74 protein-coding genes and 1 pseudogene (2 of these 75 cut by a window edge) are annotated in these 115,343 nt (G+C 40.7%); 52 read left to right on the top strand and 23 right to left on the bottom strand.

The annotated features are described in order from the left end of the window. Together FNH22_RS14700 and FNH22_RS14695 are read left to right on the top strand one after the other, a co-directional pair. Window positions 1-2,421: the 3' portion of a hypothetical protein gene (locus FNH22_RS14700; protein WP_143399163.1), read on the top strand. 294 nt of this gene lie to the left of the window's left edge; the window shows 2,421 of its 2,715 coding nt (coding positions 295-2,715); its start codon lies off the left edge, out of view; it ends in the stop codon at window positions 2,419-2,421. A gap of 2 nt (window positions 2,422-2,423) precedes the next feature. Next, window positions 2,424-4,049: a mechanosensitive ion channel family protein gene (locus FNH22_RS14695; RefSeq protein ID WP_143399162.1), complete on the top strand. Its 1,626-nt coding sequence runs from the start codon at window positions 2,424-2,426 to the stop codon at window positions 4,047-4,049. On the opposite strand, the gene FNH22_RS14690 is transcribed toward FNH22_RS14695, so the two are convergent. From FNH22_RS14690 to FNH22_RS14680, 3 genes are read right to left on the bottom strand one after another with little or no spacing between them, the layout of a single operon-like run. Further along, window positions 4,046-5,317: an adenosylmethionine--8-amino-7-oxononanoate transaminase gene (locus FNH22_RS14690; RefSeq protein WP_143399161.1), complete on the bottom strand. Its 1,272-nt coding sequence runs from the start codon at window positions 5,315-5,317 to the stop codon at window positions 4,046-4,048. The genes FNH22_RS14695 and FNH22_RS14690 overlap by 4 nt on opposite strands. Further along, window positions 5,304-5,918 carry a dethiobiotin synthase gene (gene bioD, locus FNH22_RS14685; protein WP_143399160.1) on the bottom strand — a complete coding sequence of 205 codons (615 nt, stop codon included), beginning with the start codon at window positions 5,916-5,918 and terminating at the stop codon, window positions 5,304-5,306. The genes FNH22_RS14690 and bioD overlap by 14 nt, the downstream gene beginning before the upstream one ends. Further along, on the bottom strand, window positions 5,915-7,036 hold the full coding sequence (locus FNH22_RS14680) for an 8-amino-7-oxononanoate synthase (protein ID WP_143399159.1): 1,122 nt from the start codon (window positions 7,034-7,036) through the stop codon (window positions 5,915-5,917). Before FNH22_RS14680 ends, bioD begins: the two co-directional genes overlap by 4 nt. 65 nt (window positions 7,037-7,101) lie before the next feature. On the opposite strand from FNH22_RS14680, the gene FNH22_RS14675 reads away from it, so the two are divergent. Next, entirely contained in the window at window positions 7,102-8,100 is a 999-nt protein-coding gene (locus tag FNH22_RS14675) for a lipid A deacylase LpxR family protein (RefSeq protein ID WP_143399158.1), read from the top strand. Window positions 8,101-8,107: 7 nt separating this feature from the next. Here FNH22_RS14675 and FNH22_RS14670 read toward each other — a convergent pair whose 3' ends face one another. The 3 genes from FNH22_RS14670 to FNH22_RS14660 form a co-directional block, all read right to left on the bottom strand. Beyond that, window positions 8,108-8,968 carry an SDR family oxidoreductase gene (locus FNH22_RS14670; RefSeq protein ID WP_143399157.1) on the bottom strand — a complete coding sequence of 287 codons (861 nt, stop codon included), beginning with the start codon at window positions 8,966-8,968 and terminating at the stop codon, window positions 8,108-8,110. Between the two features lie 246 nt (window positions 8,969-9,214). Next, complete coding sequence (locus FNH22_RS14665; protein ID WP_143399156.1) at window positions 9,215-9,907, bottom strand: hypothetical protein; 693 nt, start codon at window positions 9,905-9,907, stop codon at window positions 9,215-9,217. A gap of 145 nt (window positions 9,908-10,052) precedes the next feature. Then, window positions 10,053-13,187 (bottom strand): glycosyl hydrolase, encoded by a 3,135-nt coding sequence (locus FNH22_RS14660; protein ID WP_143399155.1) that lies wholly within the window; start codon window positions 13,185-13,187, stop codon window positions 10,053-10,055. A gap of 225 nt (window positions 13,188-13,412) precedes the next feature. On the opposite strand from FNH22_RS14660, the gene FNH22_RS14655 reads away from it, so the two are divergent. Further along, entirely contained in the window at window positions 13,413-15,527 is a 2,115-nt protein-coding gene (locus FNH22_RS14655; RefSeq protein ID WP_185154235.1) for an ATP-binding protein, read from the top strand. Window positions 15,528-15,557: 30 nt separating this feature from the next. Here FNH22_RS14655 and FNH22_RS14650 read toward each other — a convergent pair. The 3 genes and pseudogenes from FNH22_RS14650 to FNH22_RS14640 form a co-directional block, all read right to left on the bottom strand. Further along, a pseudogene (locus FNH22_RS14650) lies at window positions 15,558-16,706 on the bottom strand (cystathionine gamma-synthase); the annotation flags it as partial. A gap of 89 nt (window positions 16,707-16,795) precedes the next feature. Next, entirely contained in the window at window positions 16,796-17,164 is a 369-nt protein-coding gene (locus tag FNH22_RS14645) for a hypothetical protein (RefSeq protein ID WP_143399152.1), read from the bottom strand. Then, entirely contained in the window at window positions 17,139-17,789 is a 651-nt protein-coding gene (locus FNH22_RS14640) for a ParA family protein (RefSeq protein WP_143399151.1), read from the bottom strand. The genes FNH22_RS14645 and FNH22_RS14640 overlap by 26 nt, the downstream gene beginning before the upstream one ends. Window positions 17,790-17,872: 83 nt before the next feature. On the opposite strand from FNH22_RS14640, the gene FNH22_RS14635 reads away from it, so the two are divergent. Both FNH22_RS14635 and FNH22_RS14630 read left to right on the top strand, forming a co-directional pair. Beyond that, window positions 17,873-18,220 (top strand): arsenate reductase family protein, encoded by a 348-nt coding sequence (locus tag FNH22_RS14635; protein ID WP_143399150.1) that lies wholly within the window; start codon window positions 17,873-17,875, stop codon window positions 18,218-18,220. A gap of 81 nt (window positions 18,221-18,301) precedes the next feature. Then, the gene (locus FNH22_RS14630) at window positions 18,302-19,195 is read left to right on the top strand and encodes a DUF6252 family protein (RefSeq protein WP_143399149.1); all 894 of its coding nucleotides are present in this window, start codon (window positions 18,302-18,304) and stop codon (window positions 19,193-19,195) included. A gap of 127 nt (window positions 19,196-19,322) precedes the next feature. Here FNH22_RS14630 and FNH22_RS14625 read toward each other — a convergent pair whose 3' ends face one another. Continuing rightward, window positions 19,323-20,642, bottom strand: a complete 1,320-nt coding sequence (locus FNH22_RS14625) for a dihydrolipoamide acetyltransferase family protein (RefSeq protein WP_143399148.1) — start codon at window positions 20,640-20,642, stop codon at window positions 19,323-19,325. Between the two features lie 43 nt (window positions 20,643-20,685). Then, on the bottom strand, window positions 20,686-21,951 hold the full coding sequence (locus FNH22_RS14620; RefSeq protein ID WP_143399147.1) for a competence/damage-inducible protein A: 1,266 nt from the start codon (window positions 21,949-21,951) through the stop codon (window positions 20,686-20,688). Between the two features lie 593 nt (window positions 21,952-22,544). On the opposite strand from FNH22_RS14620, the gene FNH22_RS14615 reads away from it, so the two are divergent. The 13 genes from FNH22_RS14615 (at window position 22,545) to FNH22_RS14555 (ending at window position 48,395) form a co-directional block, all read left to right on the top strand. After that, complete coding sequence (locus FNH22_RS14615) at window positions 22,545-25,781, top strand: MFS transporter (protein ID WP_143399146.1); 3,237 nt, start codon at window positions 22,545-22,547, stop codon at window positions 25,779-25,781. Window positions 25,782-25,827: 46 nt separating this feature from the next. Further along, on the top strand, window positions 25,828-27,264 hold the full coding sequence (locus FNH22_RS14610; protein ID WP_143399145.1) for a DUF4062 domain-containing protein: 1,437 nt from the start codon (window positions 25,828-25,830) through the stop codon (window positions 27,262-27,264). Between the two features lie 11 nt (window positions 27,265-27,275). Next, entirely contained in the window at window positions 27,276-30,317 is a 3,042-nt protein-coding gene (locus FNH22_RS14605) for a High-affnity carbon uptake protein Hat/HatR (RefSeq protein ID WP_143399144.1), read from the top strand. 16 nt (window positions 30,318-30,333) lie between these two features. Further along, complete coding sequence (locus FNH22_RS14600; protein WP_143399143.1) at window positions 30,334-31,428, top strand: porin family protein; 1,095 nt, start codon at window positions 30,334-30,336, stop codon at window positions 31,426-31,428. 499 nt (window positions 31,429-31,927) lie between these two features. Beyond that, on the top strand, window positions 31,928-33,256 hold the full coding sequence (locus tag FNH22_RS14595; RefSeq protein ID WP_143399142.1) for an ATP-binding protein: 1,329 nt from the start codon (window positions 31,928-31,930) through the stop codon (window positions 33,254-33,256). Window positions 33,257-33,814: 558 nt separating this feature from the next. After that, the gene (locus tag FNH22_RS14590; RefSeq protein ID WP_143399141.1) at window positions 33,815-34,873 is read left to right on the top strand and encodes an FISUMP domain-containing protein; all 1,059 of its coding nucleotides are present in this window, start codon (window positions 33,815-33,817) and stop codon (window positions 34,871-34,873) included. A 6-nt stretch (window positions 34,874-34,879) separates the two neighbouring features. Then, window positions 34,880-39,418, top strand: coding sequence for a T9SS type A sorting domain-containing protein (locus FNH22_RS14585; protein ID WP_143399140.1), 4,539 nt, complete (start codon window positions 34,880-34,882; stop codon window positions 39,416-39,418). A gap of 118 nt (window positions 39,419-39,536) precedes the next feature. Beyond that, a complete protein-coding gene (locus FNH22_RS14580; RefSeq protein ID WP_143399139.1) occupies window positions 39,537-40,724 on the top strand; it encodes a hypothetical protein in 1,188 nt (395 codons plus the stop codon). Window positions 40,725-40,973: 249 nt separating this feature from the next. Further along, window positions 40,974-42,380: an ATP-binding protein gene (locus tag FNH22_RS14575; protein ID WP_143399138.1), complete on the top strand. Its 1,407-nt coding sequence runs from the start codon at window positions 40,974-40,976 to the stop codon at window positions 42,378-42,380. A 5-nt stretch (window positions 42,381-42,385) separates the two neighbouring features. After that, window positions 42,386-46,363 (top strand): hypothetical protein, encoded by a 3,978-nt coding sequence (locus FNH22_RS14570; RefSeq protein ID WP_143399137.1) that lies wholly within the window; start codon window positions 42,386-42,388, stop codon window positions 46,361-46,363. A gap of 11 nt (window positions 46,364-46,374) precedes the next feature. Next, the gene (locus FNH22_RS14565; RefSeq protein WP_143399136.1) at window positions 46,375-46,671 is read left to right on the top strand and encodes a hypothetical protein; all 297 of its coding nucleotides are present in this window, start codon (window positions 46,375-46,377) and stop codon (window positions 46,669-46,671) included. 283 nt (window positions 46,672-46,954) lie between these two features. Continuing rightward, the gene (locus FNH22_RS14560; protein WP_143399135.1) at window positions 46,955-48,142 is read left to right on the top strand and encodes a cation:proton antiporter; all 1,188 of its coding nucleotides are present in this window, start codon (window positions 46,955-46,957) and stop codon (window positions 48,140-48,142) included. After that, window positions 48,135-48,395 carry a glutaredoxin domain-containing protein gene (locus FNH22_RS14555; protein ID WP_143399134.1) on the top strand — a complete coding sequence of 87 codons (261 nt, stop codon included), beginning with the start codon at window positions 48,135-48,137 and terminating at the stop codon, window positions 48,393-48,395. The genes FNH22_RS14560 and FNH22_RS14555 overlap by 8 nt, the downstream gene beginning before the upstream one ends. A gap of 34 nt (window positions 48,396-48,429) precedes the next feature. Here FNH22_RS14555 and FNH22_RS14550 read toward each other — a convergent pair whose 3' ends face one another. After that, window positions 48,430-49,038, bottom strand: coding sequence for a hypothetical protein (locus tag FNH22_RS14550; protein WP_143399133.1), 609 nt, complete (start codon window positions 49,036-49,038; stop codon window positions 48,430-48,432). Window positions 49,039-49,403: 365 nt separating this feature from the next. Here FNH22_RS14550 and FNH22_RS14545 point away from each other — a divergent pair, with 365 nt between their 5' ends. From FNH22_RS14545 to FNH22_RS14455, 20 genes are all read left to right on the top strand, one after another. Then, the gene (locus tag FNH22_RS14545) at window positions 49,404-51,227 is read left to right on the top strand and encodes a glycosyl hydrolase family 18 protein (RefSeq protein ID WP_143399132.1); all 1,824 of its coding nucleotides are present in this window, start codon (window positions 49,404-49,406) and stop codon (window positions 51,225-51,227) included. Between the two features lie 125 nt (window positions 51,228-51,352). Beyond that, window positions 51,353-51,895: a DUF4255 domain-containing protein gene (locus tag FNH22_RS14540; RefSeq protein WP_143399131.1), complete on the top strand. Its 543-nt coding sequence runs from the start codon at window positions 51,353-51,355 to the stop codon at window positions 51,893-51,895. 5 nt (window positions 51,896-51,900) lie between these two features. After that, window positions 51,901-52,959 carry a hypothetical protein gene (locus tag FNH22_RS14535; RefSeq protein ID WP_143399130.1) on the top strand — a complete coding sequence of 353 codons (1,059 nt, stop codon included), beginning with the start codon at window positions 51,901-51,903 and terminating at the stop codon, window positions 52,957-52,959. 25 nt (window positions 52,960-52,984) lie between these two features. Further along, window positions 52,985-54,571 (top strand): phage tail sheath C-terminal domain-containing protein, encoded by a 1,587-nt coding sequence (locus FNH22_RS14530; protein ID WP_143399129.1) that lies wholly within the window; start codon window positions 52,985-52,987, stop codon window positions 54,569-54,571. A 56-nt stretch (window positions 54,572-54,627) separates the two neighbouring features. Then, on the top strand, window positions 54,628-55,065 hold the full coding sequence (locus FNH22_RS14525) for a phage tail protein (protein WP_143399128.1): 438 nt from the start codon (window positions 54,628-54,630) through the stop codon (window positions 55,063-55,065). Between the two features lie 11 nt (window positions 55,066-55,076). Further along, window positions 55,077-55,562 (top strand): phage tail protein, encoded by a 486-nt coding sequence (locus FNH22_RS14520; protein ID WP_143399127.1) that lies wholly within the window; start codon window positions 55,077-55,079, stop codon window positions 55,560-55,562. Between the two features lie 6 nt (window positions 55,563-55,568). Next, on the top strand, window positions 55,569-55,736 hold the full coding sequence (locus FNH22_RS32050; protein WP_185154234.1) for a DUF5908 family protein: 168 nt from the start codon (window positions 55,569-55,571) through the stop codon (window positions 55,734-55,736). Beyond that, entirely contained in the window at window positions 55,736-56,425 is a 690-nt protein-coding gene (locus FNH22_RS14515; RefSeq protein WP_143399126.1) for a LysM peptidoglycan-binding domain-containing protein, read from the top strand. The genes FNH22_RS32050 and FNH22_RS14515 overlap by 1 nt, the downstream gene beginning before the upstream one ends. A gap of 3 nt (window positions 56,426-56,428) precedes the next feature. Then, a complete protein-coding gene (gene vgrG / locus FNH22_RS14510; protein WP_143399125.1) occupies window positions 56,429-58,219 on the top strand; it encodes a type VI secretion system tip protein VgrG in 1,791 nt (596 codons plus the stop codon). Window positions 58,220-58,248: 29 nt separating this feature from the next. Further along, window positions 58,249-58,542, top strand: coding sequence for a PAAR domain-containing protein (locus tag FNH22_RS14505; RefSeq protein WP_143399124.1), 294 nt, complete (start codon window positions 58,249-58,251; stop codon window positions 58,540-58,542). A gap of 181 nt (window positions 58,543-58,723) precedes the next feature. Then, window positions 58,724-59,155, top strand: a complete 432-nt coding sequence (locus tag FNH22_RS14500) for a GPW/gp25 family protein (protein WP_143399123.1) — start codon at window positions 58,724-58,726, stop codon at window positions 59,153-59,155. A gap of 27 nt (window positions 59,156-59,182) precedes the next feature. Continuing rightward, window positions 59,183-62,923 carry a baseplate J/gp47 family protein gene (locus FNH22_RS14495; protein ID WP_143399122.1) on the top strand — a complete coding sequence of 1,247 codons (3,741 nt, stop codon included), beginning with the start codon at window positions 59,183-59,185 and terminating at the stop codon, window positions 62,921-62,923. Between the two features lie 27 nt (window positions 62,924-62,950). Further along, entirely contained in the window at window positions 62,951-63,685 is a 735-nt protein-coding gene (locus tag FNH22_RS14490) for an adhesin (RefSeq protein ID WP_143399121.1), read from the top strand. An 11-nt stretch (window positions 63,686-63,696) separates the two neighbouring features. Further along, a complete protein-coding gene (locus FNH22_RS14485; protein ID WP_143399120.1) occupies window positions 63,697-63,891 on the top strand; it encodes a hypothetical protein in 195 nt (64 codons plus the stop codon). A 54-nt stretch (window positions 63,892-63,945) separates the two neighbouring features. After that, a complete protein-coding gene (locus FNH22_RS14480; RefSeq protein WP_143399119.1) occupies window positions 63,946-66,846 on the top strand; it encodes a hypothetical protein in 2,901 nt (966 codons plus the stop codon). Window positions 66,847-66,945: 99 nt separating this feature from the next. After that, the gene (locus FNH22_RS14475; RefSeq protein WP_143399118.1) at window positions 66,946-69,678 is read left to right on the top strand and encodes a contractile injection system tape measure protein; all 2,733 of its coding nucleotides are present in this window, start codon (window positions 66,946-66,948) and stop codon (window positions 69,676-69,678) included. A gap of 190 nt (window positions 69,679-69,868) precedes the next feature. Further along, the gene (locus tag FNH22_RS14470; protein ID WP_143399117.1) at window positions 69,869-71,473 is read left to right on the top strand and encodes a hypothetical protein; all 1,605 of its coding nucleotides are present in this window, start codon (window positions 69,869-69,871) and stop codon (window positions 71,471-71,473) included. 66 nt (window positions 71,474-71,539) lie between these two features. Further along, window positions 71,540-72,094: an RNA polymerase sigma factor gene (locus tag FNH22_RS14465; protein ID WP_143399116.1), complete on the top strand. Its 555-nt coding sequence runs from the start codon at window positions 71,540-71,542 to the stop codon at window positions 72,092-72,094. Beyond that, window positions 72,087-73,712, top strand: a complete 1,626-nt coding sequence (locus tag FNH22_RS14460) for a hypothetical protein (protein WP_143399115.1) — start codon at window positions 72,087-72,089, stop codon at window positions 73,710-73,712. The genes FNH22_RS14465 and FNH22_RS14460 overlap by 8 nt, the downstream gene beginning before the upstream one ends. Window positions 73,713-73,760: 48 nt before the next feature. Further along, window positions 73,761-74,483, top strand: a complete 723-nt coding sequence (locus tag FNH22_RS14455; protein WP_143399114.1) for a DUF4197 domain-containing protein — start codon at window positions 73,761-73,763, stop codon at window positions 74,481-74,483. Here FNH22_RS14455 and FNH22_RS14450 read toward each other — a convergent pair whose 3' ends face one another. Beyond that, window positions 74,484-78,707, bottom strand: coding sequence for a S8 family serine peptidase (locus FNH22_RS14450; protein WP_143399113.1), 4,224 nt, complete (start codon window positions 78,705-78,707; stop codon window positions 74,484-74,486). It abuts the gene before it with no gap. Between the two features lie 133 nt (window positions 78,708-78,840). Continuing rightward, window positions 78,841-79,599 (bottom strand): sulfite exporter TauE/SafE family protein, encoded by a 759-nt coding sequence (locus FNH22_RS14445; protein WP_221420278.1) that lies wholly within the window; start codon window positions 79,597-79,599, stop codon window positions 78,841-78,843. Window positions 79,600-80,125: 526 nt separating this feature from the next. Here FNH22_RS14445 and FNH22_RS14440 point away from each other — a divergent pair. The 8 genes from FNH22_RS14440 to FNH22_RS14405 all read left to right on the top strand — a co-directional run bounded on the left by FNH22_RS14440 (window position 80,126) and on the right by FNH22_RS14405 (window position 97,338). Beyond that, a complete protein-coding gene (locus FNH22_RS14440; RefSeq protein ID WP_143399112.1) occupies window positions 80,126-80,710 on the top strand; it encodes an RNA polymerase sigma factor in 585 nt (194 codons plus the stop codon). 244 nt (window positions 80,711-80,954) lie between these two features. Next, window positions 80,955-82,034, top strand: a complete 1,080-nt coding sequence (locus FNH22_RS14435) for a FecR family protein (protein ID WP_143399111.1) — start codon at window positions 80,955-80,957, stop codon at window positions 82,032-82,034. An 83-nt stretch (window positions 82,035-82,117) separates the two neighbouring features. Further along, window positions 82,118-85,609 (top strand): TonB-dependent receptor, encoded by a 3,492-nt coding sequence (locus tag FNH22_RS14430; RefSeq protein WP_143399110.1) that lies wholly within the window; start codon window positions 82,118-82,120, stop codon window positions 85,607-85,609. Window positions 85,610-85,620: 11 nt separating this feature from the next. Beyond that, window positions 85,621-87,384, top strand: a complete 1,764-nt coding sequence (locus tag FNH22_RS14425; protein WP_143399109.1) for a RagB/SusD family nutrient uptake outer membrane protein — start codon at window positions 85,621-85,623, stop codon at window positions 87,382-87,384. A 109-nt stretch (window positions 87,385-87,493) separates the two neighbouring features. Beyond that, complete coding sequence (locus tag FNH22_RS14420) at window positions 87,494-90,838, top strand: VCBS repeat-containing protein (RefSeq protein ID WP_185154233.1); 3,345 nt, start codon at window positions 87,494-87,496, stop codon at window positions 90,836-90,838. Between the two features lie 29 nt (window positions 90,839-90,867). Beyond that, the gene (locus FNH22_RS14415; protein ID WP_185154232.1) at window positions 90,868-94,392 is read left to right on the top strand and encodes a VCBS repeat-containing protein; all 3,525 of its coding nucleotides are present in this window, start codon (window positions 90,868-90,870) and stop codon (window positions 94,390-94,392) included. 151 nt (window positions 94,393-94,543) lie between these two features. After that, window positions 94,544-94,726, top strand: coding sequence for a hypothetical protein (locus FNH22_RS14410; protein ID WP_143399106.1), 183 nt, complete (start codon window positions 94,544-94,546; stop codon window positions 94,724-94,726). Beyond that, window positions 94,723-97,338, top strand: coding sequence for a carbohydrate-binding protein (locus FNH22_RS14405; RefSeq protein WP_143399105.1), 2,616 nt, complete (start codon window positions 94,723-94,725; stop codon window positions 97,336-97,338). Before FNH22_RS14410 ends, FNH22_RS14405 begins: the two co-directional genes overlap by 4 nt. Before the next feature lie 243 nt (window positions 97,339-97,581). Here FNH22_RS14405 and FNH22_RS14400 read toward each other — a convergent pair whose 3' ends face one another. The 9 genes from FNH22_RS14400 to FNH22_RS14360 form a co-directional block, all read right to left on the bottom strand. Next, on the bottom strand, window positions 97,582-98,472 hold the full coding sequence (locus FNH22_RS14400) for a hypothetical protein (RefSeq protein ID WP_143399104.1): 891 nt from the start codon (window positions 98,470-98,472) through the stop codon (window positions 97,582-97,584). Window positions 98,473-98,497: 25 nt separating this feature from the next. Next, a complete protein-coding gene (locus FNH22_RS14395; RefSeq protein WP_143399103.1) occupies window positions 98,498-99,772 on the bottom strand; it encodes a M20/M25/M40 family metallo-hydrolase in 1,275 nt (424 codons plus the stop codon). Between the two features lie 76 nt (window positions 99,773-99,848). After that, window positions 99,849-101,678: a hypothetical protein gene (locus FNH22_RS14390; RefSeq protein ID WP_143399102.1), complete on the bottom strand. Its 1,830-nt coding sequence runs from the start codon at window positions 101,676-101,678 to the stop codon at window positions 99,849-99,851. Window positions 101,679-101,867: 189 nt separating this feature from the next. Then, window positions 101,868-102,983 carry an alanine racemase gene (locus FNH22_RS14385; protein ID WP_143399101.1) on the bottom strand — a complete coding sequence of 372 codons (1,116 nt, stop codon included), beginning with the start codon at window positions 102,981-102,983 and terminating at the stop codon, window positions 101,868-101,870. Then, window positions 102,980-104,323, bottom strand: coding sequence for a T9SS type A sorting domain-containing protein (locus FNH22_RS14380; protein ID WP_143399100.1), 1,344 nt, complete (start codon window positions 104,321-104,323; stop codon window positions 102,980-102,982). The genes FNH22_RS14385 and FNH22_RS14380 overlap by 4 nt, the downstream gene beginning before the upstream one ends. An 18-nt stretch (window positions 104,324-104,341) precedes the next feature. Continuing rightward, entirely contained in the window at window positions 104,342-105,742 is a 1,401-nt protein-coding gene (locus FNH22_RS14375) for a SusD/RagB family nutrient-binding outer membrane lipoprotein (RefSeq protein ID WP_143399099.1), read from the bottom strand. Window positions 105,743-105,761: 19 nt separating this feature from the next. Then, complete coding sequence (locus FNH22_RS14370) at window positions 105,762-109,421, bottom strand: SusC/RagA family TonB-linked outer membrane protein (RefSeq protein WP_221420277.1); 3,660 nt, start codon at window positions 109,419-109,421, stop codon at window positions 105,762-105,764. A gap of 51 nt (window positions 109,422-109,472) precedes the next feature. Further along, window positions 109,473-110,498 (bottom strand): FecR family protein, encoded by a 1,026-nt coding sequence (locus FNH22_RS14365; protein ID WP_143399098.1) that lies wholly within the window; start codon window positions 110,496-110,498, stop codon window positions 109,473-109,475. Window positions 110,499-110,597: 99 nt separating this feature from the next. Next, window positions 110,598-111,194: an RNA polymerase sigma factor gene (locus tag FNH22_RS14360; RefSeq protein ID WP_143399097.1), complete on the bottom strand. Its 597-nt coding sequence runs from the start codon at window positions 111,192-111,194 to the stop codon at window positions 110,598-110,600. Between the two features lie 291 nt (window positions 111,195-111,485). On the opposite strand from FNH22_RS14360, the gene FNH22_RS14355 reads away from it, so the two are divergent. The 5 genes from FNH22_RS14355 to FNH22_RS14335 form a co-directional block, all read left to right on the top strand. Then, window positions 111,486-112,997 carry an NADP-dependent isocitrate dehydrogenase gene (locus FNH22_RS14355; RefSeq protein WP_143399096.1) on the top strand — a complete coding sequence of 504 codons (1,512 nt, stop codon included), beginning with the start codon at window positions 111,486-111,488 and terminating at the stop codon, window positions 112,995-112,997. A 67-nt stretch (window positions 112,998-113,064) separates the two neighbouring features. Then, complete coding sequence (locus tag FNH22_RS14350; RefSeq protein ID WP_143399095.1) at window positions 113,065-113,943, top strand: YitT family protein; 879 nt, start codon at window positions 113,065-113,067, stop codon at window positions 113,941-113,943. Between the two features lie 148 nt (window positions 113,944-114,091). Continuing rightward, a complete protein-coding gene (locus FNH22_RS14345; RefSeq protein ID WP_143399094.1) occupies window positions 114,092-114,400 on the top strand; it encodes a hypothetical protein in 309 nt (102 codons plus the stop codon). A gap of 377 nt (window positions 114,401-114,777) precedes the next feature. Beyond that, entirely contained in the window at window positions 114,778-115,104 is a 327-nt protein-coding gene (locus FNH22_RS14340) for a tetratricopeptide repeat protein (RefSeq protein ID WP_143399093.1), read from the top strand. An 18-nt stretch (window positions 115,105-115,122) separates the two neighbouring features. Continuing rightward, window positions 115,123-115,343 carry the 5' portion of a hypothetical protein gene (locus FNH22_RS14335; protein ID WP_143399092.1) on the top strand. 4 nt of this gene lie beyond the right edge of the window, so the window shows 221 of its 225 coding nt (coding positions 1-221); it begins with the start codon at window positions 115,123-115,125; its stop codon lies beyond the right edge, outside the window.

Genomic DNA, 115,343 nt, shown 5'->3' with positions numbered 1-115,343 from the left:
GGTATGTTGGTTTCTGTTCACAAAATTAGCAATAACCAGTTTGATGCTGTTCTTTATATTGATGTCAGTAGCATTAAAGATCAAAAAAATGCAGATAAAATACTTGAGTTTTTTATCAGTACTGGAAACTTAAAATCAGTCGACCGAACTTATCAGAATTATCAAATCAAAGAATTAAAAGGGAATGAGCAGGCGTCTACGTTTTCCTATCTCATTCATGAAAACCTTTTTATTGGCAGCTTCACGCCCTTTTTAATTGAAGATGTGGTGAGATTGATTGATAATGACCAAAATGAAGGTTTCTTCAATAAGAACCGTGACATGCTTAAAATCCCTAAGCTCGCTAATGATGATGGAAATGTTTACATAAACACGGCCAATTTTAATCAATTATTTAACGCATTTCAAAGCGAGTCAGATGATGTTTTAGATCATCATAATCAATCAATGTTCTATGATATAACCATTGAAAATGAGAAGATACTGTTGAATGGATTCACTCAAGTTGACGGAGATGATTTTTTAAATACTTTCCTATCACAGAGCCCTCAAAAGAATAATTTTCAGTACTATGTAAGTAACAAGGCAAGTCATTTTTATCAATTGGGTATTGAAAACGGGCCTGACTGGCATGAGAGGTTGAAAAAGTACTGGGAAAGTATTCACCCTGAGCTTGTATCGGAGCGACTTCTTTTTGCCGAGAAATATCAATTTGATTTTGATGGTATGTTCGCCTGGCTTGGGTCTGGAATTTCCCTGACCAACATACCGTCATCAGTAAGTAATGATCATAAGCTTATAATGATTAATACTAATGATTTAACTGAAGCTATGCGTCAATTAAATGATTTATCAGAGCGATTGGCAATTGCACAAGGAGATAGCGTTTACCAGGAAAGCTTTGGAGAGCTTGTTATCCGTGAATTAAATGTGACTAACTTTCCAATGCATGCTTTTGGTCCAATGTTTACAGGGTTTGAAGATACCTTTTATGCAGTTTTTGATGAGTATCTGGTAATGGCAGAAAGTATTCAAACATTGAAAGATTTGATGACTGATATAGAAAAAGAGAATACTTTAGGGAGATCATTAATTTACAACAAGTTCAGTGTTAATACACAGGAGGAATCCAATTTCAAACTTGTAATTAATACTCCGGTAGCATGGGAAGGGGTGGTTCAATACAGCAATCCATTTTGGAAGGAGCTCTTTCGGAAAAACAGTCAAGTGTTCAAAGGGGTGAAATATCTGTCATTTGATTTCAGTGCATTGGACGACAACTTTTACTCTAGTATTGCTTTTCACTATGAAAAGCCAAGTTTGTCATCAACAGCAGATATCTTCGATGCCGAGAAAACTGTTGCATTCAATTATCCTTTGATCACTAAACCGCTTGTTGTCAAAAGTCATTTAGATAATAGTAAGGAAGTGCTTTTGCAGGATTCTTCTAACCATATTATGTTGATATCGACTAAAGGTGAGGTTTTATGGGAAAGAGAAATTGATGGCCCGATGGTTAGTGACGTGGATCAGGTGGATTATTATAAGAATGGTAAACTTCAGTATTTCTTTGCAACGGGGAATTACCTATATATAATCGATCGGTTAGGGAATGATGTGGACGATTTCCCATTGAGGATAGATTATAAAATTGATGATGCCTCTGTCATTGATTATGATAAAAGCAAGCGTTATCGATTCATGTTAACGGATGAGCGAGGGGGAATGTACCTCTACAATAAAGAGGGGGTGAATTTGGAAGGCTGGACACCAAGAGAGGTCCAGGGCAGGCTGGCTTGTCAGCCCATTCACATTCGGGTGAGAGGGAAGGATATCATAATGGCGATACAGAGTGATGGAAAGGTTCACGCCATGAACCGTAGAGGGGAAGATATTCCTGGATTTCCATTTTCTGTTGATGGAAGATATAATGGAGATGCACATATACAACTAGGTGCAGATCTTCAAAAAACTTTGGTGAGCCTGCTGTCCAGGGAAGGCCGCTTGGTAAAATTTAATTTAGCAGGGGAAATAGTAAGTACTGATCAGCTTTATCGTCCGACACAAGAGTCAATGTTTAACCTGGTTAATGATGCATTAGGTAAAGACTATGTAATAGCGCGACAAGATCTGAATAGGCTGGTCTTATTGAATCGAGACAAAAATGAACTTCTTTCCAAGGATTATCTGAATACAGAAGAACTGACCGTGCAGTATTATAACTTCTCTAATAATCATCAGGTATTTGCCATATCAGATCAGATTCAAGGGTTTACATATATTTATAATACGAACGGCGTGTTGATCAATTCAAGACCTATAGACAGTGATGGTAAAGTGGGTATGATGTATTACGAATCTAAAGGTAAATATGAGGTTTTTGTAGTTTCAGGAAATACATTTAAAAAACTAAGTTTTTAACCATGATATTAAGAAAAACGGTTTTATTGTTCCTGTCAGGCATTTTCTTTCAATGGTCCTTTGGACAAAGCAAAGATACCCTTGAATACAGCTTGGCGACGCCATATAATACAGTACTAACACATTTATTGTACTTACAGGAGGATAGCTATCGTCCTGCTATAGCAGCAAAGGTGTTCAACCCGAAAGATGTTGATCAGGAACGAGCCGTAGTACTCGCAATAAAGCTTAAACAAGTACTTGATGGCCAGGGAATTTTTGTTGAACTGGATGATATCCCAAGAAGCCGGGATTACCTGGATTCTGTAACCAATAAACATCGTTATTATTTAACCAAGAAGTATCCGGATCTTTATGTCGAAAAAAGAGGTATACGGTGGTATTTTTCAGCCAAGACCATTGGCAAGATCGAAGTATGGCATAAAGATACCTACCCTTTGGGACTGGATAAGCTATTGGAGATAGCCCCTTCTTATGGAACAACTAAAATCCTTGGGCTACATATTTGGCAATTGTTTGGCCTACTGATTGTTGTTCTGTTGTCATTTATATTGCATAAGCTTTTCACCTATTTTTTTGAAAAACTGATCATTCAGTTGTTGCTACGACTTGGTTATAAAAAGTTGGCGAACGAAGTCATTATTCCGGTAGCAAAACCAGTCAGCTTTCTGGTTATATTTCCAATACTCATCCTTCTGGTACCAGTATTACAGCTACCTATTACTATGAATAAGTATGTGATACTTATATTAAAGGCCATATGGCCGGTGTTTGCTATCGTCTTTTTCTATCGCTTGGTAGATATCATCAGCTTTTACATGGGAAAGCTGGCGGAAAAGACAGAAAGCACGTTGGATGACCAGCTTGTACCCTTGTTACGAAAGGTATTAAAGACGTTCGTGGTGGTGGTAGGAGGGCTATTCATTCTTGATAATCTGGAGTTCGATATCACAGGTCTGATAGCCGGTATTTCCATTGGTGGTTTGGCTTTTGCTTTGGCAGCCCAGGATACTATAAAGAACTTTTTTGGGTCTTTGATGATATTTGTTGACCGTCCTTTTCAAGTAGGCGATTGGATCACTTCCGGAGATGTGGATGGTACCGTAGAAGAGGTAGGCTTTCGCTCTACACGGATAAGGACTTTTAGAAATTCCCTTATGTATATACCTAATGGTTTGATCACCAATCAAACCATCGATAATCATGGGTTAAGGCATTACCGCAGGTTTATGACCAATATTGCGCTTACGTATGATACACCAACGGATTTGATAGAAGTATTTGTGGAAGGGCTGGAAGAAATTGTGAAAAAGCACCCAAAAACACGGAAAGACTATTATGAAATTCACTTTAACGATATGGCGGACTCCTCATTGAATATCCTGTTCTATATATTCTTCAAAGTGCCTAGTTGGACGGAAGAGCTGAGGTCCAGGCATGAGGTGTTGCTCGAAATCGTGAAACTTGCAGATCAACTCGGTGTTAATTTTGCTTTCCCAACGCAAACGCTGCATATGGAAACATTTCCTGAGAAAAAAGGAAATTCTCCGGAATATACAGCAGATGCTGCTGATCTGCGCAAGGTACTGGAGGAATACAAGAAGGGGCCAGATAAAACTGCGAATTAAAGGGTATCCAGAAACTCTTCGATTGCTTCATACACTTTTAACAGTTGTTCATCTGTAATAATGTATGGCGGAATAATGTAAATTAAATTACCCAAGGGTCTTAGCAATATATTCTTTTCCAGGAAAAACGGATAAAGTACGTTGCGCATTTCGCTGAAATAAGAGCTGTCATTGGTCGTTTCAAATTCCAGTGCCATGATTGTTCCTAGGCTTCTGATTTCTCGCAACGCCGGCCTGGAAACGTTCTTCTGTACAAAGTCCTGATTTAAACGTGAAATTCTTTTTATTGATGCTTGACATTCAGGTTTCATAAGAAGGTCGTAGCTGGCATTTGAAGCTGTACAGGCTAATGGGTTAGCGGTAAAGGAATGCCCGTGTAAGAAAGCCTTTTTAAGGTTGCTGGACCTATATACTTTTATAATCTCCTCAGTGCAGGAAGTAACTCCCAAGGCCATTGTACCACCCGTTATTCCTTTAGACAGACATAATATATCCGGTTTGTTATTCAAGTAATCCGAAGCAAATAGCTCGCCTGTACGTCCGAAGCCGGTCATAACCTCGTCAGCAATGCATATCACATCATGTTTTCTGGCAATAGCTATTAACTCATCAAGTAGTTTTGCCTCATAGATCCTCATACCTGAAGCTCCTTGTATCAAAGGCTCAAAAATAAATGCTGCTACATCGTTAGTCTTTATTAAGTCTTTAAACTGCTGGATTACTAGCTCCTCCATACCACTTTGAGGAAAGTCGATGTAATCAACATTAAATAAAAAAGGAACGAAAGGCTTGGTAAAATCACCCCTTTCACCAACGGACATAGTTCCGAAGGTATCGCCGTGGTAGGCACCATCAATAGCTATTACTCGCTTTTTGTCTTTATTTTGATTGAACCAAAATTGAAAGGCCATTTTTAATGCGACTTCCACTGCCGTACTGCCGTTGTCTGAATAGAATATTTTTGATTGATTTTCAGGAAGAATTGACAATAAATTTTCGGCAAGTGTTATGGCGGGTTGATGGGTAAAGCCAGCAAATACTACGTGTTCAAGGGTTTTTGCCTGTTGACAGACCCTATCAGCAATATATGGGTGACCATGTCCATGCAGGTTTACCCACCAAGATGATATGGCATCAATGATCTTTCTCCCATCATCCGTATGAAGGTAGACTCCGTCGGCTTTAGTGATCAATAATGGATCATCCACACCTTCTAACGGGGTGAAAGGGTGCCAGATAGTGTTTTTGTCTTTGTCAATCCAATTCATCCAACCTATTACTTAATAATTGGGCGTAGTTATTTATTATACCCGAGTTTAGACTTTCCTGTTGTGGAATGGACAGCAAGCAGGGCGCCTGGGTATGTTGTAGAATTATTTTTTCAGTAGATGGATTTGATGGCCCATTAAAAATTATACCTTTTAGTGGATACCCTCTTTGTTTAATGAGTTCTAAACTGAGCATGGTATGGTTTATACTACCCAGGTAGTGATTGGATACGAGTATAATAGATGCGTTCAACTGAGGTACCAGGTCAATGACAAAATTCTCATTATTTAGTGGCACCAATGTACCGCCGGCGCCTTCTATGACGAGGTCTTTTTTTGAGTCAGGTAAAACAAAGTCATTCATAGTTATTACCACATTATCCACCTCAGCGGCATAATGGGGAGAGGCCGGAGTGTTGAGAATAAATTGCTCATTATGACATTTTATGCTACTATCTGTAAGCTTCTTGATGGTATCCGTGTCTGTTGGGTAACCAGCCTGAACAGGTTTCCAGTATTCGCCTTGTATTGCCGTAGCTACTATCGCTGAAACAAGGGTTTTTCCACTATCTGTGCCAATGGCTGTTATAAAGTAATTCATAGGTCCGCTAAACTATCAATCAAACGTGATATATCCTCTGAAGAATTGTATGTATGTAAACATATTCTGATCCGTTCACTTCCTTTTTTTACTGTAGGAGAAAGGATAGGTCGTACATCGAAGCCTTTATTGGCCAAATGAATAGATGTTTTGATGGCATTTTCATTGCCCGGTACAATCAATGCCTGGATAGCATGTTGGCTACTTGTAGATGTGAACTTGTCGTCACACTTTTGTTTAAACAGCTCCTTGAACAGTTGGATCTTCTTTGATATTTGGGTTTGCAGATGGATATTCCGATTCAAATATCGGAATGATTCATCTATGGCACTTACTGCATGCGGAGAGGGCGCAGTAGTATAAATAAATGGCCTTGCATAATTTACAAGGTATTCTTTTAACAAAGAGCTTCCTGCAATAGCCGCACCATGAACACCCATGGCTTTTCCAAAAGTGTATACCCTGGCCAATATATTAGTGTGCTGTTCCAATAGCATCGATAGTCCACCCCCATGTTTGCCCATAAGTCCGGTAGCATGAGCTTCGTCCAGGATTATTTTAGCATCATAATTACCTGCTAGCGCTACCAGGTCTTTCAGAGAGCAATGGTCTCCATCCATGGAATAAACAGATTCAACCGCAATGAAGACCTGCCCGGAAGATTTTTTGAGTTTTTGTGAGAGGTCGTCCAAATCATTGTGCCTGAAGCTGTATTTGGTGGCCAGGCTGAGTCGTATGCCATCTTTGATGCACGCATGTGATAACTCGTCATAAAGAACGGTATCTCCACGTTGAGGTAATGTAGAGAACAGTGCCAGGTTTGCCATATACCCACTTTGAAACACAAGAGTACTTTCACATTCAAAAAGTTGTGCCAGGTATGCCTCGGTTTGTTCGATCTGAAGTGTGTTCCCGGAAAGTAACCGGGATCCTCCTGAGCCGTTAAGTAGCTCTTTGTCAGTATTATGTATGTTGTCTTTTAGCTCCTGGTTATGTGCTAATCCCAGGTAGTCATTTGAAGTGAAGTCTAAGAGACCACTTTTTACAGACAGCTGACGATAGTTTTTACTTTCTTTTCTTTTTTGAAGCTCGTTAGCCAGTCTTTCGTGCAGATACATGCATTAAACTTTATTATCTTTAGGCATCAAATTTAACATTTATCTCCTTTAGTTGGTTAGTTGATATGCGATCGTTGCTTCGGGTAACAATTATCTGTATCCTATTATCTTTCTGTATAAATTCAATAGCCCAGAATAAAGCTACGGTGAATAAAAGCCACCGTATGGACAGAGAAGTGGAGATCATTTATGATAATGACCTTTATTACGGTTCTGACAGATACTATACTTCCGGATCCAACGCTGCTTACAGTAGATTGATAAAGTCCCGAAGTAAATTCTACCGTCAGTTTAGAAGTAAAAGATCAGATTCGTTAAAAGTTATTACCAGGTATCATTATGGTCATCAGATCTATACTCCTGATGGAATCAGAAGTATAGACTTTGAACAGTTTGACAGACCTTATGCGGGATGGCATTATCTCCGGTTTCAAACATTGAACTTTCCAGGTGAAAATACCGCTAACAAATATGGAATAGAGTTGGGTTTAGTAGGAAGTATGTCCGGAGTGGGTAATTTTCAGCAGTGGTGGCATGAAGCTTTTGGTATCTTACAACCGAGAGGATGGGAATACGAGATCCGGAATGAAGTTGTGATGAACCTTTCTTATAATAGGATTAAGAATTGGAAACTGGCTAAAAAGATCAAGATAATGACCAATTCTGCAATACAACTTGGCAACGGTAAAAACAAGGTAGGCCAGGAGGTGTTGTTGCGATTGGGTAAGTTTAATGATATTATGAATTCAGCCATTATTAATAGCAGAGTGTCTGATCTCATTCCAAAAATTGGTGTTTATCCGGGAGATGGCGAAGAAGGCTTTGCCTTTTTTTCAATAAATGCGGACTATGTGCTTAGTGATATCTTAATTGAAGGGAGCTTATTCAATGATGATAGCCCCCATACGGAAGAGATCAATCACCTTGTGTTCACGCAGAAAATAGGCTTCGTTTATTCTAATTACTACACCACTTTTTCATTTACCGCATATAGGATAGGTGAAGAAGTGGTAGGGGGACGAATACACCGGTACCTCAGCTTGAGTTTGGCGTTCCGATTTTAATCAACTATTACTTTTTAGATCTCATTTTCTCCAGTACGTCCCACATTTCCGGAGTAATGGCTTCCAGTCCGTTGAATTCACCACCTCCCTGAAGCCATTCGCCGCCATCTATAGTAACTACTTCACCATTAACATAAGCGGCATAATCTGACATAAGATATGCTGCCAGGTTGGCCAGCTCCTGGTGTTCACCAAAACGACGTACGGGAATTCTTTTGATCGGATCAATCTGATCAGCTACTTCCTTAGGAAAGAGTCTTTTCCATGCGCCTTCGGTAGGGAAAGGTCCAGGTGCTATGGCATTACTTCTGATATTATACTTGGCCCATTCTACAGCTAAAGACCTGGTCATAGCCAGTACACCTGCCTTGGCGCAGGCTGAAGGTACTACATAACCTGAGCCTGTCCAGGCGTAAGTGGTTACAATATTTAAAAATACACCCGCTTGTTTTTTTGCTATCCAGTTTTTGCCAGCAGCTAATGTGAAATTTGAGGTCCCTCTTAATACAATATCAATAACAATGTCAAATGCCCGGTTAGACAAACGTTCCGTTGGACTTATGAAGTTTCCTGCTGCGTTGTTGAGTACTCCGTCTATTTTCCCGAATTTACTTTCAGCTTCGCTGAGCACATTCTCTATCTCATCATATTTTCTTATATCACATGGGATGGGCAGTACCTGACCTTCTGACTTTGAAGTCATTTCTTCTGCAGCTTTTTCCAGTACCTCTATCTTTCTACTTGTGATCACCAGATTTGCACCCAGTTTAAGTAAATACTCACCCATAGCTCTACCCAGGCCCGTACCTCCACCGGTAACAATGATCGTTTTATTTTCAAAAGACCCTTCTTTCAACATTCCATCCATAATCTTGCTATTTTTTTAGGACGACCTTACCTGTGGTCGTGCTGCTCCAAATTCTTTATTATACCAAAATAGGGTATTTGATTTCAAACATCACGTCGGATTATGAAAAGTTTGATAGTAATTGGTCAAGGTTAAACCAATTCAAGTACAAATTAAGATAAGCGTTTTAAGGGAAGGTGTACCGAACGGTGTTCTAAAATAGAATTGATTAAAAAAGCCCGGCTTTCATCGGGCTTTTTTAATTAGTTAGTAAGACCTGACACGTGACCTACGGGCCCTGTCTTCGCTGCTTTCCTGTCTCGGGGCAGATCTGCTGTTCTGGCTATCAGAACGTTTTATGTTGCTCCGCCGTTGCGGTGCAACATGTTCTCTTTTACGGACAGAGGATTGATACGTGGTTCTTCTTTCCGGGTAGTGCTGTCTTGATCTTTTGCTTTGCTCCAATCTTCTATGTACCGGCTTTCTTCTATAGTTCTTATGATTATGATGATCACGTACTATGTATGTTTTATGATGGTTATGTACATTCCTGCGATACACTACATGGTTATGGCCATGGTGGTTATGACTGTGACATCCATTATAATGACTTCTGTAGTAGGTTGGGTGATATCCACAACTATAAGAACACACGTGATCATGTAATGGGTAGTAATCTCTGTAGTATGTATTGTAAATATGTCCTTCTGAACCGATGTGAAGCTCTATAAAACTATTTCCTCTTTGAAGTACTACGTCAAAAAATACTCTCCCGTGTCTGACTACTCTCCTGGTATGTACCCAGTCATGATCATAATATGAGTCATAGATGACAGTACGTGTATGAACGGGCACTCCCCAGGAATGCTCTATTCCGAATGACGCTATGAAATGCTGGGCCGGACTTTGAAATGAAACTCCTGTTATTAAAGCGACAACTATCAATGTAATCCTTTTCATGGCATTCTACATTTGGTTCAATGGTTAAGTTATCAATGACCATGCCAAATCAAAGAAATTCATTTTAAATAATTGATTTTCAGTAATTTGTGTTTTTAAAATACAATATTTATATTGTATGTGGATTGAAGATTTACATCATGTATTATTTTTCCAATACCACAGCATCGATACTCTTGTTACTTACCAGAGTGTTAAATTTAGGTATATCCTTATCAAAGATATTTTTCAATTTATTCAACTCAAAATCAATCTCTGCTGTAATTTCTGTTTTGAATGCTATCGCCTGTTCGGTAGGTCTGAAATCACCCATTCCCAGCAATGAATTTAAATGGCCTAGCTTATTATTTAGTCGTATGGGAAAATTAAGTGGATCTTGCCCGCTTCTGTTTTTGGTTTGATAAAGCGCTTCTTCAATGTCCTTCATATTGTCCAGTATTTCTTTTGACATATCTTTAATATCCTGGTGCTGATCCTTGTCTAGCTTTGATGTAAAGGCCGTGATCTGTTCGCGGGCTTTTCTGATGTTTTTTACAGCTTGATTGGTTTCTGTTAGTTTCTTGATGACGTCATTGAGAAACTCAAATTGTGCTTTAAGATCAGCTTCGGACGATGTAGATCGTGGGTCTTTCAGAATATTAAACGTAGCTTCATAAACTTTACCCAGGCCATTCATTTTTACCTTGTAAGTTCCTGGTAAGGCTTTAGGGCCGTTTAATGATGCCCACCATAGTATCATGCCTTCAAAGCCTTCGGCCCCAGGATACCTCATGTCCCATATCAACTGATTAAAGCCAGGTTTTACATCAAGTTCACCTTCCTTGGCCTTTTCATCAGGTGCTGTACTGAAAGCCTTGATAAGTTTTCCATTTTCTTCCAGTACTTCAATTCGAAGTGTATCACTGTTTGTTGTATCTTTTATATAATAGTGGATCATAACACCTCCAGGATGATTTTGCCCTTGTGTTTTAGATTTTTTAGTGTTGCTGCCGGTGATCCTGTAGCTGTCCATAGGTTTGAATAGATGTAGTGTGCTTCGTGCAACAGTATTATCCAGTTGATGAAGGGGGGTAAGATCATCAAGTAGCCAGAAACTTCTGCCTTGTGTGGCAGCGATGAGGTTATCATTTTTCACAGTCAGGTCTGTTATAGGTACTACGGGTAGATTCATTTGGAGAGGCTTCCAGCTTACGCCATCGTCAAATGATACGTACATGCCACTTTCTGTGCCCGCATATAACAGTCCTTTTCTTTTAGGGTCTGCACGTACTACACGTGTAAAATGTTCTTTATCTATTCCTTGGGTAATACGTGACCAGGAGGTACCATAGTCTTTTGTTTTATATAAGTATGGTTGATAGTCACCTAGTTTGTATCGTGTACCAGCAATATAAACACCACCTTTAGTGAAAGGGTCAACTTCAATGCTATTGATCATCATCCATTCAGGCATATTTGGCGGAGTGACATTTTTCCAATTTTCACCACCGTTTGTAGTTATATGTATTAATCCATCGTCAGAACCTGTCCATATCACATCTTTTTCGACTGGTGATTCAACAGCCGCGAAGATAGTAGCATAGTATTCTACACTGGTATTATCTTTTGTAATTGGCCCTCCTGATGACCCCAACTTACTGCTGTCATTCCGGGTAAGGTCGGGGCTGATCACTTCCCAGGATTGCCCCTCATCATAAGTGACGTGCAGGTGATTTGAAGTAGTATATAACTTGTCACTATTATGTGGGGAGAAAAATATAGGAAAGTTCCATTGAAAACGATATTTCATAGCTTCTGCACCATGCCCCATAGGATTGTCCGGCCATACATTGATAGCTCTTATTTCACCGGTTTTATGATTTACCCGGGTTAGAAAGCCATCATAACTTCCACCATAAACTATGTCATTATCATCAGGATCTACAGCAATATGAGCACTTTCACCCCCTGCCGTGGCTTCCCAATCGCGTTCTCCTATGGATTGCCCTGTTGTTCGATGCGCGATGCGTACAGTACTATTATCCTGTTGCGCTCCGTAAATTCTATAGGGAAAATGATCATCCGTTGTAACACGATAAAATTGGGCAGTTGGCTGGTTATGATAAGTAGACCAGTTCATACCTCCGTCAAAACTTACCTGAGCTCCTCCGTCATCTGCAATGACCATTCTCTGGTTGTTTTCGGGGGCAATCCATAGATCATGGTGATCACCGTGAGGGGCATTAAACGCTTCAAAGGTTTTACCTCCATCTTTTGATCGGTGGTAACGTACATTCATAACATACACTTTGTCTTCATCCTGGGTATCGGCATAAATGCGGGTGTAATACCAGGCTCTTTGACGAAGACTTCTGTCGTCATTAACCTTCGTCCACGTTTTTCCGGCATCATCAGACCGGTAGACTCCACCGTCTTTATTTTCTATAATTGCCCAAAGTCGTTCTGAGTTTTTTGCTGACACGGTGATCCCGGAAATGCCCCAGATGCCTCCAGGTAAACCTTTGTTCTGGCTGATGTTTTCCCAGGTATCCCCTCCATCCGTACTTTTCCATAAAGCGGAACCTTCGCCACCACTTTCAAGACTGTAAGGGGTTCTGCGTACTTTCCACGTAGAGGCATACAGTATCCTGGCATTATTAGGGTCTATAATTAAATCTACTGCTCCGGCATCTGCATTGGCGAAGAGAATCCTTTCCCAGCTTTCCCCACCATCAGTGCTGCGATACACCCCACGCTCGTTGGAAGACTTATACAGGTCACCTAATACTGCAGTATATACCAGGTTAGGGTCTTTTGGATGGATACATACACGGGGAATATGTCTTGAATTCTTTAACCCGACATTGGTCCAAGTTTTACCCGCATCCATAGATTTCCATATCCCATATCCATGGCTCACATTTCCTCTTACCGTAACTTCCCCACCTCCGACAAAGATGATGTTGTTATCCCAATTACTTACTGCTATGGAACCGACTGAACCACCGAAAAAGCCGTCAGACACATTTTCCCAGGTATTTCCAGCATTGGTTGTTTTCCAAACACCGCCACCGGTAGCACCAAAATAATACAGATTAGGATTGCCGGGTATACCGGCAACTGCCGCTGACCTTCCACCTCTGAACGGACCTATATTACGCCATTCCATCCCTGAATAGATTTCAGTGTTAAAGGATACGGATTGCTCGGGTTTGGTTTTATTTTTGCGTTGACCGTATGTGCTTAATGCTTGTATAAATACAAGTATAATTATCAGGGTGTAATGGTAATGTTTTAGCATTTTGTGTGTGGTTAGGTCTTTTTTGATTCATTCGAATTTAATTCAAAGGAAGCTTAGTCAGTCTCACTATTTTATCAACGGTTGATCAATTTGATGTTCATTCGTATTTAATACATGCTTTATCAAATATTACTTATCATTTTAATCAGAAGTAGGCCTATAAGTTTATTTGATAGATTTATGTGTTTTATAATATTCCTATTTTTAAGGAAGTTGAAGCTAACTATGAAGGTGTCATTTTTGGTAAGTCTGTTTATGCTTTCGAGCGTTCAAGCTACTTTGTGGGGGCAAGATCTCATAACATTGGATAGCTTACGTCTGCAACTTGCTAAAGCTCCTTTGGCAGAGAAGTCTTCTTTATATGAACAACTGGCATGGGAATATAGAAAATCACAACCTGATAGTACTATATTTTATTCTGATCAATCTATTAACCTTATAACCCGTGAAGGATTAGATCGCAATATTGCCAAAGCATTAAATTTTAAAGGAGTCGGTTTCCATTACAAGGGAGACAATGTCAAGGCTTTTGAACTTTTTACCAGTGCCAGAGATGAAGCCCTCGAACATTCAGATTCACTTCAATATGCTCATTCGGTTAATAACCTGGGGAGAATACATTTAAATCAAGGTGATTTTTTTAAGGCTTATGGTCATTACTATAAGGCTTTAGCGGCATTCAAGAAAGTAGGAGATATAGAAGGCGTTGCTTATGCCTATAAGAGCTTGTCAGAGTTGTATCAGAGTCAAAATAATCTATCGAAGGCACTGGAAATGAGCCAGAAAACACTTAAAATCCGTTCCAAAGTTGGAGATATAGATGGTCAGATCTCCATTTTGGTCGAATTGGCTACTATTTATGAGCTCATGGAAAATTACAACAGGGCTTTTGATTATTACCTCCAGGCTAAGATGAAGGCGGAAAGTATTGATGATGCCATAGGGATAGCTCGTATAAACCTGGGAATTTCTCAACTTTATTCAGTTCAGGGGATGAATGAGGAAGCCTTGTCATATGCAGACAGGGCTCTCAATACTGCTGCAACCAGCGGTAATGAAAACCTTACTAACCAGGTGAGGTTACAGTTAGCTAAAGCTTTGTTAAGCAATGGAGAACTAACTAAAGCAAAGAATTACTTAAGCAAAGTAGTGGCCAAAACGGCTATTACCCGGGAACTGCCGATTGAAATGGATGCTTACTATTACCTTTCAGAAATAAGTAAGCAATTGGGAGATCTACGCGATTCTTATGAAAATTTCATTATGTATACGAGATTAAAAGAAGCACTCGTAAACGCTGAGGCAGCACGAAGAATAGAACGATATGAAGGTAGATTGGAAATAGAGAAAAAAGAAAGAGAGAATGAGTTATTAAGGGCTAATGAAGCTAAAAACCAGGCTTTAATTGAGCGTCAACGTTTTCAGAATATAGCTTTAATTGCTGTTATAGTGGTGATAGGAGTATTGTTAGTCAGTGCCTGGTACATTGGTAGCAAAAGAAAGCAGGTGAATTTAAAATTGCAGGTAAAAAATCGGCAGATAGCTGCTCAGGCTGAAGAAATAAACTCTCAAAATGAGCAGATCAATGTACAGAACCAAAGCTTACAGAAAAGGAACAGGCAACTGGCAGACTTAAATAATGAAAAGGACACTCTGATGAGCATAGTGGCTCATGATCTTAAATCTCCCTTTAACAGAGTCAGTGCCATTGCCGAGCTATTTAATATTACAAATCTTACAGAAGAACAAAGAACTTATGTAGGTCTTCTGAGGCAAATTTGCGAAAATGGTGTAGGGCTGATACAGGACTTACTTGATGTAAATGCATTTGAAGATCAATCAAGAAAACTCCATAAGGTCAAGATAAACCTTATGGATCTATTCACCAATGAAGTACGTGCTTTTTATACGGAGGCCCAGGCCAAGGGATTAGATGTACAAATAGATGTGTCTGAGTTACTGTACATTCATACGGATAGTTCGTACTTGAAACGTATTCTGGATAATCTGTTATCCAATGCCATTAAGTTTTCCACTGCGGGGAAAAAGGTAGTATTATCTGCTGTAGAGGAAGAAGAATCCATTCTCATTAGGATAAAAGATGAAGGACCCGGATTTTCCGATCTGGATAAGACTCAGTTATTTAAAAAGTTTACGACCCTAAGCGCCCAACCAACGGGAGGAGAGAGTAGTAATGGCCTTGGGCTTGCTATCGTGAAAAAACTGATAGACATAATGGGGGGTGAAATTATCCTTATGTCAGAGCAAGGCAAAGGTAGCGAGTTCATTCTGAGATTTCCTATCACAAATGTTGCACCGGTGTCAGCTGGCTCTCAATAAATCTGATAATACTTTTTATCCAGGCTTGTTTTAAGACCCTATGGCTTGATTGAGATCTGAAATCAGATCTTCTACATCCTCAATTCCTACACTTAATCTTATAAGAGAATCTGTGAGACCGATTTTTTGCCTGTCTTCATAAGGGATGCTGGCATGGGTCATACTGGCAGGGTGATTAACCAATGATTCTACACCTCCCAGTGATTCTGCCAATGAAAAGTATTGAAAGCTCTCCATTACTTTAAATGCTTCAGCTTTATCATTGCCCTTTAGCGTAAATGAGATCATACCTCCAAAGTCTTGCATTTGCGTTTTGGCAATGTCATGGTTAGGGTGCGTAGGCAGGCCAGGCCAGTAGACCTTGTCCACTTTAGGGTGGTTGGCTAAAAACTCTGCAATGGCTTTACCATTTTCACAGTGACGCTGCATCCGTAAATGAAGCGTTTTGATTCCTCTAAGTACCAGAAATGAGTCTTGTGGTCCGGGAGTGCCCCCACTACTATTTTGAATGAAGGCCAAATCTTCTGCGAGTTGGTCATCTTTTACAACTAAAGCCCCCATTACCACATCCGAGTGCCCCGCCAGATATTTGGTCACTGAGTGCATCACAATATCTGCCCCGAGATCCAGTGGTGTTTGTAAGTAAGGAGTGGAGAAAGTATTGTCCACGGCCAATAAAAGGTCATGCTTTTTAGCTATGGCAGCAGCTCCTTGAATATCAATGATATTCATCATAGGGTTGGTAGGGGTTTCCAGCCATATCAGCTTAGTATTATCATTGATATACTTTTCAATACCAGCAATATCTTCCATTCCTATAAAGTGGAATTTTAAGCCGTATTTGGCGAAAATTTTAGTAAAGAGCCTGTAAGTACCACCATAAAGATCATTGGCAGCTATTATTTCATCTCCTGGTTGGAATAGTTTTATGACAGCATCTATTGCAGTTAATCCCGAAGCAAAACACAGTCCGTGTTTACCATTTTCTAATGCAGCTATATTTTTCTGCAAAGCGTCACGTGTGGGGTTTTGTGTTCTGGAATATTCATACCCTTTATGATCTCCGGGTGAAGCCTGAACATATGTAGAGGTCTGGTAAATTGGGGTCATGATTGCCCCTGTGGAAGGGTCCGGTTCAATACCGGCATGTATTGCCTTAGTTCCGAATTTCATCTTTTTAGAATTATTTTTTTGAAGGCTGCTAAGATAGAATTTTCACGATACAACCTGCATTACCATTTTACAAATTTCAGTACTTGTCAAGTAGCTTACTGCGATTTCCAGTAGTTCCTTATAGCTTCTTTCCAGTTTTGTGGATTTTCCAGGTAGAGTATAGTATTCATCAGCATTTTATCAGAAGAATGCTTCATTCCGGAAGTTTCAAGGCTTTTTTGTATAATGTAGAATAATTCCGTTCTAAAATCATGAGGGTTAGTGCTATGTAGGTTTTTCAGGAAAGCTATTACATCTTCTTTGGTAGTGCTCTTTGAAGTCTCTTTTACTATAACATCTGCTGTATCTGAAAGTGCCTCTGGCGATGATGAAGTGACATTCACCTGATCCGGCGCCACAATTGACGCCGCTTCTTGTTTTAAAAAAGAATCAAGGTCTTTAAGCGGATTTTTGCGTTTGGCCATTGCCGAGTTGTGTTAAAATTTGTTTGGCTATTTCATGATATTGCTTTTCTGCCAGAATGGTGCTAAAATTAACGAACAGGTTTTTCTGAGGAACAGCTACATCAAGTATTTCAGCATCCAGGTTATTTAAAGCCTCTTGTATTGTTTTATTTTTGGTCAGGCTATGAATACGATTAGGCAATACAATGATTTTGAGAGCAGGATTAAGCGCCCTGGCAGGAGCAAGGTCTGTGATCGTTTGGTAAGTTACCAACATATCATTTTGCGTCAGGCTGGTCGGTACTACTACGGCATCACTTACAAGGCACAGCCTTTTTATGCCTTCATCAGTTGTTTTACCTGCACTATCTACTATTACATAATCAAACGTTTTTTTCTGTTTGATCGCTTCCAGTTCACCGGCTATTTTGTCGTCTTCAGATCCCAGTATTTCAAATACGGTGTCTTGTTTGGCCCCGGATTTGAAAAGCTCCATTTTTCTTAATGTACTAAGGGTGTAGTTAGTATCGGTTTCTATCAAAGAAACAGTATACCCTAAACTATGGAGCATGGTACTCAGGTTAATGGCGTTGGTAGTTTTACCTGTACCGCCCTTGCGGCTAATGAAAGAAATTACTTTGGTCATATGTAGTACTGCTCAGTTAAAAATATAAATCATGCGGACTAAAACCAAATTATCGGTTACTTTGAATCATTAAAAACATACATATGAAAAAAGTATATTTTTTATCCACCTGTGATACCTGTAAGCGAATTATCAAGGATCTGGCAATAGGAGATGAGTTTGAGTACCAGGACATAAAAAAAGACCCCCTCACAGAATCCCAGTTAGATGAAATGAAGCAAATGGCAGGCTCTTATGAAAGCCTTTTTTCAAGAGTAGCCCGTAAGTATAAGGAGTTGGGTATGAAGGATAAACAGCTGAGTGAAAACGATTATAGAAGTTATATCTTATCGGAATATACTTTTTTGAAACGACCGGTTTTCATCATAGAAGAAAATATATATATAGGAAATTCTAAGAAGACCATAGAACAAATAAAAGGAGTAATTTAAAAGGTTTTAGGGCCTTCTGACGACATTAATGCGGTGATTAAAAGCCTTCCTTGCTATATTTGAAGTTATTCAATGTAAGTTATGAAGCAAAGTTTATATAAGGTATTGATAATATTGGCTATAACTTTAAATGGTTGTGGAAGTGATGATGGTGAACAACTAGGGCCTCCTGAAGGTCAACTGATCGCCAGGGTAGGTGAGGGACTGTGGACATCCTCAAAAGCCAGGGCCACAGCGACTGAGGCCACCGATAAAAATATTCGCCTGATAGCGCAAAATGATAAAGGTGATAGTATCGTTATTGTGATCAACGACTTTGTTCTTGGAAACTACCCTGTCACAAATCTGGTATCCACCGGAGGAGATCCCCCCGATAATATTGTAATCTTTAAGCCGGCAAGCGGACTGACTTTTACCACTGCATATGATCTTTCAGAAGCCGGCGGGTTGATAACTATTAATGAAATTGACTTTGCTAACCGTGTCATTTCCGGTACCTATGAGGTGGTCTTGGCCCGGGAAACAAGCACAGCTTCGGATACATTGATTTCACTGACCAATGGTGTTTTTAACAGAGTAGGTCTTGTGATTGATGAAGAAGGAGTTGGTGTGGATAAAGTGTCCGCCAATATTAATGATGTCCTGTTTCAACCGGTTAGCATTAGTGGTGTACTCAATGCCGGTGATCTTGTATTGAGCTCTGGTGATGATAGCGGAAAATCGATTACATTGACCATTCCTTCGAATATTGAAACAGGTACTTATGGATTAGGTTCAGCAGGAGCGGAACATGCGGCTGTTTATACTTCCGGTACTACATCATTCAATACCACAAGTGGTAGCCTGGTCATTACTTCACATAATACAACCACCAGGGTTATAATAGGTACTTTTACATTTGCCGCACAGTCACCTTCCAATTCAAATACTACCGTTAATGTAACAAATGGATCATTTGATATAGCCTATCAGTAAAGGGGAAGTTTACTGTCTTATCGTTGTTATGGTGAACAAATTTAACTTACTTTCCGTAGAGTACGGATTGACCAGTAAACTTATATAATGACACTGGAGTTACCGTTATACGTCATATCCAATACTTTTATAGGCCTCTGTTGAGATCGAATTTCTCCAGATAATCTGCTACTCTTCTTACCACCATACCTCCAAGAGAACCATCTACCACACGGTGGTCATAGCTGTGCGATAAAAACATTTTATGCCTTATTCCAATCGTATCACCTAGCGGTGTTTCTATGACTGCCGGCTTTTTAATAACGGCACCTAATGCTATAATGCCCACCTGAGGCTGTAGAATAATAGGCGTACCCATAACATTGCCAAAAGAACCTACATTAGAAATTGTAAAAGTGCCGCCAGATAGTTCATCGGGAGATAATTTATTGTGACGTGCTCTACGCGCCAGGTCATTCACCTTATTTGCCAACCCGGTTAAGTTCAGTTGGTCCGCGTTTTTAATTACAGGCACAATAAGATTACCCGATGGTAAGGCCACCGCCATTCCTATGTTGATATCCTTTTTCTTGATGATCTTATCTCCCTGTACCTGGATGTTGATCATCGGATAGTCTTTAATGGCTCTTGCCACTGCTTCAACAAAAATAGGTGTGAAGGTTAAGTTTCCACCTTCTTGCTGTTTAAAAGCTTGTTTATTTCGATTTCTCCAAAAAACCACATTGGTAACATCCGCTTCTACAAAAGAAGTAACATGTGGTGAAGTTCGTTTGGAATCTACCATGCGCTCTGCGATTACTTTACGCATGCGATCCATTTCTATGATTTCGTCCTTGGCATTGACTGAAACGTTTACTTTCGTCTCTGTTTTTGTCGCAACAAGTTCGGTGCCAGCTACCGTTTCTACCTGTGTTATTTTTGGTATAGCGTCTTTTCTTGTTTCCACATAATTAAGAATGTCTTTTTTGGTCACTCTTCCCTCTTTCCCACTGCCAGGTACAGTTTCCAGCTCGGTAAGGGCAATACCCTCTTTATGCGCAATGTTTTTTACAAGCGGAGAATAGAATCTTTCGGAAGATGTTTGACTGTTTGTTTTAAGCATTCCGTTTGCCTGAGACTGACCATTGCCAGACGTTAAAGGTATTTCCTCCACTTCTTCCATAACAGGCTCTGCTGCAGGTGTATTAGTTGTTTTTTCAACCTCGTCATCCGTTGCGATGACGGCAATGGCTTTTCCTACTTCTATTACTTCGCCGTCTTTGGCAAGGATCTCCTTTAAAATACCTCCATGAGTAGAGGGTACTTCGGTATCTACCTTATCAGTGGCTACCTCTAATATGGATTCGTCCTGTTCGATAGTATCCCCCTCCTTTTTTAACCAGGAAAGTACTGTTGCCTCTATTATACTTTCCCCCATTTTGGGCATTAAAAGTTCTACCAGTGCCATAATCGTACATTTACGCGCTTAAAATCACCGCAAAATTACCATTTTAGTTTTTTTCTTCAATTGATTTCAATAAAGTTATCCGAATAAGATTGAGCGCGGCAATCGCCGTGGCCTTGATATTGATCTCACGATCGTTCCATAATTGCAGTTTTTTGGTTACCGTATGGTTTTTATCCGCCAGTGCGATCCAGACTGTACCTACCGGTTTTTCAGCAGTTCCACCTCCAGGACCAGCTACCCCGCTGGTGGCTACGCCAATGTCTGCTTTGAAGAGTTTTCTTACCTGGTTAGCCATTTCATGTACCGTTTGTTCACTTACTGCACCATGATCTTTTAAGGTTGTTTCTTTTACACCCAATATTTCCATTTTATGATCATTATGGTAGGGTACTACAGCACCTCTCAGGTAATCAGAACTACCTGCTACCGATGTAATCATATGGGAGAGGTAACCACCTGAACAGCTTTCAGCCAGGGCCACAGTCTTGTTGTGGGTTTTGAGAAGTTTGCCTATTACAATTTCTATCGTATCAGTATCGTAACCAAAAATGTATCGACCGGCAAGTTTTTTAAGCAGTTCGATTTGGTATTCAACGTCTTTTTTTAGAAGCTCCATATCATGACCGATAGCAGTGAGCCTCAACTTAACCTGTCCCAGGCTTGGCAGGTAAGCCAGGCGGATATGTTCAGGAAGGTTTTGTTCCCAGTCTTTGATCTCATCAGCCAGCCAGGATTCCCCCCGGCCAATGGTTTTGACTACTTTATGATAGATAATATCCGTGTTAAAGCGTGCCTTTACCTTTGGGATTACCTCATTTCTCATAAGCAGTTGCATTTCTTTAGGAACACCAGGCATTGAGATAAAAGTTTTCCCATTCTTTTCCAGCCAAATACCAGGAGCGGTTCCTATTTTATTGCTTAGCATGGTACCGCCAACGGGTAACAAAGCCTGTTGACGATTGACTTCCGTCAATTCAAAACCTTTACTGGCAAAAAACTCGGTAACCTCTGTAAGGGCCTGTTCATTGATCTCCAGTTCAGTCTCAAAATATTCTGTCAGGCACGGTTTCGTAAGGTCATCATTAGTAGGTCCCAGTCCGCCGGTAATAAGTATAAGGTCGGCTCGTGACTCAGCATCTTTAAAAGCAGATAGAAGCTCTTCGCGTACATCACCAATGGTGGTTTTTCTCACCACTTTTATACCCACGTTGTCTAGCTCTACGCTCATCCATTGCGAGTTGGTATCTAAAATATGTCCGTATAATATTTCGTCGCCTATGGTGATGATCTCAGCTTTTGTTTTGTACATAATGATCTCGTTTTCTTAATGAAGTGGAAATTTCAGCAAAATGTTTAAGAAACGGTGATGGATGTGTGTAACTGTTTTGTCATGAAGTGACATAGAGGAGTTTTATTCATATCTCAAAAGTTACAAGATACCAAAGCCATGTGGCTTTTTTTTAACTCTTAATACTGTGGATTTTCGTTTTCGATATGTACCACTATAATTATTTCTAAGAATTTTCAACCTTTTTTTGGGTAATAAAAGCTAAGCATATTTCACTGCCTTGTTCAATATTCATTAGGTGAATTTGCTGTGTTACAGTGAGTTCTGTTTTTAGTATTTAATTTCTATATCTTACTTAAGAGTAAAGTATTATAATTTTCCCAATGCTTTATGCCTGATGATTGAAATATAATAATAACATGTATGAATAGTAATCATTAATTTTAAGATTTTAGAGTGATAAAACTGTAGTTGGTGCTTGAGCTTTAAGACTTAAATTCTTTGCTGGGGAGTCAATCCTGGTTGGCAAGAAAATGAATTTAATTTGACATCGTGAATTCAAAGAACAGGGTGCCAAACTTTAAGCTACTGATGTTGACAACAATAGAGTTATCATGAATTTCATTATTCGTAAGTTTTTTAATGCTTATCACGGTGAAGAGTCTAGTGTGCTCTTGCTCTTTATTTTCGGCTTGTGTCTGGGTGTTTTCCTGGCATCGTTTGATTTAGGCAGTACGGTATTATTTTTAGATGTATTCGATAGCGAAAACCTACCTAAAGCCTTTATGCTTTCGGGTGTGCTGGGGTTGGTACTAACTATCGCTTATTCTTATTTGCACCTACGTATATCATTTGCCAAACTGGCTGGTATTTTTATTTTACTCCTTTCAGGTACTTATCTATTCCTCTACTATCAATATGAGATATATCAAAGTCCGGGTATTGTAGAGCTGGCCTTCATTTTAGTAGTTCCATCAGGGATAATCATTGTAATGATTTTTAATGGGTTGCTGAATGCGCTTTTTGATATCGGGCAGTTAAAAAGAGTTTCTACTACCATTGATCTGGGTATCGTAAGTGCGGCTGCCGGGTTTTTGTTTTCCGCAGAGTGGATCAAAAACTATTTTGACTTACAAACGAGTCAATTTATGGTGATTGGAGCAGTATCCGGTTTCATTGCACTGATTATTCTGACCATTATCATTTTTCAGTTTGAAAGGTTAAATGAGCTACAGGTAAGTGCGCAGTATGTAGGGTACAATAATAAATACAAAAGACTACTGAAAGACCGGTATTTTGTGCTTCTGAGCCTTTTTGTAATGTGCGCTGCCATCACACTTATTTTTGTTGATTTCTACTTTTTTTCAGTGGTGCATGAGCAATATGCAGTTGCTGATGAAAGTGCCGATGAAATGCTGCGGTTCTTATCCCTTTTCATGGGAGCTGTCATCGTCTCAGCTTTTGCCATACATGCATTCGTAAGCCGCTGGGCTATTCAGCAATATGGCATGAAGGCGGCGTTGTTAATATTACCTACATTGCTATTTCTTGGTATGGGAATAGCCTTTGGGGTTGGCTTCTATTTCGGTCACACTATTGCCTCCGATACATTCTTTTTATTTTTCATCGTCATTATAGCATGCAAGCTTGTTGGAAATGTTTTGAAAACCGGGCTGCAGGTACCTGTATTTAAATTCTATTTCTTACCTATTAATTCTTTGCTCAGGTTTGACTTGCAGTCTAAAGTTGAAGGAACGGTAAGTGCTTTTTCATTCGTTTTGGGAGGAGGAGTCCTTCTGGCGATAGCGGAGATTGAGCAGTTTGATTTCCTGTACTACCCGTTTCTCATCGCAATATTTGTAGCGCTCTGGGTCATTGCAGCCTTTAAAATCAATTCAGTGTATCGAGAGCTTTTAAAACAAAGTCTTGATAAACAACAAGACCTGATACAGCATGAAAAAAGACTGTCAGAAAGTTATTTAGAACAACTTGTGACCGGCATATTTGACCAAGACCGTGAAAAGATGCCACGTTACATGAATGTTTTGAACATCCTTGATCCGGTTACTTATAAGAAGGTATTGGTAAAACTTTTGGATGTGGAAGATACCTATGTTCAGGAAATGGCCCTCCGGCAGGCTTCCGACCTGTGTTTGTTAAATGCTATACCTGTGCTTGAAAAAATTATGGAGAGTAAATACTATCCTGTATTACGTACGGCAGATCTGATTTTAAATGTATATAATAAACTCAGAGGGGCAGAGTTTCGCTTAGAAAAAATTAAATACATAGAGCAATTGACTCTATCAAAGCTTACAGATGAACGAATATTTGGTGCACTTTTGACTGCCTATGCGGCGGAAGAGATGAAAGGCAAACTTCTGAATAAACTTTTTCGGGACCCTAACATGGAGGTAAGGTATCATACCGTTACTGCGGCGGCGGGTTCCGATAATTTGGACCTGCACCATAATTTAATTGAAAAGCTTAATAGTCCTGCCTACAGTAATGCTGCTGTATCGGCCATCGTTGCTACCGGTGAGCAACTATTTCATATGTTGGAAACAGCTTTTTTTCTTTTAGGTCAAGATCAAAAAACGCAACTAAGAATTGTCCAGATCTATGGACGGGTGGGGTCAGAACGTGCTGTGGAATTGTTGCTGAAAAAGTTAAACTATCCTAATCAGAATGTTATGGCCGAAGTATTAGAAGCGTTAAGCAAATGTGGCCATACATTGGACGATGCGGAGTCTTTACAGATCAGAACTGAATTGGATGAGGTTTGTAATACTGCCATCTGGAATATGTCAGCACTGTTAGACTTACAACGTATTGGCTGTTCTGAGCTGTTAAGCAACGCGTTAGAAAAGGAAATACAGACCAACTACGAGAATATATTCAGGTTGCTGGCACTTATCTATGACCCTAAATCAGTCGAGTTGGTTAAAAAGAACATTAACAGCGGTGATGTTGAGGAGGCAGAGTTTGCCTCTGAACTTTTAGATGTATTTGTCAGTGATGAGATCAAACCGATGCTGATCCCTATTCTGAGTACTACAAACTATGCGGAAAAGGTGCAAAGGTTAAAGTTTCGTTTTCCTACCGAACCCATGAAAAAGCATGAGGTTTTGGTAAATCTGGTGCAAAGAGATTATAAATGGGTTAATCGATGGACTAAGGCATGTGCGTTGAGGGAGTTAACAGAAACTAAACACTCAGACGACAAGGCAGTCTTTGCAGCAAATATTGTGAACCCTGATTCTATACTGCGTGAGACAGCGAGTGAGGCCATTTACAATTTTTATAAGGAAGACCTGGACGGATATTACCTGCGTTTTAAGGACCAGTCACGATACATTATGACCAGTGAGACGATCCATAAAATAATAGAGGAGCGTACAAGGGAGAAACAAGAAATGCCAGTCATGAAATTTGACATTATTGCTTTTCTGGATACTGTCCCTGACTTTGAGAAAATATCGGGATTGGTGCTTTCTGAGATTGCAAAAAATATGGAGGTTTTGAAGTTTAAAGAAGGTGAGGTCATTGAGACATATGACAATGTCAGACTTATGCATTATTATGTAATTTTCAGTGGATCGCTTTCGCTCTATACAGATGAAATACACTTTGAGGATTATACAAAAAACCAATTTCTGCACAACCTTGATTGGATTAATAAGAAAATGCCAAACATTGAATTAAGAGCGAAAGAAGATATCGTTTTGTTCAGGATAAAGCAGCAGGATTTTAACGAACTTATGTCATTTAATGATGAGATCCCACGCTCTATACTTAGCAAAGCAGGTATAAAAATACAGCAAAAGAAACCTGAAATGATGCTGACGTGAATGTTTTGACTTTAGAATTACTTCCAGGGTCAGGGCAAGTGAGGTCATGACAAAGAAACGAATTAAGTTATATGGTGTCTACGTGACGGTAGATAACTCGCCTGATCAGCAAAATGGTAAGGGTTGGGTGGACCTTTTAAATAATTATATAACCTATATAGCAAAGCGAGAGTACCAGTGTTTCATTGAATTTAATAAAGTGGAGATTACTTCAAGTGACGATATTCTATCCCTGACGGACTTTTCTGATACATCCATCCTAGCTGTGTTATCTGAAGCATCATTGGCCAGTGAAAAGTGGTGTAATCAATTCAATGCTAAGGACTTGGGTGAGAAAAGTATTAACCTTATAACTTTGGTAAAAGAACCTCTGATTTCCAGTGACTTACCTGCCGCCATATCTCTTCACCCTAAGTTTGATTTTTATTTAACAAATACTACTTCAGGTGAAGCGATCTCTACTGAAGACCTGCTTTCTCCAAAGTATTTAAATGCCTTTTTGCTAAAAATTTTTGATTTGGTTAAGGTGTTAATCGAGTCTGATATTAACCCTCCAAAGACTGACTATAAAAGTGTCTATCTGGCGCTTACAAGCCATGACCTGGCTGCTGTCAGAGATAATGTTAGACGTGGATTGATACAGCATGGGTACAAAGTCCTTCCCGAAATTGCTTACTCCAGGATGACGAATGATCTGGAAAATGTAATGTATAATGATGTAAGAAAATGCAGCATATCGGTCCATTTGATTGGTAAATATTATGATAACGGATTGTGTGACACGGATCTTTCTATGACTGAGGTTCAGTATCAAGTTGCCTTAGACTACCACAATGGATTAACGAAAGAGTATGAGGAATCGGAATGTCCTGATTTTACCAGAGTTATATGGCTGCCTGAACGAGACCTTAAAGTAGAAGAAAAGCAAAGTCGTTTTATTGAGCGCTTTTACAGTGAACAAAATGTACTAAACCGTGCTGAATTGATACGAAGCCCTGTTGAAGAACTAAAGGACATCATTATTAATAAGTTAACGGAAGACCTGTCCTTAAACAGGGGATATAAAGAAATAGAGAGTGTAGATGAGCGTAAAAGTGTATATGTGATAGCCAGAGATGAGTATAATAAAACACATGAAAAAGTAAAAAATATACTTCAAAGCAATGAAATTGATGTGATTACCTCAGATATGTCATTAAATCACAAAGATTTCATTGGAATCCATAAACAAAATTTGCTTTGTTGTAATGGTGTACTCCTCCTGGCGGAAGAGCAAGACCTGTTGTGGCTTAGAAGCAAAATGAATGATGTACACAAAGCTTATAGCTGGGGAAGAAATAGCGCTTACCTGGGAGTAGCAGTCTTAAGTGCTAGCATTGATCAATTGCCCGAAGATTCTACTTATGATCAGGTTATATTGATACATAAGAAAAACAAGTTCAATGCAGGTATTTTAACACCATTTACAGAAAAACTCGAATAACCATTACCCATATGTCTGAGATATCAACCCTTGACGAAATTGAGACTATTGCGGAAAGTAAAAACCCTTTTCCAGGCCTTAGACCGTTTAAATTTGAAGAGAGCCATCTCTTCTTTGGACGAGAAAACCAGGTAGACCATGTTATAGAAAAGCTGGTGGAAAGAAAGTTTGTGGCTATTGTAGGAGCTTCAGGTGTGGGAAAATCTTCATTTATGTCCTGCGGGATACTCCCGGTTTTGTTGGGAGATTATAAAACTTTGAAATCCAATACCTGGGAGATATATAATTTGACTCCTGGCGATTCTCCTGTAAAATCATTAGCAGATGCACTATCAGGGCCCTATTTAGGACAACAAGAAGTTGTGGAACGGGATGAAGTAGAAAAAAATGTCGACTATTCAACTTTATCCGAGTACGAAGATGGGCTGGTGAAAGTGATCAAAAGTAAGTATAAGAAATCCAAAAGCAACTGCCTGCTTTTTATTGATCAGTTTGAAGAATTGTTTCGATATAATCAGGATGGTCAGGTCAATGTAGATAATGATGAGGTCCAGTCTTTTGTCAAACTAATAGTACATGCTATTAACCAATCAGAAGTGCCTATTTATGTGGTCATTACCATTCGTTCTGACTTTATAGGTGACTGTGCACAGTACCCCATACTTACAAAGGTGATAAATGACAGCCAGTTCTTGATTCCTCAAATGACCAGGGAAGAAAAGCAGAGCGCCATTGTGGGACCAATAGCTGTAATGGGTGCTCAAATCGAAGACCGTTTAGTTAAGGAGATATTAAACGATATAGGTGATAATGCTGACCAGTTGCCGATTATGCAGCATGCACTTATGCGTACCTGGAGTTATTGGCAATACCGAAGTGTAGGGGATGAACCCGTGAGTTTGTCAGATTACGAAGCGATTGGTGGAATGCAGAATGCACTTTCGGAACATGCCAGAGAGGCATATCGGGAGCTAAACGATGACCAGAAAAAAATCTGTGAACGGATCTTCAAAACCATTACTGAAAAGGGAGAAGAAGGACGAGGGGTCAGGAGACCTACAAAGCTGGCAGAGATTGCAGCTATCGTTGATGCCCCAATTGATGAAGTGAAAAATGTAATTGATCATTTCAGGAAGCCTGGTCGCACATTATTGTTACCCGTCTACCAGGTGGAGCTTACTGATTCTACTGTTATAGATATTTCTCATGAGAGTTTTATGAGGATATGGGTAGAGTTGAACGAGTGGGTGGAAGAGGAAGCCGAATCAGTAAAGTTGTATTTGCGTCTAGCCGAGGCGGCAGAAATGCACCAGGAAGGTAAAGCAGGCTTATGGAGGCCTCCCGATCTACAGATAGCCCAAAGCTGGAAAGAAGAGCAGAAGCCGTCCCTGGCCTGGGGACTTGGGCATCATAAAGCTTATGAACGGACCATGTTATTCCTGGAGTACAGCCAAAAAGAGCATGAACGACAGCAGCTAATAAGAGAGAAACTTCAAAAAAGGAGATTGATCGCTGCTAGAATTACCGCAATTGTACTAGGTCTGGGTATTGTGATTGCATTGCTTTTTTTACTTTACGCGGAAAGACAGCGTGTATATGCTGAAAAGCAGCGCCAAGAAGCTAATATACAAAGAGACAAAGCTGCTGAGAATGAAAAATTGGCTGCCAGAGAAGCCAAAAGGGCCCAGGAAAATGCAGAGGAGGCTATCAAGCAGAAAGAATTCGCGATTACAGAGCAAAAACGTGCGGAAAACAGTGAGCGGGTGGCTAACCAGGCACTTATACAAGCCCGGATTGAAAAGGAAAATGCCATTGTACAACAAAAGATCGCTGACAGTGCTAAGGAGGTGGCGCTTACCGAGGAACAAAAGGCATATCAATTAAGACTACTTTCCATCGCTAAGTCTATGGCGATCAAGTCGGTTCAACTTACCGATTCAGCGAAGAAGGGACTAGTAGCCAAGCAAGCTTTTAACTTCTTTAGAGATTATGGAGGACAACCCTTTGATCCCGACCTGTATGATGGCCTGTATTACGCGATCAAAAGCCTCGAATTACCGGATTATAATAGTCTCATAGCACATACACAAAATGTGAGGTCGCTTGTGACAGGTAAAAATGCGACATACATCTACTCAGCGGGTAGCGATGGTAAGATCTTTCGCTGGAATAGCCGTGACCCTCAAAATGCTTATGAATTAATTTCTGATAACCCTGGCCGTATCAATAGAACGTTGGCGTTAAGTGATGATAATCGCTTGCTTGCCTGTGGAGGAGACTTTGGGTTTGTAGAAATATACGACCTGAGTGCAACTGGTAAGAAACCAAGAGTGATGAAAATTAATGCTTCTGATGTTTGGTTCATAGAATTTACTTCCAACGAAGGAGGGTTGATCTATTCCGGATCTGACAAAAGGATTATTTTCCAGGACCTGACACGTACTGAGGTCATAGCCGAAAGTGATGAGAAAATAAACGCGATAGCAGTAAGTCCTGACGGTCGGTATGTAGTGGCAGCTAAGAAAAACGGTATGTTAGAGACTTTTGATCTTAAAGACAACAATGCGCCCAGTATTTTAACGCAAGATCTTAGGGCCATTCCGTTGATTTCGGTAGCCTTTAGTAATGATGGGCGTTACCTGGCTACGGGTAATGAAAAAGGATTGGTTCGTGTATGGGATTTTAAAGGTAGAAAACCTCTTAGTACACTGATAGGTCATAGTGCACGTGTAAATAACATCGAATTTAGTCATGATAATCGTCGTATGGCTACGGGAAGTTTTGATAAAACGGTGCGTATCTGGAATATGCAAAATCTCTTCGATCCTCCCATTGTGCTCAAAGACCATGAAGACTGGGTTTGGTCGATAACATTTAGTCCGGATGACAGTAATCTTCTGGCTGGATGTCGGGATTACCTTATTCGGTTATGGCCCACAGATACCAGAAATATGGCCGGTGAAGTCTGTGAGAAACTCGAAAGAAACATGTTGAAAGAGGAATGGGAACTCTACGTAGCCGAAGATATCCCTTTTGAAAATACCTGTAAATAAGCTTACTCCCAATTAGATGAAACCAATATTAATGACATCAAAATCCGTTTATATAGCAATTCTGATGAGTTTCCTGGGGGTTACAGTGTCACAAGCCCAACGTGAGCAATCTGAAAATGCGTGTGCAAAAACCCTCAGAAGTGCCCGGTCATCTTATGAACAAGGCAGGATAGAAGAAGTACCGGATCTGCTTAATGATTGTCTTAAAGGAGGGTTTAATGATGTAGAGAGAGTAGAGGCCCATAAGCTTTTAATACTATCCTATCTGTATTATGATGAACGAGGGGCCGCAGAAGAGGCGATGCTGAAGTTTTTGAAGATAGAGCCTGAGTACGAAATAAACCCTGTGGTTGATCCTCCTGAGTTCATTAACCTTTACAATAGCTTCAGGACCAAGCCGATCTTTTTAATAGGAGGCAAAGCCGGAGGTAATCTCACGTTTGTAGATGTACAGAAAAATTTCAGCCTTGATAATATGATGACCGTTCCAGGTACTTATTCTGCTCAGTTGGGGTATCAGGCAGGGTTAACTGCTGACATACCACTATTTAAAAACTTTTCCCTGGGTATTGAGGCGAATTTTATTGGCCAGTTTTATGAATACGAGAATAGCCAACTGGGGTTTTCACAACTTACCTTTCAGGAAGAGCAGCTTTGGGCTGAAGTCCCGCTTTTTATAAGATATAACTTTGATAAAGGAAATGTTAAATACTATGCTCAGGTGGGGGCGTCTATAAGTTACCTTATCAGTGCAGAAGCAACAGTAGAACGTACAGATAGTGTTAACGTAGAGATTGGTAATCGTAGTGTTTCCGGCCCTTCTATAGACCTGAAAGAGCAGAGAGAATCCCTTAACTATAGTATAGTAGGAGGAGTAGGCGTGAAAATTAAAAATGTTTTGGGTCGTGGATATTTGCTGGCAGATATCCGGTATTCCTATGGCATTCCGAATGTAGTTAACGAAGAAACCCGATATGACAACCAGGAATTGCAGTATAGATACTTATACCTTGACAATGATTTTAGTTTAAACAACGCTTTTTTCTCCATCGGGTATATGGTACCTGTTTATAAACCTAAACTGATTAAACGAAAAAAAACAAAGCGTTAAATGAGCGGCATAAGGTTTTAAGGTAGTTAATCAGATAGCTCAATGCTCAATTAATATTTTATCCTTTTAAACAACACTTGATGACCCGATAGAAATGACTTGGAAAGTACAGTGCAGATATATTAACCTATTCAACTTCCTTATAACTGGGAATCTCAACTTATTTTAAAAGGTATTTTTATAGAAGGAAGACTAATACTCCTGGTAAATTTTTTGTTCGTCAATCCCAAAGTACCTCAAATTTCATTGATAACATTCAGAACATGCATGCACTATTCACTGATGTGTTTAATCCTTCTTTCGTGCAAGATGTGGTGAATTTGTGTGATTGGTTAAGTAAAATAAATAAGGTGTGACAAAACATGGATTTACTAAATAATTGATTGATCGTTTGATACAATTAAAATAAGAGTTTAAAAGCTACTATTTGTTCTTTACGCCATGGATCTTTTTAATCGACATCTTTTAAACGCTTGTCAAGTTTACTAAACTTACATTCATGGATTCAACTGGATTATTACGACGAGACATCGACTGGGTGCGTCAGGTCATTGGTTTTCGAACGGATCAACTGGAGAATAAACAATTATCGCAAAAAGAATTAGACCCGCCGGAAATATCGTCATCCGATAGAGATAACTACGCCACCATGGTGACTGAGCATTCGTTAAATCCGAGTGAACGACTAATACTGACGCTGTCCGTATTACCATACGTTGCATCTGAATACCTGGATAACCTCTGTGTAAAAAACCCTGTCACCGGAAGCATTTTTACTGAATTAGGAGGGCGTTTTTCTGATGCTTCCAGTGGGTTCATTCCTACAGGTGATACAGCGGTCTACCTTATAGCTGGCAGTGACCTGGCGGTCAGGCTTCAAGTACAAATGTTACTGGACAAAGACGGAAGGTTATTTGCGGGCAATCTGTTAAAACTTGACCAGGTGTCAATCGGTACTCCTCCTATGACAGCGCGTCTTATCCCTACTGAGGAATGCCTGCATAAAATACTGTTTCAAAAGAATTACAGACCTGATTATGCTCCTCACTTCCCGGCAAAACTTTTGCAAACACGATTGACATGGGACGACCTGGTATTGCCGTACGACATTTACGAATCGCTTGATGAATTGGATGCCTGGTTAGACCATCATGATAAACTTGAGCAGATGCCTGAAGTGAATAAGAAATTCAAACGTGGTTATCGCGCCTTATTTTATGGCCCGCCAGGTACGGGTAAGACGCTTACAGCTTCCCTCATGGGTAATAAATATGCGTTGGATGTCTACCATATTGATCTTTCCATGCTGGTGTCCAAGTATATTGGAGAAACGGAGAAAAATCTGAAACATATCTTTGATATCGCCGAAAACAAACAGTGGATACTTTTTTTCGATGAAGCGGATGCCATCTTCGGCAAACGAACGCAAACGCAATCCTCCAATGATCGCTATGCTAACCAGGAAGTATCTTATTTGCTTCAACGTGTGGAGGACTATCCCGGGTTAATAGTGCTGGCCTCTAATCTGAAATCCAATATGGACAAAGCCTTTTTGCGGCGGTTTCAATCCATCATTTATTTTCCTATGCCGGGTCCGGAAGAACGCTATGAATTGTGGCAGAAAGCATTTGCAGATGTGCTTCAACTTGAATCTACCATCAATTTGAGAAAAATTTCAAAGGACTATGAGCTTTCAGGTGCGGCTATAGGCAACATTTTACGCTATTGTACTTTGATGGCGCTGAAAAGATCTTCTCCTGAAGTAAAAGAGCAAGACTTGCTTAACGGTATTCGGAGAGAAATGAGCAAAGAAGGTAAAGTTTCTTAGAAAAGTCTCAAATATAACAGTCAATATTAATCAAACTACTTAAAAAGCACCTGGGAAAACATATACAACAAGCCGGAAAGAATTTTTCTCTTATTATAGTTTGCCGGCCATTTGAAATTAATAAAGTCAGTACTATGAAAACGCCTTGTAACCAAATCACGTAAATGCTTTGATATTTAGCTATTTACCTTAAACTCTTCACATAAATGCCGGTGTAATTTAAGCCAATTCTACCGCTTAACAGTGTTATCAACAGATGTGTATTTTCTTCATATGATTAAATAGAAAAACCAGTCTAAGGCCACTTATAAGGAATACAAACTCAGCTGCTAACAAAGTAATTCTCGCCGTTTTTGAAAAAAACATTACATCTTCTTACTTAGCTTGTGGATGTAGGTTACTTTTGGTTTAATTTATGGATTGATCAACAAGATATATAACATTTAATAGAAATACTCGCTTTAAATGTCCTTTTTGGCTTTAATATAAGACGTCTTAAAATGCTAAGATTCTTGATATAAGGTAGTTACAGAAAAAATCACTCACTAGTTTTTAACCATGGAAAACCAAAAACCAACAGTATTTACATTTTTCAAAAGAACCGTATCATTTTTTGCATTGGCATTAGCCACTTTATGCTGGGTAGGGTGTGGCGATGATGATGATGGGGAATTTGATTGCACCACCACCTCTATAAGCTTTGACCTGTCTGTGGGTGATTGTTCTGATCTTGAATTAGACAATGTGTCTGGCGGTACTGCTCCGTATCAATTCTCCATAGACGGCACTAATTTTCAACCTGACGCTGCTTTTAGTAATGTAGCTACAGGGAGTGTCACCGTTACAGTACGGGATGCAAACAACTGTACGAACACTGAAGTAGTTACTATAACAGATAATTTATCCCTTGAAGCTACGGCAGATGCTTTTACCATTACCGCAGAGGCTTCAGGCGGTACAGCGCCCTATGAGTACTCCGTTGATAATACAAACTTTCAAACATCAGGAACATTTGAAGGCCTTATGGGACAGGACTATACCGTACGTGTACGTGATGCACATGGCTGCTCTGCTAATGTTTCTATTACTTCAGCAGCATTGACTTCTACCACTGATGCCAGAGATGGTCAAACCTACCAGGTAGTGCGTATTGGCGATCAGGTGTGGTTTGCTGAAAACTTTAACTTGAATACTAATACAGCAGATTCTACTTCTTCGTGGTATTATGATGATGATCAAGTTACAAATGAAGCGAGATATGGTAGGTTGTACACTTGGTTTGTAGCTCAACTTATCGCCCCCCAGGGATGGAAATTACCATCAGGTGATGATTATCAAGCATTGATTGATGCCACGGGGGGAGGCGCAACTTCTGTCAATGCATTGTTGGTTGGAGGAAATTCAGGATTCGAATTTGAATTGGGGGGTAGAAGAAGTGGAACGTTTGACACATTTGGTCTCATTGAGTCGACCGGCTTTGCATGGACATCGGACGAGGAAATGGGAAAACCATCGGATGGGGTTTCTTTTGCCATAAGGGAAGCAGATGACCTTATTGAGCTGGGTTCTCCGGAGAAAGTAAACGGCCTTTCAGTAAGATTCATAAAAATGGACTAACTGTTCATGAGACGCTTAACCCTCTTTATTTTTGTTGTTGTCAATACGAGCCTGTTGGCTCAAAAACCTACAATAACCTCTAGTGCACCCACAACGAGTGCTTCGGTGAGAGCACCTATTATACTTACCAGTAATGCAGGACTTGAAGACATAGACGGTACTGAGTTATTAAGTGCTAATATTGGTCCACTTATTATCTTTCGTGAGACAGATGAAAATGGAGCTAATGTATTGTTCGATGCAGCGATTGATACTGATAAACGTGTCATAACCATCACACCCCAAGATATTCTGGATCCAACTCAACTTTACTTTATACAGTTGGATTCAGTAAGAAATTTTGAAGCAACAAACAAAGATACTTTAGAAATTACTACCTACACTTTTACCACTGGCCCATACGCTAGGGTAAACAATCCCATCACTTCAGGAATATGTGTGGATACAAGTGCAGTTACCACACTCGATCCGCTGGTAATCTCCGAGGGTATAGCTGACAATTTTATTAATACTTCGAGTTCTGGAAATGTTCATAGTCTATTATTGGAACTTCCGGCTGGTTTTGAATATGTATTGGACGAAGGCGGTATTACCGCATCTGCCGGTGATATAGAGAGTCCCTCTATCGCTTTTCATCCAGACAACGATGTCAGAAGAATTCAGGTCAATTATCGTTTATGTCCCCCTCCAGCCAGCGGCATTTGTGAGGCAAATACCGCAACGCTTGATACAGTTAGCGTTACCGGGTTACAGGTGAGGGTGACAGATCCAAACCTGGATACCGCGGCTACTTACACCATAACAAGAGTCAATCAAATTAATAGGAATGATGCAGAACTACCTGCATTACCTCCTGGCAGTACTTTTGCCAGAATGAGGCTTGCCAAAGGCCCTGGCTTGCAGGTGGTGGATGAAGATGGTGTGCCGATTATGAGTGGTACTGTAGCAGAATTTTGTGCAGAAGAATCAATAACTTTAGGAGTGGTCAGATTGGATAGTTCTCCAATAACGGCAAGCGATCAGCTTACGTTTTTTGCAAATGACGTGCAATTGACTTCTCCAATGTTTAATATCAGTGGGAATACCATTACTCTTGTCAGGGATAACTTGATCGATGCCGGTATCCCGCTTCCTTTTAACTTTTCGGCTCAGCTAAATCGGACAGGAGAGTGTATTGGCCTTTCTAATGTAGTCGAAGTGAATACGATCCAGATTACCGGAGCAGCCCCTAGCATCACCATGGATGGGTTTTCTGAAAACCAATCCTTATCGCCGGTGGCGGGTTTTACAGATGTAGGAGTTTCTCCCTTAGGTGGTCTGCTTACAATACTGATCAATGGACGGGACTCAATAGCCATTGACAATTACCAGGGTGACTTTCAATTCAGTACAGATCAATTTGCAAGTAATATAGCCAGTAGAAATATCACGATACGATATGCAGCTTTTGAAAGTGGGTGTAGCGCTGGATTTGCCGTTTTACGTTTTACGATTTTACCAAGGCCCCGGATAGAAGAAGAAATAGGGGTTTTACCCTCTTATTGTGAAGATGATGCTGCGCGAATTCCGATCTTTTTCAGGCCTCCTGATCTGACGGATACCACTACCATTAGTAATTTAGCTATTGTAGGAGGTGGAATAAGTGGTGTGATCTCCCCTGGTTATGATCCCGTAATGCAGGAGGATTCCACAGGCTTTCTGTTTGACGTTGATGCCGCAAGGTTGTCGCTCCTGCCAGGTGTCAACTCCACCTCAGTAACTATCAGCTATCAATCCAGTATAAGACAGCCCATTATTGACAACATCTGCCGGACGGTAACTTTTACTGAACTACAGGAGGAATGTTCGGATTTATATGGTTGTCGGCCCTGTTTTTCATTTGAGTTCGATTGTTTTCAAAATCAGGATAAGTGTGAATTTAGTTGTGAGCCAAATCAACGATGTGAGGTGATTGGAACGGAGTGTAATACCATAGAAGTAACCAGGACAAGGATTGAATGCAGAGACGAGATAACGGGTTTTAATACTGTGGTAAGTGATATAGAGACCTCTTACACCATTCAGTTTTTGTCGGTTCCGGAATTAGAATTCAGGACTGTGTTGCGTGAGCCTGTGGATACGGTATTCTGTGTGGATTCACCTCCGGTTTTTTTGTTGGGAGGTCCGGGAGACACTTTCGCGAACAAACGATTTTCTTTGTTAGATTTAGATACTGATGTTCAGGTAAATCTAACAGATTTTAGTTTTAACCCTAGTGATACTGACTTAGGTCCCAATGTAGATGGGTATAGGTTATTCTTCGATTTTTTAGGGGACATTTCCAATTGTGAAAATAGAGATTCACTGGATTTTCGTATCGTACCTATTCCTCAACCCGTGGCATTTCCCATGACTTTGCCAGAGGTACAGAACATTCCTGCCTATCGATATTGTTTAGGGGATGAAGTTGATTCTGTGGTTTTTGCAACTGAGGTCGAAACAACGTTGATCTGGAGAGATGATCGTGGGTTTGAATTAGCCAGGGGGAATCGTTTCTTGCCACCAGTAATAACAGACCAGGCGGGTATTACACGTTTTACGGTAGAGAGATTTCATCTTCTTGGTGGATGTACAAGTGGCTTAACCAGTTTTTTTATACAGGTGGGAGAAACTCCGGAAGTGGACTATTCTTTTAATACTGACTGCAACAGTGAAGCTTTTTTTACTGAGAACGTGACACATGCAGGTAACATACTTCAAAATGATACGATAAGGTCTTTCTTCTGGAATTTTAATGATAGAATTCCAACTTTTATTTCAGTGCCTGGTGGAGATACCAGTCACAATTTTAGTCAGCCGGGAGTTTATGACGTAGTCCTGGCTGTGGAGAGTTCTATAGGGTGTGTGGATACGCTTATCAAAAAAGTAACGGTCTTTGATCAGGTAGCGATAGACGCCGTTTCAAACAGTTATTTTGAAGATTTTAATAATGGAAATGGCGGTTGGATTGCTACCAGTGAAAATAATGAGGCGAATGGACAGGCCAGAAATAGTAGCTGGCGTATTGCTGATGTATTGGGTCAACCTGCATGGGTTACTTCTGATCCGGCCACCGGCAGATTTAATAATGATGAATTTTCCTGGGTGGAAAGCCCCTGTGTAAATCTCGACCAATGGACTGACCCCTTATTAGAGTTAGATATTCATTATAATACTCAGGCACTGGAAGGGGTAGTATTGCAATACCAGATCCAGGAGGCTGTAAATACAGACTGGATCACATTAGGGGATATCGACAGAGGGTTGAATTGGTACACCAGCAACAGTATCTCAGCCGGTCCGGGTGGGTCTATTGTTGGCTGGGCCGGTGTTACTGATAATACGGAGTGGGTTAGAGCTGCCTTTAACCTTTCTTCCGCTCAGCAAGTAGCCGCTGGAAATGAAATTAGATTCAGAATAGCTTTTGCCAGTTTGGACCAGGGGAATAGAACAGGCGAATTTACAGGGTTTTCATTTGATAACGTGAGCATTAGAGACAAAGACAGGTTTGTGTTGATAGAGCACTTTACCAACGTTACTCAGGCAGATGTTACTACAGAGCGAGAACTCGTAAGTGATTTCTCAATGCCAAGAAACGATGTCATTTACATCCAGTATCACACGGAAGACGGAGATGATCCTTTTTTCTATAGCACATTTTTCCCACGTAACACAGCGAATGATCACTTAACGCGTCGTTTCTTCTATGGATTTGATGGTCCCGGGTTTTCTGTGATGAATGGTCGTTTAACGGATACAACAAGCTTCAATGCAGGATGGGCAGAGGAGCAGTATAGCCGCGAATCGCTTACTCCTTCACCCTTTGATATTGATATCAACTTCTCCGTGTTGGACAACAATAATCTGCAAGTAAATGCCACAGCAGTCAGAAATGAAAGCCCTAACAGACTATTGGATGAAAGACAAGAAGATCTGTCATTGTCAATGACACTGGCGGTTATTGAAAAAGAGGTAGATTTTGAAGGAGAGATTTTGAATAACGTCTTTTTACAGTATTTACCGTTTCAAGGAGGTAGAGTAGCTTCCGGCCAATGGAGAGCAGGGGCTGGACTGTCATTGGAAATGGAAGAAATATGGCAAGTGCATCGTGATGCTACTGCCGGCGAATTTAGTGTAGTAGCCATAGTGCAGTTAGTACATGGAGTGGAGCAGAATACCTTTGGATTACCTCTGGCAGAGGTATTTCAGGCCTTTGAAAAGTCGATTGACGTAGAACTTAGGCAAAGTGAGATAACGAGTTTAGGAAAAGCACTACAGGCCGGTATTCAGTTTTTTCCTAACCCGGTAAGTGAAGAACTACAGGTGCTGTTTGGTGACGAAGTGATTAATGAGCCTGTTTACTGGTCTATTCTTACACTACAAGGTAAAGAAATTGTTTCAGGATATATTCCTGCTCAAAGTAAAAGTGCCTTGGTAGATGTCAGTACTTGTGATCAGGGAATGTATTTGATCAGACTTAAGGCAGGCAAGGAGCAGTTTCAACAACGTATAACGGTTATTAAGTAGTCTGAGATTTAATTAGCTGATCCAAAATGATCTAAGCCATAGATACATGCACTGTTTTGAAAACATCATGAACTCCAAAAATGCTATTACATAACCCGATGCGTAATCCCTCCCTTAAATGATAAAAGTATCCGAACAAAAAATCGGTTTGTTGATGGCACTGGTTCTTTTTTGCATAGCATGTGAGAAGGAAGAGCCTCTTGCCTCTGAGCGTAATCCATTTTTTAAAAAGTTTTATGGTACTGCCTTTGACGAGGATGGCTATGATCTTCAGGTGCTTCCTGATGGTGACAATTTGTTAATAGGTTCTACTGTTTCTGACGGAAACACAGATATTCTATTAATGAGAACAGATCGTTACGGAGATACCCGTTGGCAACGTACCTATGGAGGTTCACGGGATGATGGTGGAACGGGTATAGTATTGGATGCAAATGGAAATATTTTGATCACAGGTTTCATTACCGACGCAAATAATAATCTGGATTACGCCTTTCTTAGGGTTGATACGGATGGAAACCTCCTTGATAGCCTGACTCTGGGAAGAAGAAACTTTGATGAAGTAGGCCAACGGGTTTTGCAAACACAAGATGGTGGTTATGTCATTGGAGGAAATGTAACGCAGGATGGTGTAATTAAGGATAATTATTTTTATAAAGTAGATGCATCAGGTGATAGTGCCTGGACAGTTTCTGTTAGTTTTTTGGAAAACCTTGGCGGTATTGGAAACATGGCTGAAACAGAAGATGGCCGTATTTTATGGTGTAGTACTGTCGAGAATGATATTAATAATGATGCTGCAATTATAGTCGGAGTGATAGCACAAAATGGTCAATCTAATGAATTAGCCTTTTTTGGAGAAAACAATGGTATCAACGAAAAAGCATACGACTTAAGACAAACCTCACTGGGATGGGTAGTAGCCGGCTCTATCCAGGAAGCTGGACAAGATACAGATGCATTACTGTTAGGAGTGGAAACAATAGGAAGAATACGCTTTTCCTGGGAAGTGGTGATAAGTACTCCTCTTAATGAAGAAGCGCACAGCGTACAGGTAGCGGCTAATGGTAACTTTATCATAACCGGATTGCAAGAACCTGCTACAGATAACAAAGATATTTTTCTGGCAGAGTCTACATTCGGAGGGTTTTTGAATTGGTCTGAAACATTTGGCGGTGAAGGAAACGATATTGCACGATCACTCTTTATTGTTGACGATGACGACATTCTGTTAATAGGTACTTCGGAAATCGAAAATAATGATATCATTACTGTAATCAGGACAAATAGTGAAGGAAGCTTCTAACCTTAGCCCGATGATAAAGAGAGTAAATATCTGATAGGTCTTAATGAGTGAAATAGTGTTTATGAAGTGCTTTGCCTCCTGGAAGTGAGAGAATTTTCATCAGTGTCATCTTTCTTATGTGAAGCCTGGAATAGACATAACCAATAACCGGTATTATACCTGAAATAAAGTAAAAGGCTCATAAAATAGTTGTATTTTCAAAATCAGATGCACTTAAATTAGCTTTGAATAATATTCCTCTTTGTAGTAATGCTAGCACCCTCACCTACCCATAAAAAGCAACTTATTCAACATAATGAGACGTCCGTTCGTGATGCCAAGCAAGTGGAGCAAGACCTGGAACGATTGGCAAGCAACATAAAATCCTTTCAGCTTGGTGAAAAGTGGGTAAAAGAAACCATTGCACAGCGTTTGGCAGAAATAGAAGAGAAGAAAGAGACAAAACCTTTTCAAGAGATCTGTTCGAAGCCAGTATGGGTAGTAAAAAGTGCATGGCATGAAGTGGAGCAGGAGTTTGATTTGTCTGAAGCAGAGAGCTTTATGATGGCGCTTGTTTTTACTTCTCAATTTCAGCCTGCAAGCCTTATGCCGTTATGGGCCAACGATCAATTGATCTATTGGGCTGGTGGGAGAAAAGAAAAGCAACAGATCAGTGTAGTGCCGACGCTGCGTACGGTGTTGTTTTTATTAGCGGGCATGAATCCGGTAAAAAGAGCTTTTTATTATGCGCAATTAATTGACAGTCGCCTTTTTAAAGAGCAGGTACTGGTAAGCCAGATGGAAAGTATGGATAGTCTGGAGAACCAGTTCATTAAAATCAATGACGAGTACTATCGATGGCTCATGAACGGGCAAAAGGTGAGTATAGAAGTGAGCGCAGATTTCCCTGCCATCCTATTGGATACCTCTCTCAAGTTCGAAGACCTTGTACACAAAGAAAGTGTGCTGGATCAACTTCAACTATTGATGGACTTCGTTACCCATAAAACGGAGTTGTACAGCGATCAGGATTTCGCACGTAAAGTAAAGCCCGGTTATGTAGCCTTATTATACGGACCTCCGGGTACCGGCAAAACAATGACAGTAGCTGTTCTGGGTAAGAAAATTAACAGGGACGTTTACTGCGTTGACCTTTCACGTGTTGTCTCTAAGTACATTGGGGAGACAGAAAAGAACCTGGAAAAGATATTTCAACGCCTGGAAGGAAAGCAATGTATTCTCTTTTTTGATGAAGCAGATGCTCTTTTTGGAAAACGTACGGAAGTAAAAGACGCAAGAGACCGTTATGCTAACCAGGAAGTAGCTTATCTACTGCAAAAAATAGAACGTTTTCCAGGGTTAGTCATCCTGGCCAGCAATTATAACCAAAATTTTGACAGCGCTTTTAAAAGAAGGATACTGACCTCGATTTTCATTCCGCCACCTTCCGAACATGAGCGTGAGATCTTGTGGGAAAGGCTGCTGCCTGCTAACTTCAAATATGACTCCGATAAACTGCCTCATGAGTTGGCCACCAAGTATCAACTTACCGGTGCCAATATTGCTAATATCCTGAAACTGGCTTGCATAAGCGCGAGTCGTGATAAGAAACAGGTATTGGATAAACGTATTATAGCACCTTTGATCAAGCTGGAACAGAACAAAGAAAAAGGTTAGAAAAGATGGCTTCTGAAATTGCTTATTCGGACCCATTAGAAATGCTTCGGGATAAGGCCGGTGCATTGGATGACCAACACAAGGCTATGGAAACCCTTTCTGTCGAAGAAAGAAAGCAACTGGAGGACTTTGCTCGTGAATCACAGACCCTTTTAGAAGTCAATATCGAAGAACATAGTGTTGCTGAAATCATAGAGAGCCTGGAGCCACTTTCCAATAGCTCAGGAAAAAAGGCCAGGTTGAGACAATCAGCTAATACTGCAGTACGCAATCATGAAGAGAAGACACGACGTATTCAAAGTGGTTTTCAGGATACAAAGAATGCAAAGCAATTGCCTGGTCAGAAAATAGAAGGAGCACAGGATAAAATCACCCAACATAAAGAAAAGTTAAAGGCAAAACACCTGGAACAGGGAGGCGTCAGATTAGCGCGTCAATATTATCGCGGACTTAAGCTGGCGTATTTAAATATGGCCCGCTCACGACGTGAAAAAAGCTGGATGGCATCAAAATTTAAGCGTTTTGAGCGGAGGCTGGATAAGCATAATGTGAAATTCGGCTCACCAGATTTTATTGAGTTACTCCAACAGCAGTTTCCTGAGTTACAATGGGAGATGACCGTACCTGCCGGTCTCTCGGATACATTTTTAGGAGATAGCGCTATTTTCAATACCCCGGGGCAAACAGATATACCCTCTTCGATTTCTCCACAACAAAACGGTCTAGCAAACAAGACCACTGAAACTCAGGATAAGAACAGTCCTAAAGTAACCAGCGATAATGAGACGGAAGAGAAACTGCCTTTAGAACAGAATAAAGATGATGATAAGGAAAGGCAATTAAAGGAAGAAGGTAAAAAAGCTCCGGGGCCTCAACAAGACCCTGACCAAACGGAAGGTCTTAAGGAGGTTTTAAAAAATAAACCTACCGATTTACTTAAAAAAGCTCCGGGTCTTGCAGAAAATGTTCGGGAAGAAACAGATAAGAAACAGTCTGAGATCAAAAAGAGCTTGCCCGAGGTCCCAACGCCCACCGGTTTGGAAGCAGGAGAAAGAAAATTACCTGAAAAGTCACTCCCTGAAATAGCCGATGCAATTTCCTTTCAGAAGGAAAACGAAGAAAAACCGGAGGTAACGGATGAAAACATTAACCTGCAAAAAACAGCAGATCAGGTACTGAAAGAGACGCCTGATGACATTACCGATTTTCCGGATAAACTCCCCGCTGTAAAAGTGGATATTGGTCCTGTCCCGAAAATACCTTTGGAAGGTGCTTCTGATCCTGGTAAGACAGAAGAATTTAAAACAAAGGCGGATGAACGTATTGTTGAAGAAAAAAAGAAAGTAGACAATTTCCTGGCGCAGGATAAAGGCCTGGATCAGATCGTTCCTAAAGTAGATGATGAGGTTTTAAAAGTAGGTACATTCCCGGATAAGGTAGAAGCATTCAAAAAGATAGACGTTGTACCCCCGCAAGAACAACTTAAAGAAGTCGAGCAAAAATTTGATGCACAGGCACAACCCAACATACAGCAGCAAATCGATGAACAGCAATTAAAGCTGGACGAAGCTGGAAAGCAGTTGGAGAAAGATACTGTTCAATCAAAGGTGGATTTTGATGCAGAGCTTGCTTCGGAGATTGAACGGACCTCCAAACTACAAAAAGAAGCACAGGGCACAGCTCAAAGTGACACAGCTGATTTGCAGAAAGAGTGGCAGACTGAAAACGAACAAAAACTCATTGAATATGAGCAGGAGAATGCCATTGCAAGAGAAAACACAGGCAAGCAGATTCAGGATCAAATGGCTACCACAGACCAAGAGATCACTAACAAGTTGAGTGATGCGCAAAAGGACGCGGATAAAGCCACACTGGAAGCGAATGAAAAGGCCGCTAAGGAAAAGGAAAAGGTAGAGGAAGATAAAAGTTGGTGGGACAAAGCGACAGACTTTATAGGGAGTGTATTTGATAAACTGAAACAAGCGGTAAACAATATCTTTGACGGTCTTATTAAGCTGGTCAATAAAGTCATAGAAGCAGCCAAAGTGGCTGTATCCGCACTGATCGATGTAGCTAAAAATTTAGTTATTGGTTTTATTCAGGCGTTTGGAGAAGTTTTAAAAGCGCTGGTTAACGTGGTTTTTGCCGCATTTCCAGCCATAGCGGAGAAATTTGAACGCTTAATTGAAAGCGCAATACAAGCAGCGATTGATGTTGTGGACCGACTGGCAGAAGGATTGAAAAAAGTAGTGACCACATTGCTTGATGTAGTGGGTAAGCTGATCACGGCTTACCTGGAAGCTTATAAGGCCGCATTAAATGCTATTTTGGATGTAGTGGCGTTTATAGTAAATGGCCTGGTGAAAATATTGAAAGGCATAACCAACCTGGTATTATCTGCCAAGCTATCCCCTCAGCACTTTTTTGGTCAGATGTCCGAAGAACTCCTTGGGCAGGACGTAACCAAACCATTGCCCAATGAACGCCCGTTACCTGCTTTGGCTAGTGCGTCTTCAAGTAGTGCATTATCCGTTAGTACTACAGATTTCGAAGCAAAAGATAGTCAGCTACTGCAAAAAGACTCCTATCAATCCAGTGAGGTGGAGGCCGACCAGGTTTTAGACGGTGCGAGATTGGAAGATGAACTCATGCAGCATGTAGCGGCTTTGGGTGAAGGTGGTGTAGTAGAGTTTGGTGCATCAGAGGATGACGAACATAACATGGAAGCGGTCAAAAAGGACGCTATCCAATCCGAACAAACCTTGAATGAACAAGTGGTATCCAACAATGTTGCTGACACGAGCCTTTCTACTCAGACCAATACAACTTTAACCAATACCACGGGGCAGGAAGAAGACGGCATGGTAGGTCCTTTTCATACCCCCATGGAGCGAGCTGGCCATTTGGTTGGTGTGATGAAAGATGCTGTAGTCAAATGGTTCAGCGAAAATAAAGTGGCGATCATTGCCGGTCTGATTGCCGGCATAGCAGGAGTGATACTGGCCAATATTTTAACAGGTGGTGCGATAATGGCAGCCTTACCCTTACTCCTGCAGATCATTGGCGCTTACTTCGCTGCTGAAGGCATCTACCAAACCACTAAATATTTCGGAGGATTCCTGGGTGCCGCCTGGCCGGGTAACCTGGTAGAGGGCGCAGCAAAGCTGGCAAGAGGGCTGGCTGTTTTGACCATAGAGCTTGTTTTTGCCTTATTATTCGGAGGAAAAGCCGCTTTAAAAGGAGCTAAGACTGCCATAAAAACCGTAGCTAAACAAGGAGTAAAGGGAGCCGTAAAAACAGGCATAAAAGCTGCTAAGTCCGGTATTAAGAAAAGTGTCAAAGAAACTGCAAAGGCTGCTACCGATTTAGCTAAGGTAGGTAAGAGCGGAGCGCAGGCACTGGCCAGAAATGGCAAAGTGGCCATGAAGGGCGTACGTAAAGGCTTTGCCAGGGGAGCGAAAACATTTGATGATCTGGGCCAACGGCTGTCCAAAAAATTGCGATTCAAAAAGTTCAGACTTAGTGTAAAGAATCGTAGATTTAAATTGGAGGGTGAAGTTAATCCGTGGGTGTTGTTGGCTTCAGGCAAACTAGAAGAAAGGAATATAGAGGGTGAGGTTGGTGATGTGGTCAAGAGGGCTGATGGAACAGTGGAGGGGGTGATTGTCGATCCTGTCGGTAGTAAAAGAGCTGTTTGGTCGGGAAGTTCACTTACAAAGAAACCTGAAGATTTTAAACTTTTGCATTCAGAGGAGCTAATCACAAAGTCTGCTGGCTACAAAAAAATAAAAGAATTATCGGATGATGAGTTGATAAAAAGTGTGAAAAATCCAAAAAATGGCGAATTTGTGGAAATTAATACAAAGACAGGTAGTGTGGTCCAAGGAAATACTAGAGTTTATGAGATACGAAGAAGAGGACTGGATGTCGATATTCCATATAAGAGGTATACACCAGACGATTCTTATTTTCCTGATTTTTAAAAAAATGACGAATGAATCATAAAGAATTTCTATATTTTATATTGTACAAAGCTTTCATTGTGTTGAGAGAGGAAGGACATTTTCTAAAAAATAAAAAAACATTCTGGATTAGTGACTTTCTTCATAACCTTCCGATGGAATTAAAAGGAGCCAACTCTATAGAAGAATTTCAAAAAATTTTCTCTACCCTACAGGAGTCCGCCTCATATGAAGGTATGAAGAAATGGTTTGATAGCATAGTCGAAGATTTTGATTTAACGTTGCAGATGAAAAAAAATGCAGAGGATAGCTCTTCGGATACCGATTAAGTTGGGCTAGTGGCTAAAATAGTATTTTAGCTAAGTAGTGGGATATGATATAACAGACTCTTCTAAACTGAAGGGCTAATTTTGAAGGCAGTATCAAGGAATTGAAAGATGGTTTTGGTTGCTAAGCATTCATATCGGAGATTCTACTTTCTATTAAAAAGATACCATTCCACCATAAATTACATCAACAAAACGCCCAATTTTGAAGCAATCTAAGAGTATTTTGGCACTTTGAGATTTCTATCATTCTTTTTTGTTATCCTTTTGAATTTAGTCCTAAAAAATGCAACACCATATTCTTATTAACATTTGCGCCATTTTTGGTGTAGCTACAGCGGTTATTATCGTATGTAAATTTCTAAAGATACGATACATCATAGGCTACCTGATTACGGGTGTATTGCTAAGCCCCAATACCACCAGCTATTTTGCTGACATGGATGAAGTAGAGGTTTATGCTGAAATTGGTATTATCCTGCTGCTATTCACTGTCGGGTTGGAATTTTCCTTTGCCAACCTAAAACGCATTAAAAATTATGTGCTTATCGGTGGCGCATCGCAGGTGTTATTGACAATTTTTCTTACGGCGGGATTTATTTGGTTGATGATGCGTCCCTCAATAGAGGAAAGCTTCTTTTGGGGGTTCCTCTATGCCTTAAGCAGCACAGCTATTGTGGTCAAAACACTTCAGGACCGTAATAAAATGGCTACACAGCATGGAAAATTTATTTTGGCCATTTTGCTTTTTCAGGACATCATGATTGTGCCATTGATGCTTTTTACCCCTTTACTGGCTGGGGCCGGAGGAAATGCCGGGGAAGAGTTATTATGGCTTTTAGGCAAATTGGTACTTATGGGAGGTATAGCCTATGCACTGGCACGTTTCGTAATTCCTTTCTTTTTGAAAACCGTCATGAAGATCCAGAGCCAGGAAGTATTTCTCATCGCTACCGTTTTTATTGTAACAGGAATAGCGCTGCTGACTGAAAAACTAGGCCTTTCATTAGCGTTGGGCGCTTTTATCGCGGGCCTTATTATCGCTGAGACCGATTATAACCGGATGGCGATCTCATGTTTTTTGCCTTTTAGATATGTCTTTATGAGTTTCTTTTTCATTTCTATGGGAATGTTGTTGGACTACAGAATATTCCTTACCGATGTTCTCTGGATCGTATTTTGGTTTTTCTTTGCGTTGCTGATTAAAGCAGCGGCGGGTATACTGGCAGCGAAAATTTTAAAGATGAACTGGTCTACCGCACTGGCCATTGGGTTTTCTATTGCCCAGATAGGAGAGTTTTCTTTTGTTCTGGCGCAAAGTGGTTTGGAATATGAATTGATAAGTAAAAACAACTACCAGATCTTTTTGGCCGTTTCTATTTTATTGATGTCTGTTACCCCATTTATTGTTAATAATGCTGAAAAAATTCACCCTGTGCTTTCAAAACCATTAAAACTAACATCCGGTGTCTGATCAAAAACTTAAGCTTTACGGCGCTGATTGGTGCCTTAAATCATCCAATATTCGTAATTACCTGCAATCCATTTGGGTGGAGTTTGATGATTTTAACGTTGAAACCAATAAGGATGCTGAAAAAGCAGTGCGTGATTTGTATAATGGAGAATTGAAATTTCCTACCGTAGTTTATGGCACTGATTTCCTTAAAAACCCAAGTTTATCCGAATTGGATAAGTTTCTTGAAAAATATGGACTAAGAGAATTATAAAAGCTCAAGAAGTTGGTCATAGGACCAGGTAATATCACTTAATTTTATCTAACTGTTCGTTTACCTTGTCTTCTGCAGGCTTAATTTTTTCTTCCAGGTTGGGTTTAATTCTATCGTCTTCAGGCATCTCTGCTTTGGAGAATAGATTATGGAAAAACTTGAATAAAAAGAATGAAGGTTCTGCCTGTTCACGGGTGTCAGGGAGTTCTATCAGGAGTAACCCGCGCATAGTTCGTTTTCCCAAACGATTTAATTTATAAAAACCGTAAAGCTCCAGGTCGTTGACCACTTTACGTCTGGATTTCTTTTTTAGATAATTCTTAAACTCAACCAAATAGGAGGCTCCCTGCATAAAATACTGAGAACCAGTATGTATCTGTTCGTCACTTCTTGGAGGACGTGTTATGAAAATGCCTAACGTTTCTTTTTCTATGATCGTAAGAATCCAGGAGTTATAATATTTGAGCGCATATACGTCATAGGGTATGCAGTTTTGAGTGGTTCCCAGATAGCTTACATCCAGTGTTTTAAAGCGGGTAATCATCTCATTTTTGGAAGCTGTTGTATCCACCTCCTGAGCATAAGAAATAGAGGATAAAAAAAGACCAATGGACCAAAGAGTAAGGCATGAAGGTTTGTTCATAGGAGGGTTGGTATTAAGTGTCTGGCTATAAGTTTGTTAACTGATTAAAAAGGAAAATTTTAGTAATATATCTAATATTGATTTAATTATGTGAAGTTGATCATCACCATTTTATGATTTTATTTTTTGAAAAAAAAGCTTCTTTATAATTTCTTTGTTTCAGCCTGTGGTTTTATTTTAGAGTAATTATCCTTAAAAATATGTTTTTATTTCAATGAAGTTATAGATAGTTTTTCATTGATTTTTTTAATAAGAGTATTGGATTTTGATAGGCTAATTCTTCGTTGCAAAAAATGCTCAAAAATGAACTGGAAATGATTGAAAAAGGGCATAAAAATTCTAAAGGCTTTTAACACTCCTACTGCATGAGATTACCCCTTCTGTTCTTAATTTTTACAATGTTTTTTTCAAACACCTGGGCCCAGCAAGAGAGGAACGTATCGAAAGATCTTATCAAAGGGAAGATCAACGAACTGATAGAGAGCGGAAGGCGTCAGGAGCAGGCGCCACAACAGGCAGAAGAAGAGAAGCCGGATACCACTTATGTAGAAGGACCGACCGAATCAGGACCCAAACCACAACAGGATGAACAAGCTCTGCTGGATTCACTTATGGAAGTCAATCAGGATGCTCAGTTGGATGAAGGTGGTGGAGTTACTGCCCAGGGATTTATTGACACTACTTATTTTAAAAACAGGGTGCTCTCTGTTAAAAAAAGAAGACCCAAGAAAGTTTACAATTCTGAAAATGCCTGGGAGAAATACTACTTATTGACACACGGCAACGCCTATAAGAAAAAACATGTTATTGATAGTACTTCTAAAGTTTTTGGGTGGCACCCTTATTGGATGGGCACCGCTTATAAGAGCTATAATTTCTCGTTGCTGTCTGCAGTAGCGTATTTTTCCTATGAACTAGATCCGGGCACAGGCGGATATAAAACTATACACGATTGGAAAACTACAGCGTTGGTGGATTCTGCGCATAAGCATGATACCAAAGTACTACTCAGCGTAACCAATTTTGGTGCTACAAATAATGCTACCTTTTTATCTAACCTTGAAGCTCAGCAAAATTTTATCAGTACGTTAATTACCTTACTTAGAGAGCGGAATGCAGATGGGGTGAATATTGATTTTGAAAGTATCCCCTCCTTTAGCGGTAAGCAATTTACCAATTTTATTATAGACCTGTCTTCCAGCTTACGGTCTGCTAAAAAGGACTACATGATCACTCTTGCCGTTCCTCCCATTGATTTTGATCGTGTGTATGACCTGAGGCAACTTAACAGTCATGTAGACCTGTATATCATAATGGGCTACGAATTTTATGGTGCCAATAGTAAAGTAGCCGGCCCTGTAGCCCCTCTTAATAGCGGCCAGACCTGGTGGGAATATAACCTCCAAAATGCAGTGGATGAATATCTGGTAGGGGGCGCTCCTTCCAACAAACTTCTGTTAGGTCTGCCTTATTATGGCGCGGAGTGGGAGACTAATGATCTCAAGTTTCCTTCTAAAGTAAAGCGATTTGTACGTTATCCGATGTACAGAAATATACGAAAAGAACATGGAGAACTGCCATGCTGTGAAGATGAAGTCAGTAAAAGTAAGTTTTACGTTTATCGTGATAAACAAAATAACTATCGACAACTGTGGTATGAAGATAGTTTGACCTTGGCCAAGAAATATGATTGGGTCAAAGAGAAACAACTAGGAGGTATTGGAATATGGGCTTTAGGCTATGACAACGGCTACCCGGACCTTTGGAAACTACTGGCAGCAAAGTTTGCTTTGAGTGAAGATCAACTAAAACTGGCGGCAGTTACTGCCAGAAGTAAGCGACTTTCATGGAGAAGATGGTTAGGGTTAGCCTTTAGAATAATTAAAAACCCAAATTATCTTCTAAGAAATCCACGGCCGTTATTTGGCATTTTTGGTGCGGTTTTCGGTGTTAGTATGATCGGTTTCTTTGTATTGTATAGGTACGGATGTCGTTTTAAAAGAATGCTTAACATCGTGATTAAGGGAGGGTTAGCGCTTTTGATAATTCTATTGGTAGCATTAATATTTATTGCTATGCAGTTTACCGGTGCGCGTGAGATAGTCTTCTTGTTAGGAGGCTTCATTATTGGTGCAATAATATTTTTGTGGGTAAGTAGACAGTTTTTGAGTGAGAAAGACTTACCTTGACATAATATAACGGTATACATAACAGAATATTATTATTATGCATTAATAGGTCTATAATTGGCAAAATAAGATTAAATAAATGCATTAAGATTATAAGTCTTTTGCATGTTCAGAACTTATAATATATGATCTATTCAGCAGTTTCTGTGATAGCGGAATTAGCGAATGACTACATCACCAAGCGTTTTGGTCAGTCAGAGGAAAAGGTAATCGTTTCCAATATTGTGAACCCGGATGGCTCTATGGCTGTGACGGAACCGGATAAGATTATTTTGAGCCTGGTAAATTTACAGCAGGAAACGGTTAACCAGAAAAATCATTCGGGGAATACGTATCGCCCTATTAACATGAACCTTTTCCTGCTTTTCTCAGCTTCATTCAATGATGGCAACTATGCTGAAGGTCTTCGGTATTTGTCAGCAGTTATCAGTTTTTTTCAGGCCCATAAAGTGATGAACCATCGTAATACGCCTGAGTTGGATAATAGCGTAGATAAATTAACGTTCGAAATTGTTAACCAGGACTTACAAAACCTTAGTCACCTTTGGGGTACAATAGGAGGAAAATACCTTCCGTCTATCTTATATAAAGTACGAATGGTGACCTTCCAGGAGGGTGTACTTACCAGTAATGACGTTCCATTTTCAGGATTTGGCACCAATTTCTAGTTTTTATGATTGACCTCCAATTTCAGTTTAAGTCCTTATTTACTATAAACGTAACACACACTTACTATGCGGGTCGTGGAGGTAGAGATATCAATTTTATACCTTCCAGGAGCACAGCACAACTTATTAATAAACTTGGCCTTTTATTGCGTCAGGAAGATGGCGTATTGCATGTTCTTCATGATGCAGAACGCATTGAAGGGTTTAAATATAAGCTGGAAAAGATAGACCTTACCTTTTCTTTCTGGATGACTACGAACAATGTTTATTTCAGAAATATCACGGATTTACCTACTGAACACCGTAATAGTATACTGTTTTTTAAGAATCCAGGGGGTTCCTCTGATGGAACTACAAGGCTCCATAAGGACGAATTTGTAAACGGAAAGGATGTCTGTCATGTAAGACCTAATTACTTTGATTATAAGGTTGCGGATGGAACCGGTGAGTTACAACTCAGGGATGATAATGGCAATTTAGTTTTTGAAAAGGAGGTTAATCCCGAAATATCATCAAGTACAAGCTTCACTAATTTGCCTGAGGGTAAATACTCATTTTATGTTAACAACAAGGAAAAAGAAAATTTCGTGGCAATGGCTGATCGTATCAAACAGCCTCCTTTGGCTTTAGTTCAGGTAGAACTTACATATGATATGAAAAAAGAGCTTTTGAATAGTATTGATATTGGTCAACCACTTCCCTTTTATAACTTTAATATCAACTTTCGGGCAAGGTCTACTTTTTGGAAGTATATGGTGGTTTCTAAATATGTAAAAGATATGAAGGGTACTACCATATTCAGCGAAAAGAAAGGAGTAAGTTTTAGTACTCCGGAAGAAGTGAAGTTGGTAGATGGTGAAATGGCATTAAGTTTTAGTTCAAATGAGGCTTTGCCTTTGATGGAATATTCAAACTTTCATTTTCAATTAAGAAAAAAGAATGGAGGGACAGCTGCCAACAAAGTATTGGTAAAAAGGCTTCCTGTACCACCAATTGATTCAATAAAACCGGAGACGCGAGATGCGAATTCTAAAATTTATTCTGAGATATTAATTTATATATAAACAGTTCAAAAATAAACTCTCAACTATGGCACAAACCTTAGCTACCCCAGGCGTTTACATTGAAGAAAAAAACGCCTTTCCTAATTCCGTAGCAGGTATCTCTACGGCGGTACCGGCATTTATCGGATATACGGAAAAAGCACGCAGAGATGGTCAGTCATTGATCCATATGCCCGTCCGAATCAGTTCACTAACTGAATTCCACAACATATTTGGTGGAGGTACCAGAACTACGTTCAATATCCAGAGCGCTTCAGGAGATGAAAATTTCGATGTTGAAGTGGCAGGTAAAGGATATAAAGTGGTACCTGACTCATCCTCCAGATTTATATTATATGATAGCATAAGGATGTTCTTTGCCAACGGAGGCAGTACCTGTTTTATCGTATCAGCCGGTACTTATACTGCTACAGATGCTGCTCCTGCAGCCGAAGCAAGTAAAGATGGCAAAGGGGCCAAAGGCGAAAGCAAAGCTGCCGCAGTTCCGGCAAAAACAAACACCATAAGTAAAAAAGCTTTATCAGATAGTATTCAGTCACTGATCGGAGAAGATGAACCTACCATGTTGGTAGTACCTGAAGCAGTAATGCTGGAAGAAGGTGATTGCTACTCTTTACAGCAGGAAATGCTTACACATTGTGGTTACAAAATGAAAAGTCGTTTCGCGATACTGGATGTTTATAATGGAATCAAGTCCCGTACATACGATAAAAATGATGTGATCACTAAATTCAGAGAAGGTGTAGGATCTAACTTTCTTGCCTATGGTGCGGCCTATTACCCATGGGTGTATACCGCAGTGGTGGAAAGTGACGAAGTAGACTTTAAGAATATCTCTAACCTGGACCTGTTGCAGGATGTGATTGCTAAAGAAGCGGATCAGCAGGCGGCAAATGCAAAAAAAGCTGAAGAGATTAAGGCGGAACTGAAAAAGTTAGGCCAGGCTGATGTGGATGTTGAAAGCCTGTCACAGACCTTAAATGTAGTGAGTCCGGCCTTTAAAAAAGTGATGCAAGGTATTAGAACTCACCTTAACATCTTGCCACCTTCGGCAGCTATGGCAGGCATCTATTCTATGGTGGATGGTGAACGTGGAGTCTGGAAAGCACCGGCCAATGTAAGTGTGAATAGCGTTATATCACCGGTTATCAAGCTTACACATGATGATCAGGAAGACCTTAATGTGACGGTTACAGGTAAATCTGTCAATGCTATACGTTCATTTGTAGGCGAAGGCACAAAAGTGTGGGGAGCACGAACGTTGGATGGTAACAGCCAGGACTGGAGGTACATCAATGTAAGAAGAACGATCACTTTCATAGAACAGTCTATCAAGGCCGCAGCGAAAGCCTATGTTTATGAACCCAATAACTCGGGCACCTGGGTGTTAGTGCGAAGTATGATCTCTTCTTTCCTGAACGATATCTGGAGGCAAGGCGGATTGGTAGGGCTTACCCCTGGAGATGCTTATGAAGTATTGGCAGGTATAGGAACGACAATGACACCTAATGATGTGTTGGACGGTATTATGAGAATTACAGTAAAAGTGGCCGTAGCCAGGCCTGCTGAATTTATCGTGATTACTTTCCAGCAGAAAATGCAGGAATCATAACCACCATTCATAAGTAATTTAAGTAACAAATCGACAACTATTAAAAGCATTATATTATGGCAGAAGAATTATGGCCAGTTCCCAAGTTTCACTTTACTGTAGAGTGGGGTGACATAGACGTAGGTTTCCAGGAAGTAACAGGACTTGAGATGGAAACGCAATTCATAGAATACCGTGCAGGGAACGATCCTTCCCTGGTTACCCAGAAAATACCAGGTTTGAAAAAACATGGTACCATTACACTGAAAAAAGGCGTATTTAAGGATGATTTGAGCTTTTTCGAGTGGTTTGAAGAAGTGCAAACCAATCCTGACCGAAGAGAGACCGTGACAATTTCACTACTGGACGAAGAGGAATCACCGGTAATGGTATGGAGAGTGGAAAATGCTTTTCCCGTTAAAGTTTCTGGTCCGGACCTGAAATCAGACGCCAATGAGATTGCCTTAGAGTCCATTGAGCTGGCACATGAAGGTATCGTTCAGGAACTAGGATAAGTTGAGGGTCTATGGCTATACATTATCCTGTTCCAGGTTTCAAATTTGTTGTAAGCCTTAGTCAAAGCGCAAAATCGGGTAGAGATGCTATTTATGACGCAAGTTTCCAGGAGGTATCAGGTATATCCGTAGAAGTTCCGACAGAGGATATTCAAGAGGGTGGGGAAAATCGGTTTATGTACCGGCTTCCCCAGCCTGTTAAGTATCCAAACTTAGTCCTAAAACGCGGCGTGGTAGTGACCAGTTCAGAGTTTAGTAACTGGATCAATAGCACATTGGAGACGGGTTTTGCGCAACCAGTCAGGTTGCGTAATATTATCGTAATGCTCCTGGGTGATCTCAATCAGCCTCTTATGTCATGGACCTTTGAGAAGGCTTACCCGGTGAAAAAAGAAATCAGTGGTTTTGGAGCGGATAAAAACCAGTTACTTGTTGAAAGCATGGAATTTGCCTACCAAAAATTTGAGGAAGTCAATCTTTCAAAGGTTAAAGCATAACTATATATGCCTATTGAGATAAAAGAATTAACAGTAAAACTAACGGTAACGGATAGCCATAACTTACCCGTGAGGTCGTATCCACAGGCCAGGGATGCAATGGCTGAAAAAAGAATCATAGAAGAGTGTGTTGATCGTGTTCTAAGAGTGATAGAAGCTAGAAAAGAAAGGTAATGGCAACAGGAATACTAAAGAAAGATTCGGATTCAAAGCTGCAGAAACTGAAGGTGGTCAGCTATGAAGATCCTAAGTTCAGAACAAAAAGGCTGGAGGTCAATGTCATGATAAACCCATCCTCTATTTCACACACCCATAACATTAACTATAGTCAGGAACAAGCACCGGATACCATCGGGCCTGAAAATAAATTTAAAAATATAGGGCCGGAATCAGTTAGTTTCGAACTGGTCTTTGATGGCACGGGAGCCACCGGTGAGATACGAAATGTAAACGACGAAATAGAAAAGTTTAAAAAGGCCACCTATTATTATCAGGGAGATCAGCACGAACCGCCTTTTGTAACCCTGCAATGGGGGAAGGCCTTTGAATTTTCCGGCCGTTTGACGAGTCTTAGTATAGTTCACTCTTTGTTTTCACCGGATGGTACTTCCATCAGGGCGAAAGCACAGGTTACTTTTCAAAATGCCCTGGATCCTGAGACCCAGTCCAAGCTTAAGACGAAATCATCTCCGGACCTTAGTCACGTCGTTACCGTTAAAACGGGCGATAACTTACCCATGTTATGTGAAAAGATATACGGTGATAGCGGCTACTACCTTCAGGTGGCCAGGATTAATGATCTTGTGAATTTCAGAAACCTGGAGCCTGGGTCCGAATTAGTTTTTCCACCGGTAAAGAAATAACGGATGGCTGAAAACGCACTTACCCAATCTACTCTGGTCACTTACAGTGTACTTACTGGCGGCAAGGAGATCCCCGATCATTACAGTTGTGTTTCTATCCGCGTATCCGGCAGCTTGAATAAGATCACTCACGCTCGATTGGAATATCTTGATGGAGGAGGTTCAGAAGCAGAAGACTTTTCGCTTAGTAATAAAGGGCTTTTAGACCCGGCTAAAGAAATCATCATCAAAGTCGGATACGAGTCAAAGGAAGAAGTGATCTTTAAAGGAATTATTGTTAAGCATAGCTTAACTGTAGGCAGGAGTGGTGATTCTTATGTCATTGTAGAGTGCAAAGATAAGGCTGTAAAAGCTACTGTAGGACGCAAAAATGCCGTTTTTTATGATAAGAAAGATAGCGACATCATCAAAGAGGTGGCAAAAAATACCGGGCTAAAAGTTAAGATAAAAGATACTGGTGTAAAGCATAAAGAGTTAATTCAGCATAATGCTACAGACTGGGATTTTATATTACTTAGGGCAGAGGTCAATGGTATGCTGGTCAATACGAAAGACGGAGAGTTGGTTATCGAAAAGCCTGAAGTTGGTGGAGCCAGTGCCCTGAAAGTAGACTATGGTACCGGACTTATAAACTTTAATGGAGAGATAGACGCTCGAAATCAATATAAAAATGTTGTTTCCAACTCGTGGGATATGAGTACTCAAAAGTTGGTAACGGCTAAAGGCAAACCGATAGGAGAGGTGCCGCAAGGCAAACTTAAGTCGAATGCGCTGTCAGATGTAATTGGGTTGAACGAATTTGTTCTCCAAAGTCCTACGACTATGTCAAAGGCTGTATTGGAGAATTGGGCAAGCTCCAGGATAAGCCGTTCGAGATTATCTAAGGTAAAGGGAAGCATGAGTATTCGCGGGAATGCCAAGGTGGTTCCGGGAGCTACCATTGAAATAGAAGGCTTAAGTGATCACTTTAATGGAAAGGCTTTTATAAGTAAAGTCACACACAGTATTCAGGAAGGTGACTGGACTACGGAAGTTACTATGGGGATTTCAGATGAGATTTACGCTGAAGAAGTGCCTTTTATAACATCACCGCCAGCTTCTGGTATTATACCTTCCATTACTGGTTTGCATATTGGTATTGTCAAAACAATCCACGATGACCCGGAAGGAAACCATCGGGTACAGGTAACTGTCCCTACATTGCAAAAGGATAATATGCCGGTTTGGGCACGTTTATCCGGCTTTTATGCTTCTAAAGAAGCCGGAGTATTTTTCTTTCCGGAGATTAACGATGAAGTAGTGGTTGGCTTTTTAAATGATGATCCGCAATCTCCAATCATCCTTGGCTCAATGTATAGTAAAGCGCTGAAACCTAAATATGTGCCGGAAGATGGAAATGGTACTAAATCTATTTTTACCAAAGCAGGATTGGAGATAAAATTCAATGATACGGATAAGATATTGACCATTCAAACTCCTGCAGAGAATACCGTAATACTGAATGATAAAGAAAAGAGCATAACTGTTGAGGATAAGAATAACAAAAATAAGTTGAAGATGTCAAGTGAGGGTATATCACTTGAATCGAACAAAGACATTAAGCTAACTGCCAAGGGAGGTATCATTATAAAATCTACGGGCAGTACTGAAATTAATGCGACTAAAGACTTTTCAGGTGAAGGCGTAAATGTGACGATGAAGGGAAAAGCCAAGTTTGCTGCCGAAGGTGCACAGGCTGAAGTAAAAGGCTCTGCCATGACTACTATAAAAGGTGGACTGGTTCAAATTAATTAGGAAAAATAATAGACTAAAATAATAACTATATGCCCCCAGCTGCAAGACTTACAGATATGCATGTATGCCCGATGATGACGGGAACGGTCCCTCACGTAGGTGGGCCAATAAGCTCACCAGGAGTACCTACTGTCATGATAGGTAGCATGCCTGCTTCTGTGGTAGGTGATATGGCAACATGTACCGGTCCTCCTGATACTGTTATAAAGGGCTCGGCTACTGTTATGATAGGAGGCAAGCCTGCTGTTCGTGTGGGTGATAGTACAGCTCATGGAGGAACAGTAACTGGACCGGGGTGCCCCACTGTAATGATAGGAGGCTAAATACAGAACTAATGATTTGTACTATGAGCTTGGCTTTGCACAGATATTCAATAAACTACGGAATGTCTTTCGTATATCTCTCATTTAACCCAATTTCTTCTGTGCAATGGAAATCCTTCAATCTGACTGACCTGGCTAGAGGAAGCAGAAACATATTTAATTTTCTTCAAAAAAACAGTACATGAAACATAAAAAGACATTTCTTGGAATAGGATGGAAGTTTCCTCCCTCCTTTGACAAAAGGACAGGTAGTGTTGTACTCGTGTCAGAGGAAGAAGACATACGTGAAAGCCTTTTAATACTATTAAGCACCAAACCAGGTGAAAGAGTGATGCTACCCGATTATGGATGTGATCTTACCTTTTCCGTTTTTGAATCTATCGATAGTACCTTGATCAATGAGATTAAAAGAAAGATAGAATTTTCAGTATTGTATTATGAGCCGCGTATCATTTTGGATGATATAAAAATTGAGCCTGATACTGAAAATGACGGACTATTAATGATTGAGCTCATCTATATAATTCGAAAGACCAATAAAAGAAGCAACATGGTATATCCATATTATATAATAGAAGGAACAGACGTACGATTTAAACCCCAGGTGGACTGATACTCCGCGCGTAGCAGTGTAAGAAGCATGAGACCTAAACTATATAAAAGTACTGGTACCAGTCAGCAGAGCAGGCAATTTCAGGCGCTGGATCCGGAGTATGTCAAAATAGATGAGCGTTCTTTTGAAGACATGCTCGTTTTTACGTCTGGCCTGTCCCGACTCATTAATTTTTATAATGAACAGAAAAAGATAGACGGAGACTGGTCCTATTTTTTCACCGACGAAACTGTAGTACTGGCATCTATCATAGACTCTGAACCTGCCGCTATGGAAGAGCGGTTCAAGAATTATATTTACAAATCACAACTGTATAAAAAACCCGAACGCAAGCTAAAATACCTTCAAAAGTGTTTTGAGGAAATACATGAAGTGGCATGTCAGTTTGAAGGATGGTATAACAGGCTAAGATCTATCGAAGAGTTCACACTCTCTCAGGTCAATATCAGAAACGAAATTGCTAATGCCATTAGCTCCAAGTTGAGTGTGGCGCTAAAAAAATTGAAGGCCCTGGATTCAGCAGCTCCGGATCGTAAAGCGCTGGGGCATGCTATAGCACTTGATTATACTCAATTTAGCAACGTATGGGGGTTAGAAGAGGTAAGCCCCGATATGAGTGCTTACAAGGGGCGATCAAAAAAAGACCGTATAGAAAGTATAACCAGTGAGTTACAACAAATATTCCAGGGATTTTATGAGACGTTATTATACCTGAAATCGAAGACTCCTGAGTACCTCAACGAATCACTTGACAACGATATTCATTACCCGGAAATAGCACTTTACATAACCTTTTTGAAGCTATTTGAACGGGCACAAGGCAATATCAACCAGCTTACAAGAAGACACATAGATTTTTATTACTCTAAAGTACTGAGGCAGAAAGTGAAGCCTGTTGTCTTTGACCAGGTTTATCTTCAGTTCACCTTGGATGAAGGTGTACCTTACGCCAGAGTGCCAAAGGGTACGGTTTTTATAGGTGAACAAGATGATAGTGGCAATGATCTGTTATACAGAGGCGACGAAGAATTACTGGTAAACGGAGCTGAAATAAAACAGATCAAAACAATTTTTATTGACCAACAGACACTCAATATTAAGGGGAAAGAAAAGCAACTGGTGAACAATGTGCTGCAAGCGGATTTTCCTATAAGCCTTTACGGTGCTGATACAGACAATGCTCAACGGAGAAAGTCGTTTGCTGTTTTCGGAGAAGACCAGAGCGGTAAAGGGAGCGATGAAAAAACCATGCAGAATGCTGAAGTAGGGTTTACAGTAGCTTCACCTGGCCTGTATCTGAAAGAAGGATTACGTGAAGTTGAAATCATATTTCAGTTTGGAGAACGGGCCTACAGTGGGTTTCTAAGTTTTATCAAGGATTTAAGTTTACTTAATGAAAGTAGCGTTGATGAAGTATTCATCAAAGTATTCCTTGAGTCCTTTATGATATCCGTTACAACCGATAAGGGATGGCATCTCATTCGACAGCATGTCGTCACAAGACAGGATGATCAATATAGTTTGAGAATTAACTTTGATATGCTTTCTTCAGAGCCTGAGCTATGTGGTTTCGACAGCAACATACATGCAGGCGACTATAAAACAGATCTGCCTTTGGTGAAGTTTGTTCTGAACAGTAACTCTTATGTATACCCTTATTCATTACTGTCTAATTTGGAGGTAGAGCAAATTACTCTTAATACGAAAGTCTCAGGGTTTAAGAGTTTAGACCTGTTCAATAATATAGGGCAATTGAATGCTGATACCCCATTTTTGCCTTTTGGCCCCATGCCTAAGTTGGGGTCTTATTTTATTATTGGTAATAATGAGATCTTCAATAAATCACTGGATGAACTTAAAATAAACATTGAATGGTTTGATTTACCGGTTCATAAGAGCGGTTTTGCCGGGCATTACGCTGAATATAATCTGGATATTAACAATGCTTCCTTTGAAACCAACCTCTCTATTTTAGATGCAGGCAGATGGAAGCCTCAAGAAAAGTCAGAGCAGCAGACCTTTAAGTTATTCAGGACGGAGCAACAAGGGAGTATGGCTAACCCCGCACCGGAAGGTAAGCTCATGGCAAAAACAGTTATTAGTAACGTAGATATCAAAAACATCAAACAACCCCCTCAATATGATGTGATCAACGAAACGCTCAATTACACCTCACTTTCTGAGAGAGGCTTTATAAAACTGGAGTTGACCGGCCCGCAACATAGCTTTGCGCATGATGTTTACCCTGCTATTCTTTCGGAAGTCACCATTGAAAATACGCGTGGAGGATTATTGAAAAATAAAGAGAAAAGTAAAAAAGTGCTTCCAAAAGCTCCCTACGCTCCTCAGATCCAGTCAATATCTATTGATTACAGCTCGTCATCGACCATATCGTTGGTGGAGCACTCAAATGCTTCTGATACCCATGAAAGTCGGGGTAAATTTTTCTACATACACCCCTTTGGGCAAAACCTGGTTTATCCGGATAATTCAAAACAGCGCACTTACCTGTTGCCGGAATATAATTTTGAAGGAGGGTTGGTCCTTGGTTTTGAGGGGCTAAAACCTCCCCAATTGCTCACCATTTTTTTTGAAATGATCGATGAGTACACTGTTTCCTCGGAAGAAGACCCGCCTGTTATAGAATGGAGCTTCCTGGCAGGAGATGAATGGTATGTACTGGCCCCATCCAAGATACTCAGAGATGACACTAACCGTTTTTTGAAGACGGGAATAGTGCTTTTAGAAGTGCCACCGGAGATTAGTAATGGTAACAGCATTCTTGACCCTGATCTATATTGGATACGAGCCACGGTAAGTGCAAATATCAATACTGCTTCAAACATATTACGCGTGACCACCCAGGTCATCACGGCTACGTTGGACCCGGATTCTGACATTTCCGGTAAGCATCTGCATGAGCCTATGCCGGCTTATACTATTAGCAGATCAGCAGAAAATATTGAAGGCATCCAGACCGTAAAACAGCCGTTGCCTTCGTTTTTAGGAAGGCCCGCAGAAGAGCCTTTGCGATTTTATACGCGCATAGGAGAACGACTCCATCATAAACAACGGGCAGTAAGTGCCTGGGATTTTGAGCGAATTATATTAGAAAAATTTGATCAGCTCTACAAAGTGAATTGCTTGCCCAATATGACAAGTAACCGGCTGGATAAACCTGGTAATGTACTGATAGTAGTTACTCCTCATGCCCGTTTTTCTGCGGACCCTACCGAACCCATGACGAGTAGTGAGTTATTGCTTGAAATAAAGTCGTATATTCAGTTATTCACTTCACCGTTTGTGAAACTGGAAGTTAGAAATCCGAATTACGAGAGGATAAAAATTATTTGTGCTGTAAAATTTACTGATGGGTTTAATTATGGCTTTCATATTCAAAAGCTGAATGAGCAGATCAATAAATATTTGACCGGTACCTTACTTTCTCAAAATCAAAAAGTAGAATTAGGAGGGACAGTACATAGCTCTGATATACTTAGCTTTATGAGAACATTGCCCTATGTAAACTTCATTACAAAGTTTTCCATGCTTCAGGTGGCCAAAGATTTTCAGGGTAACTACCAGCTGATTGATACAGCAAGGGAAGGTGAGGCAAAGTCCTCTCTAAGTGCCACCAAGCCCTGGTCCGTATTGGTGCCTGCTCCGGTTCATCAGATTTCGGTACTGGTGGATAAAGAAGAGCAAAAATCAAGACAAGCAGGTATTGATTACTTAGAACTTGGACATGATTTCATTATTGAAGAATAGAATTACAATTGCCATACAGATACTCTTATGCCTTTACAAAACAGAGATACGCTAAAAAACTTTTTTAAAAAAGGTAACCTTCCAGCCGAGTCACACTTTTATGACCTCATAGATTCTATGATCAATAAAGTGGATGATGGCATGTCCAAAAATTTGGAAGAAGGCCTAATGCTATCTCCGATAGGTACGTCAGAAAAACTCATGAGTTTTTATAAAAGTATAGAAGATAAAAGTCCGGCCTGGAGCTTTAATATTAATCGTGGTGATGCCAATTTAAACATTAATAATCACCTGGGTGATAGTATTGTAACCCTACGTAAAGAAGGGATGGTAGGAGTCAATAATACGAACCCGGAGTATGAGCTGGATGTAAAAGGAGCTGTAGGCATGACAGGTCGCGTAGGTACCGGTTATACCGGAAAGGTATTGGCTGATGGCAAATGGCATCCGGTCCTGACAGAGCTGAACGGATGTCATGCCCTGGAAATTGTGGCCGGTGTGGGTAAAAAGAAAACAGGAAAATATGCCCTGATCCATGCTAATGCTATCAGCACATTCGGTAAGTCGAGAAACAAGATTAGAATAGTACAAGGGTATTATGGCGTGAGATGTAACATGATCAAATTACGCTGGACGGGAGATACATATAATTATAACCTTGAAATGAGCACACGCTGTAGTTATGGAGGTAACTATTACATCCGCTACTATATTTCGAAACTTTGGTTTGACCAATTCATGGATGACAGCTTTGAGCAATAATAAAAATTCAGATGAAAAAAATACAGTTATCAGTTACCGTAGAGGAAGGCAACCTTATATTTAAAGGACTTAGTAAGCTGCCTTTTGAAGAAGTATATGAGCTGATAGGTAAGCTCAATGAACAGGCCAATCATCAACTGCGAGATGGATCGGGAAGTGATCAGAAAAACTTACGTGATAAGCTCGACAACTTCCTGGACCAATAATATGCCTTTAAAACATTCCGAAGTCAATAGAACCAACGAACGCAAAGAAATTTTATGGAACAACCCTTACATATCAGCGAGCAGCAGTCCGATAACCAGGCCATGCGCTATGATGAACTTAGGGCTGAAGGAGTCCAGCTTCTTCAAAAACTAACAGGGGCCTTTTGGACAGACTACAATGAGCATGATCCGGGAGTCACCATCCTCGAACAGCTTTGCTATGCGATTACGGATCTGGCATATCGGACAGACTTTGATATTGAAGACCACCTTTATAATGACGATAACGATCAGAGTTCCTTTTTCCGGCCTGATGAAATACTCCCATGTAATGCATTGACTATTAGTGATTATCGCAAACTTCTTTTTGATTCTGTTTTCGAGATAAAAAATGTTTGGCTAATACCTGCTGATCGGCAGACCCACTCCATTAATGGCCTCTACAAAATACTTCTGGATATAGACGAAAACATCCGGGATGAAAAAAAACAAAAGGAGATCCTCAATAAAGCACGAAAGGTTTATTATGACAACCGTAATACTTGTGAGGACATAGAACAGATAAAGATTTTGGAGCCCCTTCCTGTTGCCATCCATGCCGAAGTAGATATTGACGGGACAATAACCCCGGAAAAGTTATTGGCACAAATACTTTTTCAGGTAGATGAATATCTATGTCCGGAAATGCGATTTTACTCTATGGATGAATTGCTAAGCAGCGGCTATGAACTTCAGGATATATTTAATGGTCCTTTGCTCAGACATGGCTTCGTGAAAACCGAGGAGCTTCCACCAAAACCTGACAAGATCCTCATTTCTGAGATAATGAAGATCATTATGCAGGTGGAAGGTGTTTCAAGTGTTAAAAACCTCAAACTCAGTGTAGGTGATCAGGAATATGAGAACCAAATAGATATTAAGGAACATCAGCTACCTAAGCTGGTAGTGGAGAGCTTTGATAGTCAGGATCAGCACACCATTAGCTTTCTCAAAGCGGGTGTAAATTATTCTTTGATGGATCAAAAAATCGTTACAAGATCGTTGAACGAAATGAAGTCCGTTAACCGCAGAGTATATCGTTTGAATGAGGAGAATATTGAGGTGCCCAGGGGGAAAAAACTGAAAGTTGAAGAATATTTTTCAATTCAAAACCAGTTTCCTGTTAATTATGGTATTGGAGAAGGGGGAGTACCCAACTCACCCGGTTTAAAAAGACAGTCTCAGGCGCTACAGTTAAAGGGATATCTTATGCTTTTTGAGCAGATATTGGCGAACTACCTGGCGCAACTTTCTAATAGCAAAAAACTGCTGGCAATTAAAAGCGACATTTATAAAACCTACTTTTACCAATACCTGAGCAGTGTTCCGGAAGCAGAAAAACTCTTCAAAGAGCAGAAAAAGGAACAGCTTTCCGATAAAGACGGGAATAGCCGGAAAATTTCGCTTAGCTACAAAGAGGGATTGCCGCAATTAGTAGAAATAAGTGATGATTTTAATGATAGAAGAAATAGATTTTTAGATTACTTACTGGCGGTACACGGTGAGGAATTTTCGCAAAACTCACTTTTGCAGTTCAATTACTATTTTAGTGATGATGATTTTCAGAAGTATCTCATAAAGAATAAAACTAAATTCCTGGAATTTTTACCCTTCATCAATAAGAATCGTACCAGGGGGTTTAACTACATGAAACTACCCTCTGATCCCGGCAACATTTCAGGGCTGGAAGCCAAATTGATCGTGCTTCTGGGGCTAAGCTCGTATTCATTAAATGAGGAAAATGGACATAGAGGCTATGTGAAAAACTCTTTTCTGGAGCATTTTGAAGCAAGAGGTATAACACTTCTGGCAGATAAGAGGTCCGGAAAAAGAAAAACGGTAGGACATGATCCGGAAAAGGAGAAAGACCTGTTTCTGGAAGATGATATTGTAGAGAAAAATTTTGACTTCATAGATGAGGAAGAAGTAGGGCTCACTAACTACAGTCAAAATCAGCAGGATGAACTACTCCAAAAAGCTGACATATTTTCTGAAAAAAAACTGACGGAAACTTTTCTAAGAACAGGTCTTGACATTGAGCATTATCAGGTAGGCAGACTTCCCGGTGAAAAACAGGTGTTATTGATCTTCAAAGGTCGGTCCGATGCTCAATGGAAGAAAATAGCTACTTATGGATCTTCGAATGATGCAGCTGCGGCTGCTATAGTACTCACAAGGTTCCTTAGAGATATGAACCTGGGTAGTGAAGGGCTGCATTTGGTAGAGCATGTATTATTGCGTCCCAACGTGATGGATCAGAAATTTGGCCTGTACCTGCTGGATGAATGGGGCAATTATGTACTGCGAAGCGCTAAACTCTACACGTATGACGAGCGGCTGATTATTATGGGCCAACTTAAGCCACATCTGAGTTCATATGACAACTATTCCGTAGAGATCACCAACTCAAAAGATTTTGAGATACATTTCAAAACGCCAGATAAATCCATTGAGATGGTAAGTGTAGATGCAAGAGCTTCTGTTGAAAAAACCCATGAACGTTTAGAAAAATTATTCAATTTTTTGTCAGATGCAGATGTAGTTACTCCCTATGAGAAAAAGCTTGGATTTTATATCCGTAATACAGAAGATGGCCCGTTAGTACCAGAAGACTTTTATACCTATCGTATCTCTATGATCTTTCCTGCATGGACCGCGCGATTCAATAACCCGGAATTCAGATCCATTGTAGAGGAGATCATCTTTCAGCATCAATCTGCCAGCGTTGCATCAAAAATATACTGGCTTGAGATAGATCAGATGGGAGAATTTGAATCCCGGTATTATTCATGGCTCGACGTGAAGCGTACGGCGGATGTACAGGAAAAAGAGCGATTAGGTCAGGTTACTGATGATTTGACCCGATTTATAGTAGACCTTAGACAGGACACTGATCATGTGGCGGTAACAGAGTGAGAATAGTATGGCACGTTTCAATTATTTTGAAATGTCTGATAAAGATTAGTGCAGTTTGTTTAAACCTGCTTCATTCCTATCTTCCACTTATCATTATTCATGGAAGACACCGCGCACCATATAGGTAATTATCGTTTTGAAGTTAAGCTTCTTAAAGAAGAAAGTGCCAGGGAGGTTCAGGAGCGTTTAATGCAGGTTATCAAATTACGCCTGATAGATATTGTAGAGCGCGTATTTGACGATGTATGTCCTGAAGAAGTAGTAATAAGGATACCAGGCATAGAACTTGACCTGGGTGAATTGGACCTGGTTCGTATAGAGTCTGAATTAGAATATAACCTGAGAGTCAAATTACAGGAATACTTGTTGAGAACCATCGAACAGGTAGAGACTGGTGATCAGGCCGAAGTAGAGGTTGTCTCACCAATTCAGTCGAAAAAAGAATTGATCAAGACATTTCTTACTACTGGGATATTACCATGGTGGGCCCCTGAAGTGTTTCATGCACCTTCCTTTTCACTAATAGAAAGCTTCGAAGAAATCCATATGGAAGACCCGCAAATAACCCGGGATATACTTTTAGAATCAGTTGAACAACCTGTGATGTTACATCGGTTGATCGCGCAACTTGGAACAGAAGACCTTCTTACCCTCATAAATTACCATTCAACAAGTGCTATAGCGATTGTCAGACCCTTGGTGAAAGAAATTAAACAGCTCTATCGTCTTCGGCCTATTAAAAAATATACCTCTACCTCTCAGTATCTGGAAAAGATATTCTGGAAAGAAACTATCAAACTCGTAATTGCAGAGAAAAAGCTGGTTTTACGTTCGGAAGAATTGCTACTAAAGTTCTTTACCGTAGTAAGTCAAAGAGAGTCTATAGACCATGTTACTTTAATGAGCATAGTACATACTGAATTACAGGAAGCATTGATTGCATCGCGTACCAGTATTATTGCTACTTACATCGAGGAACAGTATGAACAGTTAAAAACAACTAAAAGATCAGTTTCTGAGGATCAGAAACAAGCACCTGAAAACCAATCTGCCGAACTATATCAAACGGATTCGGAAAGTGATGAAGAGAAGTTACAATATGAAGCGGACACTGGAAGCCTGTCAGAGCCTGAAGTATCTGATAAGCAAATTGAACTTGAAAAACGATCAGAATCGGACCTGACAGGAGAAAGATCATTAGAAAAGGATAAGGAAACGCTGGCAGATCAGGTATTACTTAGCCTGTCGGTGGGGGAGGTTTCATTGCAAGATTTATTCTCAGACTGGTCTGTCAGATCCAGGAAGTTACAATGGATAGAAAAACTGACAGAAGCAGATGTTTGGGCCGTGGTAAAATCTCAGGCACCCACCCGTCTTACCTCATTTAAACAAATAGTAGAAGAAATGATGGTCCTGGTAGAAGAGGAGTATTGGCGCCATATTTCTGTCTCTACTTTAAAACCGGTTATTTTTGAAATAGTACTGGATGGACTGATAAAAAAAGAAAGGCAGCATGGTAGAGCCGATACAATCAAAGTAGAAGAATTGGTTAAACAGTTTTTAGATGTACTAAGTAAAAAGCTTTCCCTACCCACCGCTTTTATAGAGCAAGCCATCCAGACTGCTCGTGGTACCTCTAATCTCTCAAAAGTCCTTACAACTTTAAAAAAGCAAGCAGGCACTGCTGATTCGGTGGATAAGGCTAACCTCAACCTTGTGTATGATGATTTTGTACTACGTCATTTCTTTGTTTTTGGGATATACCCTGTGGAGCATATACCGTCAATAGAAGAATACACAGTACAGTTTGCAGAACAGTTTCCGCAGCGCCTGGAACAGATTGTAAAAGACTTAACCCCTGGGCAGATGGTTCGGCTGGTAATGAGGATTAATCGTGAATTCTCAGAAAAAACGAAAGCCGATGTTCTTTCCAGGATACAGGCATTCAGGACAGTAGTGATCAATGATAAGGTACGGCAAATAGGTAGAATAAGCTTAGATGAAATGACCCGGCGAGCTGATGACACTATTTATTTCATACGCCAATGGCTAATCAATAAAGAGATAGAGCAGATAGTGACTTTTAGCCTTAACGAGCTGGTAGAGTCGTTCATTCGAACGTTTTCTGCCGAGAGTAAGGGTTTTTTCGAAACGCTTCCTTCTGCTGATCTAACTCTGATTTTCAAAGACATTGAAATCGAACTGGAGGAGGCCATTATTAAACTGGTGGATGGATCCCCTTCTCTCACTAGTACTGAAAAGCCGGAAGAAGTTGGAAGTACTTTTGCCGATGGCCTGGAAACAACCGATGAAAAAATATCTCGCGAACCACTTTATATTAAGAATGCCGGACTGGTCATTTTATATCCCTTTTTAAGTCGTTATTTTAAACTGTTGAATCTTTTGTCAGACGATCGCAAGGGTTTTAAAGATGAATATAGTGTGCAGCGTGCGGTCCATTTACTGCATTTTTTGGTGTATGGTCAGCAGGAAGGCAAGGAGTATGAAATGACACTGAACAAGCTGATGTGTGGTATGCCGTTTGCTGTCCCGGTAGAAAAAGACATTTTACTTACGAAAGAAGAGATTGAAACCAGTGAGGGTTTGCTTCAGGGTGCCATACAGAATTGGGATGTTATCAAAAGCTCAAGTATTTCCAATTTCAGGGGCTCCTTTTTAATACGAGACGGTCGTTTGCGTCAGAGTGAACAGGCCTGGTCGATAAAAGTGGAAGAACGCGCCTATGACATGTTGCTGGATAAAATTCCATGGTCCTTTAAACTCATCAGATTGCCCTGGATGAAAAAGGCTATTCACGTGGACTGGAGGTAGGCTTTTTGCCAAACCCTTTAGGGAACTATGCCGTAAGTTAAAGGAACATTTGCCGTTTTCTGTGGTGAAAACCTATGCATCAAACTATTATGTTTTCGTAAAAAAAGAAAAATCTTGCCTAAGGGTGCAACCGTTTTTCAGGGAGGGCTGTCAAGGCTATTTGAAACCCCAAACTAATTTTAATCCCATCATGAAAACTATTAAAAACCCAAATTTTAAAAACTCGCTTAAGTACAGCTTTCTTTTTATCATACTTATCGTTCTGATCTCCGTTTATGGGTGCGATACGTTTGAAGAAGATGCTTTAAGCTCAGATAATGGCGTGGAGCTATCTTCAGGAGACATCAAGGTACTTGCTAATAGCTCATCTGTCATTGATTTTAACAGAATTGTGAAAACGCAGGAAACTGTATCTGTGAAGATTACAGATGAACCTGATAACGGTGAATTTAAAAATGTTGAAAATAACCTGTTCAGCTATAAACCGGATGAGGACTTTTTAGAAGGCAAAGATGCGGTAGGCTTTGATGTTATAGATACGGATGATAAGGTGATCAAATCCGGTACTATTGACATCGTTGTTTCCCAGGATAAAAGTGACTTCCCGTGTGCTATTTTTGCGCTGGAAGACAATGCTGTTCTAACGAACGGGCAGATGGTCACTGTGGATGTACTTGCTAATGACATTCTGTGTAATGTATCCCTTGCTGACCTGGAAGTTTCTATTGTTAAAACACCTGGTGTTGGGGAAGAGGCGGATATAAAAGATAAAAAACTTCGATTTTTCCCTGGATCGGGGTTTGAATTTGCCACCCTTGTATATAAAGTCAATCGTGTCAATGAACCTGACAGCGGTTCTTACGGTATTGTTAATATTGCCGTGGAAGCACCCGCTTGTGAGTTTGAAGCTAAAGACGATGTTTATAATTACACGTTACCTCTTGATGGTCAGACAGCATTGGAAGTTGACATTTTAGTGAATGATATTCTTTGCCTCAATGGTTCTGCACCCGATGCGGTCAGTATTGTTGAAACCACCAAGTTTGGAGATGCAGCTATCCAGCAAGGGAATAGATTGGTTTATTGGCCAAATTTGAGTAAAGGTACATACAGTGATTCCCTGGTTTATCAGGTTTGTAAAGATCAGGACTGCGACAGGGCAAAGGTTACCTTTAATTTTACTTCATCACAATGTGAGTTTGAGGCCAAGGATGATGTATATAATTACTATTTGCCTCTTGCACCATCAGCTACTGATCCTTGGGGGGATCTCGAAGTCGATATTTTAGTGAATGATTTGCTCTGCCTTGGTGATTCTGAACCTGATATTGTAAGGATCATCGAAGCGGCCAAGTTTGGACCAGCCGACATTTTACAAAATAAACTATATTATTTTTATGATGCGACCAAAGGTCCGTACAGTGATTCTATGACATATGAGGTTTGTAAAAATCAGAATTGCGATATAGCAACGGTCACCTTTAACTTTAAAGCTGCGCAATCTGACCTGGTGCAGGGAATAAATGATGCCTATAACCTGTTAGTTCTAGGGCAAAGAGATACCTATACGTTCGGAGTAATGGATAATGACCAATTCACGAATCTCTCTAATGCCGACATATCAATTGTCACGAATGTTAAGCATGGTCAGGCATGGATGGACGATAAACTTTTGTGGTATTCACCTGCGATCGGTACACAGGAAACAAAAGATACACTGGTTTACCGTATATGTGAAGAAATTGATGGCGTACTGTTCTGTGATGAAGCAGTAGTGGATATCACAATACAATGATAAATTGATCAACAGGCTTTTAACTGTGTGTCATCCTTCCTGTGAGAGGGGTGACACACTGTTGTTATGAAGGATTTGTATCGGATTTTTGAAAAATGTAGAAAAAATGACCGACGGGCCCAAAAAATGTTATTTGATCTATACAGAGCACGCATAATGGGAATATGCAGAAGGTACACTGCCAACAGGGAGGAAGCAGAAGATGTTTTTCAGGAGGCTTTTGTAAAAATCTTTAAGGGCATCAGCAGTGTAGAAGAATACCTCTATTTGGAAAGGTGGATGATTCGGACCTCTATTAATACCTCTATCAACTACTATCACAGGAATAAGCGCCACCATGACTATCTGGGCGTAGATACTGTGGAAAATTTTACTGAAAAGGAAAGTGACATTGTAGCACAACTGGATAATAGTACGCTATTAGAGTTGATCAATGAGCTCCCTGACAGGTATCGCATGGTATTTAACCTCTATGTAATTGAGGGGTACAAACATCGCGAAATTGCGCTAATGCTTGATATTACTGAAAACACTTCAAAATCTCAATTGAGTAGGGCCAAGGTAATGCTCAAGGAAAAATTGCAGCTTTTAGGGATTGATAAATTTGAAAAATATGGCTGAAAAGAATGTAGAAGACCAATTCAGGGACAGGTTAGGAGGATATGAAGAAGACCCGGGCGATGATGCCTGGGGATTCATTGAAAAAGAACTGCCAACAGAAAAAACGCCCTGGTATCGATTTATTTTACCCGCAGCCGTAGTATTACTTCTGCTGACTACAGGGGTTGTCACATGGGTTTGGATAGATGCTAATCAAACACAAGCAGACACCCCTGTAAGTATTATTACAGATGAGGATGGGTCGAATAGAGAGCATTTAAACACTCTAAATGAGCAGATGGCGTTGAATAATATGAATCCTGAAATCGCGGATAATGATCTTAATTCCTCTCCATTGCAGCAAGAGATAAATCAAGTAAATGAGAAGTCCTCCGGGGTGAAAAGGGCCCCTGATAATCGTGTGGCTTTGGCCGATGTCAATGCGATAAAGCAGGGTTTTGATAATGACCTTACCAGTGATTTGGAAACCACTCGTCAAATGGATTGTGCCGCTCAGGTGACTGATGCAAACATGACCGGGGTAATGGATGAAAACAAAGCGGTTGAAAGGTCTGATGATAAAACACCCGGGGTAATGACAGAAACATCTCAGCCAGACGACATTTCCTCAAGGTCGGAAAAGGGCGTTGGTCATCTGCAAAACCGTTTGGCAGTTGCTGACCGGGATAGGAATGACCGTGTTCTGAGTAAAAACGATGACCCATTTGATAAACAGACGACAGATCGTGTTGACAATTCGCTTTTATTAACTGGTTACACTCAGGGTAGAGTGCAAAGTTCAAATGGGCAATCTTCTGATAATAACAGCAGTGACAGGGATCATTGGAGCAAGCATGATTTCACTCCTTATGCCCTCAGGCGCCTGGATTGGGCTTATACCTTTGATACACCTTCCCCCACATCAATTACCAGAGTGGGGGTGACCACAACGGATGGACCGAAAGAAGAAATCCGTAAAAAGGAAAAAGTGGACTGGTCGGCGCGCCGCACTACTTTTTATACGCAGTTTATGCCTACGTTTACCTATAACCGTGTAACAACCAACCAGAATGATGATCAGCTGATCCGAGCGGTGGAGAAAATACCGGCTATTTCCGTTAAAAGAATGGGCGTAAGGGTAGAGGCTGGAATTACACATGTTGTCCATCCCAGGCTCAGCCTGTTTGCCGGCGCTTTATATTTTCAACGGACACAAACAATTAACTATTATCTGCAGACGGTGGATAGTGTAGCATCAAGAACTGCCGGAGATGCTCTTGTAATTACCCCTGGTTTAGGTGAAGAGGAAAGAAGTTATGAGCACCAGATCCAAACGTTGGGTATTCAGGTTGGAGGAATGTACAGGCTACCTGGTGAAAAAGTAGCCTCTTTTATAGGTACGGGAATGGAAATACATAAGTCATTGACAAAACAGTCTACAGATTTGTTTGAGGAACCTGATCTGTATTTATTTTATAATCTGTTCTACCGGTTAGAATACCCCAATGACAGAAGATTCCGATTCCTGGCACAGCCTACGTTTAACTATTCACTACAACTTTCTGATGACTTGAGTACACCTTTTTATATTCAACCGTATGGATTTGGCCTGAATTTTGGTTTTACCTTAAAACTCTAGTGGCGATCATGGATCTTTGCTACTTTTAAGTTAAAATCTATAAACCGTATGAAGGTATTCCATCTGTTGTCTTTTGTTATTGTCTTATTGGCTGCTTGTACTACTACTCAGATCAATCAGTCACTGGGAACCATTAATGATATTTTGGTTGGTAATGAGCTGACCGCCGATCAGGTAGCTTCCGGCCTTAAAGAAGCACTTATTAACGGGGCTTCCAAAGGATCGTCCCAGGCATCAAAGCTGGATGGCTACTTCAAGAACCCAAAGATCAAAATACCTTTCCCGCCTGATGTACAAAAAGTGGAAAATAAGCTTAGGCAGATAGGGTTGGATAAAGAAGTGGATCGGTTTGTAATGACATTAAACAGAGGTGCAGAAGAGGCAGCCAAAGAGGCTAAACCCATATTTGTCAGTGCCATCAAAGCGATGACCATTCAAGATGCCTGGGGAATATTAAAGGGAGAAGATAATGCTGCGACCAACTACCTTCAACGTACTACTTCTGATCAACTCAAACTGAAATTCGGACCCATTGTAGAAAGTGCGTTAAAAAAGACAAATGCTACCAAATACTATTCGAACATTATTACTACTTACAATAAAGTGCCTTTTGTAGATAAAGTAAATCCTGACCTCAATGACTATGCTACTAATAAAGCGATTGAAGGACTTTTTTACCTGGTCGCTCAGGAGGAAAAAAATATACGTGAAGATCCGGTAGCCAGGACAACGGATTTACTTAAAAAAGTTTTTTCAGCACAAGACAACTAACTACTTTTTCACGATCTTTTGGCGGGTCATGTCATTGCCATGCCTTATTTCCAGTACGTAGATCCCTGGCGATAAAGAAGAAAGATTCAGGGTCTGGTTTGAGACTTTGATCAGTGGCATGCGCTTCCCTTGGGTATTGTAGATCGTGAAGGTCGAAGGTTGTTCGGCAGTTACAGTAAGCAGATTTGTTACAGGGTTGGGGTAAAAAGTGATCACACCTTCTGACAGTACATCGGTTGAAGTGATGCTAACTACACGTAACGACTGGCTAAAACGGCTTTCACAACCTGCTTCATTACTGCCGATCAATTCAACCAAATACTCTCCGGGCTCGCTAAATGCTAAGATTGGTGATGGTTCTGTAGAAACTTGTACATCGTTTACCCTCCAGGTAAAAATAGAAGCATCTTCACTTTCATTGGAGACGGTCACATGATTAGCTGCTGCCAGGTTTAATTCTTTTGCAGGTAGACTAAACATGGACTTGACGTTGGATACGCCTACCTGGAAACTTCCGATTTCACTTTCACCATATAGCTGGTTGTCCGTGAAGTATATCATCGTATCCTTACTTATATCTTCCAATGAGAATATACTTCCCTTACCTATGAGCTGATTGGCAGATGCGTCAGCATAAAAATTGAAGAAATTACTTTCCATGGCTGTATAAACTGCACTTCCCTCGACACAAAGTTCAGTAGTCATCGATGCAGGTTTAGCTGCCGCAGATGGTGTTACTATTTCTATACGTTCGTCAAAACATCCATTGATATCTTCAGCGATCAGTTTAAGTTCAAACGGTGTGTTAATGTCATATGCATAGGTAGCATCGGCATTAACCTTAAGTAACTCATCGTTGACCACCCAGAAAAAAAGTGCGTTGTTGAGACTCCGGTTTTCCAGTTGGATAATATGTGGGTTGGTCAGATCTGATGTATCAGGTCTATGTATGAAATCTGCCTTAACATCACTTATTTCAACTTCTACATTTTTAACGTTACTGGCATAAGTAGAATCCAGGCTGATGACATAAAAAATCGTATCCTTAAAGATCAGGCCCGAAATATATTCAGTACCCGAAAATATCTGGTGCTGTAAATCACCATCACTGTAAACTTCTATATTGGTTGCGTTGGCAGGATCAAAACGGATGTTTTCACCTTTACAGATCATAAAGTCATCTAGATCCGGTAAGTTACTGCGGTAATCTACTTCCAGTGATTTGCTTATAGTTTCCGTACAACCTAGATCATTCGTTACGGTCACCTCGATACCATAAGAGCCTTTGTCTGTATAACTGATCAAAGGATGTTGTACATTCGACTGAAACCCATGGCTGAAATTCCATTCCCACGCCACCGGATCAATACTTCTATCTGTGATCTGAACGCTGTTCTCGCCGGTTTCATCCAATAAAAGTGGTGAAGAATCAGTACTAAAGTCAGCGTGCACAAGTTTAGGGCGTGCGATGACACGTACGATGTCCCCATCAAAGCTTTTGTCTTTATTTACAGCATAATATACAATATCATTTGTCAATATCGGACTGGTAAATTCGGGTCCCGTAAATTCCAGGTCTGTAAGCGCAACATCATTATAAAATTCAAACGTCTCACCATTTGAGGGATTCACAATGGCTTGTTCGCCGGAACAGGCGAAAAATACCTCAAGTAATGGAGGGGAGCTGAGGTACTCGTTGTAATGAAGTTGTGCTTCATTCACTGCACTGATCAAGTCAGCCAGGCTATTACCGCTCACCAGGGCAAAAGCCAGTTTTTCACTTTGGTTAGTTGCCAACTGTGTAATGGTACCACCTGTGATCTGTGATACATCGTTTCCAGTATTGTTCGTGCCGGCAGTCTCCTTGCCAATGCCCTGCGACACTAAACTGAATTTAACACTGTCGTTTAACAATGTAGGAATATCGGTAGCATTTCCATTGAAATTTTTGTTATTGATGGCATATTGGATTGGAGTTTGACTTGTTAACAGTGCAATGCCGGTATACAACGTGTCAGACAGTGCATCAAAAACGTATCCTAACTTCAGTGGATCATGCCAGTCTGCTCGATTGAAGTTTTGATTGTTCAAATTCCAGTCTGCGAATAAGGCGAGATGTAGATCATTCAGCGTTGCCGTACCTGTGTTACTGACCCGGTATTCCTGGATGATAAAACTGCTGCTGTCCCAGGCCAGTGTTTTCTGATCTATGTTCAGACCGAGCGAATTATCGTTTTCAGGTCGGTCCATAAATGTCAGTCGCGCATCTTTGTCGGCCACTGAGTTATTATAAAACCTGATGCGCTTATTTTGAATAAAATCTTTCGATTTTGTGCCAAGCACAAGATTTGTTGGAGCATTATCGAGCACAGTATCCGGATGAATGGCAGTTATTAAACCAATATTATCGAGTAGATCTACATCCCCCTGGCTGAATCCAATACCCCCAATTAAAAATTCTTTGCTATACCCCAGATCCCCGTCACTGTCAAGAGTAAGCTGAAGGTGGTTATTATCAAAAGTGATATATTCCGGTGTGCTGGTGATAGTGATATGTTGAAAATCGCGGTAAAACCCATCTTCAAAATCTACTCTTAACACAATGACTTCATTGTTCGGTAAATCATCACTCAATAAAATGCGAAAAGGTTGACTGAAATTATTAGTTTCACTCATAGTAGGAATAGCTCCAAGGTTAGCCGTTGACGCTAATACCTGGACATAGGGTGATGCTGAACTGATAGTAGCGGTTGCGTTAAAGGTGGGTGACAGGAAGTTTTGAAAGCGCACGTTCAAGGTCAGTGTGTCGCCATAAAAGGCGTAGGGCCCTGTACCATTGTCATAGTTGAAATCCTGGATGCGAACAGAAGGAGAGAAATTGTTGGTAAGCGCTTCAAGCATATTCAGTCGTCCTTTCCCCAGTAAACCATCGAAAGCCATATTCGAACCAACAGAGTAAATATCATCACTCGTCACTCTCAAGCGTTCCATCACTTGTTGGGCGGTAAGGTTCGGGAAGCGTGCCATGATCAGTGCGGCTGTTCCTGCCACCAATGGTGAAGAAAAGGACGTACCGCTAATGTTACCATAACTATTGAAATTATTTGTGCTGAATATATTCACTCCGGGGGCGGTCATGTCTACGTTATATCCAAAAGAAGAAAAAGGTGCCCTTTCATCATTTACAGTAGTAGCTGCAACAGAAAGTACATTATCATAAGATGCGGGAAAGGTGTTTTCCAACACATTACTGTTCCCGGCGGCAGCTACCACCACCACATTTTTTTCAAGAACAACATAATTGATCACATCCTGGGCGAACTGGGAAAATGCACCGGAAGTTCTCCAGGAAAGATTGACCACTTTACACCCTAGATCTGCAGCCAATAAAATGGCGGAATAACCGTCGGAAAAGAAATTACCAAAGCTGGAAAATACCTTAATAGGTAAAAACCTTGAATTGTAGCCTGCACCCGCTATGCCTAACCCGTTGTTCGTCGAGGCTGAACTCGTGCCGGCTACCCTGGTGCCGTGACTGTCCGCGTCTGCCGCCACGTTGTTATCATTATCGGCTATGTCCCACCCGGCGAAATTATCCACTAAGCCATCCCCGTCATCATCCACACCATTGACAGGATCATTATAGTTATAGGCAATATTATTGGTTAGATCGCTATGCATAATTTCAGCGCCTGTATCCAGTATTCCGATCACTACGCTTGTATCACCCCTTTCAACGGACCAGGCGTCATAAGCATTGATCACTTCCAGATAATCCTGCCTGCCACCGGACAGGCTTGCTTCAGGGTCATTGGGAACAATTAATGGTTTGTGTTTGAAGTAGGGTTCTGCATACAATACATCTTCACGTTGAAGGTATTCATTCACTACTACAATCGGGTCTTCACCTGTTTTCAGAGTAACTTTATAAATACTGCTTAACGGATGTGCAGCCGTCCTGCCGGTAGTAGTTTCAGTGGTAGAAATGTGTTGAATGGCAGGTCGTAATTCACGCTGACCACTTCTTCCTGTAAATCTATTCCTCGCTGATTTAACACTATACCCTTCCTGAAATCGAACGATGATCATTTCATCGGAATAATCCTGTACAGACACGTGCTCCGGAAGCGCGTAGGGCTTTTTTGTCTGTCCGAACAATTGACCAATGTATAAGCAAAAAAATAAGACTAAAAAACCTCTGTTCACCAACTTTACCTTTTCCACTGTTAATATTAAAAACCCAATTTAAGTAAACATTGTTGACTGATACACTGATAATTAAAGAATAATTAAGTTTTCCGGCAATGAAATTACACATAATGTGACGTGCGACGCGGATGGTCTTGCGTAAATCAGATCAGAAAAACCACAACTTAATCGCTAATGCCGTTACCGTCACGATCAGGAAACGTTTGATCCACTTATCTCCTTTTTTAACAGACCACCTGCTGGCTATCCATCCACCGGTTGAATTACCGGCTGCCAAAGCCAGTCCATGCGGCCAGTCTATGACGTCTTCAATGATAAAAACTACCAAAGCAGCAGAAGTATATACCAGAGCAACAAATACTTTGGCGCTATTCGTTTTTACCAAGCTGAAACGGTTGACCCCAGTCAAGGCGGCTATCATAATAAAACCTATGCCTGCCTGTATAAAGCCTCCGTAAATGCCTACAAAGAAAAATACTATCACACCGATCACGGTAGATTTGACATCGGTTCTTTCATCATTTCCATCCGTTTTCCTGTTAGGATTGAATATGGTTAATACCACCACCATGATCATTACAGCCGCGATGATCTTGTTAAAAAGTTCATCATCCAGATCTACCGATATTTTTGCCCCAATGATGGCACCCATTAATGCGGATATTGCCAAGTAGAGACTATAGGGAAATGCAGAGATCCCTTTTGAACGGAAGCCGGCAACGGCAAAAATATTCTGTGAAAAAATGGCCACCCGGTTTGTAGCATTAGCTACTGCAGTAGGCAAACCCATGAAAATGAGAAGGGGCAGGGTAATCAATGAGCCACCTCCGGCCACCACGTTAATAAAACCAGCTATAATTCCGGCACCCGCCAAAATCAATAAGTCCACCATATTTACTGCTTCCATTATATTATTACCGTAGCATTACTCAATAAGCGGATGAAGGTAAATAATTTTGGTCTAACCATTCCTAAAGAGGAGAGGACTTTGACATATGGTGTGTTTGTATAACCGGGCATATCCATAAATTGCATAGTTACGGTTCTCTTCTCGTAATAAATGTGAAGTTTTTAGGCGTTTTAATGTATTCGTAGCTCATTCAAAGCATAGAAAACAACCGTTCGATTAGTACTTTGACATTGATTTGATGGTCTGATATTCACACAGTTTTCCAAATGAATGGAAATCATCGCCTGGTCATCCATTACTACCTCTACTCATTGAACGGAATAGCTTCATCAACTATAATTCGGTTACTGACAACGGATGAAATTTCATTAAGTTAGCCGTGCAAACGTTTTACACATTTGAATTTGACATAATTTTTCATTAAATATGACATGTTTAGTATCTCAGTCTTGTTCTTAAATACAGTTGATCTATCCTAATTTTGGAGACTAAGGCTTCTCATATTGATTCTTCGAAAAATACTTTGAAACAGTCAGTGGCGACTGCTGAAGTACTATGGAGTACCATGAAAACGGGTAGTGAACCAGCTTTCAAAGCGCTTTACGATACTTACATACAAGACCTGTTTTTATATACCAGTCGAATCACAAATAATAAGGAGCTTATTGAAGACAGTATCCAGGATCTTTTTGTTGAGCTATGGAAATCGCGTGAGAATTTGCCGCATGTCAAATCAGTAAAATTCTACCTCTTTAAGAGGATCAAAAGAAAAGTGATCCGAAAACTCATAGAAAGCCGCAAGTTACCCTTAAGTCGGAATATTCTGGAGGACTATGACTTTGAAATTGTCTTCTCACGTGAGACTGAACTTATCAACCGGCAAATTACGCAAGAGAAGCAACAACGACTGCTCAAATCACTCAATAAGCTAACGCGGCGTCAAAAAGAGGCCATCACGTTACGTTTTTTTGATGGTTTACCCAATACCGAGATTGCAGCGTTATTGGCTATGAGCCCTAAATCTGTCAGAAATCTTATCTACAGGGCTATGATCACCCTTAAGGATGAGATGTCCCTTGTTTTGCTCCTTTCTCTTTTCGAATTGTAAGCCATAGCCTTTCTGGCTTTATCTTTCCTTTTTAGGTGATTTTACACATAAAATGAATTTCCATTAGAGTGGGTTAAAGTCAAAACCCTTACAACCATAAGCGTATCAATTTTATGTTCTTTGCTGCTAATAATGCATCAATTGCACCTCAATAGAGTGAATAAATGATGATTTTTTAAAAAAGTGAATTTTTTTTGAGGACGTTTCAACTTTTTGCGCCCCTAGTGAATATAATGCTATCCATATGAAAAAAGCCGATTCACCTCTTATGCAACTATTGTTGGATTCTCATTTTCAGGATTGGGTTTTTAATCCAACAGAGGAATTAAATCAATTTTGGCAGGAATGGATAGCTAAACATCCGGAACGAAAGGAGGATGTAATGGAGGCATCAACACTCCTTAGAAGTATTGGCTTTAAAACCTCTGTGTCCGGTCTGGATGAGACCGCTATTTATGAAAAGATTGCAGCCAAGATACAGATGGAAGCGCTGTCTGATGAATTGAATTTGTCCAGAGAAGAGATGGATGATCAGGTCGATGATGCTGTCGAAGAGGCTGTGATATACTCACTTCCGGTAAAGGGTTCTCCTTTCCAATGGGTTTATAAATTGGCGGCAGTAATAACATTGATCGTAGTATCTACTACTGTTTATTTTCACTATACCCGTAGTGAAACAATTTTATACACTACGAATTTTGGAGAGACAAAGGAGGTAATACTACCGGATGGATCACATGTTACCTTAAATGCTAATTCCACACTTGCCCTCACAGCTTCCTGGCTACACGATGATGAACGTCATGTAAACCTGATGGGTGAGGCTTATTTTTCTGTTGTGCATACTCAAAGCGATCAGAAATTTATTGTGCATTCCAATCGTATTGAGGTGGAAGTGCTGGGTACCGAATTTAACATGAATAATCGTCGCGGAAAGACCCAGGTGGTATTGGAGTCAGGGAAGGTCCAGATCAACCTTCCTTCTACTAACGATCACGCAAAATCTGTTACAATGCGTCCCGGAGATTTGGTAGAGGTATCCGAAACAGATAATACGATTACAAAAAAAGTGACAAACACATTGCTATATTCTTCCTGGAAGAATGGGACGTTGGTTTTTAATGGTGTACCCCTAAGTAAAGTCTTTGAAACAATACAGGATCGATATGGCTACGATGTAATCGTTCAGGGAGATGAAATTCAGAATATGCTCTTCGAGGCAGAGATCCAATCTACTGACCTGGACTTGATTCTGCGTGTAATTGCTCGTTCGTTCGATTTGGAAATAACCAAAAATGAAAATGAGATTATTATAGACAATTAGTAAAGAAATAACCCTGTCAATCCACTTCGCTTGGACGCATCGAGACTGACAGGATTATCCATGTTAAACCTAAAATTAAATCTATGAACAAACACTTACAACGTTCTGGTAAGATCCTGTTGGTATTAATTTTCTTTTCTACGATGCAAATTGATGCACAGAGCTTTGCTTCCGTTAGACCCAGCCCGTCGCTTAATGCCAAACCGGAAATGCAAAAAGCACAACCTCTTAATGATGTTCTTAAACAAATAGGTGAGCGATTTGACATCAAATTTGCCTACAACCTGGATGCCGTAGACGGCAAGGTAGTAGAAATGGAGTTGGAAGGTGACAATGCCGATGAATTACTGAGAAAAGTATTGAAACCCTATGATCTTCTATTTGACAAGATAGATGGCAAGCACTATGTGGTCTATGCCACAAGTGACTCAAAGAAGAATGTGAAAAAACTTAAAAGAAAAGGTACGCTTGATCTGGGGCGTCGGTCTGACGCTGATACATCAGCGTCAGGTGAGACAAGTATGGCCGGATCATCCATTACACAGCCTCTGGTGTTTGAACAGGCGGTTGACCTCACGGTTTCGGGAAAAGTTACCGATGAGAATGGTAGTATCCTTCCCGGAGCAACTGTGCTGGAAAAAGGAACTACAAATGGGACTACGACAGATGTAGAAGGGAATTACACGCTTACAGTTTCAAATGAGAATGCTGTTTTATCCGTCTCATTTCTTGGCTATCTCACACAGGAAATTCCTTTAGCTAACAGGACACAGGTAGATGTAAGCTTATTGCCAGATGTTGCAACATTAACAGAAGTAGTCGTAGTTGGGTATGGTGTTCAGAAAAAGGTCAATGTGACGGGCTCAGTTGCTTCTATTAGTGGAGATAAATTAAAGAAGGCACCTGTTGCCAGCCTTAGCAATGCCTTGGTGGGTAACCTTCCGGGTATTATTACTACGCAAAGAAGTGGTGAGCCGGGGCAGGACGATGCCAATATCTTTATCCGTGGAATTGGTACTCCCGGAGATGCCGGGCCATTGTTTGTAATTGACGGTATCCCCAGGAGTCAATCAGATTTCACGCAATTGGACCCAAATGAGATTGAGTCTGTAAATGTGCTTAAAGATGCCGGGGCCGCTGTATTTGGATCCAGGGCCGGTAACGGCGTGATACTGGTGACTACCAGACGAGGTGCAAGTGGCAAGACAAGGTTTAGCTATAGCTATAACCTGGGTTTCCAATCTCCGGCACGTCTACCTGAATATGTTGGGGCAGCAGATTACCTGAGATTACAAAATGAGGCTTCGGTAAATGCCGGTGGTGCAATACTTTTTGATGACGATAGAATACAGAGTCATATTGACGGAGATGATCCTTTCAACTTCCCCGATACGGACTGGTATGACATAACCCTTAATGATCATGGTACCATGAACCAGCATAATATGAACGTGAGTGGGGGTACAGAGAATATAAGTTATTTTGTATCTGCGGGTTACCTGGATCAGGATGGGTTATATGATAATAATAATTTTAAGCGATACAATATTCGTTCAAATATTGATGCCCAGGTAACCAGTACCGCCAAATTGTCAATGGATTTATCAGGCAGATTAGAAAATACGGAACAACCTGATATAACTACCGATAATTTATTCTTTGGGTTGCTGAGAAATATTCCAATTGTCAGTCCCTATAACGAAGACGGCACCTTCAGATTAACAAGTCCATACCAGAACACAGTAGCCGGCATCACCGATGAAAATGGCTACAATCGTTCCAGTCAAACCGTTTTTCTGGGTAAACTGTCTTTGGAGCAAGAGCTGCCCATTGAGGGGTTAAAGGTGAAAGGAGTAGTTGCTTATGACAGGTCCTATACGTCATCAAAAAATTGGAATACCGGGGTGATAGAGTTCACACCTCAGGGACAACCCACTCCCTTTAGGCCCCCTACGTTGAGGGAGTCGTTTAACCAAAGCCAACGGTTTACACCCGAGTTGCACTTGAACTATGCAAATTCTTTTGGTAATAGTTCCGTTTCGGGATTGTTGATTTATTCACAGGCAAAAACCATGAATAATCAGTTCTCAGGATTTGCCCAAAACTTCGTTGCTGAGGCTATCGACAATGCTTTTTTCAACACGGATATTGCCACTCAGACCTATACCGGAGAAGCAGAGAATTTTGCCAGGCGAGGGTTGGTCGGTCGTTTTACTTATGACCTCAGTTCAAAGTATTTATTCGAGTTTAGTTTCCGGTATGATGGCTCGGAAAATTTCCCGTCAGGAGAACGATTTGGCCTCTTCCCTGCCGTTGCCGCAGGTTGGGTAGTATCTTCTGAAGATTTTATGAAAGGTGTTTCCTGGCTTGATTTTTTGAAACTGAGAGCGTCTTACGGGGTGGTTGGAAATGATAATTTAGTGATAAACAATCAAACCTCCAGGTTCCTTTATTTTGCCTCATTTACCGCTGTAGATGGTATTTTGGGAGACTATTCGTTTTTAAACGATGGCGTTTCCGAACTGGTTCCTGCACTTACTCCCAGTGCTATTGCTAATCCGAATGTAACCTGGGAATCTGTGGCGAAATTTAATGTTGGATTGGAAAGTGACTTTTTCAACGGATTACTATCGCTGGATGTAGACTATTTTTACGATGTCAGGACAGACATTCTCGCCAGACGAGACCTCGCAGTACCTCAGACTTTTGGAGCGATACTTCCCGCTGAAAATCTGGGTGAAGTCCATAACAGGGGCATTGAAGTAATTTTAACACATAAAAGGAAAATCGGAGACCTCCAATATAACATTGGGGGTAATGTTACCTACGCCCGGAACAAAGTGATAAACCTGGAAGAAGCAGAAAGTGTTCCGGACCGATTATCAAGAGAAAACAGATCCTTAAACCAATTTTTTGGCTATGAGGCCATAGGTATATTCCAAAATCAGGAAGAGATTGACAATGCTCCCGACCAAACAGCATTAGGAGGTACTACAGGCCCTGATGGTTCTTCAGGCATTTTTCCGGGAGATATCCGGTACAAAGACCTTAACAATGATAACATCATTAATGATGAGGACCGTGGGCCTATTGGCAGAAGTAATATCCCCGAGTTGGTCTATGGCATTACAGGAGGTGTAAGTTATAAAGGTCTTGACCTCAGTTTCTTGTTTCAAGGGGCTTCAAGAGTGGATCAATATCTGACACAACAGGCTATAGGGGCGTTCTTTAATGGGGGTAACGCTGCAGAGGAATGGCTTGACAGATGGACACCTGAAAATACAGGTGGAGGTATGCCCAGGATTTTGGTCAACCCAGGACAGAATGCTGATCAACAGTCGAGTTTTTGGTTGCAGGATGCTTCGTACCTGAGGCTGAGAAATGTTGAACTTGGTTATTCCCTTCCTCAAAACCTGGTAGCGAAAATTTCGGCTAATGCCATGCGCGTTTATATCTCGGGTCAAAACCTTTTGACCTTTACCGATATGTTTGGTGATCCTGAAAATTCCAACGCAGACGGACGGTATTTTCCACAAATGAAAGTAGTGAATTTTGGAGCCAGTATTCAGTTTTAAATTTTGAAGAGATGAAAAAAATACTACATACTTTACTTTTTTTATGTACCGTTCTGGCATTATCCTGTAATGATGATTTCCTGGACCAGGAACCGTTAAACAGACTGGATGAAAGTGCGGTTTGGGATGATCCAATATTGGTTGACTTATTTCTCAATAGTATTTATGGAAACCTGCTGTCGAGTAGAGCCCGGCTGGACCAGCCTCAGGGCAATGAATGGTCGAGAAGTTTTTCATCACTCGATTGCGCTTCGGATGATTGTGACGGAAAGCTGGACGCATTCATTCAAAATTATCTTAAAAACACCATCACGCCATCATCAGATGCTCATTTTTCGGAACAATGGCGAGAAGGATATTCGTTAATTCGAAAGGCTAGTGTGTTGATTGACAGAGTGGATGAAGTACCCACAAATGATCCCGATATCAATGCTCAAATGAAGGCAGAAGCCAGGTTTTTACGTGCGTTTACACATTTTGAATTAGCCAAGTTTTTTGGGGATGTGCCTATCATTGACCGGGAGTATACACTGAATGATGATTTGCTTGTGAGCCGTAGCAGCTTTGAGGACGTGATTAGTTTTATTGTCTCTGAAATGGATTTAGCCATTCCGGACTTGCCGAATCCGGATGTGAAGTCAGGGAGGGCTACAAAGGGAGCAGCCATGGCTGTAAAAGCAAAGGCCTTACTCTACCTGGCCAGTCCATTACATACACCTGGAGGCGATGCTGCAAGATGGACAGCCGCAGCAGATGCAGCCAAAGCAGTGATTGATTTAAATGCCTATAGCCTGCATTCGGATTTTGCCAGGGTCATCAGGGACAAAGGGAATGCAGAGATCATTTGGGACAGGCAGTTTTCTGCACCTAACAGGACTACCAATACCTCTTACATGTGGGAAATAGCAGATGCCGGACCAGATGGTGGTGGCTGGGGAGGGTTATTCCCAACAGCGGAGTTGGTTAACTCATTTGAAACTACAGACGGACGTACTATTACAGACCCACTTTCTATTTATGATCCCAATCGCCCCTATGAAAACCGTGATAAACGCCTGGAGGCAACAGTAATTTATAATGGACAGATATATAAAGGGTTTAGGGTGGAGATCTGGAATGATGATGACGACACTTTTGAACAATTGACCGATGACGGCCAGCATGCCATTGATTTACCCGGTGCCGGAAATAAGATCACCACAGGTTATGGTTTGGGGCGTAAAATTCAAAATGAGGAGTTAAATACAAATGCCCTCGTGAACCAAGGAGATGATGGCAACGATGTCTTTATCCGCTACGCAGATATCCTACTCATGTTTGCAGAGGCCAGAAATGAAGCTTCAGGCCCCGACGCAGCTGTGTATGACGCTATCAATCAAGTCCGTACCAGGGCAGGGCAGCCTGATCTTACCGTTGGATTGTCACAGACCGATATGCGCGACAAAATTATCAACGAACGTAGGGTTGAACTGGCATTTGAGGAACATAGATTATTCGACCTTAAACGGTGGAAGCTTGCACCGGTCTATTTGAATTCACCCATGCGTGGGCATAGGGCGCTTCCTGTGGATTTGGCCCAGGCTCAGAATTATAACCTGGACCGGGAAAACAATCAGTCTCCGTATAGAATAGATGGCGGTGCGGGATTTACCTACTCTGAATTTGATCTCCCTGGCAGAGACAGAACCTGGGATGATAAACGTTACTTCTTTCCCGTTCCCCAGGCCGAAATAGATAAAAACCCGAACCTGTTACCGCAGAATCCGGGGTGGTAGTTTTCTAATTATGATCTTTTTGGAGTAACCTGATCATTTTAATGATCAGGTTACTCTTTTGTTTTTGTAGTAGCTGTTTTTTTGTATGTGTATAAGGCGTATCTTTTTTTTGTTCTCAATAACGCTACTTTTCTCTTGTGGGGAGGAAAAAGGTCACGATACTCTTTTCGTAAAACTAAATAGCTCAACTACTGGTATCTCATTCAATAATACATTTGAGGAAGATCAGGAACTCAATGTCATGTCCTATGAATACCTATACAACGGTGGGGGAGTAGGAATAGGTGATTTCAATAACGATCGGTTACCGGATATTTATCTGACAGGGAACGTCGTAGAAAACAAACTCTACCTTAACCGAGGTGATATGCGTTTTGAGGACATCACGTCACAGGCTGGTGTAGCAGGGCGAAAAACCTGGACTACCGGTGTAAGTGTTGCCGATGTAAATGGTGATGGACTACTCGATATATACGTTTGTCACTCAGGGTCTACAGAAGACAGGGCCAATGAATTGTTTATTAATCAGGGCTTGGATAAAAATGGAATACCTGTTTTTTCGGAACAAGCACAACACTTTGGACTGGATGCACAGGGAACACTTTCTACACAGGCCGCATTTTTTGACTATGATCTGGATGGTGACTTGGATATGTTTTTACTTAACCACGCCAGGATAGTTTATTCTTCCTATGCGAATGTAGATAAATTGAGAAGTACACGGCATCCAGAGTTTGGTAATAGGCTGTACAGAAATGACGATAACAGGTTCGTCGATGTAAGTGCCGAAGCAGGAATTTTTGGAGGAGGTATCAATTTTGGTCTTGGGATTGTTGTCAGCGACATTAATCTTGACCATTGGCCGGATGTATATGTCACTAATGATTATGAGGAAAAAGATTATTTATACCTCAATAACAAAGACGGGACTTTCTTAGACATTACTAATAAAGCATTCGATCATCTTTCTAAATTTTCCATGGGCCTGGATATCGCGGATATCAATAATGATTTTCGCCCTGATGTCATGACACTTGACATGCTGCCAAAAGACAATCACCGCCTGAAACTACTAAAAGGCCCCGATGAATACGATAAATATCAGCTGGCTGTCCGGGTAGGTTATCATCATCAAAATATGCGAAACATGCTTCACCTTAATATTGGAGCAGGCTTGGATGACAATCCGGTTTTTAGTGAAATAGGTCAGTTGGCCGGAGTATCAAATACGGATTGGAGCTGGAGCGCCCTTCTGGCTGACTATGATAACGATGGACTAAAGGATCTTTTTGTTTCAAACGGTTATGTGCGAGACTACACCAATATGGACTTTCTCAACTATGAGGTAGCCGAGGCCATGGAAGAGGCAAGATCGCAAGGGCGGGATATTTCAACAACAGATTCCTACAGGAAAAATATGCCCTTGAAGGAATTGGTACAAAAGATGCCTTCAACAAAAATAAGCAACTATATTTTCAGGAATACCAATGGTCTTGAGTTCAGTGATATGACCGTTGATTGGGGGTTTAAGGAGCTAATAGTATCGACAGGCGCCGCTTATGCCGACCTGGACAATGACGGAGACCTGGACCTCATAGTAAGCAATATACATGAGCCGGTTGGAGTATATGAAAATACTTCTGCCAACACCCATTACCTTATGGTCAGGCTCAAGGGGGATAATAAGAATCCGTTTGGTTTAGGGGCTAAAATTTATGTAAAAAGCCAGAATCATCAGCAATACAGGGAGGCATATCCGGTACGTGGGTATCAATCTTCCGTAGATAATATGATCCATTTTGGATTAGGGGTTGATTCTATAGTGCATGAAATCAGGATACTATGGCCGGGCCCTGATAGCCTGGTGACAGTCTCTCAAAATATAACCTCTAACCAGGTGTTTACAGGTGAGCAATCCAAAGCAAGCAGGGCCAGGGGAGTAAGTACTAATAAACGCACACCGTTTTTTTCTGATATTTCTGATCGGCTTAATCTGGGATTCACCCACACCGAAAATGACTTTGTGGACTTTAAATATGAACCGCTTTTAATCAGCCAGCAATCACGGCTGGGGCCATGTTTAACCAGGGCTGATGTGAATGATGATGGATTAGAAGATTTTTTTGTAGGAGGGGCCAGTGGGCAAGCAGGAAGATTGTTTTTGCAAACATTGAATGGGTTTACAGAGAGTATACAACACCCCTGGCAGATGGACAGTTTATTTGAAGATGTGGCCTGTGAATTTTTAGATGCTGATGGAGATGGTAAACCGGATTTATATGTAGCCAGCGGAGGTAATGAGTTCCGGAACCCACGAGCTTTCCAGGCACGAATTTATCGTAATATGGGTGCAGGGCGTTTCAATAAAATAGAGCATGCTCTCCCAAGGCATATGATCAATACAGGTGCTATAGCATCAGCGGATTATGATAAAGATGGTGATGTTGATCTTTTCCTTGGTGGAGGCAGTATTCCGGGCCGTTACCCAATGGCCACAAGTAGTACACTTTTAATAAATGATACAGGCTCTGATGGAACATCAGAGATAAGATTCAACTTGCTGAGTGGCGATCAGGGCAATTTGTTTCAAGACCTGGGTTTGGTAAGAGATGCCAGTTGGGTTGATATTGACAATGACTCTTGGTTGGACTTAGTGGTGATCGGTGATTGGATGCCAATAACAATATATAAAAATCATGAAGGAGTTTTGGAAAAACTCGATCCGTTAAGCCTTAAAAAATCAAATGGGTTTTGGAAAAAAATTGAAGCCGGTGATTTTGATAATGACGGTGATATTGACTTCATAGTGGGGAACCTGGGGAGAAATACTCAAATCAAATGTTCGGCATCTGAACCGCTTCAATTGTACACATTCGACTTTAACACAGACGGAAGGGTTGACCCGATCTTATGTATGTACTATGACGGAGTATCATATCCTGTTCACTCTAAAGATGAGTTAACCTCGCAAATGAACTATATATCAAAAAAATTCCTCAAATACGCAGATTTTGCGGATGCCCGGATGGAAGATATCGTTGGTGCTGAATTGCTTAAAGAAAGCTCAGTTTATGAAGTGTTTACCACAGAAACCAGTTTACTTGAAAACCTGGGAGACCATAAATTCAAACTGTCCCTCCTTCCGGTAAATGCTCAGTTTTCAGTAGTTCATGGAATAGTGATAGATGATTTTAATGAAGATGGTAACCTTGATGTATTTATAGCAGGTAATTTCTTTCCATTCAGAGCTGAGTTCGGTCAATCTGACGCCGGTGCAGGAGAGTTATTTCTTGGCAAAGGAACGGGAGAATTTACGCCAGTGTCAAGAGAACAGCTAGGAGTGCTGGTTAAAGGTGATGTAAGGGGGATTGTTTCACTTAAAGGAGCTTCAAACACCCTATACGTAGTCGCCAAAAACAATGATAAACTTCAAATACTGAGTGAAACTCAATGATCAAGTCCGGAGTAAACATATCATCAATTTTGATTATTCTGTTAGCTTTTATCATTTCAGGATGTAATGAATGGCGGAAGCAGGAGGAGGATACGCTCTTTATTCTTAAACCATCAAATTCGACTGGCATTGATTTCAATAACCTGATCACGGAAAATGACGAACTAAATATAGTCAGTAATTATGATGTGTATAACGGGGCCGGGGTGGGTATAGGTGATTTTAATAATGATGGTCTTCCTGATATTTTCTTTGGAGGTAATATGGTCTCCAGTAGACTTTACCTCAACAAAGGCGATCTTACTTTTGCTGATATCACTGAAACATCAAATACTGCCACGAAAGAATGGGTAGTGGGTGTTTCAGTAGTAGATATAAATGCAGACGGATGGCAGGACCTATACCTGAGTGTAGGCGTGAACTGCAAAAATGGATGTCAGAATATTCTATTCCTGAATAAAAGTCAGAAAAATGCTGATGTGCAATTTGAGAGAGTGCCTGACTTATTTGGACTTAGTGATGATGGTTTTACAACGCACACGGCATTCCTGGATTACGACCTTGACGGTGATCTGGATGCCTATTTGATAAAAAACAAGGTTGACCTGTTCTCTAAAGTAGTGGCAGCCCCTAAGAATTCCTCCATGATAGCGGGAAGAACCAGAGACCTGTTGTATCGAAATAATGGGTTAGGTGAAAATGGATACCCTGTTTTTATGGACGCTTCCCAGGAAGCAGGGATTATAGCTGATGGATGGAGCCTTGGTGTAGCGATCAATGACGTAAACGGAGACGGTTGGCCGGATATTTATGTGTCCAATGATTTTTTCTCCGATGACCTGCTCTATATCAATCAAAAAAACGGAAAATTTTTAGAACAAGGTAAGAAATATCTCAAGCACGCTACGGAAAATGCTATGGGAGTAGACATGGCTGATATTAATAATGATGGTTGGCCGGATATCATGACGTTGGACATGTTGCCCCAGAACAATCAACGTCAAAAGGCAACCTTACTACCTATGAATTATAATTTATACAGCCGAATGCAGCAATTAGGCTATCTGCCTCAATTCATGAGAAATACACTGCAATTAAACAATGGTATCAGCCCGGGACAGGAGTTGCTGCCATTTAGTGAAATCGGTCAAATGGCAGGCGTATATCAGACCGATTGGAGTTGGGCTCCCCTCATGGCAGATTTCGATAACGATGGCCTAAAAGATATCTTCATCTCCAATGGCTTTGTCAAAAACGTGACCGATATGGACTTCGTCAATTATTATCGTGGTGATGAGGGTGCAAATGAGACAGCCAAATCAAAAAACCTTGCAGAAGTTTATAATAACATGGACGGCATATATGTGCCTAACTACATGTACAAAAATGAGGGAGGTCTCAGGTTTACAGACCACTCCTCCCTATGGGGCATCTTAGAACCCTCCTTTTCAAATGGCGCTGCATTCGTTGACCTGGATAAAGATGGTGATCTGGATCTTATTGTAAATAATATAAACGATGTCGCCCATGTCTATGAGAATACGCTGGATACATCAAAAAAACACTTTATTCAGGTAAGATTAGAAGGGCCGGAAATGAATCCAATGGGCCTTGGAACTAAAATTTATGTGCATAGCAAAGGTAAGTTACAATATCATTATCAATCTCTTTATCGCGGTTATGGTTCAACAGTGGATGCGACTGTTCACTTTGGGTTGGGTACATCAGAAGTGATAGATAGTATCAGCGTAACTTGGCCCGGATCGAAAAGTGAGGTACTGAGGAATGTCAGGAGTGATCAATTAATAACCATTGATCATAAAAATGGTGCTCCCAATCCGGAACATGCTATTACCCCCTCCCATACCTTTCATATGAAAGAAATGACAGGCGATATTGGTCTTTCATTTACCCATCAGGAGAATGAATTTGTCGATTTCAATATACAACCACTTCTTTTGAAAATGCATTCGAAATTGGGCCCATCCCTGGCCGTAGGGGATGTAAATGGGGATGATTTAGATGACTTTTTTGTTGGAGGGGCTTCAGGCTTTTTTGGAAAATTCTTTATCCAGCAGCAGTCCGGTCAGTTTGAGGAACATGATTTGCAATATGATCAGCCACTGGAGGACACGGGCAGTCTTTTATTCGATTTTGACAATGACGATGACCTCGACCTTTATGTGACCACAGGTGGTAGTTCATTCCCATTTCAATTAGGCATGTATGAAGACAGGTTGTATATAAATGATGGTCAGGGAGGTTTTATTAAATCCAAAGGGATACTTCCGCAGATCAACATGAGTGGTTCTTCTGTTAGCGGAGCTGATTATGACAAAGATGGAGATATTGACCTTTTTATAGCAGGGAGGGTAATGCCCGGATACTACCCACTTAGACCACATAGCTACTTGTTGGAAAATGAAGACGGTAAGTTTAAGCAGGGACAAACCTTTAGGGACGTAGGTATGGTAAGTTCTGCATTATGGACAGATTTTGATAATGACGGCTGGCAGGATATTATTATTGTTGGTGAATGGATGCCAGTTACATGTCTTAGAAATAATTACGGTGAATTCGAGAAACTTGATAATACGTCTATTGGCCTGATGAATACCAATGGTTGGTGGAATAGCATAGCGTCCGGTGATTTTGACAACGATATGGACACTGACTATATCCTGGGGAATTTTGGAGAGAACACCCGATATAATGCGACACCTGATCAGCCAATGAAACTTTATGGTAAAGATATTGATAACAATGGTACGGTAGACCCGATCATTTCTCAATATCACCCGGATGAAAATGGAGACAGAAAGGCATTTCCATTACATACCCGTGATGCAATAGTATCCCAACTACCTCATATCAAAAGAAACTTTGGCACCTACAAATCTTTTGGAAAAGCAGAATTTAATACCCTCTTTCCTCAGGACCAACTTAAGGGTGCATTGATGTGTTATGCGGACAATCTCTCTTCCCTTTACGTTGAGAATCTTGGAGGTTCAAAATTTAGGGTCAGAAAACTGCCCGCCCCAGCTCAAATTTCACCTGTCACAGGTATCCAGGTATATGATATTAATTATGATGGAAATCTTGATGTTCTGATCCAGGGCAATGACTACAGCACCGAGTTGATTGGAGGGATCCAGGACGCCTCACTTGGGTTAGTATTGGAAGGAGACGGAAATGGCAACTTTAGTCCTGTTCCACCCAGGTTTTCCGGATTACTTCTGGACGGAGACCGAAGAGCTTTATCGATGATCCATATCAATGGAAAACCTGCTCTTATATCAACCGAAAATAGTGGCCAATTGACGTTTTATTCCTTGAGTGATAACGTTGGTAATTTACATGTCAACGTCAAAAGTGAAGACAGCTATGCATTGATCCGTTTTAAGAATGGCAAAACCCGCAAGGAAGAATTTCATTTTGGTGAAGGTTATCTCTCTCAATCTTCTCAAGATTTTTACATCAATTCAGATAGTGTGGAGGCTATTGAAATTTTTGATCGGGGAATAAATCTGAGAACAGTACCAATTTCAAATTAGAGTGGCTTTATTCTACCAAACCAATGACTCAGGGAGGTATGGAAATTTGTTTGTTCAATTTAACCCGGACCTATGATAAAAAGCATTTCACTACACTTGCTTTGGCCGATATGGGCACACTCGTCATGATGAAATTTTAAATGATCAATCTATGAAAAAAGACTATTATGTAAAACATCGACTTATATTCTCACTCCTGGTATTGGTCTTGGGCCATTCCTTGTCTCTTAATGTTCAGGAAAGTTGTTGCATTTATAATGAAAGAGTAGGTAGGCTGGCCCCGGTATCCAACACTCCTGAAATACTACTTGCAAACCTAAAACTAACCTTATGACACTTTTAATCAATGTATTATTGTTCATTCTACTTCTTTCAGCGTCCTGTTCAAACGCGAGATCCGGGGAAATACATGTGGCAAAAACCGGCAGTGATTCCAATGCAGGAACTGTTAGTGACCCTTATTTGACTATTTCAAAGGCTGCCGGCATGGCTGCTCCGGGAGATGTTATCATTATACATGAAGGTACTTACAGGGAATATGTCAACCCTCCTGTTGGAGGGACCTCTGGTGCTAACCGAATTACGTTCAAAGCTGCAGACGGTGAGGAAGTATTTGTTAAAGGTTCTGAAGTGATCAACACCTGGGAGGATAACGGTGATAATACCTGGAAAGTGACTTTGCCTTCATCCTTTTTCAATGGTTACAATCCTTATGAATTGAGGGTAGACGGTGATTTTCAAAACTATGGACAGTGGCATCATAGAGGGGATATTTATATTAATAATGGCGTATTGAACGAGTTGCAAACACTGGACCAGACAAAAGAAGAACCGTACAGCTGGTATACCACTACAGAAGGTAGTGAAACAATACTCTACGCTAATTTTGGAAAGGAGGACCCAAATACGGCACTGACAGAAATCAATGTGCGGGAGCTTATATTTTACACTTCAGCATTGGACATAGATTATATAACAATAGATGGCTTAAGGTTTTTGCATGCCGCACCGAACTGGCAGGCGCCTAATGAAGGAGACTCTGACCCGAATCCGCTTACTCAAAAAGGTGCCGTAGGTTCAAAAATGGGAAAAGGCTGGATCATTGAAAACTGTGAAGTAAGCTACTCTAAAACGGCTGGGATAATGATGGGAGAGTCTTTTGATGACCAGGGTTCTTTCGAAGATATCACGGCTTTTGGAGATCATGTAATAAGAAATAATATCATCACACGATGTGGGCAGTATGGTATTGCAGGCCAGAAGGGGATGACCCGATCTGCCATAAAAGGCAATCGGATAGAGGACATTAATTTCAGAAATGAATTTGGCGGGTATGAGCCTGCCGGGATTAAAATATGGAATTGTGTAGACGTACTTATCGAAAATAACCTGATACGGAATGTAATTGCCACGCAAAGCGATGAGTCCCAGGCTTATTGCATATGGATTGATTTTGCGAATCAGGGAACCCGTATTACAAGAAATTTTCTGGTGGGAAGCCCGATGACGACCACTGCATTATTTTTGGAGGCAAACATAGGGCCCACCCTGGTAGATAATAATATTATTATAGACAGAACGGATAAGGCCATATTTGTTTTTTCAGGAGGATCCGTTTTTGCTCATAATCTGTTTGTAAACAGCAATTTTAGTTTTGCCATACAGCAATTTGGAAATGGTGGGTCCGGTGCGCGAAATGCCTATACTTTAAAACCACATACACTCAAACAAACCAACAATGGTCAAAAAGTGGAAATTGAATACAATCAGATGTATAACAACATATTTGCCGGGGGCTCTGGGCCTGTCAATTTCAGTGCAGACTCCGGTGCGGGAAATGTGGTAGATTACAATTTGTACATCGGTGGTACTAACCCGGCTACAGCACATACACATGCCTTTACCAGTATGTTCAACTTTTCTTATAAGATCACTGATACTGAAACGGGTATTGACTTTTCTTTTGAATTTGATGATTCATTCAAAAATATCACCAGTCCTTATGTAAACGAGGCATTAGTGGGTGTAATACCTTTTGCCAATCAAAGTATAGCAGATGAAGAGGGTAATCCTATTACTGTAAACCGTGATTTCAACCTGTTGGATAGGGTGGGTACTCATCCTAAGATAGGGCCATTAGAGAATATTTCGGTCGGAACAAACAGCATCCGTATCGGTTCACAAATGCTGGCCACCCCTGGAACTAAATACCCTGTTCCCGTATCTGTCCCACCAGCTGAGCCTCAGGCTCCTTTTCAGGGGAAAGCTTCCGACATACCTGGAGTTATAGAAGCAGAAAATTATGATTTGGGCGGACAAGGTATATCTTATAGCGACAATACTACGAAAGATGGTGATCCTGCATTGAGAGCCGGAGATAATGTGGATCTTGGCAGTGGCCCTGATAATGGTGTTGTAGTGGGTTGGTTTGACAATGATGAATGGCTTGAATATACGGTAGATATTGATGCCGGCACTTATAAAATGAATGTATCCGCTGCCTCTGCATTGGAGGTTGTGGGAGACCTTAAGGTTAGTATTAATGATCAGGAAATAGCAACTGTTGATGTATCAGGTACCTCAGACTGGAATGTATATAAAACATTTTCCGTGAACAACATTACTCTCGGAGCAGCGATCAATGCAATTTTGAGAGTAACATCAACGGGCGGTTTTAATCTGGATAGGTTTTCGTTCTTTAAAAACAGTATAACATCCATTGATAATACCGAAGGTTTTAGCTCCCGTATTTATCCGAACCCTGTACAGGATGTTCTGAATGTAGAACTAAAATCAGGGAGCGACCCCCTTTTGAAGATCTATTCAATTGTAGGAGACATCCTGTTGACTAAAAGATCAAATAGCATCGATTTGAGTAGCCTGGCGGGTGGAACCTACATTTTGATGGTCAACGATTTGATGGCCACTCGTATTATCAAAAAGTAAAGAAACCCCCTGCTATAAAGCGATAGCAATTATACCCCTATGTTTTACTTAGGCCTTCTCTGAAAACTAAAATTGCTGGAAAAGGCCCTGTTTGAAGAAAATAAGGTATTAGTGTTATGTCTTTTTTTCAATCATCATTGACAATGAACATAACAATTAAATGATAATTAGATCAACAGCAGGCAAAATTTTATGATACACTATTACCTGCTGCTTGTTGCTCACTCATTGAACAGTGAAATACTACTTATGGACAAGATATTCCGGAAATAAGTACGTCGCTGCAGGTATAGCCATATCTTTATTAAAATGGCCGGCCATTGGAACCGTTCTTATTTCCCAATTGAAGTCAGTGCTAAGGGCATCAGCCATTTGCACAGCTTGTTGGTAAAAGTACTGCCCCCGGGCAAAGCGATGCTCCCCCTGCTGTAACGCTTCTTTTGTTTTTCTAAGACTTTTATGATTAGTGTCAATGTCTGCTTCTCCTAATTGGATGATCATTTTTTTCTGGAATACTTTTTTAAGCTGGTCTTCTGAAGCGGTTGTGTTTCGTAGTCCATAAGGGAAATTGACCTGTAAATCAGGTAGTGTATACCACCCGGCATTAGAAGATATAATGGTATGGGCCCGGTTGTCCGGCTTGAACATGGCAAACCGATGCACAAATTGTGCACCGGCAGAATGACCGAACATGGCATAATATTGTTGGTTGCCGTTAATCATTCCAATAATATGATCAAACAGGGGCTCTATTAAAGAATAAGACCATTTGGCCTCTTCAATCGGAATGTTCTCTTCGTTAAACATATTTCCCAGATTGTAGCAACGACTTTTAGGAAAATGGCCATTTGAAAACTCAGGAGCAATCACCAAAATGCCATACTTATCTGCTAATCCGATCCAGTTATCACGATAAACATCTGCATTGCGGGTTGTGCCATGCAATACCATTAAAACAGGTAGATCAGAAGGGTCTTTTTTCGGCGAATAATACCAAACCTTAAGCGGTTTGTCCTTTAGAGGTTCGTATTGATTGTAGAGAAAACTTCCGGGACCTTGTTCAATTTGTGCTATTACATGTGTACTGACGCTGAGGAATAATAGAAGACAGAGCTTCTTTGAAAATTTGTTCATAACCAACTATAACTATATAAGACAACTATTTATTTAATCCAGCTTCAGCTACACAAATAAGCAGCGTTAGCTGAATAGATTTGGCACCGTCCTGGTTAAGCCACCATTCATCTAAAGAGTGGGCTCCACCGCCTTTACCGCCTCTTCCCAGTGTAATCGCGGGAATACCCAAAGAAATGGGAATATTACCATTTGTTGAACCTGTCGTTAGCCTGGGTTTTACACCAAAATGGGTTGTAACAGCGACTGCTCTTTGAATGAGAGGGAGATCCGCAGAAAGTATACCGGAAGGTCTGTCTCCGATCATTTCCAGCTCCAGAGTCACTTTGTCTTTAACACCGGAAGCATTGTAGTCCTCAACAGCGCGTTTAACAGACTTTTGGAAGATGGTGTTGATTTCTTCCAGCCTATTGGGATCCAGAGATCGCATATCTACCTCAAACCAGGATTCAAAAGGGATGGAGTTTACTGAAGTTCCTCCCCCGATTCTGCCAATACTGTAAGAGGTTTTCGCGCCTTTTTGGTTCGTATATACTAGTGCATCATTTACGAAATACTCGATAGCTTTTCCTAATGCGTGGTGCGGATTAGCCAACCCAAATGCACCCCATGAATGACCACCTTTACCTTTAAAATGTGCGCGATATCTTTTTGAACCCAATGCCCCATGGTTTACACGTCCTATTTTACCGCCGTCTATGGATATCCATGAGTCGATCTTAATATCCGTTTCTTCACTAAAAAGATGTTTAACTCCCCGGAGATCTCCTAACCCTTCTTCGCCAACAGTACCCACAAAAAGGAGATTTTCTTCTGTTTTTATTTCCGCTTTATTGAGTGCTTTTAGTACCGCCAGGATCATAGCAAGGCCACGTGTATCATCACCAATACCGGGAGCTACCAGTGTATCTCCACGATATTTGACCCTGACATCAGTCTCTCTGGGAAAAACGGTGTCGATATGAGCATCTAACGCAACCACTTTTTCACCTTTACTACCCTTTCGTAAAGCCAGAACATTCCCTACTTTATCAGCGCCAGCTTCTTCCAGCATAGCCTTAAATTTATTTGCTCGCTCCGTTTCCTCGAAAGGGGGTGCTGGGATTTCTGTGAGTAAAATGAGGTCCTTTATGGTCTGAGGTTCCAGCTCTGTGATATGTGTCAATGCCGTCTTTATAGCTTTGTTTTTACTCAGCTTTTCAATCTGGCATACATATTCTTTGGCTACGGTGGGCTGACCAAATGCACAGGTTAAACAACATAACAGGATAAAAATGGAGCTAGTAATTCGTTTGATCATGGTGTTTGTATCGTTGGAGTAAAGTGTATTATATTCAATTTTGATCCATCTGTCAAGCATTCTTCTCTTACTGCAATTATTCCTTAATCCATCCTGTTGTCCAGTCATTGCCTGTTTCTACAGCTCCAATATAGCTCGCAGATGAGAACCATGGAGACAAAGTAGTTGGGTCTAAAGCGCCGGTGGCGTCAGAGCCTACATATCCGGTTAAGGTCACAGGTGTACTGGAATTATCAAAACCGTTTTCAAACTCAGCACCGTCATTACGATAATTCCCCTCGGGGTTGTTAAATACTCTACTATTGGCGAATACAAGATCTCCATTGGTGATATCAGGTTCTGCACCGGTATCAGCTCGTACACCACGCTCAGTATTTGTTATGATAGCGTTGTATATTTTACCATGTGTATTGCTTCTGAGTCGTATACCGCGGGTATTATCTAAGGCGATTCCACCAAGGCTTAAAACGGTGACATTGGAAATGGTAGGGTTGGATCCCACATCACGACCTTCTATCGCTGTATCATTTGAGGGTGGTTCCTGACTGTAGGTGACTGTCCAAAATTGTCCATAACCGGTCCATGCATTATCCCATCGTATCGCACGTGTTTCCGGATCTGTTACCAGAGCATGCTTTAAACCACTTTTACCTCCCCTGAACCGTATTCCATGTGAATTAGGATTGAAAATATGAACGAAATCAACCACAGTTGCATTACCAACACCATTAAAGTTTAATGCACCGGTACTTCCTCCTACCGACCTGCCGGCATATTCTATCCTTATATATTTCATTGTGCCGGAATTGTCAGCATTATTAGAGCCACCATAATCGCCTACCTCTGCGGCAAGCAAGGCATTAGGTGCAGTTACCGTTCCTAACCCATTCAGATGTATACCACCCCAGTCTCCGGGTTCAGGATTATCATTCAACGAAGTAAAGATTATAGGAGCATCAGAAGTGCCCTCAGCCATAATACTGCTGTTTTGTTGAACCGCGAGTGTCGATACTCCTGTAGTGTCAGCATATATCGTAGTGCCGGCTTCAATAGTTAATGTTGCCCGGTTAGTCACTTTTACAATCCCGGTTAATGCATAACTTTCATTGGATAGTAAAGTAGTATCAATATTGATATCTCCCTTTATCCACTTATAATTCTGAGATACGATAAGTGTATCGATAATGGTGAAAGTAGGTGCGGGTGTGCCTACTTCAATCGTGAAATCTATGCTTTCTGTTTTTCTGTCCAGTATATCTTCCAGTTGAAAACCATAAGTGACCATATCTCCTACAAAAAGACTGGCACTTATTCCAGCTCTGTAATCAATGCCTACTTCAAATGTGCCATTATCGAATGCCACTGTGTCGAAAGGCACTCCGTCCTTGGTGATAAAGACATCAGATATACCTGCTTGCGCGTCGAGTAATAAGGATATATCTATAGAGTCTCCAGCTTGTAACAGAGCGTTATCAGAACCTGGGAATGACAATTGTGGCGCCGGTGGTGTACCGACGGTAATGGTAAATGTGTTGGGTACTTCCCGGTTTAATCGGTCAGTAGCGGTGAAACCGTAGACGATTTCAGTGCCAATGGTTGCATCCAGTGGTATACTTTCATTTATTTCATATTCATCACCGGCTTTACCTTCCGGATATTGGATCGTTTCGATCTCTACCCCGTCTTTTGTCACAACAAGAGTTTTTAAACCGGCCTGAGCATCTACAGTCGCTAGTATACCTGCTTCTTCACCCCATAGTCGGGTGTCAGCCTCAAGGTTGTTTTGAAAGGTTATGGTGGGTTCGGGACGGTCTACTGTTGGTTCGTCGTCGCTACATCCCCATAAAAGCAATATACCTATAAAGGCGGAAAGGTATTGTAATGACATATAAGGTGGTTTCTTCATGGTATCAATTTTTAAGGTTAATAACCGGCATAAATGCCAACTACCTTTAATAGAGAACTTAAAGATTTTTTGATACTCTTTTTTTCAAAGAAAAAAGTGAAAGATTTAAAATACCTTACTCATAACGGATTTTTGCGTTATGTGACCTTATAATAAGATAATAAAATTGAATTCGAGAAAGGGCTGATTTCAGAGCCGTGCAATTAATTCCCCTTCAAGGGTCCTGTAACTTTTCATCAGGTTAGCAGTCATACACGAATGGACGGGAAGGACACCTATCAAGTCACCTACCTCATAGCGATCAAATACCTGCTGATCAACCTTGAGGGTGCCATGTTCCTGACTAAGTTTTGATACATAATTTTCTCCACCATTGGTAAACTCCCAGCCGGTCTTGTTTAAGTGTACAACTACACCGTTTAGGGTTTGATTATCAGTAGGTATGGTTAATTTCTCCTTGGAGAAATGAACTCCACCACCGTATACTATCAATTCATTTCGGTCTGCATGTTTGGCAACAATGGGACATGCCATAGCCACGGCTATGTCATTAAGACGGCAGGATCCGATGGCATGTTGTGTAAGGTCATAGAATACAAAATTACCTGGGCGTATTTCGTCTATACCACTAAAATTGTCCATTACGCTACATGTAGGGGTATCACCTGTAGAAATGATCATGCCTGGAAATTTACCCTGATATTCTTTTTTAAGTTCTTTTAGCACATCAGTACTTGAAGTATGAATGTCAGCTATTTCTTGCTTAGACCGTGCCTTGTAGCTGTGTCCTGCATGACCTATGAACCCGGCAAACTGTAAGTAAGTACAGGTATCAATGCGATTCAGCAAGTTTTGAATCTTTTCTTTTTTATCAGGATGAATTCCTGTGCGCTGATATCCAATGTCAATTTTTAGAAAGAGGTTTACGGATGACCTCAGATTTTTTTCCAGATAGTTGATTGTATCAAGAGACTCTGCCAATAGATTAAGCTGTATGGCAGCAGCCAGACGCTGGATACGTTCTATTTCCAGGATATTTACCGGAAAAGCAACGGTGATATCTTTCCAGCCGGCTTCAGCGAAGTATTCTGCCATTTTCAATGATGACACCGTGATTTTTTTTACTCCAGCCAGACGAAACCATTTTCCAATTTGATGAGACTGATGAGTTTTGAAATGAGGCCGAAAAATCAGACCATTTTTCGAAGCTTTTTCAGCCATTCTACCAATGTTCTCAAGACATATTTTTTGGTTTAATAATAATGTAGGCTCAGTAATTTGACTCTTAGAAAATGGTTTGTTCATTGCGTTACAATAATGGGAATTGTTTTTAATTTATCTTTTACCTGTAACTGTAAAATGTATAGCCCGTTTGGTTGACTGTCTGTTTCCCATCGCACGGTATGAGGACCTTGCGTTTGAACGGTATTTACCAACTCCCGAATGACACGGCCATTCAGGTCAGCTATTTTTAAAGAAACATGTTCATGGTTAGGGAGAAAATAGGACAACTCTGAAAATGATTTCATCGGATTTGGATAAGCTCTCAAAGAAAATGTTCCTATAGACAGATTGTCTTTAGAGGTAGTTACACCAGGGCGGTTGAATATCCAGTCACGTACTTCTTTCGAACGGAACAGCGGATTGTGGGAATGTCCTACTTCAGGTATGCTGACAAAACTTTGAAGCTCTTCTATCTCAGGGCCATAAAAGTGTTTTAGATAGTTGAAATAGATCATGCCCCGTTCAAGTCTGTGTTCACCCTGCAATACAGCAGGACAGCTGTTGTCCACAGCATTGCCATCAGGATCATTATCTTCACTACCGACGGCGTACAGTATTTTGCGTGTCTTGTATTGTTCAATAATAGCGTTAGGTCCGGTAATGGACAAATAGGTGTTTATGTCGTTTAATCCATATTTATATTCATTAAATTCAGGGCATGACCCCGGAGCCCCGGCTTCAAATTCATCTGTAGTTCCCATTACTCTGCGTTCGTCGTTCATATAAACATAAGAAGAAGGAGCGCCTACCATATATTCCATTTCTATGTCAAATGTTTGTTTAACTTCGTCGTGTATAAGGTTAGAGGCAGCGTAACGATTTATATACTGACCTCCGGCAGAAAATCCGGCAAGGACGACTTTATCGATATTAGGGAAGTTTCCACTGTTCAAAACGCTCATAATCATCAGGTCCATAACCTCAAAAGAGCTTATTCTGGAGGGACGCGGATTACTGTCGGTGTTCTGCGAGAGATCTCCGACTTTCCATCCGTTATTAGACCAAAACAAATAATCATCAGCCAAATTGAACGTATTGATGTCAATTTCTCTCAGGAACTGCGGGGCTATTACCAGTGACTGGTCTTTTTTATTAGCTTCAACAGCAGCAGTGAACATGGATAGACGATAGTCCGCAGCGTTCCTGTTGGTGCCATGTTGAGAGATGACCAGGGTATTGACATCGTTGTTGAGTTCATCCAGGGGTTTTGTGAAATAATATGGGATTTTTAATTCTTCACCTTCCACGGTTATTTTAAATGTGGTATTACCAACTTCATTCACCTGAGCTATGGATGAGGCAATAGCAGTAAGTAAAGTGGCTAGCGTTAAGAAGAGGCTAATTTTTTTATCATAGGTCATAAAGATAAGTTTAATGTGCTACTGACTTATTGGTGTAACAGTGAAGATATTGGGGATTGGATCAGGAGTGTTGGGATTTTGGTCCACTTCAGTTTGCGGATATAGAAATCTATGGGGGAACCTGTCTCCGGTATTCGGAGAAACCTGAACGTTAACCTCGTTTTCATCCAATGTCCTTCTGACATCTATATAACCATTGATCTGACCGAAAAAAGTGATATATCGTTCTTCAATCACTTCTTTTAAGAGAGCATCTTCTACAGAAAGTACACCTGTTGCGTTTTCTATGCCTGATACACTAAAATCTGATGCGTCGTAAGGATCATAATCCAGTGGGCCGTTATTGATATATCCTCCATTGGCCATAAAACTTCTGAATTCGTTCAGGTGACCTAAACCTGTATCAAAACTTTTTGCCCTTGTACCTGCTTCAGCCAATGTCAGGATGTTTTCCTGGTAAGATACAATGGGAAACAACTGGTCGATTGCGAAAATTCCACCTGAGTTAAGCACTGTATTGCTGCCAGATACTGCCAGAAGAAAATTAAAACGTTCGGTTTCATTCGTTTTGGTATTGCCACGATATTCCGGAGATGCAGGGTTTAACAGCTCAACGAGCCGGGTATTGCTGGCGCTAAGGTCATTTCCCCGATTACCTATCAGAAACTGGTGATACAGGTTTTCCGTTCCTTGAGAAGTGTTATGAGTTGCCTGCATACTATTGTCCGGATCATTTATTCCCATTAATGCAGCATCGTATGCGTTTTGATAATCTTTAATTTCCATGAAAAATCTTGCTTTCAAAGTATAAGCCACCTGTGTCCATTGCTCAGGGTCACCATCGAAAAAGATATCTGCTCCTGCTGCGGGCCGACCTGTGCCGGAAGCCAGTTGAATGATCGCCAGGTCCAACAGGTTTTGTAGACCTCCATAAATGTCAAGTTGCTCTTCATAGGATGGTGTTGGGAAATTATCAAAATCACCTGCTTCCGAGAAAGGTACTTTTCCCCATAAAGATGTAGAAGTGCCTATACCCAAAGCGTAGAGTATATTGCTGATACCTGTAATAATGCCTGTATTGCCTTCACTTTCCGCTACTTGTGCGGTTACCCTGGAATTTCTGACAACATTGGCATAAATATCTTCCCAATTTGCATTAAAATCACCGGCGGTGGGCAGGTAATTGTAAAAACCCTCATATTGCTGAGCTTCTCCCACGAAATAACCGCACCACATTCCACATCGGCGGGCAAGGTCACCTTCCAATGCCTGAATTAGTGCTACTTCTGTTCCTGTCAATATATTATCTGAGGGAGCTTCCGTAGGACGATTGGGATCATCATTCAGTCCGTCAACCAGCGAATCGCAGGCTGTGAGTGCTCCATAAAACAGAACAATAAATAGTGTAAATTTCTTCATAATAGGTCCAACTATGAGATTAATACTTGATTTTAAGGGTAAAGATATAGGAACGTGTCCCCGGAGTATTAAAGTAGTCAATGCCACGTGCACTGGATACTCCCGTCAGGTTTGTGTCAGGATCATTTCCTTTGAAGGCGGACCATATAACCAGGTTCCGACCCGTTGCTGAAAGTTCTATGGATTGGAGCTTAGTGAGCTTACGGAATTTTTCAGAGCTCAACGTATAACTCAATGAAATTTCCCTTAATCTGGTCCATGATCCATCTTCTATAAATTGTTCAAAAGATCCATTAAAAAAACCACCTGAACCTTTATACCAGCTTTCGGTTAATGCTACATCCCCAGCTCCAAAGTTCTCAATATTCCCTCTAAAAGAGGCTCCGGCTGGGATAACACCACCACTAAATGTGAGTAAGTCCCGGGGAGCCACAGATTCATTAGCGGTGTTAAGAGTTAATCCATGATCTTGTAAAACGCCTCTTGTGCCAGCGGCTATGTCGGCTCCCTGGAAGGTTTCAAACAACACATTCAATGTAAAACCTTTGAATGATATATTGGTAAATGCACTTCCTCTCCAATCCGGGTTAGGGTCACCTATAACACCGTCAGTGGCTGCAACTTGAGGAAATCCGTTTTCATCCAATCGAATTGATCCATCATCATTACGTGCCCATCGGGCTCCCCACAGTACACCATGTTGAAAGCCTTCTACCGCCCGGGATGATACACCCCCGAGTCCACCCAGGTTTATAGTTTCTGTGCCTCCTATCAAAGAAGTTACCTCATTCCTGTTGCGGTCCCATAAAACTCCTGCTGACCAGCTAAAATTTTGTTTATTAATTATATCATAGCTTAATTCCACTTCCCAGCCCCTGTTCTCCATATTACCGGCGTTATCATAGATCTGATCATACCCGGCAGATCTTGGTATTTCAACATTAAATAATATGTCACTGATCTTATTTCGGTAATGTGTAACGCTGGCCTTTAACTTATGATCGAAAAAACGGAGGTCTGTTCCCAGCTCTATTTCTCTTTTTCTTTCAGGTTTTAATTCTGCGTTACCGATGGTGGAGCTAGGCACGAAAACGCCGTTTCCAAAGGTCGAACTGTTAAGGTTACCGCCAAAAGGATCTGAATAGTTTGGCGCTACATACACACTGGTCGTTCTAAAACTACGGGGTTGAACACCTACTTCGGCGTAGGCCATACGCATTTTCGCAAAACTGAAGATTCGGGAACCCCTCAAAGCAGGAAGTTGAGATAGTTGCCAGGCGACCGTTGCAGATGGATAGAAAAAACTATTGTCGGCTTCCTCTCCGAAGGTGGAGGCAGATTCAAAACGTCCTGTTAAACTTACAAAAAGCAGGCCCTTATAATCAACATTAACAGAATTGTACCAGGCTGCTGTTCGATTAATGTTCTCAAAATCAGACAAAGTAGTATTTTCTACCTGGGCATTGGAGAAATCTCTTAATTCGATAGGCAGGATGAAGTTGTTAATTCCACCTCCGGCATCGAAAAATCGACGATTGTTGAGGTTAAAACCGGTTAGTATTTCTGTCGAAAAAGCTTTATTTAACTTAGGCTTTACAATAACCATAGCATCCGTATTAAATTCCAGGTCCTGTCTGATTTCATCATTAAATGCACCAGTCGAGTTATCCGTTCCTGCTGAGGAGGGGAAGAAAAACCCTGTTCTGCGTTCTGTAAAGCTGTCTACACCGCCACGTAATACAATGTCTAACCACTTGGTGGGAGTGATATTGATCTGGGCGCTGGTAATGATACGGTTTACATTTGCTTCATTAATTTGTCGATTGATAGACCATAACGGGTTGTTAGTACGAGGGTTACTACTTGCACCAATGGGATTCCTGTTAGCCCTTTGACGATCCCTGACGGGTGAGGCGCCTGGAAAAGCAAAGTAATCACCAATGAAATCAGAATTGTCAAAATCGGGTGGAGTTCTTAGAAGAGGTATCAGTAATCCACTGCTGCTGTTACCTCTTCTTATGCGATTGGACTGCGTTCTGATGTAAGTAGTGTTGGATCTGATTTTGACTACATCATTAAAGCGCCGCTCTGCATTTAATCGAAGTGTGCTTCGACGATAATCACTGTTGTTTCTTACTACGCCTTGTTGTTCAAAATCGCTCAGGCTGAAGAAGAAGTTTGATTTCTCATCTCCTCCACTTATACTCAGGGAATTATCCCAATAATGTCCGTCTTGAAAAACAGCATCATAATTAGATTCTGTAAAAATATTGCGAGATCGTTTTTGTATAATGTTATAATACTCAGTGCCATCCTGGGCTACAAAAGATGGCCCGAATTCATCTACCAGGTCGTCACCGCCTTCACGGTCAGAGATCTTGTCTCCCCATGACCGACGATCATCCTGAACAAATGAACCATTACTTCCCTGGCCAAAAGTAGTTTGCAGATCATGTCGGTCTAATATTTTATCTACCGAAAAAGTAGACCGGAAAGCAATATCTACTTTATCCTTGGCCTGTCCCTTTTTTGTGGTAATAATAATTACTCCGTTTGCGGCACGTGTACCCCAAAGTGCAGCGGCAGATGATCCTTTCAACACGTCCATACGTGCTATATCATCAGGGTTAATGTCATTCAATCGTGATTGCTGAAGTACTCCGCCAGTACCGGAGCCTGAAGCATTGCTTATGGGGATGCCATCTACAACAATTAAAGGTTGGATACCCCTGTCAATAGTGCTGGCGCCCCTTATCTGTATATGAGATCCGGCTCCGGGATCGCCTGCACTGCGTGTAATACGTACTCCGGATGCTTTCCCTGCCATACCGTTAATAACATTGCCTTCACCGGACTTCACAAGCTGTGGGCCTTCTACTTTAGACGAGGTATAACCAAGTCGATCTTTTTCTTCTTCAAAGCCTAAAGCGGTCACCACTATTTCTGAAAGTTGTTGAACATCAGTTATCATAGCGATATTTATTACACTTTTACCTTCTATGTTTACTTCTTCACGTGAATAACCAATGTATGAGAAGATTAAAACGTTGGCTGTGTTTGGAACTGAAATACTGTAACTTCCGTCAATATCCGTAATTGTTCCCAATGCTGTACCTTTCACTAGTACGTTTACGCCAGGAAGTGGTATCCCATCCTCCTGTGAGGTGACTGTGCCTGTTACTACCTTATCCTGGAGTATTATTTTTACAGGAGATAAGGATTCCAGCATGCCGGCTTTTGTTTTGGTACTGGCTATTGCATGGTCTATTGAAAGTCCCCCTTGATTGTATGCCCTTGCTTTGATCTTTCTCAGTGTTTTCTTTTCAGATCGTGGAACAATGGCATAGGTATTCTTTTTTACTTTTTTAATCATCAGACCAAATGTTCCCAGGGCCTCTTTGAGTAGGTTTTCAATACTACGCTTGCTTTTGTCCTCTACTGGTATGATGTACTTATCTTTCAGGTTATGCTGTTCATAAAGAAAGTCTACGTTTCGCGTTTTTTTGATTTGTTCCAGGGCCTCTATTAATGGTACGGCGCCTTGGTTACTTACCAGGTATTCATTGGATAAGTTTACATTTTGGGCCAGGGGCAGAGCACTTGTAGCCTGCGTCAGCATATGCAAGCAAAATAGGTTGATTAAGGTCAAAAAGATCTTTAGTTTGTACAGTGTTTTCATAGGCTTATACCTTTCATTAATTGTAATAGACGAACTGCTTGGCTTGGATAATTAATAGTTATCCATAACCAGTTCTTTGTCTTTTCTTGTGATTTTTATACTTAAAGCAATTGAAAGTGCATTAATGAGGTCATCTGCGCTTTCTACTGATAATTCACCAGTAAGTTTTTTGTCTGTCAGCGAAGCATCTTTAAGGTGTGTTTTGAACCCATAAGTATCCTCCAGAATGAGTATGATCTCATCCAGAGGGGTGGCGTCAAATATCAATTTATTCCCTGTCCAGGAAATGTACTTTTCGGGGTCCACCTTTTTCTTTTCAAAAGATGCAAAACCTTTGATCGTTTTTACCATTTCTCCGGGAACCATAGATATCACGGAAGTGTCCGTTGTAATTGCTTTAATTAATTCTACTTCTCCTGAATTCAATACTACATACGTTTCTCCTCGCCGGTCCCTTACATTGAACTCAGTACCAATTACCTGCACGTTTAAATCTGATGCGTGGACGATGAATTTTACAAAGGAGACAGGGTTTCCATCTTTATCTTTTTTTAATTGCTTATTTACATTGAAAAAAGCCTCCCCTTTTAACCATACTTCTCTTGGTTCGTTCTCACTCCAACTTTTGCTGTGAATAAGTGTTGAATTTCCATTTAATAATACTTCGGAACCATCTGGTAATGTAACTGATGCTATCTCACCAAAGTCAGTGCGATGTTCTTTTTGATTACTGAAAATAGCACTGTTCCAGAGTGCTAACCCTATTGCTGCTACTCCAATGAAGATGGCAGCTGCTCTGTACAGTGTTTTCCAGCTTATTGAAGTAATGTGTTTTGTTGCTCTATTTTCGATAGAGGTATTGAGTTCAGCAAATCGAGCACTAACTTCCTCTTTAGAGAGGCCGGCGTCTTTTTTGAAATTGATCCCACGGATCATTGCAATGGCAATCTCTACCTGGTCCTTTTGTTCAGGGTGGTCTTGTACCCACCTTTCCCAAAACTCCTGGTCTCCACGATGCGTTTTGTGCACCCAGTTCTGAAAAGAACTATCCGATATTAATTCTTCTGGCGTTTTCATTTTACGTTGATTTCAATACTATTTGGTTGTTGCCTACTATGGAAGAGACACATGGCTGTGTTCTATACTCTTCTCCCCTAAATTTTTTCTGAATAAATTTTACTGTTGAAAAAGATGACGCAGTAAAAGAAAGATGCACCAATGTTTTAGAGACTGTAATAAGTCATGCTTCTTGAATGTTTGGAAAGCTTTATAAATGAGGTTTACGACCGATTGATAATTGACTTCCATCAATTCAGCTACTTCATCGTAAGAGAGGCCTTCGTAATATTTAAGGTAAATGGCCTCCTTTTGTCTTTTGGGCAACGAATTTAGCAAGTCGGCTATTTTCTTCTTGAGCTCAGCTGCTTCTTCATCATGGATCAATAGTTCTTCCTGTGCAAATGTGATGTCCGTTTCGTGGTATCCTGCTGCTTTGATTTTTTTATCAAACGCCCTTTCCTTTTTAATTTTTTTGAGAATAGCTCTTCTGGCTGAGGTAAGAAGGTAAAACTTAATAGACTGTATATCTCCTAATTTCTCTCGGTCACGCCAGAGTTTGAAAAACAAGTCCTGGATGCAGTCGTTGCTCAAATTTTCATCCCTGCCTATTTTGTTTAAATAATTATATAATACATTGTAATGGGTGTGATATATGTTGGAAAAGGCTTCTTCACTCCCTTCTTTAAATCGTTGCCATAATTGTTTTTCAGTCATTTATTAACCTGTCAAAGAGGCTGTGTTTTATTCATGTAAGACATTCTTTTACAGGCTTTACCCTTTAAAGAAAGGCCCATGTTAATCATTTTGGGGGAATCATAAAATAGTTTAAGCTTCAAACACATACGTATTCTTTATAATTCTTGATGGAGGTATAATTATTCTTGGTTTGAAGTTGAGTGTATTGAATAAGTATTCCCCATGATAAATAAATTATGTAAAATCTGAACTTCCGGGGTGTTGGTTTGTTCTTTGATAGTAATACTATTAAATATAAATGTAGAACTTATGAAAAGCCTTTCACTTGAGTCTAATTCTTTTGAGCTGAATGAAAAGGAGGCCGTGAAGATTGCCGTTGCCAAAGGCGATGGCATTGGGCCCGAAATTATGGACGCTACGCTTCGCATATTAGACGCTGCAGGGGCGCGCATTGAACCTACTTTTATTGATGTAGGTGAAGCAGTTTATCTTTCCGGTAATTCATCTGGTATTACACCGGAGTCCTGGGATGTGATCAGGAAGAATAAAATTATTCTGAAAAGCCCTATTACTACACCTCAGGGAAAGGGGTATAAAAGTTTAAATGTTACCATGCGTAAGTCGCTGGGGCTTTTTGCCAACGTAAGACCCGTCATGTCTTTATCCCCTTACGTGCAGACCTATTTCCCTACCATGGATGTAGTGGTTATCCGTGAAAATGAGGAAGACCTGTATGCGGGGATCGAACATCAACAAACACAGGATGTAGTACAATGCTTAAAACTTATTACAAGACCAGGTTGTGAAAAAATAGTGCGTTATGCTTTTGAGTATGCTAAGGCCTATGGTCGTAAGAAGGTTACTTGTATGCTTAAAGACAATATCATGAAGCTTACCGATGGTCTTTTCCACAAGGTATTTGACGAAATTGGCGAGCTGTATCCTGCTATTGAAAAAGATGTTCAGATCATTGATATTGCTACCGCTCGTCTGGCAACCCGGCCTGCAGATTATGATGTGGTGGTAACTTCTAATTTGTACGGTGACATTGTATCTGATGTAGCTGCCGAAATGGTTGGCTCGGTAGGAATGGCCGGGTCCGCAAATATTGGAAAAGATATAGCCATGTTTGAAGCTATTCATGGATCAGCGCCTGATATAGCCGGTATGAATGTGGCTAACCCGTCAGGATTGCTCAATGGGGCTGTTATGATGTTGGCACATATAGGTCAGTCAGATGTGGCTGATAAAGTTAAAAATGCATGGCTTGCTACTATTGAGTCAGGCTATCATACACAAGATATTTTTACACAAGAAAGTAAGAAAAAGGTATCCACTGAGGATTTTGCTGATGAAGTCATAGCGCGATTGGGCATGGAGCCTGAGCATTTGAAACCCAGCAGGTTGATAGAAGGTACAGGGAAAATGGAAATTCCTGAGTTTAAACGAAAAGCCACTACTAAGAAACTAGTTGGGGTAGATGTTTTCCTTGATTGGCCGGAAAATGATGCTAATAAACTTGGAAAGTCATTGGAAGCGTTGAATGCGTATCGAATGAAATTGAAAATGATTACTAACCGTGGGGTTAAGGTTTACCCCGATGGACTACCGGAAACGTTCTGCACAGATCATTGGAGATGTCGTTTTGTATGCACAACATCGGACTTGACCAGTAAACCCACCAAGTATGAGGAAGTCAACTACGAAGATATAGTGGCGCTCTTATCGAAGTTAAATGCAGGTGGCTTTGATGTCATCAAAACCGAAAACTTATATAAATTCGGCGATCGCATAGGGTTTTCCTTAGGGCAAGGGGAGTAATTTTCGTTAGCAGATGAACTATACTTAACTTATTACAGAACCAGGCTTTTGGCCTGGTTTTTTTATTATGAATGATCATAAAAACACCTCGGTGGGTCGTGCTGTAGTAGAAATACTTTGGGTATTGGCTGGAGTATTTTCTGCTGCATTTGGGTTAAAAGGATTTCTTTTACCAAATAATTTCATTGATGGTGGAGCAACAGGTATATCACTCCTTATTGCTGAAACCACGATTTTAGACATTTCTTATGTAATCCTGGTAGTGAACATACCTTTCATTATCATAGGCTACCTTCAGATGAGCAGGAAGTTCGTACTTAAAACAACATTAGCGGTAGTATTGCTGTCTGTAGTGCTGGCGCTGTTAGAATTTCCCATTATTACGGAAGATACTCTGCTGGCTGCTGTATTTGGCGGGTTTTTCCTGGGAGCGGGTATTGGGTTAAGCGTACGGGGAGGCTGTGTAATCGATGGAACAGAGATATTAGCGTTGTACTTTAGCAGATTATTGAATGTTTCTATGGGTGATATTATTATATTGATCAACCTGGTGATATTTGGTGTGGCTGCCTGGTTATTGAGTGTAGAACTCGCTTTATATTCTATCTTAACCTATTTCGTGGCTTCTAAAACCATGGATTTTATTATTCAAGGTATCGAAGAATACCTCGGGCTAACCATAATTTCCACGCAAAGCGATGAAATAAAACAAATCATTCTCGAAGAAATGAATACAGGTGTGACCGTATTAAATGGCAGGGGAGGATATGGTCAAAATAGTGAAGGCCAGGAAAAGATAGATGTATTATATACTGTAGTTACCAGGCTGGAATTGTTGAAAATTAACCGTATTGTGGATGATACGGACCCTGCAGCTTTCGTCGTAATACATGGTGTGCGAGATGTGAAAGGAGGGATGTTAAAGAAGCGAAAGGTACCTCACTAGATGATGTATTGTGATAAATAAGTGTATTGGGTTATCATCAGCAAATCAAAAAAAAATACAGGTTATTGCAACTTTTTATGAATTAGCGTGTTCAATGATAGTAATGCTATTAATTAGTAATGTAAAGCATTTAAACATAATCGCAGAAATGACTGATACAACACTGACCTTTCATGAAAAGGAAAATAAGTATGATTTTAAACTGGTAGAAGGAATGTTTTCCGCTAAAGACGCTGGTAAGGTACTCAAAGCCCTTATCAAAGATAAGATCAACTATCATAGTTTTGAAATGTTTTGCATCCAGGAGAAGAATAGCGGCGATGTATCACATTCAAGACAGCGCATCGTGGAGTTGAAAAATGTTAATGATTCTTTAAAGGAGCTATTAGCAACGTTGGGGGAACAAGGTGCGCAACTAAAAATTAACGGTACCATAGAGATCGAGGTGATAAAATAATTATCTCACTTTGTGGTGTTGATTATTTAATTACTTCGCTTTTTAAGCGGGCTGATATAGGGGGAGAACCAGGTAATTACCTTATAAGTCAGAACCCTAATTTCGTTAGAGTAGCGTTTACTGTCTGAATAGCCGTCTTGCATAATCTTCAGAAGCAAATATTGATTTAGTTTGCATTTCTTATCTCTGAATTGTAAGCCTTTTTCCCGTACATGTTTTCAATTGCGGTTAATGATAATTATACTAATTGCAATAGTATAATCGCTTATCTGTTACTTCTTTTATACTTGGAGTAGAGCATGGAGAAAGGCGCTCTAAACTGCAACCAATGACTATCTTTTTACGTATTTATAGTAATACTATCATAATAAATAGTTATGCGCACTCTCAGATATACCTCCGTCTTTCTACTCTTTTCTCTCAGTTGTTCATTCATGGCATCAGGTAATGATTTCGTTCGTCATGGAGAAGCACTTATGTCCCAGAGAGATTTTCAGCAAGCCATTTTCTTCTTTACCCGAGCTATAGAAGAAGAACCACTTTCACCAAAAGCATATATGCATCGTGCCCGTGCTTTCATGGTGGCAGATAAGTATCAGGAAGCTGTAAATGATTACAAGAGGGCGCTGGAATTAGATCCCGAGTTTGTAAAGATCTTTCTGAAAAAAAATGGTGTGCAAAAAATACCTGAAAATACGGAATGATGTGTTTATCAAATTTCTATGACCTGGATTGTAATTGAAGGAGACCCTAAGCCTGAGACTTGTGTAGTTATTCTGGTAAGACCAAGAATAGAGGCGGTAGAACTCTTCAACATAAGGAAACAATTCAGCGTATTTGATAAAGCCAATGACGCTATCTCGTATGCAACAAAACTTAAAAACCAGTACTGTGCAGAAAGTGTTATCATGGTTTATCCGGACGGACATTCATTACAAGTATC

It is taken from the genome of Fulvivirga sp. M361 (genome assembly GCF_007097395.1).
Classification (GTDB): Bacteria; Bacteroidota; Bacteroidia; order Cytophagales; family Cyclobacteriaceae; genus Fulvivirga.
Note: the sequence above shows the minus strand (reverse complement) of the source record. Positions and strands in the feature narration are given on the sequence as shown.

Coding starts and splice junctions, on each gene's coding strand:
- FNH22_RS14355 (WP_143399096.1), top strand. CDS start 111,486: ATGAAAAGCCTTTCACTTGAGTCTAATTCTTTTGAGCTGAATGAAAAG.
- FNH22_RS14535 (WP_143399130.1), top strand. CDS start 51,901: ATGATTGACCTCCAATTTCAGTTTAAGTCCTTATTTACTATAAACGTA.
- FNH22_RS14360 (WP_143399097.1), bottom strand. CDS start 111,194: ATGACTGAAAAACAATTATGGCAACGATTTAAAGAAGGGAGTGAAGAA.
- FNH22_RS14615 (WP_143399146.1), top strand. CDS start 22,545: ATGAATTTCATTATTCGTAAGTTTTTTAATGCTTATCACGGTGAAGAG.
- vgrG (WP_143399125.1), top strand. CDS start 56,429: ATGGCTGAAAACGCACTTACCCAATCTACTCTGGTCACTTACAGTGTA.
- FNH22_RS14375 (WP_143399099.1), bottom strand. CDS start 105,742: ATGAAGAAATTTACACTATTTATTGTTCTGTTTTATGGAGCACTCACA.
- FNH22_RS14690 (WP_143399161.1), bottom strand. CDS start 5,317: ATGAATTGGATTGACAAAGACAAAAACACTATCTGGCACCCTTTCACC.
- FNH22_RS14470 (WP_143399117.1), top strand. CDS start 69,869: ATGAAAACTATTAAAAACCCAAATTTTAAAAACTCGCTTAAGTACAGC.
- FNH22_RS14590 (WP_143399141.1), top strand. CDS start 33,815: ATGGAAAACCAAAAACCAACAGTATTTACATTTTTCAAAAGAACCGTA.
- FNH22_RS14605 (WP_143399144.1), top strand. CDS start 27,276: ATGTCTGAGATATCAACCCTTGACGAAATTGAGACTATTGCGGAAAGT.
- FNH22_RS14405 (WP_143399105.1), top strand. CDS start 94,723: ATGACACTTTTAATCAATGTATTATTGTTCATTCTACTTCTTTCAGCG.
- FNH22_RS14520 (WP_143399127.1), top strand. CDS start 55,077: ATGGCTATACATTATCCTGTTCCAGGTTTCAAATTTGTTGTAAGCCTT.
- bioD (WP_143399160.1), bottom strand. CDS start 5,918: ATGAATTACTTTATAACAGCCATTGGCACAGATAGTGGAAAAACCCTT.
- FNH22_RS14490 (WP_143399121.1), top strand. CDS start 62,951: ATGCCTTTACAAAACAGAGATACGCTAAAAAACTTTTTTAAAAAAGGT.
- FNH22_RS14660 (WP_143399155.1), bottom strand. CDS start 13,187: ATGCTAAAACATTACCATTACACCCTGATAATTATACTTGTATTTATA.
- FNH22_RS14640 (WP_143399151.1), bottom strand. CDS start 17,789: ATGACCAAAGTAATTTCTTTCATTAGCCGCAAGGGCGGTACAGGTAAA.
- FNH22_RS14390 (WP_143399102.1), bottom strand. CDS start 101,678: ATGAAGAAACCACCTTATATGTCATTACAATACCTTTCCGCCTTTATA.
- FNH22_RS14425 (WP_143399109.1), top strand. CDS start 85,621: ATGAAAAAAATACTACATACTTTACTTTTTTTATGTACCGTTCTGGCA.
- FNH22_RS14480 (WP_143399119.1), top strand. CDS start 63,946: ATGGAACAACCCTTACATATCAGCGAGCAGCAGTCCGATAACCAGGCC.
- FNH22_RS14610 (WP_143399145.1), top strand. CDS start 25,828: ATGACAAAGAAACGAATTAAGTTATATGGTGTCTACGTGACGGTAGAT.
- FNH22_RS14600 (WP_143399143.1), top strand. CDS start 30,334: ATGAAACCAATATTAATGACATCAAAATCCGTTTATATAGCAATTCTG.
- FNH22_RS14695 (WP_143399162.1), top strand. CDS start 2,424: ATGATATTAAGAAAAACGGTTTTATTGTTCCTGTCAGGCATTTTCTTT.
- FNH22_RS14435 (WP_143399111.1), top strand. CDS start 80,955: ATGAAAAAAGCCGATTCACCTCTTATGCAACTATTGTTGGATTCTCAT.
- FNH22_RS14620 (WP_143399147.1), bottom strand. CDS start 21,951: ATGTACAAAACAAAAGCTGAGATCATCACCATAGGCGACGAAATATTA.
- FNH22_RS14485 (WP_143399120.1), top strand. CDS start 63,697: ATGAAAAAAATACAGTTATCAGTTACCGTAGAGGAAGGCAACCTTATA.
- FNH22_RS14380 (WP_143399100.1), bottom strand. CDS start 104,323: ATGACCTATGATAAAAAAATTAGCCTCTTCTTAACGCTAGCCACTTTA.
- FNH22_RS14680 (WP_143399159.1), bottom strand. CDS start 7,036: ATGTATCTGCACGAAAGACTGGCTAACGAGCTTCAAAAAAGAAAAGAA.
- FNH22_RS14465 (WP_143399116.1), top strand. CDS start 71,540: ATGAAGGATTTGTATCGGATTTTTGAAAAATGTAGAAAAAATGACCGA.
- FNH22_RS14540 (WP_143399131.1), top strand. CDS start 51,353: ATGATCTATTCAGCAGTTTCTGTGATAGCGGAATTAGCGAATGACTAC.
- FNH22_RS14675 (WP_143399158.1), top strand. CDS start 7,102: ATGCGATCGTTGCTTCGGGTAACAATTATCTGTATCCTATTATCTTTC.
- FNH22_RS14545 (WP_143399132.1), top strand. CDS start 49,404: ATGAGATTACCCCTTCTGTTCTTAATTTTTACAATGTTTTTTTCAAAC.
- FNH22_RS14655 (WP_185154235.1), top strand. CDS start 13,413: ATGAAGGTGTCATTTTTGGTAAGTCTGTTTATGCTTTCGAGCGTTCAA.
- FNH22_RS14430 (WP_143399110.1), top strand. CDS start 82,118: ATGAACAAACACTTACAACGTTCTGGTAAGATCCTGTTGGTATTAATT.
- FNH22_RS14385 (WP_143399101.1), bottom strand. CDS start 102,983: ATGAACAAACCATTTTCTAAGAGTCAAATTACTGAGCCTACATTATTA.
- FNH22_RS14445 (WP_221420278.1), bottom strand. CDS start 79,599: ATGGAAGCAGTAAATATGGTGGACTTATTGATTTTGGCGGGTGCCGGA.
- FNH22_RS14530 (WP_143399129.1), top strand. CDS start 52,985: ATGGCACAAACCTTAGCTACCCCAGGCGTTTACATTGAAGAAAAAAAC.
- FNH22_RS14370 (WP_221420277.1), bottom strand. CDS start 109,421: ATGAAAACACTGTACAAACTAAAGATCTTTTTGACCTTAATCAACCTA.
- FNH22_RS14670 (WP_143399157.1), bottom strand. CDS start 8,968: ATGGATGGAATGTTGAAAGAAGGGTCTTTTGAAAATAAAACGATCATT.
- FNH22_RS14560 (WP_143399135.1), top strand. CDS start 46,955: ATGCAACACCATATTCTTATTAACATTTGCGCCATTTTTGGTGTAGCT.
- FNH22_RS14410 (WP_143399106.1), top strand. CDS start 94,544: ATGAAAAAAGACTATTATGTAAAACATCGACTTATATTCTCACTCCTG.
- FNH22_RS14475 (WP_143399118.1), top strand. CDS start 66,946: ATGGAAGACACCGCGCACCATATAGGTAATTATCGTTTTGAAGTTAAG.
- FNH22_RS14515 (WP_143399126.1), top strand. CDS start 55,736: ATGGCAACAGGAATACTAAAGAAAGATTCGGATTCAAAGCTGCAGAAA.
- FNH22_RS14340 (WP_143399093.1), top strand. CDS start 114,778: ATGCGCACTCTCAGATATACCTCCGTCTTTCTACTCTTTTCTCTCAGT.
- FNH22_RS14630 (WP_143399149.1), top strand. CDS start 18,302: ATGAAGCAAAGTTTATATAAGGTATTGATAATATTGGCTATAACTTTA.
- FNH22_RS14455 (WP_143399114.1), top strand. CDS start 73,761: ATGAAGGTATTCCATCTGTTGTCTTTTGTTATTGTCTTATTGGCTGCT.
- FNH22_RS14625 (WP_143399148.1), bottom strand. CDS start 20,642: ATGGCACTGGTAGAACTTTTAATGCCCAAAATGGGGGAAAGTATAATA.
- FNH22_RS14570 (WP_143399137.1), top strand. CDS start 42,386: ATGGCTTCTGAAATTGCTTATTCGGACCCATTAGAAATGCTTCGGGAT.
- FNH22_RS14460 (WP_143399115.1), top strand. CDS start 72,087: ATGGCTGAAAAGAATGTAGAAGACCAATTCAGGGACAGGTTAGGAGGA.
- FNH22_RS14635 (WP_143399150.1), top strand. CDS start 17,873: ATGAAAAAAGTATATTTTTTATCCACCTGTGATACCTGTAAGCGAATT.
- FNH22_RS14550 (WP_143399133.1), bottom strand. CDS start 49,038: ATGAACAAACCTTCATGCCTTACTCTTTGGTCCATTGGTCTTTTTTTA.
- FNH22_RS14575 (WP_143399138.1), top strand. CDS start 40,974: ATGCTAGCACCCTCACCTACCCATAAAAAGCAACTTATTCAACATAAT.
- FNH22_RS14505 (WP_143399124.1), top strand. CDS start 58,249: ATGCCCCCAGCTGCAAGACTTACAGATATGCATGTATGCCCGATGATG.
- FNH22_RS14345 (WP_143399094.1), top strand. CDS start 114,092: ATGACTGATACAACACTGACCTTTCATGAAAAGGAAAATAAGTATGAT.
- FNH22_RS14350 (WP_143399095.1), top strand. CDS start 113,065: ATGAATGATCATAAAAACACCTCGGTGGGTCGTGCTGTAGTAGAAATA.
- FNH22_RS32050 (WP_185154234.1), top strand. CDS start 55,569: ATGCCTATTGAGATAAAAGAATTAACAGTAAAACTAACGGTAACGGAT.
- FNH22_RS14400 (WP_143399104.1), bottom strand. CDS start 98,472: ATGAACAAATTTTCAAAGAAGCTCTGTCTTCTATTATTCCTCAGCGTC.
- FNH22_RS14645 (WP_143399152.1), bottom strand. CDS start 17,164: ATGGCCAAACGCAAAAATCCGCTTAAAGACCTTGATTCTTTTTTAAAA.
- FNH22_RS14595 (WP_143399142.1), top strand. CDS start 31,928: ATGGATTCAACTGGATTATTACGACGAGACATCGACTGGGTGCGTCAG.
- FNH22_RS14585 (WP_143399140.1), top strand. CDS start 34,880: ATGAGACGCTTAACCCTCTTTATTTTTGTTGTTGTCAATACGAGCCTG.
- FNH22_RS14580 (WP_143399139.1), top strand. CDS start 39,537: ATGATAAAAGTATCCGAACAAAAAATCGGTTTGTTGATGGCACTGGTT.
- FNH22_RS14500 (WP_143399123.1), top strand. CDS start 58,724: ATGAAACATAAAAAGACATTTCTTGGAATAGGATGGAAGTTTCCTCCC.
- FNH22_RS14565 (WP_143399136.1), top strand. CDS start 46,375: ATGAATCATAAAGAATTTCTATATTTTATATTGTACAAAGCTTTCATT.
- FNH22_RS14525 (WP_143399128.1), top strand. CDS start 54,628: ATGGCAGAAGAATTATGGCCAGTTCCCAAGTTTCACTTTACTGTAGAG.
- FNH22_RS14665 (WP_143399156.1), bottom strand. CDS start 9,907: ATGAAAAGGATTACATTGATAGTTGTCGCTTTAATAACAGGAGTTTCA.
- FNH22_RS14395 (WP_143399103.1), bottom strand. CDS start 99,772: ATGATCAAACGAATTACTAGCTCCATTTTTATCCTGTTATGTTGTTTA.
- FNH22_RS14495 (WP_143399122.1), top strand. CDS start 59,183: ATGAGACCTAAACTATATAAAAGTACTGGTACCAGTCAGCAGAGCAGG.
- FNH22_RS14365 (WP_143399098.1), bottom strand. CDS start 110,498: ATGAAAACGCCAGAAGAATTAATATCGGATAGTTCTTTTCAGAACTGG.